Raw genomic sequence first — 112,560 nt, 5'->3', positions numbered from 1 at the left:
GCCCGGCGGCCGGATCCATCTGGTCGCGGGGGACCCGGAGGAAACGTTCGTCCCCGGAACGCGGTACACCCGCGTGGAGGATCAGTACCCCATGAGCGAGGTCGTACGCACCCTCGCTCCCCGCTTCATCGAGGGGCCGGCGGACTTCGCCGACTCCTATCCGGTGCTCTGGCCCCATATCGAGGATCTGGGCGTCAAGGCCGCCGCCTATCTGCCGTTGATCGCCCAGGGCCGGCCCATCGGCGCGTTCGGCCTTCTGTACGGCGACCGGACCCGCTTCACCTCCGAGGAGCGCAATCTGCTGATCGCCCTGGGCAGCAGCATCGCCCAGAGCGTCCAGCGCGCCGTGCTCTACGACCAGGAACACGACCTCGCCGAAGGGCTCCAGCAGGCGATGCTGCCGCGCCGGATCCCCGACGTGCCCGGCGCGCAGATCGCGGTGCGCTACCGGTCGGCCCGTATGGGCCGGGACATCGGCGGCGACTGGTACGACGTCATTCCGCTGCCCGGCGGCCGGGTCGGCGCGGTCATCGGGGACGTACAGGGCCATGACACCGACGCGGCGGCCGTCATGGGCCAGCTCCGCATCGTGCTCCGGGCGTACGCGGCCGAGGGCCACACCCCCTCCGCGGTGATGGCACGCGCCTCCGTCTTCCTGCACGAACTGGACACCGACCGGTTCGCGACCTGCCTGTACGCCGAGGCGGACCTCTCCAGCGGAGTGGTCCAGGTCGTCCGCGCCGGGCATGTCGACCCGCTGCTGCGGGACACCGACGGCAGTTGCCGCCGGCTGCCCGTGGAGGGCGGGCTGCCGCTCGGCCTCTCGGCGGAGTTCGGGCGGATGGAGTATCCCGTCACCACCGTGGAGCTGGACCCCGGGCAGACCCTGCTCCTGTACACCGACGGTCTCGTGGAGATGCCCGGCGAGGACCTCGACGACGGGATGCAGCTGCTCTCCGCGCTCGTCCGCAGCGGCCCCCGCGACATCCAGCGACTCGCGGACCATCTGTGCGACGTGGTCGAGGAGCGGGGTGGCGAGGACGATGTGGCCATGCTGCTGCTGCGCCGCCGCGGCGTGCTCACCCCCAGGACGGGCGGCCGGCTCCATCAGCACGTCGCTCAGAACGACCCCGACGCGCTGCGCTCGGCCCGGCACATGGTCCGTTCGGCGGTACGGGCCTGGGGCGCGCGAGAGCGCGTCGACGAGATCGAACTGGTAGCCGATGAGATAGTCACCAATGCCCTGCTGCACACCGACGGCGGTGCCGACCTCACCGTCCGTGTGCTGTTCGGTCCCCAGCGACGGCTGCGGGTCGAGGTGGAGGACCGCTCCAGCGCACTGCCCAGACGACGGGACGCGGGGGAGTCCGGGGTCTCCGGGCGGGGCCTGCTGCTGGTGGACCGGTTGGCGGACGCCTGGGGCGTGGACTCGCGCGGCCACGGCAAGTGCGTGTGGTGCGAGTTCGCCGCACCGGACCCGGAAGCGGACGGATCGGCGGAGCCGAACGACCGGCACATCGGGTGACAGCAGAGGCGCGCGTCGCGAATCCGTTGTTAACTGTGCGTGAAATGATCGTACTTGACCGTAACCGACCGAAGGCGATTGACTGCGCATTCCCTGGCCTTCTAGGACATGAGGACACCGTGAGCAGCGAGCTACTCGCCCCACTCGACCTGGCGTTCTGGCACCTTGAGTCAGCGGGTCATCCGATGCACCTCGGCGCGCTCGCCTTCTTCTCGGCCCCCGCCGGGGAGGGGGACCTCGACGACGACGGCGTCCTCGAACTGCTCGCCGCGCGCGCGACCGCGATCCGGCGGCTGAGAATGCGGGTACGGGACGTACTGCTGCCCGTCGGCGGAGCCGCCTGGGCCGTCGACAAAGACTTCGACGTACGGCGGCATGTCCACCGGCTCCGTCTCCCCGGCGGCGACTTCACCGCCGAGGCCACGGCCATCGCCGGTGAACTCATGGAACGGCCCCTCGAACGCGGACTGCCGCCATGGGAGATGTATCTGCTCACCGGCGCTCCGGGCGGCTCCTTCGCCGTCCTGGTGAAGCTTCATCACGCTCTCGCGGACGGGATGCGCGCGGTCGCGATCGGGGCGGGGATCTTCGACGAGATCGCCGACCCCCGCGGTGTACGGGCCCGTTTGCTGCGGGCGGCCCGGCCCGCGCCCGACCGGCCGTGGTTCGCCGACCCCGGCCGGCTCATCGGCTTCGCCCGTGACCGCATCGACGATCTGGGCCGGGCGGTCGGAGTGGGAGCTTCCGTCGTACGTGCCAGCCGTCTCGACCCGCGGGGGCTGCCCGCTCTCGCGGCGGGCTCCAGCGGCACCCGGCGGCTCGGTACGAAGGTGCTCGATCTGGAGGACGTACAGCTGGTCCGCAAGGCGGTCGGCGGCACCGCGAACGACGTCCTCCTCTCGATCGTCGCGGGCGGGCTCAGACGCTGGCTGAGCGAGCGCGGCGACCATCTGCCCCTGAGCGGACCGCGCGCCCTGGTCCCCGTCTCCCGCCGCAGACCGGGCAGCCCGCCCGGCTCCGGCAACAAGCTCTCGGCCTACCTCCTCGAACTGCCGGTCGCCGAGGCGGATCCGCGCGCCCGGCTGACCGCGGTGCGCACCGCAATGGACCGCAACAAGGCGGCGGGCCCGATGAAGGGCGCCGGCGCGGTCGCGGTCCTCGCCGACCAGCTGCCGCCCCTGGCCCACCGCTTCGGCGCCCCGCTCGCCGGGGGCGCGGCGCGCATGCTCTTCGACGTCCTGGTCACGAGCGTGCCGCTGCCCCGCTCGGCGCTCTCCCTCGGCGGCTGCCCCCTGCGCGAGATCTACCCCATGGCCCCTTTGGCGCGGGGCCAGTCCCTGGCGGTCGCCCTGACGACGTACGGCGGGCAGGTCCATGTGGGCCTGGTCGCCGACGGCAAGGCCGTCCCGGATCTGGACCGGCTCGTGTGGGGGCTGGCCGAAGAGCTGGACGAACTGCGGGAGCTCGCGCGGTAGATCCCGGCGCGAGCCGCGCCCCGCGCGTGCTCCGCCGCACGCAAGGGGTTCCGCCGAGGAGGTCCGGACCACCGCGACCACGACGGCCCCGCCCGTACGCCGTCACCGCCCTCGGGCCGCGCCCGCCTGAAACTGCGGCATTCCCTCCACTGCGGCACCCTGGATTCATGCCGGAACTGCCCGAAGTGGAATCCCTGAGAGAATTCCTCGACGCCCATCTCAAGGGGCAGGAGATCGCCCGCGTCCTGCCGCTCGCCATCAGTGTCCTCAAGACGTACGACCCTCCCCTCACCGCCATCGAAGGGGCCACCGTCACCGCCGTCGACCGGCACGGAAAATGGCTCGACATCAGTGTGGGCGGACTCCATCTGGTCATTCATCTCGCCCGCGCGGGATGGCTCCGCTGGAAGGACGAGTTCCCGGCCGCACCGCCCCGGCCCGGCAAGGGCCCGCTCGCCCTGCGTACCGTCCTCGCCTCCGGCGCCGGCTTCGACCTCACCGAGGCCGGGACCGCCAAGCGCCTCGCCGTCCATCTCGTCCGGGACACGGCCGAGGTGCCCGGCGTCGCCCGCCTCGGCCCCGACCCACTGGCCGACTCCTTCGACCGCGAAGCCTTCGCCGCGCTCCTCGCCGGGGAGCGGCGGCAGATCAAGGGAGCGCTGCGCGACCAGAGCCTGATCGCGGGCATCGGCAACGCGTACAGCGACGAGATCCTGCACGCCGCGAAGCTGTCGCCCTTCAAGCCCGTGGGGAATCTCGGCGACGACGAGATCACCGTGCTGTACGAAGCGCTGCGCACCACACTCGGCGAGGCCGTCGAGCGCTCACGCGGGGTCGCGGCGGGGCGGCTCAAGGCCGAGAAGAAGAGCGGGCTGCGGGTGCACGGGCGCACCGGGGAGCCGTGTCCCGTCTGCGGGGACGCCATCCGCGAGGTCTCCTTCAGCGAATCCTCGCTCCAGTACTGCCCCACCTGCCAGACGGGCGGCAAGCCGCTCGCCGACCGGCGGCTCTCCCGGCTGCTCAAGTAGCGGACGGAACCCGTGACGGGCGACGGGCGACGGGCTACGTACCGAGGCCGGGGAACAGGGTGCGTGCGGAAGGCAGAGCACAGGCGCGCTTTGGAAGCCGGCGGGCGGACCGGCCGCGGACCGACCGTTCAGCCTGTGAGCGTGACCAGGGGCCTCCCGTCGAAGGTGCGCACCTCCCAGCGGCCGATCCGGTCGCTGGGCACATCCGTGCTCCCTTGGATGTCCAGCGCCTCCTCACCGCCGGGGGAGCCGGTCCCATAGCCCCCGGCAGGCACTTTCCAGCTCAGCACCGGACGTTCGATCCCGTCTCTGTCGACTGCGAGCAGCCGGCATACGGCGGGTCCCTCGAGCCCCGTGAGCCGCATTGTGACCGCCGTGCCCCAGGGCTGGTCCTCCACCGCGGCGGACGCGGTGACACCGGTCGTGGCGTCAGTCGCCGTGACCCGGACCGCCGACCCGTCCGGAGCCCGGTCCGCGCCGCGAGCGGCGAACGCCCCTGCCGGCAACGCGATGATCAGCGCGGCAGCGGCCATGATCAGCCGGAACCGCCTCCTGCGGCTGCGCCGCCGTATCAGAGAGACCTCGTCGTCCAGCCGGTCGAGCAGCCGGAGCGACGGAGAAACGCGGGGGGCCCCGAGAGCGGCGAGTTCGGAAAGCGCGGAAGCCGCCGTGCCGAATTCCGAAAGCTGTACTGTGCAGAGCACGCAATCGGAGAGGTGTTCCTCGAACCGGAATGTGTCGCCGGGCTCCAGGACGCCCAGCGCATAGGCGGCCACGTCCTCGTGCCGCTGCTGGATGCTCATGGCGTCCTCGATTCCTCATTCGTGCCACCGCGTCCCTCGCGTTCGGACGCCGTTGAATACGGACTCAAGCCGGGTTGTACTCAACTCCGCGGGCGATGACAGCCCCGGACTTCTCCCGCCTTTCACCCCCGGAGCCGAACCGGTTCCGGTCCCGTGAGCCGCCGCGGCCGTCCGGGGCTGGTTCGCCGGCTCCCGCCACACGAGCACCGTGGCCCGGTGGCCGGAGCACCCTTACACTCCGCAGCATGCTGCGCGCACTGGCCGTCGACGACGAGAAACCGGCACTGGAGGAACTCCTCTACCTTCTGCGCTCCGATCCCCGGATCACCAGCGCCGAGGGAGCCACCGACGCCACCGAGGCACTCCGCCGGATCAGCCGCGCCCTCGACGCGGCGCCCGACGGCGACGACGGCATCGACGTCGTCTTCCTCGACATCCATATGGCCGGACTCACCGGCCTCGACGTGGCACGGCTGCTCGCCCGCTTCGCCCGCCCCCCTCTGATCGTCTTCGTCACGGCCCACGAGGGCTTCGCCGTCCAGGCGTTCGACCTGAAGGCGGTCGACTACGTCCTCAAGCCGGTCCGCAGAGAACGGCTCGCCGAGGCCGTACGCAGGGTCCGCGACCAGGTCCTCACCACCCGCGACAACCGGCCCCCGGACCCGTCGACCTCCGCGGCCGGTCCGGCGAGCACACCGGTGCACAGCAGCGCCGACCAGATCCCCGTGGAACTGGGCGGGATCACCCGGTTCATCCAGATCCACGACATCGCCTACGCCGAGGCCCAGGGCGACTACGCCCGGCTCCACACCGAGGACGGCGGCAGCCATCTGGTCCGCATACCGCTCTCCACCCTGGAGGAACGCTGGGCCTCCCGAGGCTTCGTACGCATCCACCGCAGCCATCTCGTCGCCCTCGCCCGCATCGACGAACTCCGCCTCGACGCCGGGGCGACCACCGTGCGCGTGGGCTCGGCGGAACTCGCCGTCAGCCGCCGCCACGCCCGCCAGCTCCGGGACCTGCTGATGCGCCAGGCAGGCGGCTGACCGCCGTACGCCCGCCGTCGGATCCGCCACGCCGACCGGGTCCGCCACGCCGACCGCACCCCGCGAGGACGCCTCTCCGTAGACGTCTACCGTCGGTAATCGCTCCTGCGTAGACTCCCAGACTCCCGATCCTCCGACCCTCCCCGAGAGAGCGGACGACGATGTCTGCAGAGCAACGGCCCCGCCGAGAGGTGGTCACCGGCGTGCCCCGCGCCGCCAGGCGCGCCCCCGGCCACGCGCCCGCCCGGTCCGAGATCAGCGAGCACACCACGCTCGGCGCGACCTATGTCCGCTCCCTGATGCGCAGCCAGCTGCGGGCCGCGCTCTACGCGCTCGGCACCCTCGCCCTCCTCGTCGGCACCCTCCCCCTGCTCTTCGCGCTGCCCGCCGCCCTCGACGGCCGCTCCCTCTCCCCGGAGCCGTTCGTCTGGGCCGCGCTGGGTGTGGCGGTCTACCCCGTCATGTGGCTGACGGCCCGCCGCTACGTCCGCCGGGCCGAGCGCAACGAGGAGGACTTCATCAGGCTCGTGGAAGGGCGCTGACCCCTTGCCCACGCACCCGCACCCGGGCGCGCCCCGGTGAACCAGGCGTACGCGGTCACCGCCGTCACCGTCGTGGTGCTCGCCACGGTCCTCATCGGCGGGCTGGGCCTGCGGATATCCCGGACGACCTCCGACTTCTACGTCGCCTCCCGCACGGTCAAACCCGGCCTCAACGCCGCCGCCATCAGCGGCGAGTACCTCTCCGCCGCCTCCTTCCTCGGCATCGCCGGACTGGTGCTGCTCCAGGGCCCCGACATGCTCTGGTACCCGGTCGGCTACACCGCCGGCTATCTCGTCCTGCTGGTGCTCGTCGCGGCACCGCTGCGCCGCTCGGGCGCGTACACCCTCTCCGACTTCGCCGAGGCCCGCCTCGAATCCGCCGCCGTTCGACGACTCGCCAGCCTCTTCGTCGTCGGCATCGGCTGGCTCTACATGCTGCCCCAGCTCCAGGGCGCGGGACTGACGCTGGAGATCCTCACCGGAACGCCCGGCTGGGTCGGCTCGGTCGTCGTCGCGTTCGTCGTCACCGGAGCGGTCGCGGCGGGCGGGATGCGGAGCATCACCTTCGTGCAGGCGTTCCAGTACTGGCTGAAGCTCACCGCGCTGCTCGTGCCCGCGCTCTTCCTGGTCGCCGCGTGGGCCGGGGCCGACGCGCCGCGCGCGAGCTTCGACGCGCCCGCCGTCCTGCGGGAGCACACCACCGTACGGCTGGACGACACCGTACGGATCGAACTGGACCGGCCCCTGACCCTCACCGTCGACGGCGAGATCGACGGCAGAGCGTACGAGGGCGGGACGGTCACCCTCGACGGGGGCGCGCACAAGCTGGAGCGGGGGACGACCCTCGGCCTCCCCGCAGGAGCGGAGGTCCCCGAGCGGGTCACCTCCGGGAGCGACCCGGCGAGCTGGTCCCAGCCGCTGTCCGGCGGCCGGGACGGCTACCACCTGTACGCCACCTACGGGCTGATCCTCGCGACCTTCCTCGGCACGATGGGACTTCCGCACGTCGCCGTCCGCTTCTACACCAGCCCCAACGGGCGCGCCGCCCGCCGCACCACCCTGGTGGTACTCGGACTCGTCGGGGCGTTCTATCTCCTGCCACCGGTGTACGGCGCGCTCGGCAGGATCTACGCCCCCGAACTCGCCCTCACCGGTGACGCGGACGCGGCCGTACTGGTGCTGCCGGAACGGATCCTCGGAGGGACGGCAGGGGATCTGCTCGGGGCGCTGCTCGCGGGCGGCGCGTTCGCCGCGTTCCTGTCGACCGCGTCCGGGCTGACCATGTCCGTCGCCGGGGTCATCTCGCAGGATGTGCTGCCCTCGCGGGGCGTACGGCACTTCCGGCTGGCGACCCTGCTCGCCGTGGCGGTGCCCCTCGCCCTGAGTGTGGTCGCCACCCATGTCCCGGTCGCCGACGCCGTCGGACTCGCGTTCGCCGTCTCCGCCTCCTCGTTCTGCCCCCTGCTCGTCCTCGGCATCTGGTGGCGCGGGCTCACCCCGCCGGGCGCGTCCGCCGGGCTGGTCATCGGCGGCGGATCCGCGCTGACGGCGGTGATGGCGACGCGGGCGGGACTCGCCCCCGAGGGATGGGCGCACACCCTGATGGCCTGGCCCGCCGTCTGGTCGGTACCCCTCGGCTTCCTCACCATGGTGCTGGTGTCCCTGGCCACCCCGCGCCACATACCCCCCACGACCGGCGCGATCCTCGCCCGGCTGCATCTGCCGGAGGACCTCGTCGGCCGTACCCAGCCCGAAGGAGCGGAGCGATGACCGGTACCGAGACGGCGGCGCTGGCCGCCGCCGGAGTGGTCGTCCTCGTCGTGGGCATCGTGCTCGGCCGCCTGGTCGAACGCCGCGGCGGCCGGGCCGATCTCGACCTCGGCACCCCCGTCGAACGGGCCACCTTCCACACGCTGCACACCGCGTCGCTCGCCGCGCCGCCGCTGCGGGCGGGCCTCACCGAGGACACCGCGCGCAAAGCGGCCCGCCGGCTGCGCTCGCTGCTGGGCACCGAGGCGCTCTGTCTCACCGACCGCGAGACCGTGCTCGCCTGGGACGGACCCGGCGCCGACCACCATGCGTGGCAGGTGATGGCACGCGTCGCCGAGACGCTGGAATCCGAGCGAGGCCAGAGCGTGCACACCGAGTGCGAGGATCTGGAGTGCCCGCTGCGGTGGGCCGTGATCGCCCCGCTGACGGGTGAGGAAGGCGTGCTCGGCGCGCTCGTCGCCTATGGCTCGCGGGAGTCGGCCGTACGGGCGCGCGCCGCGACCGAAGTGGCCCGCTGGGTCTCCGTCCAGCTCGAACTGGCCGAGCTGGACCGGTCCAGAACCCAGCTGATCGAGGCGGAGATCCGCGCCCTGCGCGCCCAGATATCGCCGCACTTCATCTTCAACTCGCTGGCCGCGATCGCCTCGTTCGTCCGGACCGACCCGGAGCGGGCACGCGAACTGCTGCTGGAGTTCGCCGACTTCACCCGCTACTCCTTCCGCCGGCACGGCGAGTTCACCAACCTGGCCGACGAACTCCGCTCGATCGAGCAGTATCTGGCGCTCGCCGGGGCGCGCTTCGGCGACCGGCTCAAGGTCACCCTCCAGGTCGCGCCGGAAGTCCTGCCGGTCGCGCTGCCGTTCCTCTGCCTGCAGCCGCTCGTCGAGAACGCGGTCAAACACGGCCTGGAGGACTCCACGGGCGAGTGCCGGATCATCATCTCGGCACAGGATGCGGGGGCGGAGGCCATGGTGACGATCGAGGACGACGGTGTGGGCATGGATCCGGCCGAGCTGCGCCGCATTCTCGCGGGGGAGCGTCCGGGGTCGGCGGGGATCGGTCTGTGCAATGTGGACGACCGGCTGCGTCAGGTGTACGGGGACGACTACGGGCTCGTCATCGAGACGGGCGTCGGCGCGGGGATGAAGATCGCGGTCAGGGTTCCCAAGTACCGGGCCGGAGTGCATCCGTCGCCGGGCCGCGGGACCACCGCGTTCTCCTGAGCCGTCGGGCTACCCGGCCGCAGGGCCGCGCACCACCGGGCCGCAGGGCCGGCCGTGGAACCATCCGGCCGTCGGGCCGTTGAACGACCGGGCCGACGCACCACCGGGCCATCGCACCACCGGGCCGCCGGACCGGTTGGATCTCCTGGCCGATCGGGTCTCCGTATCGATCGGGTCTCCGTGCCGATCGGGTCTCCGTGCCGATCGGGTCTCCGTGCCGATCGGGTCTCCGTGCCGATCGGGTCTCCGGCACGCCGGGCCACCGGGTCAGAACAGATGGATCGACAGATGGCCCAGCGGCAGCCCCAGCTCCCAGGCCGGCGTCCATGTCTTCTCGGACTCGTCCACGCTCAGATCCAGCGGATTCGCGGAGTGCCACGGTTCCGAGCCGCCCAGATCGGCGGCGAGCAGCTCGGTCCGCCCCAGCCATCTCCAGGAGTCCTTCGCCAGCGCCAGATCGGGATCGGGTCTGCCGCCGAGTCCGCGCTCGCGCTCCTCACGGAGAGCCAGCCGCTGCCGTACCCACTCCGGCCAGGGATGGCCGTACGAGGTGAGGTTCAGCCACTCCTCGATCCTGGCCACCGCCCGCGCGCCCGCGAGTTCGTCGGAGTTGTCGCAGAGATAGATGGTCAGCGCCAGCGTCTCCCGGCCCGCCCGGTACTCCAGGGAGCCGCTCTCCACGAGAGCGCCCGTGCGGAGCATCTCGTCGGCGATGTACTCGGCGCACAGCCATGCCATCGGGATTGCCAGCGCTTCTCCGCTGGTGTCGTTCGTGCTCTCGGGCTGCACCTTCCCACCTTCTTCCGGACGACTGCGTGTCGACTCGGTCATGAGCCTCCACCGAGTGACACGGTCACGGGCGCGTCTTTACTCAACTTCACCGTGACGTTTCGCATACTCCGGCCCCTTCGCCGTGGCCACAGAGGGCGGCGAGACCGGCGGGGCGTCCGGGACGCGCGTGGTGATCCGGTGATCACAAGTGAGGGGCAGAGGCTCCGACGCGGTGGGGAGACGGGGGTCAGCCGGCCGTCCGGTGCGAGCGCGTGTAGCCGGGGAGGCAGCGGGCGAGCGCGCGGAGCGCGTAGTACGTGCGCGACTTGACGGTCCCCGGCGGTATGCCGAGCGATTCCGCGGCCTCGCTCACGCTCAGCCCCTGGAAGTAGATCCGGACCAGCACCGCCCGGTGGTCGGGGCTCAGCGACGCGACCGCCGCGCGGACGTCGAGCGCCGCCACGGAGGTCTCGGTGATGTCCGAGGGATCGGGGGTGGTGGCCAGCACACCGTCGCCGATCTCGGCGGGACGGGCGAGCCGGGAACGGCGGGCGTCGATCGCGAGGCGGCGGCCGACGGTGAAGAGCCAGGGCCGCATCGACTCGTACGGGCCGTGGAACGCCTCCGGATGCTGCCAGGCCCGTACGAGCGTCTCCTGGAGCAGATCCTCGGCGCGCTGCTGATCCCCGTAGGTCAGCCCCTGGAGAAAACTGAGCAGAGCGGGGCCGTGTTCGCGTTGCAGGTCCACGATGGCCCGCTCGTCGGTGGTCGGGGAAACGGTCACGGTCGCCGTCGCCATGGCCAACACCCTTTCGTGCGGTCGTCACAGATCCGATGGGTCGCTCTCCTGCGGGGGCTGTGTGGCGTATACGAACCCATCCGGACCCGGAGCGACAGCCGGATCGCCCCGGTCCTCGGTGAGTGGTCGCTCGAAGCGGTGAGTGGTGCGGTGAGCGGTCGGCCGGTCGGACGGCCGGGGAAACGGGCCGATGAACGGAGGGCGGCCGGATCGGGCGGGTCCGTTCCGGTGATCGGCTCGACGTGTCGCTTGATCCCGGACGATCCACCCTGTGCATTTCGGATTGTCGTATCGAAATCTGTTTGCACTCGTAGGGAGTCGCTCATGGGACGTTGCAAGCGATACGGAACGGCCACGGCCGCCGCCCTCCTCCTCGGGGCCGTCGCCGCCTGCTCCGGGACCGACGCCGACCAGGCTCTTCCGGGCTCGCGGGCCGCCGGGCCGTCCGAGCCCTCCGCCGTGGGCGGCCCGCACCCGGAGCGCGGATTCACCCTCGTCGCGAGCGGTGACGTCCTGCCGCACGACTCGGTCATGCGCCAGGCGAAGACGGGCTCGGGGGCGGACGACTACGATTTCCGGCCGATGCTCGCGGGAGTCCGCTCGGTCGTCTCGCGGGCGGATGTGGCGATCTGCCACATGGAGACGGTGTACGGCGAGAAGGGCGACTACAGCGGCTACCCCCTCTTCACCTCACCGCCGCAGATCGCCCGCGCGCTCGCCTCGACCGGCTACGACGCCTGTTCCACCGCCTCCAACCACTCCCTCGACGACGGCGCCGACGGGATCAGGCGCACCCTCGACGCCCTGGACACGGCCGGTGTCAGACACAACGGCTCCGCTCGCACGGCCGCCGAGGCGACCACCCCCGCCTGGCTGAAAGCGGGCGGTGCCAGGATTGCCCAACTGGCGTACACCTACGGCACCAACGACCGCCCGTTCCCCGAGGGGAGGCCCTGGGCGGTCTCCCTCATCGACGAGCAGAAGATCGTCAGCGACGCCCGCGCCGCCAGGAAGGCCGGAGCGGACGTGGTCGTCGTCAGCCTTCACTGGGGCACGGAGTGGCAGACCGATCCCGATGAACAGCAGCTCAGCCTGGCCAGGAGCCTCACCGCGTCGACGACCGGAGGACGCCCCGACATCGATCTGATCCTCGGCACCCACGCGCATGTCCCGCAGGCGTACGAGAAGGTCAACGGCACCTGGGTGATCTACGGCATGGGCGACCAGATCGCCGGCGTCATGGACGACGGCTCGGGCCGGCACGACCCGCGCGGCAATCAGGGCACCATCGGCCGGTTCACCTTCGCGCAGCCGGATCGGCCGGGGCGGCGCTGGGAGGTGCGGAAGGCGGAGTTCATCCCGCAGCTGATGGACACGGGGGCCGGGCGGGTCGTCAATCTGCCGGACGCGCTGGCGCGGAACGCGGGCCGGACCGACTACCGCGACGCGCAGAAGTCGATCAGCGAGGCGGTCCTCGGCCGGGGCGCCGCGAAGGACGGACTCACCATGGGGCGCTGAGCCGGGCCCGGCGCGCGGCGACCGCGCGCGGGGCGTTTCAGCTCGCGGCGGCTCGGTTCGTGACGGCCCGGTTCACGGCGGCCGGGTCCACAGCTGCTCGGTTCGCGACGGCCGGGTCCACGGCGGCCGGGTCCACGACGGCCCGGCGCGCCGGGCCCGCCCCCACCGTCCGCCCGTGACCCCTGTCCCGCGTCACGGCACCACCGTCACCGGCCAGCGCCCGGCCCTGACCAGGCGCACCGCCACCGAGCCGATGAAACGATGCCCAGCCGACTCGGACAGGCCCACCACCACAGCGTCCGCCGTCAGTTCGTCCGCCGCGCTGACCAGACCGGAGTACGGATCACCGGGAAACGTATGGAACTCCCAGCGGATGTCCCAGATCCCCCGCACCTGTTCGGTCGCCGCCCGGATCTCGGCGACCAGCCCCTCCGCGATCTCCCCGGTGGTGTCCGTCACCGGCGCCCCGAGCGCCGCGCCCGACGGCATCACCGGCTGGACGTAGACGATGGCGAGCAGCGCGTTCTGCCGCCGGGCGAGACCACTCGCGTACGCCACCGCGCGCAGCGACGAGTCCGATCCGTCCACACCGGCCACGATGACCTTCGGGCCGTCGGTCCCGCGCTCGAAACGCTGAGGCTGCTCTTCCACACCATCGAGGTTAGGTCCTATCTGATGGATCCTGCTGGGCTCGCGTGGCCTGGCACCTTCCCCCTGGGCCTGGCGGCCCGGGAGGTACCCCCATCCTGGGCCTGGTGGCCCGGGAGGTACCCCCATCCTGGGCCTGGTGGCCCGGGAGGTACCCCCATCCTGGGCCTGGTGGCCCGGGAGGTGCCCCCACCGCATGGGCTCCCTCCTGCGCCTCGCGATCCACGGCAACAGACCCCGCTCACTGATCCAGCCTGATCCATCAGACAGGCCCTGACCGCTCCAACAGGCGAGTCGGCCGTGGTCTCTTTAGAGTCTGATCATGAGCGTCACGGTGGAGGAGCCCACATCGGTCCGCGGCCACTGGATGAGCAGAGTGCCCGGCGCGTTCGCGATGATCTTCGGTCTGCTCGGGGTGTACTGCGCGGCCATCGCGCTCATTCCGCCCTTGCGCGTACTGCTCCGCCCGGTCACCCGATTCCTCGACGTGGTCGTCGTGCCCGTCAGCGCGAACCTCGCCTACGCCGTCTTCCTGCTGCTGCTCGCCGCGGCCGTGGGCGCCCGCAAGAAGACCGCGTGGCGGCTGGTCGTCGGCTATCTCGCCCTGCTGGTCTTCGCCGACGCGCTGCTGCTGGTCTTCGTCGTGGAGTGGATCTGGATCGCCAATCTGGTCTTCTGCGCCGTCGCCCTGACGGTTCTGGTGGTGGCGCGCGGACAGTTCTACGCCCTGACCCGGCGCGGGGCGTTCCGGCGGGCGCTCCTCGTCCTGGTCCTCGGACTCGTCGCCGGAATCCTCGTCGGGTGGGTCCTCGTCGAACTGTTCCCCGGCGGCCTGCCCCGGTCCCAGCGGCTGCTGTGGGCCGCCAACCGCGTCCTCGGCGGACTCGTGTCGACCGAGGCGTTCGACGGCCGGCCGGCCCGCTTCCTCTTCTTCCTCCTCGGCCTGTTCGGCGCGATCGCCCTGCTCGCCGCCGCGGCGAGCCTCTTCCGCTCCCAGCGCATGGAGGCCGCGCTGCACGGCGACGAGGAGGCCCGTATCCGCGCGCTGCTCGGCGCGTACGGCCACCGGGACTCGCTCGGCTACTTCGCCACCCGCCGGGACAAGGCCGTCGTCTTCTCGCCCAGCGGCAAGGGCGCGGTCACCTACCGCGTCGAAGCCGGCGTCGCCCTCGCCAGCGGTGACCCCATCGGGGACCCGGAGGCATGGGGGCCGGCCATCGACGCGTGGCTGGACGTCGCCAGACGCTACGCCTGGGCCCCGGCGGTGATGGGCGCGTCCGAGGAGGGCGCCAAGGTCTACGCCCGCTCCGGGCTCGGCGCGATCCAGCTCGGCGACGAGGCGATCCTGCACGTGGCCCGCTTCGACCTCGCAGGCCGGGACATGCGAGTGACCCGGCAGGCGGTGAACCGGGTACGGCGGACCGGGGCCACGGTACGCGTCCGCCGTCACTCCGCGCTGACCGACGACGAGATGCGCCTCATCGTCGAGCGGGCGGACGCCTGGCGCGACACCGAGACCGAACGCGGCTTCTCCATGGCGCTCGACCGGCTCGGCGACCCCGCCGACGGAGACTGTCTCCTCGTCGAGGCGTTCGACGCCGACGGCGGACTGATCGCCCTGCTCTCCTTCGTCCCCTGGGGCCGCGACGGCATCTCCCTCGATCTGATGCGCCGCGACCGCGCCGCGCCCAACGGCGTGATGGAGTTCATGGTCGCCGAGGTCTGCGCGCAGGCGGCCAAGATCGGCGTCCGCCGGATCTCCCTGAACTTCGCCGTGTTCCGCTCCGCCTTCGAGGAGGGCGCCCGGATCGGGGCGGGCCCCGTCCTGCGGATGTGGCGGGGACTGCTGCTCTTCTTCTCCCGGTGGTGGCAGCTGGAGGCCCTGTACCGGTCGAATGTGAAGTACCAGCCCGACTGGTATCCCCGCTTCCTCTGTTACGGGGACGCCGGCTCCCTCGCCCGCGTCGGGCTGGCCTCCGGGATCGCCGAGGGCTTCGTCTCCGTGCCGAGCCTTCGCGACCTCTGGGGCAGGGGCCACGCAGGGAGCCTCACCGCCGGCCCCGTCAGCACCGCGGGACTGCCCTCCATCGAAGCCCTCGCCCTCCCCGGGCCCGAAGAGCCCGGAACGCCGGGGGAGCCGGTGCTCCCCGAGCAGACCCGGATCCGCCACCGCAAGCTGGAGCGCCTGCGCGAGGCCGGGGTCGACCCGTACCCCGTCGCCACCGCCCGCCGCACCGGCACCCTCGCCGAGATCCGCGCCGCCCATGACGCGCGCACGGGACAGACCGCGACCGTCGCCGGCCGGGTCATGGCCGTACGCGACTTCGGCGGCGTCGTCTTCTCCGTACTGCGCGACTGGTCCGGCGACCTCCAGATCGCCCTCACCCGCGACCGCTGCGGGCCCGAGATGCTCAAGAGCTTCACCTCCGGCATCGACCTGGGCGACCACATCACCGCCACCGGCACGATCGGCGTCAGCGACAAGGGCGAGCCGTCGGTGTTCGTGACCGGATGGCAGCTCACCGGGAAGTGCCTGCGCCCCCTGCCCCACAAACGGCACGGACTCGCCGACCCCGAGGCCCGCGTCCGCCACCGCTATCTGGACCTGGTGGCGAGCCAGGGCGCGCGCGATGTCGTACGGCAGCGTGCCGCCGCGATCCAGGCACTGCGGCAGGGGCTCCTCGACCGGGGTTATCTGGAGGTCGAGACGCCGATCCTCCAGCAGATCCACGGCGGCGCGAACGCCCGCCCCTTCACCACCCACATCAACGCCTACGACCTCGATCTCTATCTGCGCATCGCCCCCGAGCTGTATCTGAAGCGGCTCTGCGTCGGCGGCCTGGAGAAGGTCTTCGAGATGGGCCGGACCTTCCGCAACGAAGGCGTCTCCTACAAGCACAACCCCGAGTTCACGATGCTGGAGGCGTACCAGGCGTTCGCGGACTACGACGTCATGCTCGATCTGACCCGCGAACTCATCCAGGGCGCGGCCACCGCGGCCTTCGGCTCGCCCGTCGCGCACCGGGCGGGGCCCGACGGCAGACTCGTCGCCCATGACATCTCCGGACCCTGGCCGGTGAAGACCCTGTACGGCGCGGTGTCCGAGGCCCTCGGCGAGGAGGTCGACGCCGACACGGAGGAAGCGGTGCTGCGCCGTCACTGCGACCGGGCGGGGGTGCCGCACGAGCCCGCGGCCACCCGAGGCGATGTGGTGCTGGAGATGTACGAGCGGCTGGTCGAGGAGCGCACCCTGCTGCCCACCTTCTACAAGGACTTCCCCACCGACGTCTCCCCGCTGACCCGCCAGCACCGCCGCGATCCGCGGCTCGCCGAACGCTGGGACCTCGTCGCCTTCGGTACCGAGCTGGGCACGGCGTACTCGGAGCTGACCGACCCCGTGGAGCAGCGGCGCAGGCTCACCGCGCAGTCACTGCTGGCGGCCGGCGGCGACCCGGAGGCGATGGAGCTGGACGAGGACTTCCTCGACGCGCTGGAGTACGCGATGCCGCCGACCGGTGGGCTCGGCATCGGGGTCGACCGGATCGTCATGTTCCTCACCGGGCTCACGATCCGCGAGACCCTGCCGTTCCCGCTGGTCCGCCGTACCTGATCGGTGACCTGTTCGACTGCTCTCATCGGGGTGTTTTCGCCCGATCGAGAGTGTTGATGAGCGTTTCGGCACACCGATCGTGCGAGCAGTTGGTCATGAAGAAGGATCAGACGCCGCCGGACCGCCGGTCCGTGCTCCGCATCGCCGCCTGCTTCGGCGCGGTCGTCACGGCGGGGCTGCTCGTCACGGAAAGGCCCTCCGTCGGCGGGTCCGCCGCCGAGAAGGCCGCCACGCCCGGGCCGGGCGGTGGTGCGCCGGTCCCGGCCGGTGGTCCCCGGCCGGGCAGCGGGCCCCGGCCCGCCGGGAACGCCCCGCCGCAGGGGTCGGCCTACCGGCTGCGGCCCATGACGGCGCAACAGCCGGCGCCGGTGCGCCGGGCACGGCCGCCGGTGCGTCGGCAGCCCTTCCTGAAGCTCCCCGAGACGGGCCGGGCCATGGTGCTGACCTTCGACGACGGGCCCGACCGCCGCTACACGCCGGATGTGCTGGACATCCTGGGCCAGTACGGCGTGCCGGCGATGTTCTTCGTCTGCGGAGAGATGGTCGCCGGGAACAAGGACCTGCTGCGGCGGATGGGCGACGAAGGCCATGTCGTCGGCAACCACTCCTGGTCGCACCCGCTGATCCCGCGGCTGTCGCCGTCCCGGATCCGCGGCGAACTGGGCCGTACGAGCGAGGCGGTCGACAAGGTGCTGCGCGAGCCGCCCCTGTGGTACCGGGCTCCCTACGGGGCCTGGAACAGGCTCTCGTTCGAGATCGGCGCGGAGCTGGGCATGGAGCCGCTGGCCTGGACGGTCGACACGCTTGACTGGACCGAGCCGGGCACCAAGAAGATCGTGCGCCGGGTCGTGGACGGCGCGGGGCCCGGTGTGGTGGTGCTCTCGCACGACGCGGGCGGCAACCGTTCGCAGAGCGTGGCGGCGCTGCGCGCCTATCTGCCCAAACTGCTGGAGGCCGGGTACCGGATCACCGTGCCGACCCGCTGAGCCAGGACCGCGCGCGGCGGGCCGTACGGGTGGACGGTGGGGAGCGGGCCCGGCCGGTCCCGCCCGGCGGAACGTGACGGCCGGCCGGACGCCGAGGGAGGCGAAGGGCGGGTGAGGAACGCGGGACGGCGGGGGAGCAGGAGCCGGGTGAGGAGCGCGGTGCGGGTCAGCGGGACTTGACCATCCGGGCGAGGACGACGACGTGCTCCTTGGGGCCGTCCGCCTTGGAGGAGCCCGCGCCGCAGGTGATCAGCCGTAGTTCGGCCCGCCCTGTCTCCTTGTACCCCCGCGGGCCGGGGCAGCCCCCGCCGGAGCGGGCCTCGACGCCGTACACCTCGAATACGACGGTCTTCCCGTCGCGCCGCGACACCTCGATATGGCGGCCCTCGCGGAGGGATCCGAGGTCATGGAAGACGGCGGGCCCCTGGACATTGACGACACGGCCGACGACGACCGACGTACCGCGCTGGCCGGGGGAGACGCCGTTCTGGTACCAGCCGGTCATATTGGAGTCCCCGAACGGAGGCACCTCGATCCGGTCGGCGCGGTCGAGTCCGACGTTCATGACCGGGGCGTCCACGTTGATCGACGGGATCCGCACCCGCTCCGCACGCGCGAACTCCAGCGGCTTCGGCGCGGTGACCGGGCCGAACGTCTCGCCGCTCGGACGTTCGCGTGCCGCCGCGGCGGCAGCGGGCTGGGACGGCCCCAGGGCGGCGTCGACCCCGTCCTTCATCAGCGCGATGCCCGTGAGCACCACCAGGGCCAGCGCGCCCCAGAGCGAGCGCTTCCTCCACTCCGGGCCTTTGCGGTCCTCGCCCATGGATTCTCCCTTTTTTCTTCTTTTCGGACGGCTATGGGCACGCTAAGTGAGCGCGGCGGGAGCGGCGAGAAGGGAAGGGCGAACGGGTGGTCGCGGCCACCCGCGGTGATCCATCCGTGTGATCGGACCGATACGACTTCTGACGGCCCGTGACCTGTGGCTCCGTCAGCTGCCCGGACAGCCGCGAACCGGGCCCTCGAAAAATTCTTTCACCCCTGTTGAACACATCGCCGTCCGGTGTCCGTACCTAGGGCCATGAACGGCGCACCCGGGCGCCGCAACAGGCTTGATGGACTTCAGGAGTGGACATGAACACCTGGCGGAACGCCTCGCTCGCGGTGACTGCGGCGGCCGTACTCGCGCTGACGACGGCGTGCGGTCAGGACAAGGGCAGCGAGAACACGGGCCAGTCGGTCGGCGCCGCCAACCCGGCACAGCCCGGAAACGGCGGCTACGGCGACTACGGCTCGGGGGGCGCCAACGCCCAGGGTACGGCCGCCAAGCCCGCCGGCCAGCTGGCCGTGTGGAACAGCCCCGAACTCGGCAAGGTCGTCACCGACAGCGCCGGTCTCACGCTCTACCGCTTCGACAAGGACACCGCCTCCCCTCCGAAGTCCAATTGCGATGGCGACTGCGCGAAGGCATGGCCCGTCGTGGCCGCGGGCGGCGCGTCGGCCGCGCCCGGCATCGACGCCTCGCTGATCGGCGAGGTCACCCGGTCCGACGGCAGCAAGCAGCTGACCATCGGCGGCTGGCCGATGTACCGCTACGCCCAGGACACCAAGGCCGGGGACGCCAAGGGTCAGGGCGTCGGCGGCACCTGGTTCGCCTCGGCCCCCGACGGCAAGAAGGCCGGCGGCGGCGCGGCCCCCGGAGCCGGAGACGGGGCAGGTGCCGGGGACTACGGCACCGGTGGCGGTAGCGGTGGCGGCGAGGCGGCCGGCGGCCAGCCCGCGGACCTCGCGGGCCTCTCCACCCGTAAGGACCCCAAGCTCGGTGAGATCGTCATCGACAAGAACGGTATGACCGTCTACCGCTTCATGAAGGACTCCGCGTGGCCGATGAAGACGGCCTGCACCGCCGACTGCCTCAAGAAGTGGCCGGTTGTCGCCCCCGTGGACAAGAACGACACCAAGGGAATCCTGAAGAAGGGCTTTGTCACCTTCAACCGTCCCGACGGAATCAAGCAGCAGACGATCGACTGCTGGCCGATCTACACCTTCGCGGGTGACGCCAAGCCCGGTGACACCAACGGTCAGGGCGTCGGCGGCACCTGGTTCGCGGTAACCCCGCAGGGTAAGCCGGTCGGAGCGCCTAAGTAGTCCCCACGCAGCGCCTCCGGCCCAGTCGGCCCGCCTCACGCCCCCCGCGTGACGGCGGGCCGGTTGTCGTGCCGGTGGCGTGTGACCAAGAACGGACCGCGAATTTCCGTTTGGGCTCGCCCAATTGGCGGGCGATCAGTAGCCTCGGCTCGAACACTGGCCATACGCGTGGCCGGACTTACTCTGTGGCGACTTGGTTGGAGACATCGATGGAGCGTCCCGCCTGGGCCCCGCCGGGCATCGACATATCGGTGCCGAGCGTGTCCCGCATGTACGATTACTACTTGGGCGGATCGCACAATTTCGAGGTCGACCGGGAAGCCGCCCGCAAGGCGATGCGGTTCATGCCGGGCCTGCCCAAGATCATGCAGGCCAACCGGGCGTTCATGCGCCGCGCCGTGAATTACGCGGTGAGTGAGGGTGTCACCCAGTTCCTGGACATCGGCTCCGGAATTCCGACATTCGGAAATGTCCATGAAGTGGCTCAGAAGGCGAACTCCGGCTCACGCGTCGTCTATGTCGACCACGATCCGGTCGCCGTCGCCCATGGCCGGGCCGTGCTCGCGACGAACGGGCGGGCGGCCGTCGTCTCCGCGGATCTACGCAAACCACGACAGATCATCGAAAGCCAGGAAGTGGACGAACTCCTCGATTTGCGGCGGCCGGTGGCGCTTCTGCTGGTCGCCGTGCTCCACTTTGTCGAGGACTCGGACGACCCCTACGGTGCGGTGGGGGAACTGCGGGACGCTCTCGCGCCGGGAAGTCTGATCGTCATCACCCACGCCGCGTACGACGGTGTTCCGGTGTCCGAGGAGCAGACGGCGGACGCGGTGGGCGTCTACCGTGACATCCGCAATCCGCTGATCATGCGTTCACATGAGCAAATTGCTCGGTTCTTCGAGGGGTACGAGATGGTGGAGCCCGGACTGGTGTCCATGCCGCACTGGCGGCCGGACACCCCCGCCGAGCAGGAGGATCCATATGCCTTCTCAGGCTTCGCAGGGGTGGGGCGCAGGGCGTGATGACGCCGTCGCAGGCATCGGGTCCCACGGCGGACCCGGACGGTCTTGAGGACAGACTCCGCCGTTTCGCGACCATTTGGAGCCGTGCCGTCTTTCCCGTGACGGCGACCTCGCTCACCCGTGCCGAAGTCGAGGAGCATCTGCTTCCGCTGGCACGGGGGTTGAGCCGGTTTCTGCACGCCCGCCCCTTCGATCCGCAGGCCGCCCAGCGAATCGGCGCGGCCCTCGTCGAGGCGCACTGCACCGACCCCGAGGCGCTCAGCCGCACCCTCGGCGTCGTCGACGCCTACCTGGTGCTGTACTGCGGCGACGCCGGGCCCGCCGAACTCTCCGTGGAGGAGAGCCGAGCCCGCTGCGCCCGGCTCCAGCACGCCATCGCCGCGGGCTTCGCGCAGGGCCTGCGGGAGCGTACGCTCGCCGAGCAGGAGGCCATAGCGCGCTCCTCGCTCCAGGCCCGCACCGACGCCGTGCACGCCCTGCACGCCACCGAGACCCGGCTGCGCGCGGTGTTCGAAGGCGCCGCCATCGGCATAGGGATCGCCGATCTCGAAGGCTGCGTACTGGAGGTCAACGAGACCCTGACAAGGATGTTCGGCGGCATCGAACACCATGTGCGCGCCAAGAAGATCACCGAGTGGGCCCACCCCGAGGACCGGCCCCACATCGGCCAGCTCTACCGGGAGCTGATCCGCGGCGAACGCGAGCACTTCCGGGTCGAGAAGCCGTTCTTCCGCAACGACGGCACCGTCCTGTGGACCAATCTCACGATGTCCCTTCTGCGGGACCCCGAAGGCGAGCCCCAGTATCTGCTGGCCCTCCTGGAGGACACCACGGAGCGGCGGCTCCTCAATCTGCGTCTGCGGTACGAGGCCACCCACGACGCGCTCACCGGGCTGCCGAACCGGACCCTCTTCTTCGAGCGGCTGGACAAGGCGCTGGCCGCCGGCGGGGACTCCCGCTTCGGACTCTGCTACCTCGACCTCGACGGCTTCAAGGCCATCAACGACAGCCTCGGTCACGCCACGGGCGACCGGCTGCTCGTCGAGGTCGCCGACCGTCTCCAGAGCTGCGCCACCGCCCCCGGCGAGATGGTGGCGCGCCTCGGCGGCGACGAGTTCGTGGCGCTGACCACCGGGCCCGACACCGAGTACGAGGTCGCCGAACTGGCCTCCCGGATCCTCTCCGTGCTCGGGGCCCCGATCCGGGTCGACGGACGGGAGTTCACCGTCCGCGGATCCATCGGCATCGTCGAGGGTCCGGCGGCCGAGCGCACCACCGCGGAAGTGCTGCGCAGCGCCGACATCACGATGTACCGCGCGAAGTCGGCCGGCGGCAACCGCTACGAGCTGGCCGACCCCGAACTGGACGCGCGCGCCATCACCCGGCACGGGCTGACGACCGCGCTGCCCGCGGCGCTGGAGCGCGGCGAGTTCTTCATCGAGTACCAGCCGCTGGTGCACATGGGCGACGGAAGCGTCCATGGCGCGGAGGCGCTGGTGCGCTGGTCCCATCCGCAGCACGGCGTCCTCGGCCCGGACCAGTTCATTCCGCTCGCCGAGCACACCGGGCTGATCGTGCCGCTGGGCCGCTGGGTGCTTCAGGAAGCCGTACGTCAGGCGAGATTCTGGCAGGAACACGACGCTGAGGGGATTCCCCTTCGGATCAATGTGAACCTCTCACCCACTCAGCTTCAGCACCCCGGTCTCGTCACCGACACGGTCGCCGTCCTGGAGCGCGCGGGCCTGGCACCCGGCGCGCTCTGCCTGGAGGTCACCGAGTCGGCGCTGATAGGCGCGGACGAGGCGCTTCTGCGGCCGCTGCGGCAGCTGGCGGAGCTGGGCGTCGACATCGCTCTCGACGACTTCGGAACGGGCTACTCCAACCTCGCGAACCTGCGCCGGCTGCCGGTGAGCGTGCTGAAGCTGGACCGTTCCTTCACCAAGGGCATGCAGCAGGCGCCCGTCGACCCCGTCGACCTGAAGATCGTGGAGGGCATCGTCTCCCTGGCGCACAGCCTGGAACTGGCGGTGACGGTGGAGGGCGTGGAGACCGGCGTCCAGGCGAACCAGCTCCGGGAGCTGGGCTGCGACACGGCTCAGGGCTGGTACTACGCCCGTCCGGGCCCGCCGGACAAGCTCCACGCGCTCTCCCTGGCGGACGCGATCTGACCCACGCCCTCGTGCCGGCCCGTGCCCCGCAGCGACGACGGGGCCGGGCCGGGCCGGGTGGGCCCGTGCCCCGTCGTCGGTGCGGGGTGGCCGGGTGTGTGCCGCGAACCCCGCGTGCGGGTGTCTCCACAGGGCTCCGCCCCGGACTCCGTGCCCCCGATGGGGCGGGGTCCGGTCCGGTTCGTAAGGCGGGGGTGTGTGCTGTGCCCCCGTCAGGTGTTCGATGAACCGGTCGCGGGCGGTGCCCTGCCACGGCGGGCGAAAAGCGACCACCACGGCGGGGCGAACGGTCGTGCCGACCGGGCGCACGGTCACGCCGACCCGACCCGACCCGACCCGCATCCGTATGCCGTGACCCGTCTCACGGCCCCGCCGCGCCCCTGGCGGCCTCCGCGGCCTCCGTCGAAACGTCCGGAGCCACCACACGCGCCGTCGCCACCAGCACCCGCTGCAACTCCCGTGCGGCCCGTGGCGGAGCCACATCGCTGCGATGGGCGAGCGCGATCGTACGGCGCAGGCCGGGACGGGCCAGCGGGGTCACTCTCAGGTCCGGGCCGGCAGCGTCCGCGACCATCCGGGGGACGACCGCCATGCCCAGACCCGCCCGCACGAAGCCGAGAACCGCGTCCATCTCGCCGCCCTCGACCGTGAAGCCGGGCTCGAATCCCTCGGCCCGGCAGGCCGCGACGGTCAGTTCGCGCAGGTCGTAGCCGTGGCGGAACATCACCAGCGGCTGATCGCGCAGATCAGCGATCCGCACGGGCCGCCGCGGAGCCCTCGAGGACGTCGAGGAGACCACCACGAGGTCCTCCCTCAGCAGCTCGACCGTGGTCAGGGCCGGAGACCCCGGCGGCAGCGGCAGCACGATCAGCGCGAGATCGAGCGCGCCACGGGCCAGCTGCCGTACGAGATCGTGCGAGCCGCCCTCCTCGATCAGGAGGCGGATGCCCGGATGGCGGTCGTGGAAGGCGCGCAGCACACCGGGCAGGAGTCCGGTGCAGAGGCTCGGCGTCGCCCCGAGACGCACCCGGCCCCGGCGGAGCTGGGCCAGCTCCTGCACCTCGTGCCGTGCCGTATCCGCGTCCGCGAGGATACGGCGGGCCAGCGGCAGCAGCGCCTCACCCGCCTCGGTGAGCCCGATATTGCCCCGCGCCCGGCTGAAGAGCTCCGCCCCCAGCTCACTCTCCAGCGCCCGGATCTGCTGGGAGAGCGAGGGCTGCGAGACATGGACCCGCTCGGCCGCATGCGTGAAGTGCCGGGTCTCGGCCACGGCCACAAAGTAGAGAAGCTGCTGGAGCTGCATGCTCGCACCATAGGCCATGCCTATCGAGATCAGCCAGATCATGTCTTGGACCTCTGGTCGCTTCCGGTCCTACCGTTCCCCCCATGGCTCTGGAAACGCGGACGCGGACGGAACAGCGACCGACGGACCACAAACCGTCGGCCAAGCGACCCAGTCGCACCTTCTGGGGATCGACCGTCGGCAAGAAGGTCGTCATGGCCGTCAGCGGCCTGATCATGCTCGGCTATCTCGTCGCCCATGTGATGGGCAACCTCAAGGTGTTCTTCGGCGCGGACGAGTTCAACGCGTACGGTCACTGGCTCCGCACCATGGGCGCGCCCGTCCTCCACCAGGAGTGGGCGCTCTGGCTCGTCCGGATCGTGCTGCTCGCCGCCGTCGTGGCGCACGCCGTCTCCGCGTACCAGCTCAGCAGGCGGGACATCAGGGCCCGCCCCGCCAAGTACGTGCACCGGCGCCGGCGCGCCGGCTACGCGACCCGCACCATGCGCTGGGGCGGGATCATCGTCGCCCTCTTCATCGTGTGGCACATCCTCGATCTGACCACCCTGACGGTGAACGAGAACGCCCAGCCGGGCCGTCCGTACGAGAACGTCGTCGCCACCTTCTCCACCTGGTACGGCAACGTCATCTACATCGTCGCCATGCTCGCGGTCGGTCTGCACGTCCGCCACGGCTTCTGGAGCGCCGCCCAGACCCTCGGAGTCGGCAGCGCCACCCGCGACCGGGCCCTCAAAGTCATCGCCAACGGCCTCGCTCTCGTCCTGACCGCGGGCTTCATCTCCGTACCCGTCGCCGTCATGTTTGGAGTGGTGAGCTGAATGAACTACGCCGAGTACCAGGTCGGCGCGCCGATCACCGACACCAGGGCCCCGGACGGCCCGATCGCCGAGCGATGGGACCGCCGCCGCTTCGAGGCCAAGCTCGTCAACCCGGCCAACCGCCGCAAACACACCGTCATCGTCGTCGGCACCGGCCTCGCGGGCGGCGCGGCGGGCGCCACCCTCGGTGAACAGGGCTACCACGTCGAACAGTTCTGTTACCAGGACTCACCGCGCCGCGCCCACTCCATCGCCGCCCAGGGCGGCATCAACGCGGCCAAGAACTACCGCAACGACGGCGACTCGATCCACCGCCTCTTCTACGACACCGTCAAGGGCGGCGACTTCCGGGCCCGCGAGTCGAACGTTCACCGCCTCGCCCAGATCTCCGTCGAGATCATCGACCAGTGCGTGGCGCAGGGCGTCCCCTTCGCCCGTGAGTACGGCGGGCTGCTCGACACCCGCTCCTTCGGCGGAGTCCAGGTCTCCCGTACCTTCTACGCCCGCGGCCAGACGGGACAGCAACTGCTGCTCGGGGCCTACCAGGCGCTCTCCCGGCAGATCGCGGCGGGCAACGTCAACATCCACGCCCGCACCGAGATGCTCGATCTGATCGTGATCGACGGGCGGGCGCGCGGGATCGTGGCGCGCGATCTGGTCACCGGGGAGATCTCCAGCCACTTCGCCGACGCGGTGGTGCTGGCGACCGGCGGTTACGGCAACGTCTTCTACCTCTCGACGAACGCCATGAACTCCAACGCCACCGCCATCTGGCGCGCCCACCGCCGCGGCGCGTACTTCGCCAACCCCTGCTTCACCCAGATCCACCCCACCTGCATCCCGCGCACCGGCGACCACCAGTCCAAACTCACCCTCATGAGCGAGTCGCTCCGCAACGACGGCCGGATCTGGGTGCCCAAGGCGCACGGCGACGACCGCCCGCCCAACGAGATCCCCGAGGAGGAGCGCGACTACTATCTGGAACGGATCTACCCCTCCTTCGGCAACCTCGTCCCTCGGGACATCGCCTCCCGCGCCGCGAAGAACGTCTGCGACGAGGGCAGGGGGGTCGGCCCCGGCGGACAGGGCGTCTACCTCGACTTCGCCGACGCGATCCGGCGCATGGGCCGTGACGAGGTCGCCGCGAAGTACGGCAACCTCTTCGACATGTACGAGCGCATCACCGCGGAGAACCCGTACGAGGTCCCGATGCGGATCTACCCCGCCGTGCACTACACGATGGGCGGACTCTGGGTCGACTACGACCTCCAGACCACCATCCCCGGCCTCTTCGCCATCGGCGAGGCCAACTTCTCCGACCACGGCGCGAACCGGCTCGGCGCTTCCGCGCTGATGCAGGGACTCGCCGACGGCTACTTCGTCATCCCGTCCACCATCGGCGACTACCTCGCGCGCACCCCGCTGGGGGAGAAGCCCGACGAATCCCACCCCGCCGTCGCCGAAGCGCTCGCCGAGACCCAGGACCGGCTGAATCTGCTGCTCTCCGTCGACGGGGACCGCACCCCGGACTCCTTCCACCGCGAACTCGGCGAACTGATGTGGGAGTACTGCGGGATGGCCCGTACGGAAGGGGGCCTGCGGAAGGCGCTCGCACGCATCCCGGAGATCCGCGAGGAGTTCTGGCGGCGCGTTAAGGTGCCCGGCACCGGCGAGGAGTTCAACCAGTCGCTGGAGAGGGCCAACCGGATCATCGACTATCTGGAGCTGGCCGAGCTGATGTGCCTCGACGCCCTCCACCGCGCCGAGTCCTGCGGCGGCCACTTCCGGGAGGAGTCCCAGACCCCGGACGGCGAAGCCGCCCGCAGGGACGACGAGTTCGGCTACGCCGCGGTCTGGGAGTTCGGGGGTTCCTGGAGCCCGCCCTCGGGCGGACAGGGCGCCGAGGAGCGGCGTGCGCCCGTCCTGCACAAGGAAGCCCTCGTCTTCGAGTACGTCCACCCCACTCAGCGGAGCTACGCATGAAGCTCAACCTCCGCGTCTGGCGCCAGAGCGGCGCCGACGCCCCCGGCGCGATGGCCGCCTACGAGGTCGACGGCATCTCCCCGGACATGTCGTTCCTGGAGATGCTCGACACCCTCAACGAGGAACTCACCCTCCGCGGCGAGGACCCCGTCGCCTTCGACCACGACTGCCGCGAGGGCATCTGCGGTGCGTGCAGTCTGGTCATCAACGGCGACGCCCACGGCCCCGAGCGCACCACCACCTGCCAGCTGCATATGCGGTCCTTCGAGGACGGCGACACCATCGACGTCGAGCCGTGGCGGGCCGCCGCCTTCCCGGTCATCAAGGATCTGGTGGTCGACCGGACCGCCTTCGACCGGATCATTCAGGCGGGCGGCTACATCACCGCACCCACGGGCGCGGCACCGGACGCCCACGCGACACCGGTCCCCAAGCCGGACGCCGACTACGCCTTCGAGCACGCCGAGTGCATCGGCTGCGGAGCCTGCGTCGCCGCCTGTCCCAACGGCTCGGCGATGCTCTTCACGTCGGCGAAGATCAACCACCTCAACGTGCTGCCGCAGGGAGCGCCCGAACGGGAGAGCCGGGTGCTCGACATGGTGGCGACGATGGACGAGGAGGGCTTCGGCGGCTGCACCCTGACCGGCGAGTGCGCGACCGCGTGCCCCAAGGGCATTCCGCTCCCGTCCATCACCGCGATGAACAGGGAGTGGCTGCGGGCGAACCGGAAGGCGAAGCGGTAGCGGTAGCGCTTACCGGGCCGGGCCGGTCTCCGACCGGGCTGTAGCGGCGACCAGGGAATGACCGACGGAACAGGGCATGACCGACGGAACACGGTTTGCCTGAGGGAAGGTTTCCCGCGCGCCACGACGACGACCGAGGGACCGCCCCGGCCCGTGAACCGGCGATCCCGTGCCCCGGCTTCCGAGACGGCGGTCCCGCGGCGGCCGACCGGGCATGGACCGGGACATCCGGATGCCCGGTGGACGACGATGAACCGGTGCGCGCGGCGAGCCGTGCGCACCGGTTCCGGGGCCGTACGGGCCACTTGGACCCCGTCCGCGACGCAGAAGCCGTGAGGGGACCCACGGGACCGGCAGGCCGCGCCCGAACCGCCCTACGGGTCCACCCGTTCGGCGGGCGCACCCGTACGGCCGTACGGGTTCACCGGGACCGCGTCACCCGCCGTCCTCAAGTCGGAAGCCGACCTTCAACCCCACCTGGTAGTGCTCGATCTCCCCGTCGACGAGATGCCCGCGGACCTGGGTCACCTCGAACCAGTCCAGCCCCCGCAGAGTCTGGCCGGCCCGGCCGATGCCGTTGCGAATGGCCTGGTCGATGCCTTCGTGGGAGGTGCCCACGATCTCGGTGACGCGGTAGGTGTGATGCGACATGGGGGTCGTACTCCTCTCGCTGTACTGTCTCCACCGTGCCGCACCGCGGAGCGGCTCGCGAGATGTGCGTCTCATAGGGGCGAAACGCTTGACCCTCAACTTTGGTCCATACCAAAATCCAGCCACACCCGGGCGAGCCTTACGCCCGCCACCTCCCTCCGGGTTCACATATTCATTGTCCTTAAGGTGAACGCTGTGAGAATCCGTCCTCTCCCCACGTCCGTCGCACTCGTCTGCGCACTCGCGCTCACCGGCTGCGGACTCCTCCCAGGCAGCGGGGAGGACAGGCGGACGGTTCGAATATGGCTGATGAAGGAGAGCGTCTCCGACGACTTCCTCCAGCGTTTCACCAAGCAGTTCGAGAAGGACCACCCGTCGGTGAAGCTGGAGGTCACCTTCCAGGACTGGACCGGGATCGGCAAGAAGGTCAACGCCGCCCTGGAGGGCGAGAACACCCCGGACGTCATCGAGGTCGGCAACACCCAGGTCGCCCAGTACGCCGAGACCGACGCCCTCACCGACCTCACCCTCGAGTCCGTGCGCGACCTCGGCAACGAGGACTGGCTGCCCGGTCTCGCCGAACCCGGCAACATCAACGGCTCCCAGTACGGCATCCCCTGGTATGCGGCCAACCGGGTCGTCATCTACAACAAGGACCTCTTCGCCGAGGCCGGCATCACCACCCTGCCCAAGACGTACTCCGAGTGGCTGGACATCACCGAGGAACTCGACAAGGGTGCGAACCAGGGCATCTACCTCCCCGGACAGGACTGGTACACCCTGGCCGGCTTCATCTGGGAGGAAGGCGGCGACCTCGCCGCCGAACGCAACGGCGACTGGGTGGGAACGCTGGACACTCCGGCGGCCCAGCGTGGCATGAAGTTCTACAAGAAACTCCAGGCGCTCGGGGACGGCCCCAAGGACGCGGACGAGCGGACTCCGCCGCAGGCGGGAGTCTTCGCCAAAGGCAATGTCGCCCAGACGATCGCCGTTCCCGGTACAGCGACCGCCATCGAGAAGAGCAACCCCTCGCTGAAGGGCAAACTCGGCTACTTCCCCATTCCGGGCAAGTCGGCGAACAAGCCCGGCGCGGTTCTCACCGGAGGGTCCGACCTGATCATCCCGGAGAAGGCTCCCCAGCGAGGCAACGCCATCGAGGTCGTCAAGGCGCTGGCCGGCGAGCAGTGGCAGATGGAACTCGCGAAGGCGATGAACTACGTGCCCAACAAACAGACCCTCGCCAAGTCGGAGTCCATCCAGAATCAGGGGATTACGGCCGCCATGGCGCAGGGGGCCGCCGCCAAGGGCAGCCAGGCGACCCCCAACTCCCCGAAGTGGGGCCATGTCGAGGCCGAGAACCCGATCAAGGGCTATATGACGCTCGTCCTCAAGGGTGGCGACATCCGGCGGGGCGCGAAGACCGCCTCCGAGCGGATCACCGCGATCCTCTCACCGGGCTGAGTAGTACCTCGGGACGCCGCGCGCCGTGCCGGGCCCGGCACGGCGCGCGGCCGGACTCCTCCAGGACCCCGCCCGAGGCGCGCGGCCCTGACGGAGCCCGGAGAGCGCCCTCACACCGGTCGCAGGCCCCCACAGGGCCGTCCGGGGGCGTCACGGCCCAGGGGGCCCGCCCCCGGAGCCGGAAGGCCGGGGCACGGCCCCCGCCGCGCGGTACCGGCCCCGCCGCTGAACCGCATCGGCCCGAAGACCCGAAGAGAAGCGCCGGGAGCCTCGGGTCACCGCCCCGGGGCCGGGACCGGCCCGGACCGGAACCGTAAGCTCCCTCGGGCGGAGCCGGGCCCCGGCCGTTCGGCCGCCGCACATCCACGCTCCGCCGGGCTGTCACCTCGAATCCAGCCGACCAAGGAAGAAGTAGAGAGCCGGGCCGCCGCACCCGCGGTCCGTCCCCTTCCGTCCGGCACAGGAGACAGCCATGCCCGCATCGCATGCCGTCGCACCCGCCCACCTCCACCCGCTCCACCCGGCGGTTCCCCCGCGGGTCCCCGAAGCCCGTCCCACCCTTCTGCCCGTGTCCCCGGCCGGGCCCGGGACGCCCCTGTCCACGACCGCCGCCGAGACGCCCCGATACGTCGTCTCCCTCGCCCGAGACCAGGACGACGTACGGGCCGCGCAGCGGCTGCGCCACCACGTCTTCGCCGGGGAGATGGGCGCGCGCCTCGACGGCCCCGAGCCGGGCCTCGACACCGACGCCTTCGACGCCTACTGCGACCACCTCCTGGTACGCGAGGCGGCCACCGGCGAGGTCGTCGGCACCTACCGGCTGCTGCCGCCGGACCGCGCACGGGTGGCCGGTCGGCTCTACTCCGAGACCGAGTTCGACCTGACCCGGCTCGCACCCATCCGGGACGATCTGGTCGAGGTCGGCCGCTCCTGTGTGCACCCGCAACACCGCAACGGCGCCGTCATCGCGCTCATCTGGGCCGGGCTCGCCCGCTATATGACCCGCACCGGCCACAACTGGCTGGCCGGCTGCTGCTCGATCCCCCTCGCCGACGGCGGTGCCCTCGCGGCGGCCACCTGGCGGACCGTGAAGGCCCGGAACCTCGCCCCCGAGGAGTACTGGGTCACCCCGCACAAGCTCTGGAACCCCGCCGGCGCCCCCGTGCCCCCAAAGGGGCGCGTGGAACAGCCCGCCCTCCTGCGCGGCTATCTCCGGCTCGGGGCATGGGTGTGCGGAGCGCCCGCCCACGACCCCGAGTTCGGCGTCGCGGACCTGTACGTACTGCTGTCCCTGCGCCGGACCGACCCGCGATATCTGCGGCACTTCCTCTCCCTCGCCCCCGTGCGATGAGTCATCACCCGGTGATCCGGCCGGGCGCGGTACACCCCTCCGCACGACCCCCGGCGAGCGCCGTCGGACGGCCGCCCGAAGCGCCCTGCACACCCGGCGGCTGCGCGCGGCACCACGGCCGGGCCGCGGGCCGCGGCACCGCCGCCGTCCGGCTGCTCGCGGGGCTCGCGACGGTGATCACCGGTCTGCTGCTCGCGCCCCTCTTCGCCTGGTCCGCCCCGGTGCTGGGAAGGGCGCGCGCGAGGCGGCTGCGGCACCGTGCCGTCCGTCGCTGGACGCGAACGCTCCTCCGCGCGTTGGGGGTCCGGGTACGGATCGTCGGGCGTGTCTACGAAGGAGCCGGGCGTGCCTACGACGGAGCCGCCCTGGTCGTCGCCAACCACGTCTCCTGGCTGGACATCCCGTTGATCGCCGCCGTTCTGCCCGGCCGGATGCTCGCCAAGTCGGAGATCGGGCGGTGGCCGCTGCTGGGCCCGCTCGCGGCCAGGGGCGGCACCCTCTTCGTCGAGCGCGACCGGCTCCGTACCCTCCCCGGCACCGTCCGCGAGATGGCTTCCGCGCTCATGGACGGATCACGGGTCGTCGCCTTCCCCGAAGGCTCCACCTGGTGCGGACGGGAGCAGGGCCCCTTCCGCCATGCCGTCTTCCAGGCCGCGCTGGACGCGGGCACGGACGTCCGGCCCCTGCGGATCACCTATCACCCCTCGGGCGCCGCGGCCTTCGTCGGCGACGACACCCTTCTCGCCTCCCTGTGGCGGGTCGTGACGGTCGGTGAACTCACCGCCGAGATACGGCTGCTGCCCGTCATCCCCGCCGGCAGGTTCCCCGACCGCCGCTCACTGGCCCGCGCGGCCCGGCGGGCCGTCACCGCCGGGAACCCGGACCCGCCCGCCGCGATGCCGAGGGTGGCTCAGGCCGCCGCCGTCGAGAGGGAGAGCGCGAACCTGCCCTTCGAGTCCGTCCACCAGTTCGCCAGCTTCAGCCCCGCGTCGGCGAGTTCGCGGCGTACGCCTTCCTGACGGAACTTCGCCGAGATCTCCGTACGCAGCTCCTCGCCCTTCTCGAACGGCACGACCAGATCCAGCTCCGGGACCTTCAGGATCAGCGCGGACCGGGCCCGCAGCCGCATCTCGATCCACTCCCGTTCCCGGTCCCACACCGCCACATGATCGAAGTCGGCGGGGTCGGCATCGGCGTCCAGCTCACGGGCGAGCACCCTCAGCACGTTCTTGTTGAACTCGGCCGTCACTCCCGCGGCGTCGTCGTACGCCCGCACCAGCACCGACTCGTCCTTCACCAGATCCGTCCCCAGCAGCAGCGCGTCACCGGGCTCCAGAAGGGACCGTACGGAGCGCAGGAACACCGCGCGCTCGGCGGGCAGCAGATTCCCGATCGTGCCGCCGAGAAAGGCGATCAGCCGCGGGCCGGGCGTGCCGGGCAGCGCCAGCCCCCGGGTGAAGTCGGCGATCAGCGCGTGGACGTGGAGGCCGGGGCGGTCCGCGAGGAGCGACCCCGCGGCCCCCGTCAGCGCGCTCTCGCTCACGTCGACCGGGACATAGCCGTGCAGCGGGGTCAGCGCGTCCATCGCGTCCAGCAGATACCGGGTCTTCTCGGACGATCCCGAGCCCAGTTCCACCAGCGTGCGCGCCCCGGTGGCGGCGGCGATCTCGGGGGCGCGGGCGATGAGGATCTCCCGCTCCGCGCGTGTCGGGTAGTACTCCGGCAGCCGCGTGATCTCCTCGAACAGCTCGCTGCCGCGGGCGTCGTAGAACCACTTGGGCGGGAGCGACTTGGGCGTACGGGTCAGGCCATGGAGCACATCGGCGCGCAGCGCGGCGCCGGTGGCGTCCTCGGGCAGGGTGCGGGTCAGCAGGTACGGGCTCACGTAGGGGGCTCCTTGAGGGGGGTCAGGAGGATGTGGGCGCGGGTCGCGACCAGCAGGGTGCGGTCGGGCGCCTCGCGCCAGCGCGGATCGTCGTCGTACGGCTCCGAGGCCACGACCGTCCGGTCGCCGGGGCCGGCGAGGTACCACAGCGAGTCGCCCCAGGCGGTCGCCGCGATCGTCTCGCCGTCGGTGAGGAGGAAGTTGAGCCGGGAGCCGGGTGCGGCCCCGGCCGCTTCGCGGACCGTGTCCGCGAGCGCCTGCCCCGGCTCGTCGCCGTCGCGCAGCCGGCGCAGCGCCAGCGCCCACAGCAGGGCGGCGTCACAGCGCGCCTCCAGCGCGAGCAGCTCGGCCGCCGGCAAGGACAGCGCCAGCGGAGCCAGGGAACCGGGCCAGCCGGAGGCCGCGCCGTTGTGGCTGAACAGCCAGGGTCCGCCGGCGAAGGGCGCGGCGGCGGCCTCGCCGTCGGCACTCGCCTCGGTGGCGTCGCGCACGGCGGCGAGGAACGCCCCGCCGCGGACCACACGGGCGAGATCCGCGAAAGAAGGATCGGCCCAGATCGGCCCCGCACGCCGGTAGCGCGCGGGGACCGGATCTCCGTCGGCGTACCAGCCGACGCCGAAACCGTCCGCGTTCACGGTCCCGTGGCGCTGCCGCCTCGGCGCCCAGGACTGCCGCAGGAGGCCGTGCTCCGGCTCGGTGAGGAGTTCACCGAGGGCCAGCGGCGGTCCCAGGTAGGCGATATGGCGGCACATCAGAGTGGCCGTCCGTACGCGGACGCGGTCTTGCCGACCGCCGTGGAGGTGATGCCCTCGTGGCCGGTGATGCCGTCGTCGGCGTCCCGCGCGGTGCGGAACCCGGCGAAGATCTGCCGCCGGACCGGAAGGTCCCAGTTGCGGAAGGTGCCTCGGCAGGCCACCGGGTCCACCCCGAAGGAGCCTCCGCGCAGCACCTTGTGCGCGCTGCCGAAGAACACCTCGGAGTACTCCCGGTAGGGGAAGGCGGCGAAGCCCGGGTACGGCAGGAAGTCGCTCGACGTCCACTCCCATACGTCCCCGATCAGTTGCCGGATTCCGAGCGCGGACCCGCCCCGCGGATAGCTGCCCGCGAGCGCGGGCCGCAGATGGCGCTGCCCCAGATTGGCGTGCTCGGGCGTCGGATCGGCGTCGCCCCAGGGGAATCGGCGTGAACGGCCCGTGTCCGGGTCGTGCCGGGCGGCCTTCTCCCATTCGGCCTCCGTCGGCAGCCGCCGCCCCGCCCAGCGGGCGTAGGCGTCGGCCTCGTACCAGCTCACATGCAGCACCGGCTCGTCCGGCGGCACCGGCTCGGTGACCCCGAAGCGCCGACGCAGCCACTGACCGCCCTCACGCCGCCAGAACAGGGGCGCGGCGATGTGGTTCCGCCGGATCTGCTCGAAGCCCTCGGGCGCCCACCAGCGGGGGTCGCGGTAGCCGCCGTCCTCCATGAACGCGAGATACGCGCCGCAGGTCACCGGAACCGTGTCCAGGTAGTACGGCGGGACCGTGCGCCGGTGCGCGGGCCGCTCGTTGTCCAGCGCCCACGGCTCGGCCGAGGTGCCCATCGTGAAGGGGCCGCCGGGCACCAGGACTTCGGCAGGCAGCCCGTCGGCGGAGCCCGCCGGCGGCTCGGGCGCGGTCAGCGCGACGGGCCCCTTCCGCAGCTGATGCGTGATCAGCATCGTCTCGTCGTGCTGCTGTTCGTGCTGGGCGATCATCCCGAAGGCGAAAGCGGAGTCCACCAGCGGCCCGCCGCCCTCCATCGGGGCGGTGTCGAGGATGTCGAGGACCCGCCCCCGTACGTCGGAGGCGTAGCCGCGTGCCTCGGCGGGGGCCAGGAGCGGCAGGGTCGGCCGGATGGCGCGCGGGTGCTCGAAGGCGTCGTAGACGGAGTCGATCTCCGGCCGCAGGGCCTGTCGGCCGCCGACGGTCCGCAGGAGCCACTGCTCCTCCTGGTTGCCGATGTGCGCCAGGTCCCAGACCAGTGGGGACATCAGGGGGGAGTGCTGGGCGGTCAGCTCGTGGTCGTCCATACAGCCGGTGAGGACCGCGGTGCGGTCACGGGCGGTGGTGAGCGCGTCGAGCGCGCGCCGTCTGAGGTCTTCGGACATGCTTCCGGCTCGGTCTTCGGTCATGCCTCCGGCTCCTTCCCGTGCGATGGGATGGACGCCCCGTACAGCCCGGAGATCTGAGGGTCGGGGACGCGCAGTTCGTCCGCGGGACTCCGGCCCCGCAGCACGTAGTCCTCGTGGTAGGCGGCGACCGCGTCGCGGACCGCGTCCGACGCGCCGATCCGGGGCAGCGCCTCCAGCGCCACACCGAAGGCCGTGACGGCCGCCGTGCGCAGTTCGGGATCGGCGAGACCGTACCGTGCCGCGTCGAGCCAGAGCGGATTGCGCGGCGCGGGCCGTGAACCCGCGTGCTCCGCCAGCGGTTTGACGGCACGGTAGACGGTCTCGGCGGCCTCGGGATCGTCGAAGAGGGCGGTGGTGACCGCCAGCGGCACCACCCAGCCGTCCTCGCCGGGCTGGGCGTCGATCATCCGCAGTTCGAGATGACCGCGCGGCCGGACGGGCGGGAACAGCGTCGACAGGTGGTAGTCGAGGTCCGCCCGCGTCGGCGGGCGGACCGGACCGCCGGAGCGCATCCACTGCCGGAAGGTGAGCCCGTCCGGCCGCACCCACGGCCCCTCGTCGGCCCGGACGCACATCACGGGCGCGTCGAGCACATGGGCGGTCCAGGCCCCGCGAGGCTCCCGGTCCAGCGGCGGCGAGAGGGGCCGGACCGGGTCCAGCTCGGCCCAGATCGCCTGACGGGTGGACCGCCAGCCCGTGTAGCGGCCCTTCATCACGGGGGAATTGGCGAAGGCCGCGGTCAGCACCGCGCCCAGCAGATGCGCCAGCCGCCAGCGTCTGCCGTGACCGAGCGGGCCCGGCTCCTCCTCCCCGGCGTCCAGACACACCTGGATCGACGCCGAACTGCACATCATGACGCGTCCGCAGGGGCCCGTACGGTCGAGGAACGCCTCCATGGCGTCATACCGGGGTTCCCGGAGCAGCCTGCGCGGCGGCTGCCAGGGGTCGATGCCGATGCCGGCGAGAGTGAGACCGTCCCTCCGGAGCGTGGTGCGCACGGCGTCCAGATCGGCGGCGACGGAATCGACGCACTCCATCAGGGAGGATGCGGGAGCGGAGCTGAGTTCCAGCTGGCCGCCGGGCTCGAAGGTGAGAGCCGAGTTCAGTCGCAGGGAACGCACCCGGTCGTAGGCCGCCGTGAGCCGGGCGGCCGGGACGGGGTGCCGGGGTATGAGCTGTTCATGGACGAGCCATTCCAGTTCCACGCCCACGGTCCGGGGCGGGCCGGTCTTGAAGCAGATACACCGGAGCAGATCCTCCGCTTCCTCTGCCTGTATCGGCCGGCTGTGGTCGCCGGCGTCGTCTGGACTCATGAGCGGCTCCTCTTTCGAAGGCACCCTGCCAACCTAAAGCCACGCTCACGGCTTCGCACAAGAGTGCACCGGAGGGGCAGGGCAGCGCGGTTGCGCGATCGGCGCGGATGCCCGTTCACCGGCCCGGAAAAGGCTTTGCCCTCTGCGCCGCAGGTCACGGAGGATGAACGGCATGAGCGCACGATTGCGGGCGATGGCGCGGCAGACCGAGGAAATCGTTGAAAAGGGTCACTATTCGACCCTGAACGGGCGCAAAGTCATCATTGCTCCTGATGTGTCCGCCGCGCTCGAACGGACCCGCCTGTACGGACCCGAGTCCGTGCCCGCGACGGTCGGCACGGACCGTACGACCTCCTTCGAGGTCGCCGATGAGAGCAGCACCGCGGCGGCCGTCCGCCTCCTGGCGGGCGATCCGGAGCCGGTCGCCGTCCTGAACTTCGCCTCCGCGCGGAACCCCGGCGGGGGCTATCTCAACGGGGCGCAGGCACAGGAGGAGGCGCTGTGCCGCGTGTCCGCGCTGTACCGGACACTGCTGCGGGCCCCCGAGTACTACCGGTACCACCGCGAGAACCGGGACCCCTTCTACTCGGACCGGGTCATCCACTCGCCCGGCGTCCCCGTCTTCCGCGACGACAGGGGCGGCCTCCTCGACACCCCGTACACCGTCGGCTTCCTCACCTCGCCGGCTCCGAACGCCGGAGTGATCGCCCGGCGCGCCCCCGACGAGGCCCACCGCGTACCGGCGGCCCTCGCGAGCCGCGCCGAGCGGGTCCTGGAGACGGCCGCCGCCAACGGATACCGCCGACTGGTTCTCGGGGCCTGGGGCTGCGGAGTCTTCCGCAACGACCCGGCGACCGTCGCGGGCGTCTTCCGCGCCCTGCTCACCGCAGACGGCCGGTTCGCGGGCCACTTCGGACAGGTGGTCTTCGCGGTACTGGACCGGACGAGGACGGGGAGCACCCTCGGGGCGTTCCGCCGTGCCTTCGCCGACCGGACCGGGGCATAGGCAGGACCGAGCCCGGACCGAGCCCCGGAGTGAGCCCGAACCGAGCCAGGAGGAGCCCGGACCGGGCCGGAGCCGGTTGAGGGCCCGGCGGGGACACCCGCCGGAAGCGGAAATCGGACGTATATCCAGAAGAGTCTCCGAGGTGTGTTCCCCCGTGCATGCGGGCAGGTGGCCGGGCACCGCTTCGGGGCGGCACGGCCCGCCGCTCGGGCCGTCGCCCGTGCGCGGGCCGGATGAGTGCAGAATCCGGCCATCCGGCGGACGATGTGCAGGGTCGTTCTGGAAAAATGCCGAGGGCGATGAGCCAGACACCCAAACAGCCCGTTGAGCGATCCGTTCCCACCAGCGCGGACGTCGCCCGGTTAGCCGGGGTCTCCCGTGCCACAGTCTCGTACGTACTCAACAACACCTCCTCCGTCCGCATCAGCGAGCCCACCCGCCGCCGCGTCCGGGAAGCCGCCGAGGAACTCGGGTACGTGCCCCACGCCGCGGCCCGCAGCCTGCGGGCCGGCCACACCCGGATGGTCCTCCTGCCCACGGCGAACTTCCCGGTGGGGCCGCTCTACCGCCAGTTCTTCGGCGAACTCCAGTGGGCGCTGCGCCGGCTCGACTACACCGTCGTCCAGTACGGCAGCCTCGGGCTGGGCGGAGACGAGGCCGCGCGCGCCTGGGCCGAATTGCGGCCCGTCGCCGTCGTCTCCCTCGGGGAGGTCGGGCTCACTCCGCACGGGGTCGACGTCCTGAAGCGTTCGGGCGCCAGAGCCGTCATCACCCTGGGGCCGCGCCGGGTGGAGGGCGCGCACTCCCTCGTGATGGACCAGAGCGAGGTCGGCGGCCGTGCCGTGACCCACCTGGTGGAGCGCGGCCGCCGGGCGATCGGGGTCGTCATGCCCCAGGAACCCGGTCTCGAACTGTTCTCCGAGCCCCGGATGGAGGGCGCTCGACGGGCCGCCGCCACGGCGGGCGCCCGGATCGAACCCCTGCCCCTGGCCTACGCCGAGGAATCCGCCGCCGCGCTCGCCGCGCGCTGGCGGCGGCTCGGGCTCGACGCCGTCTACGCGTACAACGACGACTACGCCATGCTGCTGATGCGCGCCCTCCAGGACGAGGGCGTCGGCATACCGGCCGAGACCGCGTTGATCGGCGCCGACGATCTGCTGCTGGGCAGACTGCTCCGGCCCCGGCTGAGCACGGTCCACATCGACCTGGTGACCGGCAGGCGGCTCGCCGAACTCGTCGACCGAGTGGTGCGTGATCCGGACGACGAGCCGGAGACACACGATCTGATGGGGGCGAGGGCGGTGCACCGGGAGTCCAGCTGAGCCCCCGTCGGCCATGTGCGTGAGCCCGCCGTCCAAGTGCGGTACGGCCGCTCCCTGTCTAGCGTCACCGTATGAGCACAGACCCGAGGCGCTTCGAGATCCTGCTCGTGCCCGAGCACATCACGGGCGACGACCCCCTGTCCCTGGCCGAGTCGGCCATCCGCTCGGCCGTCGTGGAGGCGACCGGCGAGCAGGGGGCGTCCGGATATCCGCGGTACGCGGGCCAGGGGATGGTGGCGGACATCGATCCCGTGACCCGTACGGTGGAGGCGCTGCTGGTCGACGGGTTCGAGCTGGACTACGGGCTCTCGGCGAGGGTGGTGAAGGCCGCGCGGTGAAGCCACTCACCGATACGGCGGCGGATCCACGAGCGGTGGATCCCGGGGTCGCGGACCGTCAGAAGCCGACCCGCTCCGACGGCCCTACCCCGGACGCGCGGAAGGCGGTCCAGGAGCCCGAAACCGCCCGGGGCGGCCCGGAGAGAGCGGGCCGCCCGGCGGACCGGGGGAGGAGCGTCAGCCCTTCGGGGTGCGCCCCGCGTCGCTCGTCGTCGCCTCGGCTTCCTTGATCGACTGGCGTACCTGCTCCATGTCCAGCGCGCGCGCCTGGCCGATGACGTCCTCCAGCGCGGCCTCGGGCAGGGCGCCGGGCTGTGCGAAGACCGCGATGTTGTCGCGGACGATCATCAGGGTCGGGATGGACCGGATCTCGAAGGCCGCGGCCAGCTCCTGCTGGGCCTCCGTGTCGACCTTCGCGAAGACCAGGTCCGGGTGGCGCTCGGACGCACCCTCGTAGACCGGGGCGAACTGCCGGCAAGGGCCGCACCAAGAAGCCCAGAAGTCGATCAGTACGAAGTCGTTGTCGGAAACGACCTGATCGAAGTTCTCCTTGGTCAGCTCGACAGTGCTCATGACGTGTTACCTCTCCGTTGCGTCCGGTTGTCTCAGGGCGTCCGGTTGCCTCGCCCCCGACAACGGCCGCGGGGACCGGGCTATTCCTGCCCCCTGCCCCGTGACGCTCCTCGTACACGTTCGCCCCCAGCCCCCGGCCCTCGCCGCCCGGCGTGCGCAGGCCCCGTCCCTCGCCGGCCCGTGAACCGACGCCGCCACCCCCCGAGGGCTTTCGCGTAGCGCGTGGATCTCCCAGGATGACGACGGGCGTTCTGCCAGGATGCTTCCAAACCGCTGGAATCTGAGGGGACCCCATGGACGGTGCGAGGCCGGAAGCCGTTGAGTACGACGTCGTGGTGCTGGGCGCAGGCCCCACCGGGGAGAACGTGGCGGACCGGGTGAGGGCGGGCGGCCTGAGCGCCGCGGTGGTGGAGAGCGAACTGGTCGGCGGCGAGTGCTCGTACTGGGCCTGCATGCCCAGCAAGGCGCTCCTCCGCCCGGCCATCACCCGCGCGGACGCCCGCCGTGTGCCCGGCCTGCGCCACTCGGTGCAGGGGCCGCTCGACGCCCCGGCCGTGCTGGCGCACCGGGACGAGTCCGCGGCTCACTGGAAGGACGACGGCCAGGTCGCCTGGCTGGAATCCACGGGCGCCCGGTTCTACCGGGGCGTCGGGAGACTGACCGGCCCCAAGCAGGTCGCCGTGGACGGCCCCGGGGGCGAGCGCCATGTCCTGACCGCCCGCCACGCGGTGGCCGTGTGCACCGGCAGCCGCGCGCTGCTGCCCGACCTTCCCGGACTGGCCGGAGCCGGAGCCTGGACCAGCCGCGAGGCCACCAGCGCCCAGGCGGTACCCGGACGGCTCGCGGTCGTCGGCGGGGGAGTGGTCGGCGTCGAGATGGCCACCGCCTGGCAGGCGCTCGGGTCGAAGGTCACCCTTCTCGTACGGAGCGGGGGGCTGCTGCCGCGGATGGAGCCCTTCGTCGGCGAGCATGTCGCGGACGCGCTGACCGAAGCGGGGGCCACGATCCGCTGGAACACCTCCGTGACCTCCGTGCGGCGTGACGGCGAAACCGGCCCCGTCACCCTCGACCTCGACGACGGTGAGCGGATCGAGGCCGACGAGGTCCTCTTCGCCACCGGCCGCGCACCGCGCACCGACGGCCTCGGCCTGGAGACGATCGGCCTGGAACCCGGCTCCTGGCTCCCGGTCGACGACAGCTGCCGCGTCGAGGGCAGTGACTGGCTGTACGGCGTCGGAGACGTCAACCGCCGCGCTCTCCTGACCCATCAGGGCAAGTACCAGGCCCGCATCGCGGGAGCGGCCATCGTCGCCAGGGCCCACGGCGTACCGCTGCTGGAGACCGACCGCTGGGGCGCCCACGCGGCGACCGCCGACCACGCGGCGGTTCCCCAGGTCGTCTTCACCGACCCGGAGGCGGCGGCCGTCGGCCTCTCCCTCGCGGAGGCGGAGGCCGCCGGACACCGCGTCCGCGCCGTCGACTACGACATCGCCTCCGTCGCGGGCGCGGGCCTGTACGGCGACGGATACCGCGGCCGGTCGCGGATGATCGTCGACCTGGACCGGGAGATCCTCCTCGGCGTCACCTTCGTCGGCCCCGGCGTGGGCGAACTCCTCCACTCGGCGACCATCGCGGTCGCGGGCGAGGTCCCGATCAACCGGCTGTGGCACGCGGTGCCCTCGTATCCGACGATCAGCGAGGTGTGGCTGCGGCTGCTGGAGACGTACCGCGGTTGAGTGCATGCGGCGGAGGCTGCGGAATGCATGGTGTGGCTCGCAACATGATCGGACGTCCCTGTGACGGTTGCGGTCGATGCCTCGTCGGAGTCCGCCGGGGCCTCCCCCTGAGTGGTGGACGAGCCGCTCACGGGCGGGGACGTAACCCCACTTGAAGTCCTCGGCGGGCATCCGGGCGAACTGGTCGACCGTCCCGCGCTGGGCCCGCTCGACGAGCACGGGCCCTGGATCAGCCAGCCTGCGCACGCATCCGCGAGGTCACCCGGCAAGTCCTTCCCGGTGAGGCCGCGCCAGGTGGCGCGGTAGATGTCCTCGTCCTCCGTGAGGGGAGGGGCCAACAGGTGGGGAAGCCGATGCGGGAGTAGGCGGGTTCGGCCAGGCCGTTGCCGAGCGAGGCCCGCTCGAAATCGACGAAGCGGACGCCGTCGGCGGTACGCAGATCATTGCCGGGGCAGGGGTCGCCGTGCAGCAGCGCGTGGTACGGGGTGGGATCCAACCGTTCCAGGAGACCGGCGAGTTCACTGGGACCGTGGACGGTACGGGCACGTCGAGCGCTCCGGCCAGGGCGAGGACGGACTCCGCGTCGGCGGCCGCGTGCTCCGACCGGACCGGCAGCGCGCCCGTGTCGGCGGGCCCGGTCAGGGCGTGCAGCCGGGCGAGTGAATCGGCGTACCCGGCATCCGGTCGTCCGCCTTGCCGAGGTCGTCCAGGTACTCGAGGACCAGCACCCGCGAGGACGGGTCCGTGGCGAGCACCGTGGGCGCCACGGCGGGCCCGGAGGCCCGACCCGCCAGGCGTAGTCCGGCAATCTCCCGCGCGAAGCGCGTGTCCACGCTGGCACCCGTGCGCATAGTCGAACTCACGTACGCCGTAAGCCTATTACCCTGACTGGCGATCCTGCGGTCCGTCCCTCCGGACCACTGAAGAGCGCCATTCAACATCCCAGCGAACGAAGGCACTCCATTGCTCCTGAGACGACGAGCGACCTCCAAGATCGCCTTGGGCGTCGCCGCGGTACTCGCCGCCGCACTCTTCGGCACTACGGCCGCGGCCGCACCCACGGCCGGGCCCGGTTCGTCGGCGGCCGCGCCGGCTACCGTGTCCGCGTTGGCCTGGCAGGGTTGCGGCGGCGACATCCCCGCGACCGTCGAGTGCGCGACCCTCAAGGTTCCCCTCGACCACCGCAAGCCGGGCGGCAAGAAGATCGATGTATCGCTGTCGCGGATCAAGGCCGCCGACCCCGCCAAGCGCCGCGGTGTCCTCTTGTTCAACCCGGGCGGCCCCAGCAGCTCCGGGCTCTTCTACCCCCTGGCGTTCAGCGGCTATCTGCCGCAGTCCGTGAAGGACCGGTACGACCTGATCGGTTTTGATCCGCGCGGGGTCGGTGCGAGCAGTCCTCTTGCCTGCGGGACGGTCAACGCCGGCGAGCGGAAGACGTACCGGCCCTACGCGGAGGCGACGTTCGCCAAGGACGTCGCCTGGGCGCGCGACATCGCGGACCGGTGCCGGAACCTCAACAGGGAAACGCTCCCGTACATCAGCACCCGCAACACGGCACGCGACATGGACATCATCCGTGAGGCCCTCGGGGAGCGGAAGATCTCGTACTTCGGGCTGTCGTACGGGACCTATCTCGGTTCTGTATACACCCAGTTGTTCCCGCACCGGGCCGACCGGTTCGTCCTGGACAGCGCGGTCGACCCCAAGCGGGTCTGGCGGAGCATGGCGCAGTCGTGGGCGGTGCAGGCCGAGGTCACATTCGACCGGTGGACGCAGTGGACCGCCCGCCATTCGGCGCAGTACGGACTCGGTGACACGCCCGCCGAGGTCGAGAAGCTGTTCTGGGACATCGTGGCGCGCGCCGACCGGGAGCCGCTCGATCTGGGCGGGACCATCTTCAACGGTGCCGATGTGCGCGAGTACATACGCTGGGAGATCTCCCACCCGTCGCTCGCGGCAGGGACTCTGGGGCTGCTGAGGGACGCCGCCGCGGGCAAGCCCGTCCTGACGTTCCCGATCTTCGTGCCGACCGACAACGAGCTGGCGAGCTACATGGCGATCATGTGCGGTGACGTTCGCTGGCCCACCGACCCGGCCGTCTACCAGGCCGATGCCCGGCGCGACAGCATCCGTTATCCCTTGTACGGGGACTCCGTCTCGAACATCTTCCCGTGCGCGTTCTGGGGCCGGCCGGCCGAAGCGGCCACCAAGGTCGACAACAAGGTCCCCGCGCTCATCGTCCAGAACGAATGGGACCCGCAGACGCCCCTGGCCACGGCGCTCGGCCTGCGGCGCGCGCTGAAGGGCTCCCGGCTCGTCACCGTGGACGAGGGCCAGGGCCACGGCGTCTACTCGCTCGGCATCAGCGCCTGCGCCGACGATGTCACCACGGAGTATCTGACCACCGGAAGGCTTCCCGCCGGGGACGTCACCTGCGCCGCCGACCCGAGCCCCGCGGCCGCCGACTCCCGCTCCACCACGCCGAACTCCGCCCCGGCCCGCCGCCCCTTCTTCGGCCACTGATTCCCCACGGGCGACCTCCGAGGGAGTTCACCGCGCTCCTGGCCTGACCGACCAGTCGCGCCCGGCCCGAACGGCTCTGATGTCAGCTACCGCGCCCCCACCACCGCGCCGGGATCGCACAGCCCGGGTCGCCGAACGGTCACGCTCCGCCCGGTTCCCTCCCGCACCCACGCGGGAGGGAACCGGGCGGCAAGCGAAGGCCCGAGCACAGGGACAACCACAGGCGCGCGACCCCAGGGGCAGCCAATGGCCGGCTCAGGGCCCAGGCCGAGGACGGGATCGGCGTGGCGGGATGTGCCGGCATGGTACAGGCGGGGGGTCCTGGGTCAGCCTTGTCAGGTACCAAGGACGGCTCACCGGCCCCCGCCCCTGGACGACTGGACCCTGATCGCCTGGAACGCCATCACCCTCATGACCCGCGTATCACCCTCGGCACCAACAGCCCCGACTGGCTCCCCGTCACCCCACCCCGAGCCCTCCAGACCAACCGCCACGCGGAGGCGGTGTGACGGTTCGTCTGGTCCCTGCCGCTCGGCGCCTGGAATCGTCTCCCGCCGACCACGCACTCCGCCCCTGACCGTTCAGCACTGCCTCGTGGCCCATCTCAGTGATGTGCCGGGACAGGGAAACCCATTCAGAGAAAGAACCGGGACAAAATCGCATAATCGCCGCAGGCTCCGCGCGAGTGCCGGAGTCTCCGGCAACAGAAGGGTCAAACGACCATGCGTACACATGCGGTGATTTCTGCGGGGGTGGCGGCGGTGGGCCTGAGTGCGCTCTTGGCCGCCCCGGCGACGGCAACGCCGACCGCAGGGACCAGGGCGACGCAGGAAGTGCCGATCCCAGGGGTGCAGTACCACATCCGTGCGCTGCACTCCGGCAAGTGTCTCGACGTACGCGGCGGCAGCCAGAACGACGGCGCGATCATCCAGCAGTACCGCTGCAATGGCACGGCAGCCCAGACGTGGGTACTGCACGGGGTCACCGGCGGGTTCGAGATTCGCGCCCTGAACAGCGGCAAGTGCGTCGACGTCAAGGGCGCCAGTAAGGCTGATTACGCCGCCGTAGTGCAGTACCGGTGCGGCCTGGGCGCCCCGAACCGTACCTTCCGGCTCCAGCCCGGCATGTTCGACCAGGTCTTCCAGATCCAGGCCGTCCACAGCAACAAGTGCCTGGACGTCAAGGGCGCCAGTCAGCAGGACGGTGCCCCCGTCGTGCAGTACGAGTGCAACCCTGCGGCAACGGACCGCAACTGGGTCTTCGAACGAGTCTGACCATCTCCCGAACCGCACGCCTCTCGGCAACCAGCATGGCGCGGGGGCCTACGGGTCCTGCCGTTTCCGTGGGAGCCCGGCGACAACGGCACCCCGGTGCAGCACGTCGCGGAGCATGGTGGGGGTCAGGGTCCGGGTGGACATGTTGCGCTGGCTGGGGTGGTACCCGCCAACGAGGCACACCTGCCGTTCGCTGCTTGCGTCGGTAAGGAGGGCTTCGGCGCCGTGCTCGAAGGTCGGGCGGGGGCGGGGCATCTGCCAGCCCGCGGCCGTCAGCACGGGCAGCAGCGCCTGCCAGGCGAAGCCGCCGAGCACCACGACGGCTCGCAGGGTCGGGCGCAGAAGGTCCAGTTCGCGGGCGAGCCACGAGCGGCAGGTGTCGCGCTCACCGGTGGTGGGCCGGTTGTCGGGTGGTGCGCAGTGCACGGGTACCGTGATCCGCACCCCGTACAGCTCCAGCCCGTCGCCCCGATGGGTGGCGATGGGCTGCGACGCCAGCCCGATGTCGTACAGCGCGGCGTACAGCGCGTCGCCGGACGGGTCACCGGTGAAGATCCGCCCGGTGCGGTTGCCGCCGTGCGCGGCCGGGGCCAGACCGACGATGGCCAGCGCCGCGTCCGGCGGGCCGAAACCGGGTACGGGACGCGCCCAGTACTCCCAGTCCCGAAATGCCCTGCGTTTGACCCTGGCGGCCTCTTCCCGCCAGGCCACCAAGCGCGGGCACGCCCGGCAGGTGGCCACCACCGCGTCGAGTTCGCTCGCAGAGTTCACCCGGGGAGCCGTCCGTGCGGGGAAATCCGGTGACTCGGGCGGCGGATGTCTGCCGGTCACCTCGTGCCCCTCGTCGATTCGCCGTACGGGACGCCGTCGCCCCGCGCCGAACCGCCGGTGGTGACTGGCTCGGCGGGATCTCGACGGGTCCGCATGAGCTGCCTCCGATAAAATGGGCGATTCGGGACCATCCGCTTCGCGGCAGGGCACGTTGTTCACCCGCTCAAGGCCGGGGCGGCCGACCGATCTGGAAGGGCACCGTCATGGCCAGACAGATCACCTGTCGCAGAGTCTACGAGGAGACTGGTCCGAAGGACGGCAAGCGCGTGCTGGTCGACCGGGTCTGGCCCCGGGGCATGCACAAAGAGGACGCGCATCTGGACGAGTGGCTGCGGGACGTCGCACCCTCCGGCGAACTGCGCAAGTGGTACGGCCACGAGCCCGGCCGCTTCACCGAATTCCGCCGCCGGTACCTGGCAGAGCTGCGCGACGCCGGGCACCGCGAGGCGGCCGAACATCTGCGTGACCTTGCGGCGCACGACAGGCTCATTCTGCTGACCGCCACCAAGGACGTGGACCACAGCCAGGCCGCTGTTCTCGCCGAGTGGCTGACCAAGAAAAGCTGACCAGCACGTGAGACACGGGCGGTGACGGGCACCGTCGTCGACGCGAACCCGCCCGAAGCTCGGCCCGTGCTGATCCGGCCTCGCAGGTGTCACGCCGCCAGGTCGAAGACAGGGGGTCGTCTGCGATAGCGATAGGCCGCGTGCGGGGCGTGGGGGACGGGTCAGTGGGTGCGTTCGTAGTGGCGACGAGCTTTTTCGCGGTTGCCGCAGACGGCCATCGAGCACCAGCGGGCACGGTTGGCGCGGCTGCGGTCGAGCAGGAACAGCTGGCACTTGTCGTTGGCGCAGGGGCGTAGCCGACCGGGCAGCCGCTTCTCGGTGGCGGCCCAGGCGAGAACCACTTCGACGGCCAGCCGGGCGTGCGGGGGAGTCTTGACCGTCCACTGAAGACCGTCCGAAGTGATCTCCGGGATCTGGTGGACCCCTTCGAGCAGCGGGCTCAACGCGGCGGGCGACCTTTCTCCGCGCACTATGTCCCGCAGGATGTCCCGCGTCTCGCGCAGGAGTGCCAGTTCCGCGAGGCTGCCTTCGCCGCCGTGCTCCCGCGCCCAGCGTCTGCCTCCGGCCGGGTCGCCGAGCGCGTCCTGTTCCTCGCCGTTGACCAGTGGCCTGCTGTTGAGCAGGTCCAGCAGCGTGTCCATCGGTCACTCCTCCCCCTCTAACTAGATCAAGCTGCTTGACAGGTTAGCTCACTCGTGCTTGCCTGATGAAGAGCTAACCGCATTGACTACCTGAAGAGGTTAGATATGGGCTCGGTGCACCACCGGACCGCCACTGTCGACGGTCATGAGATCTTCTTCCGCGAGGCCGGCCCCGCCGACGCCCCCGCGATCGTCCTGCTGCACGGCTACCCAACCAGCTCGTTCATGTTCCGCGAACTCATCCCGCTGCTGGCCGACGACTACCACGTCATCGCGCCGGACCACCTCGGCTTCGGCCACTCCGACGCCCCCCTCGCAGGGGAGTTCGCCTACACCTTCGACGCCCTCGCCGAACTCACCTCCGGGCTCCTCGACCAACTGGGCCTGGACCGCTACGCCCTCTACGTCCAGGACTACGGCGCCCCCATCGGATGGCGCCTCGCGCTCAAGCACCCCGAACGGATCTCCGCCCTCGTCACCCAGAACGGCAACGGCTACGAGGACGGATTCGTCGAGTCGTTCTGGACCGACCTCTGGGCCTACGGGGCGAACCCCGGCCCCGACACCGAACCCGCCGTCCGCGCCGCGCTGAGCGTCGACGCCATCCGCTGGCAGTACGTGCACGGCGTGCCCGACCCCAGCCTGGTCAGCCCGGACACCTGGGAGCACGACTTCGCCCTCGTCTCCCGCGAGGGCAACGACGAGGTCCAGCTGGCGCTGTTCCGCGACTACCAGAACAACCGCCCGCTCTACCCGCTGCTGCACGAGTTCCTTCGTACGAGCGAGGTCCCGGTGCTCGCTGTGTGGGGCCGCAACGACGAGATCTTCGGCCCTGCAGGGGCGCGGGCCTTCGCCCGCGACGCCAAGGACGCGGAGGTGCACCTGGTCAACGGCGGTCACTTCCTGCTGGAGAGCCACCTGGACGTCGTCGCGGGATACCTGCGGGGCTTCCTCGGGCGGGTGCTGGGATAGGTGGGGCCGGCCGGGCCGGGGAGCGGGCCCGACTGCCCCGGGAGGCGGGGCGTCGGGCCGCCGGGTCAGCCGATGATCGTGTTGAAGAAGAGCACCGCGCCGGCGAAGGCCGTGCCCGCGGCCAGGGCCGCGCCGGCGGGAGCGCCGTCGGCGGCGATGGTCAGGACGGCCGCGCCGAGCGCGGCCAGCACGCCGAGGAGCAGGATGATCGCCGCGCGCTGGCCCAGCAGCGGCTCGTTGGGCTGGTACATGGCCGACTCCACATGGTCGGGGACGGGCTGCCGTCCGGTGGGGTGTGCTGCTGAGGGGCATGGGAACCGGGATTGCCGTGACCCGTCTGTGAGTTCGTCGCACGCGGGCCGACGGAGGTGGACGTCGTCGAGGGGTGTCCGGCCGCCGGCAGCCGGGGTCGGCATCTGCCGGTGTGGCGCGGACGGTACGCGGGTTCCCCACGAGCGGGTGAGCCGCGGAGCCGGAAGGGGGGTGGCGGAAGCTCGGAAGGCACAACGGACGTACGGGCGGGGGAGTTTCCATCGGCACGGCCGTCCGGGGTCCCGTCGAACCTCGAACGGCGCCCGGAAGCCGGGCCGGAGAAGAGGAACGGGGCTCTTGCCGCCGGCTGCACGGCGTGGAGCCGCTGAAGAGGGATCGGGGCCGCGGGAGGAGCGGCCGATGCGGGAAGACGAGGAGGCGGGGCACGGTGTGACACACCGTGGTCACATGGAACGCCCGGGGCCGGATCCCCGTCAAGTCACCTCGGGCACGGCGCGGGGAACCGGCAGGCAAGATCACACGGGAGTGGGAAGCAAAGGAAACACGGGCCGGCCGGGGAGGCGGTCCACGCAGCGCAGAGTTCCCGGCCCGAGCCCCCGCTCCCGGTCCGGTATGGAGTTGTGCCGGGCCACGCCCGCCCGCAGCCCCGAGCCCGGGTGATGTGCGTGGGCGACGGCTTGGACGGTGTGGTGGAGGCCGTTGCCGCGCTGGCGGCAGTCGCGGAGGATCTTGCTTCCAGGCACCGGCCGAGTCCCGGAACGAGGCTGGCGGGCACGGGTGCCGGCGGGTGGTGCCGCCGTGCTGTTCGAGGTGGTCCGCGAAGGGAATGTCTGTATGCCTGTGCGGACACTCATAGTGCGAGGCGGTGGCGGATCGAAAACCCGTCGGGGCACCTCCAGCCGGGAGCCGGAGGCCGGGCGGGGCGAAGCAGGGGTAAGCAAGGCCGCGCCGATGGCCAGGGCCACACGACGGCTGGAGGTCCGCCCTTGACTCCGCTGTCAAGGCGGTGACGGCCGGCGTACGCCTATGGGGCCTGTCCGGGATCTTCGAGGCGCCTCACGGGCTGCTCCAGTCTCACACGTCCCGCCGTAGCGGGCCTATGTGTGAGTTTCCTGTGAGTTCCCGCCTCAAAGGCCGCTACCTACCTGATCGGTGCAGGTTGCACGCCTGACTCTCCCATGCGGCGCTCATGTCCACCCATCTGTTCCCACGTTCGCATACGACAGTGGAGCGGTGCCCTTGGCCATCCCGGGCACTGCTGCCTCCCATCGGCTGTGGAGACTCGATGATCGAAGTACGTGGACTGACCAAGCGCTACGGCGGGGTCCAGGCGTTCGCGCCGGCGCTGCCCGGAGGGTTCGGCGACCGGGTGTCGAAGTTCTGGCCGCCCATCGCCGGCGGGCGGAACAGCACTGCCGTCCGTGATCCGGAGCTGCTCGGCCCCTGGGCCGGGCTCGGCGTCATGGCCGGGTGTGTGGCCGCGCTGCCGGTGGCGGCGTTCGTCGTGTTCCGCAAGCGCGATGCCTGACACGACAGGGACACTGGACATGCGGACGATCACCGGTCGGGGGGCAGATGCCATGACGACGAAACAACGCCTGCTCCTCGTGGAGGATGAGCCGACGTTGCGCGAGCTGCTGTCAGCGAGCCTGCGGCTGGCCGGCTTCCACGTGGTGTTGGCCGAGACCGGCGCCCAGGCGCTGGACGCGGTACGCGACGAGCACCCGGACCTGATCGTGCTGGACGTGATGCTGCCCGACACCGACGGCTTCGAGGTCGCCCGCCGCCTGCGCGAGCAGCCGAGCGCGGGCGACGGGCATCCGCCGATCCTCTTTCTCACCGCACGGGATGCGGCTGAGGACCGGATCAGCGGGCTGCGGATGGGCGGCGACGACTACGTCACCAAACCGTTCAACCTGGAGGAGCTGATCCTCCGGATCCAGGCGGTGCTGCGCCGCACCAACGGCCGTCAGCCCGACGACCGCCTCACAGTGGGCGACCTGGAGCTGAACGTCGCCGGCCACCAGGCCACCCGAGGCGGAGTTCCGGTGCCCCTGTCCCCGACGGAGTTCAATCTGTTGCGCGTGCTGATGGAGAACGCCGGACAGGTCCTGTCCAGAGAACAGCTGCTGGAGCAGGTCTGGCATTACGATTTCGGAGGCGACGACTCCATCGTGGCCTCCTACATCAGCTACCTCCGCCGAAAGATCGACACCGGACAGGCCAAGCTGATCCACACCGTGCGCGGCACCGGTTACGTCCTGCGCAGGCCCCCGACGTGAGCATCTGGTCCCTGCGTAGCACGGCCGCACGACTGTCGCTGCGCGGACGTCTGGTGGCCATCTGCCTGCTGCTGGTCGTGGCCGCCCTGCTCGTCGGCAACGCCCTGCTGGTCGCCCTCCTGCAACGGCAGTTGGTGGACCAGCTGGACGAGCGGCTGCGCACCGCCGCGGCAGCGGCGGCGCGGCTGCCCGACCTCACCGAGGAATCCGACGCGAGCGCGCCCCACGTACGCGATGCGGTGGAGCGTGAGCTGACCGGGGACGTCTACGTGGCCCGATTCGGCGCCGACGGCCGACTGCGGCAGACCCTGCGCCCGGCCGTGGGCCGTGCACCTCACCTCCCGTCCTTGGACACAGCGGCCGTCGAGGCCCGCGGCACCGGCCCCTTCCAGGCCCCGGCCCAAGGCGGCGGCAGCGAGTGGCGGGTGATCGCCGTGCCGGTGGAGCCCTCCCCGCGGCAGGAGACGGACACGTCCTTCTCTTCCCCGGGTTCCTCGGAAAGCGTCGTCGTGGCCGGTTCGCTGGAATCCGTCAACACCACGATCCGGCATCTGGGGCTGCGGATGCTGGTGATCGACTCCTTGGTCCTCGTCCTGCTGGGAGGTATGGGCTGGTTCGCCGTGCGTGCCGGTCTGCGTCCGCTGCGCCGTATCGAGACGACCGCTGCCGCCATCGCCGGCGGCGACCTGTCCAGCCGGGTTCCCGAGTCGGCCTCCACCCGTACCGAACTGGGACGCCTGGCCACCGCCCTCAACGGCATGCTGGACCGGATCGAAGCCGGTGACGCGGCGCGGGCTGCCACCCATGACCGTATGCGCGCCTTCATCGCGGACGCCAGCCACGAACTGCGCACACCCTTGTTCGGGATCAAGGGCTTCACGGAGCTGTACGGCATGGGCGGCATGCCCGAGCGTACGGATGTCGACACCGCGATGAACCGCATCGAGCGCGAAGCAGCCCGCCTGGTGCGCATCGTCGAGGATCTGCTGCTGCTCGCCCGCCTGGACGAGGAACCCACCGCGCGGGCCCGGCTGCCGTTGCGTGTGACCCCCATGGACCTGCGCACCCTGGCCGCCGACGCGCTGCACGACCTCAAGGCCCTCGATCCCGAGCGGGCCGTCACCCTGACCGGCCCCGGCGGCGGTCCACCGGGCGGCGCACCCGTCCTGGGGGACGAGGCGAGGCTGCGCCAGGTCATGTCGAACCTGGTCGGCAACGCCATCGCCCACACCCCGCCGGCCGGCCCGGTACGGATCGGCGTCGGCACACACGACGGGCAGGCGATCCTCGAACTGAGCGACCAGGGCCCTGGGATGACAGCCGAACAGGCCGCCCGCGCCTTCGACCGCTTCTACCGCGCCGACACCGCCCGCGGCCGGACCCAGACCGGCGGCGCCGGCCTCGGCCTGTCCATCGTCCACTCCCTGGTCACCGCCCACCACGGCCGGGTGGAACTCCACACCGCCCCCGGGCAGGGCGCCACCTTCCGCATCCTGCTCCCACGGCACACCGACGCACACAACGACTGAACAGGCCCGCGCGCCGTGCTCCGACCGCACCGCCGTGGGCCGAGGCACCCTGCCCCGCGCCGCGGCCGGGCTACGCGCCGGGGATGAGACGCCGCACCGTCTCTACTTGCTTTTCAGTACACGGGAGTCTCACCAGGGCCGACGACACGGCCCCGGCCGGCCCGCGAGGGTGAGGAGCGTTCCCGATTCCCAGATACGGAGATGTCTTTTCATGGCGACTTTCTTGCACCGGGTGGGCCGTTGGGCCTTCCGGAGGCGTCGCACCGTCCTCCTGGTGTGGGTAGCGGTACTGGCCGCTGTCTTCCTCGCCGCTGCCAACGCACCCGAAGCGCCGGACGAATCGTCCTCCCTGCCCGGCATCGAGTCCCAGGAAGCGTTCGACCTGCTCAACGAGCGGTTCCCGGGCGCCGAGGCGGACGGTGCGGAGGCCCGCATCGTGTTCGTCGCCCAGAGCGGGCAGCAGGTCACCGCCGCTCCCAACCGCGCGGCCATCGACGAACTCGTCACCACGGCGGCCAAGGGGCCCCAAGTAGCAGAGGCGACCAGCCCCTTCGAGAGCGACGCCGTGAGCGAGGACGGCTCCACGGCGTACGCCACCGTCACCTTCAAGGTCGCGTCCGATGACCTCGAGGACGCCGGCAAGGCGGCACTGACGAAAGCCATCGAGAAGGCGCGGGACGCCGGCCTGACCGTGGAGGTCGGCGGTTCCGCGCTGGAGACGGAGGCGGCGGAGGGCCTGGGCGAGGTACTCGGCGTCTTCGTCGCCGCCGTGGTCCTGGTGATCACCTTCGGGTCGCTGGCCACCGCGGGACTGCCGCTGATCACCGCCGTCCTGGGCGTCACCGTCAGTCTGGCCACCATCACCGCCCTGAGCAGCGCCTTCGGGTTCTCCTCCACCGTCGGCGAACTGGCCATGATGCTCGGTCTCGCCGTCGGTATCGACTACTCCCTGTTCGTGGTCTGCCGCTACCGTGAGGAGCGGGCCAAGGGCCACCCTGCGCACGAGGCCGCCGCCCTGGCCGTGGGCACGGCGGGAAGCGCCGTCGTGTTCGCCGGACTCACCGTCGTCATCGCCCTGCTCGGCCTCTCGGTCATCGGGGTGCCGATGCTCACCAAGATGGGCCTGGGCTCCGCCGGCACGGTCTTCGTCGGCGTACTGATCGCGCTGACCGCCGTACCGGCCCTGCTCGGCTTCTGGCCCGACGCCGTGCTCTCCCGCCGTACCCGCAAGGGCCGCGGTCCGACCGGCGGGGGCGAGGGCAGGGGCCACGCCGGGGGAGCGGAGGGCGAAGCGGTGGGCGAGAGCGGCGGCAAGACGCCCATGGGTGTTCGCTGGGCACGGTTCGTGGTGCGCAGGCCCGTGCCGGTACTGCTTCTGACGGTGGTCGGTCTGGGCGCGCTCGCCGTCCCGTCCCTGGACCTGCGGATGGGGATGCCCGGAGACGGGGCCAAGTCCACCGCCACCACGGAGCGCCGGGCCTACGACGCGCTCGCCGATGGCTTCGGCCCGGGGTTCAACGGCCCGCTGACCGTGGTCGTCGACGCCAAGGGGGCCGACGACCCCGAGGCCGCCGTGCGGGCCGTCTCCGACAAGCTGTCCGGCACCGACGGAGTCGTCTCCGTCTCTCCGGCCCGGTTCGACGAGGCGAAGGACACCGCGGTGCTGTTCGCCGTCCCGTCCACCGCGCCCACCAGCCGGCAGACCCAGGACCTGGTCCGCACGATCCGCGACGAGCGGCACGCGATCGCGTCCGCCACGGGCGCCGACTTCAAGGTCACCGGCACCACCGCGCTGAACATCGACCTCGGCCGGAAGATGCAGGACGCTCTCATCCCCTACCTCGGGGTGATCGTCGGTCTCGCGTTCCTCCTCCTCGTACTCGTCTTCCGGTCGATCCTGGTGCCGCTCAAGGCCGCACTCGGCTTCCTGCTGTCCGTGGCCGCGGCCCTGGGCTCGATCGTCCTGGTCTTCCAGCAGGGGCACGGAGCGGGCCTGTTCGGCGTCGACGAAACCGGCCCGATCATGAGCACCATGCCGATCTTCCTCGTGGGCATCATCTTCGGCCTCGCCATGGACTACCAGGTCTTCCTCGTCTCCCGGATCCGCGAGGCCCACATCCACGGAGAGGGGCCGGGCCAGGCCGTCGTCACCGGGTTCCGGCACAGCGCCAAGGTCGTGGGAGCGGCGGCGCTGATCATGATGGCCGTGTTCGGCGCCTTCATGACGGGCGGCGAGTCCATCGTCAAGATGGTCGGCTTCGGCCTGGCCAGCGCCGTCTTCTTCGATGCCTTCGTCGTCCGCATGGCCTTCGTGCCCGCCGTCCTCGCGCTGCTCGGCAAGCGGGCTTGGTGGCTCCCGCGGCGACTGGAGAAGCTGCTGCCGCGCGTGGACGTGGAAGGCGAAGCACTCACCCGGCGGGCCGCCCAGCCGTCCGACCCGAGTGATCAACCGGCATCGGAGACTGTCCGATCCGTCTGATCTCCGGACACCCAGGGGCCGCTCGTGCCGGACACGAGCGGCCCTTCCCGCCCTGCCCCTGCTTCCGTCCGCGCCCCCTGTAGCGCCGTGCGGAGCCACCCTCAGTCGATCTCGCTCGGAGGAACGCATGGTCGCCCGTTGGCGCCGGCTCGCCGACCAGCACCCCCGCCTCGTCGAGGCGGCCTTCCTGCTGCTGCTGTACGCGGCCATCGGCAACCAGTACCGCCGGGCCGGCACCGATGCCGTCTGGTGGCCCGGGTTCGCCATCGCGGCGCTCACCTGTGCCTGCCTGTCGGCCCGTCACCGCCACGCGGGTTCGGCAGTGGTCATGACCACCGTCGTCACCGCCGTCGTCGGCGGCCTGGGCGGCATGTTCGGCCCACTGCTCCTGCTCCCGGTCGTCGTCGCGCTGTACGAACTCGCCCTGCGCGCCTCGCGGCGGAGCATCCGAGCCCACTGCCTCTTCGCCGTCCTCGTGCTCCTGCCCGTAGCCCTGCGCGCGGGCCAGGACGGCGAGCCCTGGGCGGACCAGGCGGTGAGCCTCGTCTTCTGGGTCCTGCTGCCCGTCGTGTACGGCTCGGCGGTACGGGCGCGCCGCGCGTATCTGGACGCCGTACACGCACGCGCCGAGCACGCCGAGCGCACCCGGGAGGAAGAAGCCCGCCGCCGTGTCATCGAAGAACGCGTCCGCATCGCCCGGGAACTGCACGACGTCGTCGCCCACCACATGGCCCTCGCCAACGCCCAGGCCGGCACCGCCGCACACTTGTGGAGCACTCGCCCGCAACAGGCCGGGAGCATTCTGACCGACCTGATCGGTACCACGACGGCGGCCCTGCGCGAACTGCAAGCCACCGTCGGCCTGCTGCGTCAGCCCGACGAGACCGAGGAACCCCTCGAACCGGCCCCCGGCCTCGCCCTGTTGCCCGACCTCGTCTCCGCCTTCGCCTCCGCGGACCTGCGTGTCACCGTCACCGCCGAGGGGGAATGCCGCCCACTGTCGGCCGGCACCGACCTGACCGCCTACCGCATCCTGCAGGAGGCTCTGACCAACGTCGCCAAACACACCGCGGTGGACACCGCGCACGTACACCTCACCTACAGCCGTGACCTGCTCACGCTCACCGTCAGCGACGCCGGAAACCCGGCCCCGCCTCCGCACGCGCCCAGCGGCGGATTCGGTCTCATCGGCATGCGCGAACGCGCCCGGTCCGCGGGGGGCCGCCTCACCGCCGGCCACCGCCCCGACGGCGGATTCGCCGTCGTGGCGGAACTTCCCATCCAGCCATGACCCCTTGGAGCCCCGATGACGATTCGCGTTCTGATCGCCGACGACCAGGCCCTGCTGCGGGCGACCTTCCGCGTACTGATCGACTCCTGCGACGACCTCGAAGTCGTCGACGAAGCCGCCGACGGGCAGCAAGCCCTTGCCCTCGCCCGCGTCCACCGCCCGGATGTCGTCCTCATGGACATCCGCATGCCCGGCACCGACGGCCTGGCCGCGACCGCGGCCATCTGCGACCACCGCGACCTGCGCGCCACCCGGGTACTCGTCCTCACCACCTTTCAGACCGACGAACACGTCGCCCAAGCCCTGCGCCTGGGCGCGAGCGGATTCCTCGGCAAGGACGCCACCGCCGAAGAACTCCTCGACGCGGTCCGCACCGTCGCCGCGGGCGACGCACTCCTGTCCCCGGCCGCCACCCGCTCGTTGATCACTCGCTTCCTGTCCGCCCCGCACCCCGCCGCCGACATACCCGAGTCCGAAGGCATCGCCGGCCTCACCCCCCGGGAGCGCGAGATCTTCAGGCTGGTCGCAGCGGGGAAATCTAATGCAGAGATCGCCGATGAACTCTTCCTCAGCCCGCTGACAGTCCGCACGCACGTCCAGCGTGTCAAAACGAAGATGAACGCACGCGACCGTGCCCAGCTCGTCGCCTTCGCCTACCAATCCGGTACGGCCCGCCTACGGGAACATGAGGGGCGCGCGTTCTCCGGACAAGGATCCGACCGTTCATTCACACAACTCGACGAGTAAGAACGAGGGGGGGCGAACTGCTGGAAGAACTCGCCGCACTCGCGGCGGAGAAGACCGCCGCCGGCAGCCTCCGGCTGGTGGGCGCAGCGCGGCGAGCCCTGCGGCGGCGGGCACGTTGGGGTGTTGCGGTATCTCGGCCGCCGGGCTGAGGGCGTGCATGGCGGCATTTGTCAGCGGCGGCGGACGATGATCGCCCGCAAGCCCTGGCACCGGCCCCGGCATTGGGGGCCGGGGTGGTGGTGTGGGGCATCTGTCTCACCCTTGGTGCGGGTGGCGCACTGAAGAGGACCGCGTCGTTCCTGGGAGCACGGGGACCTGGCTCGCGGTCTCCGGGGAACTTAGCGTGAGTGGCATGACGACCTGGACACCAGGAAAGCGCCTGCGAAGCGGGCCTGTGCAGGTGAGGGCGCCTGGGACCGGTACGCCCCCGGGAGGGCGGCGGCGTGTCGTCGCGCCGGGAGGCAACTCGCCGTGTCAGCGGCGGAAGCGCATGCTCCGTAGTGGCTTCCTCCTCCGCGTTGCGGTGGCACGCACCAGACCCCGCCAGAGCCGTCCTCCGGGCGGGCGACGCTCCTTGGAAAAAACTTCCCAGGGCGAGTAGACGCCTGCACGGGTTCCTGCCGAGTCCGCGGACCGCGGTCCGCGCACCCCGGCGGCACCGGTCTCGGCGCGGCCGGGACCTTCGACACAGACATGCCGCACCACGGGGGCTGCGTCTTTGCCCGCGAGGACGGCGACGCCCACCGGCGAATCAAGGAGGAACGACAGTGAGGGACGGCACTTTGAGGCAGAGTCGGCGCATGCTCGTGACAGCAGGGATCACCGGCGGGCTGACCATGCTGGCCGGGACGGCGTCCGCGTCGGCGGGACCGGGCACGGACAGGGAGGCGGCGCCCGGGCGGCCTGCGCGCGAACGCCGTAACAGGGCGGCGGTCATCCGGGCCTTCGAGCGGCACAACGCCGGCGGCGACGTCTTCGACATCCTCCACGACGACGTCGAGTGGACGATCGCCAACGGCCGCACCTACACGTCCAAGACCGAATTCCTCGCGCAGGGCGCGGCACCGGTCAGGGACCGTCTGGCGTCAACGCTCATGAAGACGATCCAGGACGTGCGCAGTGACGGCGACACCGTGATCATCCGCTTCCAGGGCGATGCGACAGCGACCGACGGTCTCCCGTACCACAACGAGTACTGCTGGGTCTGGCAGCTACGGGCCGACCGCGTCGTACGCAGCCACGCCTACCTCGACATGATCGCCGTACGGGAACTCGTCGACCGCATCCCGATCGGCTGATCCCCCCTGCCCCCGGGCACGGCCACCGGATCGTCGCGGTCGCCGCCTCCATCGCCGCGTCCTTGCTCGGACTCGCCTACCTCGCAGTCGAACGAGCGCACACTGTCCAGCGGCTGCCGCCTCGGACCATGCGGTCATCGGCGGTGGCCTTCGGATTCCTCAATGTCCGCCGCCACCAGCTGAGCCGCCTTGAACTCCGCGCGGCTGACGGCGGCGCACGGGGCGTCCGCCGGGCGGTCGCCGCCACGGCCCGGTCGGCGGGGACCGGATGTCCGCGGAGACCGCGGCTCGTACAGCCGATGTCCACGCCCGGGTACGCGATGGCCGGGGCGGGTCTTGCGACCCGCCCCGGCCATCAGGGTTTCACCAGGGCGGTGATCCGCGGGAGCCGCGCCCGGGACAGGGCCGCGCCCCGGTCCCGATCACGGGCCGCCGTACTCACCGACTCCGCCTGTGCGTTCAGCGGGATTCCGGCGACGCCAGGAAGTCCCGGACCAGTCCGACGAAATCGTCGGGGTTTCCGATCCAGTCCATGTGACCCTGCCCCTCGATTTCGGTGAGGGTGCTGCCCGGAATACCGGAGTGCAGGTGACGGGAACCCTCGATGGGGACCATCTCGTCCTGGGTGAATCCGATGACGGCGGTCGGAGCGGTTATCTTCGGCAGGAGGGCTCGGACATCGCTCCCGAGAGCCACTTCGATCTGCCGGGAGACACCGGGTTCGGGCCATGCGTGGTTGGCGAGCGAAGCCGCCAGACCCTCGTGGCCCCAGCTGTTGACCGCGACCGGGCTGAAGCCGGTCAGGGTGGTGAACCTCCTGAACAGGTCGACGTCTGTGGCCAGCAGCTTGGCCCAGGTCTCGAAGTAGAACCGGTGGCGCGGATCCTGATGCGCCCAGGAGCCGACCAGCACGAGCTTGTTGACGAGATCGGGGCGGTTGGCCGCCACCGTCGCGGCCACAGCACCGCCGAGCGAGAAACCGACCAGGTCCACGGGGCCGCCGACGGCGTCGTCGATGGCGCCGACGACCTGCTCGGCGAGCCGGTCGAGCGTCAGCGGCCCGCCGCCGTCGGTGGTCTCACCACTGCCGCTGAGGTTGGGCCGGATGACGGTACGGTCCTCGGCGAAGGACTTGACCACGGTTCCGAAGGCTCCTTCGGCGCTGCCGCCGACCCCGTGCACAAGCGCGAGGCCGGGACCGCTGCCCTCGACCTCGTAGTGCACGGAACCCTCGGAATACTTGGCATGGGGCATGAGAATCGTCCTTCCCTGACCGGCGAATGATCGTGCTGACGCTCACCGGACGGATTACGGCTTTGCGATGAATTCTCAAGTGGCAATCGCCTTCTGGAATTCCCTCCGAAGAGCCGGGGCGTGGCGCCGGTGAACTCGTTGCCGAGATTATCAGCCGAGGTTCGCGGACGTATCCGAAGCAGCCGGGACATTGGTCCTAGGGCTTATTACCGACCCTCGGAACAGTTCGAGCGGGAATATCCACGCGTTCGGCCGGAGAGGGACTTTTCGCAGGCATCCGCACGGCCATCCGGACACGGCACTGCGCGAAAAGCGGCGCTCACGGCCGGGCGCTGTTCGGGCCCGGTGTGGCCCCTGGGCGGTATGGCCCCTGGGCACGGTCAGCGCGAGCGCCGGTCGGGCCGAGCCGGGGCGGCCACCTCGGTCCCCCCGCCATCGGCCGCGCCTGTCAGCGAGCCGCCGGGCATTCACCCCCGAGGTGATGAAGCGTCTGCCGTACCGATGTCCTGCACGGCCTCGACATCGACCACGACGTCGACCATGTCACTGACCACCACTCCGCCCCGGTCGACCACGTCGTTCCAACTCACCCCGAAGTCCTGGCGGTTGAGGCGCGTCCTGGCGATGAAGCCGGCGCGCCGCCTGGGGCCGAGGTTCTGGCCGTCCTCCCACCAGGGGGTGTCCCACTGGCCCAGATAGGTGACGGCGAAGGTTACGGGACGTGTCACTCCGCGTACTGTGAGATCTCCGGTGACCTCGAACTCGGTCGCACTCGCCTGGCGGACGCGTGACCCGGTGAACGTCCACGTCGGGTGGTGCTCGACATCGAAGAAATCGGTACTGCGCAGGTGGGCGTCCCGGTGGGGTTCGCCGGTGTACACCCGGGCCGCGTCGACCGTCGCCTCGACACGGGCCTTCTCCGGCTCGTCGGGATCGACCTCCAGCGAGCCGTGCATGTTCTTGAACTGCCCGCGCACGTAGGTGACCATCATGTGGCGGGCGCAGAACTCCGTGCTCGTGTGGCCGGGCTCGAAGAACCATCTGGTCATGACCATGGAAGCTCCCTGGTGCATTCCGCCCGGTCGGTACCGGACGCCGGGACCACACGCCCGGCTGCCGGTGACGCACACCGTGTGACGCGGGGCCGTGGTCTCCCTCGGAGGCCGGGACGACCGGCCGAGTCACCGTGGCGCACGGAGGCGCACGAAGCCGGGCGGTGGACGCGGGTCACCGGTGCTCGGTGACGCCCTCGATGACGAGGGAGACGCCGATGCCCAGCAGCCAGGCGTCCTTGGCCAGCGGGAGGCCCTGCTCGGTAGGGCGGAGGCTGCCTTCTTGGCGCATGCCCGGCGTACGCAGATACAGCCCGAGCGTGCCGGCGGCGAACGCGGTCAGCAGGGCTCCGGCGACGGCGGCGGGGACCACCGGCAGGAGCAACGCGGTGGCGATGGCGATCTCTCCCTTGGAGAGCAGCCGGGCGAAACGCTGAGCGTCGAGTCCGGCCAGGAACGGGTAGGTGGCGGCGGCGAACTGCTGCAGGCCCTCGGCGGTGGCCTGGTCCGCGCCGCGTTTCGACAGCCCGGAGTGGAGGAAGAACGCGCCGGCGGTGAGCCTGAGCGGCATCTGCCGCGCTGAGTAGTGCCATGCCGTACCGCATGTCATGCCGGGCCTCCCAATCGGTCGCCCCCTGACCACCCTGACATCCGCCCGACACATGTCAAACGCACAGCACCCGCCACGACACCGAGCACGGCGTGCCACCGCGCGCACGCACCGGATACGCGCCGCCCTCGACCGTGACATCGGCGCAGCGCCCCCACCGGTCCGCAGTGCCCTGAGCGTGCCTCACGGGGACGGGGGTGTCCTGGATGATCCGCACCCGCCTCTCGCTTCCCGCGTGCGCGGGCCCGTCGTGCGTGGATGGTCAAGCGCTGGCGACTGGTGTGCGTGGATCGTCAGGGCCGGAGCCGTCATCCTGGGGTCCGGTCGTACGGGCGGGCATCGGAGTCACGGTGCCGGCCGACATCGGGGAAGGGTCGCTGCGGAGGTGACGGTGATGCTGGTGACGGAGTTCAGCACGGAGAGCGTGAGCCCGCCCGACCGGTTCGACTGCTTCGCGGAGACCACCGCCAGCTGGCAGGTCCCCAACGCCCTCCGCAGCGACCAGGCGGACGACTTCCGGGCCCGCATGCGGATCCTGGACCTCGGAGCCTTCCACGTGACCTCCTTGTCCTTCCCACACCTGGAGATCGACCGCACCCCGTGGCACATCCGCCGCACCGACACCGACAACCTCCAGCTCCACCTCCTGCTTCAGGGCACCGGTGCCTTCACCCAGAACCACGCCGAAATCCCCATGAAACCAGGGCAGCTCGTCATCGTCGACACCTCCCTCCCCTCCCAGGGCACCATCACCGCCGCCCCCGGCGCACCCTGCTCCCTGGTCGTCTTCATCCCCCACCGACTCCTGTCCCTCCCACGCACAACCTTGAAGGCCCTGACCGGTGCCGCCATTCCCCTCGACAGCGGCATCGGCGCCGTCACCGCACACTGGCTCACCGACCTCGTCACCCACGCCCGCCAGTTCCGGCCCTCCGACGTACCCGCCCTGGCCGACGCCACCACCGAACTCCTCACCACCCTGCTCGACCGCCACACCGCCGGCCACAACGCCGCACCACCCGAAGCCCGTCCCCACGCACTGCTGGCCGAGATCCACGACTTCATCCGCCGAAACCTCCACAACCCCGCCCTGACCCCCACCGCCATCGCCGCCGTCCACCACATCTCCACCAGCCACCTCCACCGCCTCTTCCGCGGCCGCGGCCCCACCGTCGCCTCAACCATCCGCACCCAGCGCCTCGAACGCCTCCGCCGCGACCTCACCGACCCCCATCTGCACTCGCACACGATCAGCGAACTCGCCACCCGGAACGGATTCACCAGCGCCGCACACGCAGGCCGCCTGTTCCACCGTGCCTACGGCACAACACCCCGCGACCACCGACACCACACCCCGCCCCACCCCGACACCGGACCCGACGACGACAGGAACATCTGAACCGGACCGGGACACCAACCGGGTCCGGGTCGCAGCGGACCGGCTGCCGGAAGCGGTGCTGCCCGGCCAGGCCGCGCAGTTGGGGATGGTGCGCCCCGCCGCCGTGCCGCTGGATACCGCCTCACCCGAGACCGTCCGCGCCCCCGCGACCGGGGAAACGGGAGCGGTGCCCCCGGACGGGACGGAGGCCGGAGGGGAACGCGGGAACGGACGGGCACCGGACAACCGGCGCGGTGGGCGACGACGCCGACGGCGCTGTGCGCTGGGGTACCCCGGCCCGTGACCGATCGGCACGCGGGTGACGATGGTGCGCCGCGGCACGTCGTTGGGGTGACGGGTGGGAATGAGGTGCCAAGGTGTCCTCGGCAGGCCGGGGGCGATGACCGGGAGGACGGATGACGGAGGTACGTCGGCGTCCGTCGGCCGCCCGCCTGAACGAAGGCGTCGGCCGAAAGCGGGTCGCGCAGGGCGTGCGTCTGCTCGACCTGGTGTCGACGACCGATCACAAGACGATCGGCCGGATGTATCTGGCGACGTCCTTCGCCTTCTTCGTCTTCGCCGGGCTCCTCGCGATGGTGATGCGTGCGGAGCTGGCCCGGCCGGGACTTCAGATCGTCTCCGAGGACCAGTACAACCAGCTCTTCACCATTCACGGCACCGTGATGTTGCTTCTTTTCGCCACTCCGACCTTCACCGGCTTCGCCAACGCGATCATGCCCTTGCAGATCGGTGCCCCGGACGTGGCTTTCCCCCGGCTCAACGCCTTCACCTACTGGGTCTATCTCTTCGGCGGTCTCCTGGTGGTCGCCGGGTTCCTCACCTCCAAAGGAGCGGCGTCGTTCGGCTGGTTCGGCTACGCCCCCCTGAACAGCGCCGTGTTCACCCCCGGTGTCGGCGCCGACATGTGGGTCATGGGGCTGGCGGTCGCCGGTCTCAGCACGATCCTCGGCTCGGTCAACTTCATCACCACCATCATCTGCCTGCGCTGCCCCGGCATGACCATGTTCCGGATGCCGATCTTCACCTGGAACGTTCTCTTCACCTCGATCCTCGCGCTCCTCGCCTTCCCCGTCCTCACGGCCGCTCTGCTGGTCCTGGAGGCCGACCGCCGGTTCGGTGCCCGTGTCTTCGACGCGGCGTCCGGTGGAGCACTGCTGTGGCAGCATCTCTTCTGGTTCTTCGGACACCCGGAGGTCTACATCGTGGCCCTCCCGTTCTTCGGGGTGATCTCCGAGATCATTCCGGTGTTCAGCCGCAAGCCCGTCTTCGGCTATCTCGGCCTGGTCGGCGCGACCATGGCCATCACCGGTCTGTCCGCCGTGGTCTGGGCCCACCACATGTTCGCCACGGGCGCGGTCCTGCTGCCCTTCTTCTCGCTGATGTCCTTCCTGATCGCCGTGCCGACCGGGGTGAAGTTCTTCAACTGGATCGGCACCATGTGGAAGGGCTCCCTGTCCTTCGAGACGCCGATGCTGTGGTCCGTCGGCTTCCTGGTGACCTTCCTCCTGGGCGGACTGACCGGCGTCCTCGTCGCGTCGCCGCCCCTCGACTTCCATCTGACCGACAGCTACTTCGTCGTCGCCCATCTCCACTACGTACTCTTCGGCACCATCGCCTTCGCCACCTTCGGCGGCTTCTACTTCTGGTGGCCCAAGCTCACGGGCAGACTGCTCGACGAACGACTGGGCAAGATTCACTTCTGGACGCTCTTCGCCGGCTTCCAGACCACCTTTCTGGTCCAGCACTGGCTGGGCGAGGAGGGCATGCCCCGCCGCTACGCCGACTACCTGGTGGCGGACGGCTTCACCACGCTGAACACGATCTCGTCCATCGGCTCCTTCGTCCTCGGAGCGTCCACCCTCGTCTTCCTCTACAACGTCTGGCACACCCGTCACCACGGCGCGCGCGTCGGCCTCGACGACCCCTGGGGCTGGGGACGTTCCCTGGAGTGGGCCACGAGTTCCCCTCCGCCCCGGCACAACTTCCACGCCTTGCCACGGGTCCGTTCCGATTCCCCCGCCTTCGATCTGAACCACCCGGAGACGGCCGGGGAACCCGCTCCGGCGCCCGCCGACCGCGCGGAGGACGATCCAGCCCTCGGAAAGGAGCAGCCGTGAAGGCGGAGGCGTGGCTCTTCACCGGTACGGCGCTCTTCTTCGTGGTCGTCGCAACCATCTACGGCGTCTTCGCCCATGAGCCGGCCGGCCTGTCCGCGCTGGTCGTGTCCTTCATCATGTCCGGGCTGATCTCCGCGTTCCTCTGGTGGCAGTCCAGTCGCACGCCCCGGCGGCCCGAGGACCGTTCCGACGCCCGGATCCACGAGACGGGGGACCGCCAGTTCTTCTTCCCCAGGCCCGACAGCTACGCCCCGGTGCTCACGGCGGCCGGGGCCGTCCTTCTCGGCCTCGGCGTGGCCGAGGGGCTGCTGTGGATCTTCCTCGTCGGGTTCGGCTTCCTGGTCCCCGGGGTCTTCGCCTTCGTCTTCGGCGGACGGGACGACTCCGACTGAGCCGGCCCGCTCCTCAGTCGCGCTCACTCCCACGGGACGGGCCGGAGAGAATTCGCTCGCGCTGCTCCGCGTCGGCTGTCTCGCCCGCACGGTCGGCGTAGTACCAGGCGCTCAGCCGGACCCGGAGCCTGCGGGTCCGGCCCTGACGCGTGCTCTCACCCGGCAGCGGGGGAAGCTCCAGGGGCGAGGGCAGTTCCCGGACGAGAGCGGTATGGCGGCGTTCGGCCTGGAGGGGACGGCGCCTGGGGGTGAAGCCGCCCTCGACCCACTGCTGGACCTCGCCGGTCTCCTCACCGTCCGCCAGCCGCCGTCCCTCCCTCTCCTGGAGGCCCAGACAGAGCCGACGAGTCAACCAGAACGCCACCAGCGGCAGCACCACCAGGCATACTCGGAGCGCCCAGGTAAGGGCGTGCAGCGGCAGGTCGAGAATGAAGCTGATGACATCCTGCGCACCCGCGAGGAGCAGGACGGCGTACGCCATCACACCCGCAGCGCACAGGCCCGTACGGACCGGCCGGTCGCGCGGCCGGTCGCACAGATGCCGCTCGCCCCGCCCCGGGGTGACCCAGCGTTCGGCGAAGGGGTACGCGTACAGCACGAGGAAGAACAGACCTGGCAGCACCACCCCGGGAATCAGCGGATTCCAGGACAGTGTGTGGCCCCACAGCCGGGTCTCCACCCCCGGCATCAGCCGGAGCGCGCCCTCCAGGAACCCGACGTACCAGTCCGGCTGAGAGCCCGTGGACACCTGGTCGGCCCGATAGGGGCCGTACGTCCACACCGGATTGATCTGACCGACGGCCCCCATGACCGCGAGAACACCGAAGACCAGGAAGAACAGCCCGCCGGACTTCGCCAGATAGTGAGGGAAGGCGGGCGGTCCCACAGCGTTCCGTCCGGTCTTTCCCCGCCCCGCCCACTGGGTGTGCTTGAGATGGACGATGAGCGCCAGATGCACCGTTACCAGCGCCAGCAGCAGCCCCGGAACGAGCAGGATGTGCATCGCGTACAGGCGGGGCAGGATGTCCTCGCCCGGGAACTCGCCACCGAAGACGAAGAACGAGAGATACGTGCCGACCACGGGCACGGACAGCATGATCCCCTGCGCGGTCCGCAGACCGGTGCCCGACAGCAGGTCGTCGGGGAGCGAGTAGCCGGCGAATCCCTCCACCATGGCCAGCAGGAACATCGTCACCCCGACGGCCCAGTTCACCTCACGCGGCCTGCGGAACGCTCCGGTGAGGAAGACCCTCAGCAGATGGACCGCGATCGAGGCGACGAAGACGAGCGCGGCCCAGTGGTGGATCTGCCGCACCAGCAGGCCGCCTCGCACGTCGAAGCTCAGCTCGATGGTGGTGGCGTACGCCTGGGACACCGGCGTGCCCTGAAGAGGCCGGTAGCTGCCCATGTACACCGTCTGCGCCATCGACGGATCGAAGAAGAACGTCAGGAACACACCGGTCAGGATCAGAACGGCGAAACTGTAGAGCGCCAGCTCACCGAGGAGGAACGACCAGTGGTCGGGAAACGCCTTCCGAAGCGCGGTCCGGGCCGCCTCGTATAACGGCAGTCGCCCGTCCGCCCAGTCCGCCACGCGCTCACCGGGCCCTCGCGTCGACGCTCCCGGCTCCGAGACCGCCATCACCTCACACCCTCTGCCCTATTTGCTCTTATATGCCGGATATTCGCGTACAGTGTGATCGCTGTTCCCGGCGGGCAGGTGCTGACGCGCCGAGCATGCCTGTCGCCGACCGGAGTCCGCGTCGCTCGAGGCAAGGCGGTGTGGGCCCGGGGGCTCGCGGCCGGCGGAGGCTCGCTTCCCGGTAGCCGGTGGGGATTCGGTCAGGCCGGACCGCTGGGGCTCGCCGATGCGGGTTCGGCACCGGTGGCGATGCAGGCACCCACCGGTGCTACGGCCAAGTCGGCGGGTGGACCGTCTCGGTCGACCCCCGGGCGGCCATGTTCAACCCGGCGACCCCGTCCCGGACCGCCCATATGATCCTCGCGGTATTCATGGTCGCGGGCTTCCTCGCGGCAGGCGTCTACGCCTGGGCGCTGTTGAGCGGCCGCTACCACCGCCTCGGCTTCCGTGGCCCCTTCACCGTCGCGGTGGTGGTCACCCCGGTCCGGATCGTCGCCGACGACCGGGCGGCCCGCTTCGTCGCCGACGTGCAAGTACGGGCGTGGGCGCGCGGTCACCGGCCATGCTGCCGTTCACCGCCGGCCGGGGACGGCCCGCCGGCATGTTGCCGACTCCGGCCCCGGCCGGCGGTGATCCTGTGCGCCGGTCAGGGGAACAGCATGATCCCAAAGGCGATCACCACGATGATCGCCAGGATCAGCAGGATGACGAGCAGCAGTGGCAGCTGTCGCGGCCGCTGCCACTCGGTGCCCCCGCGCGGCCTGTCCTCGGGCAGTTTTGCGTCGTCGGGCCGGTCCCGGCGGTAGAATTCTTCGTCGTCCGCCATGGTCGTCACCACCTCTGTGCGCGACGTCCCCCCGGGGGGCCGCAGACGAGGCGTTGCGCGGCGACCCCTCGGAAATCCAGGGTAACCGTCGCCGATGCCGCACTCGTCTTCTCCGGTTCGCCATGTGCGTCGAGGTGGGACCGGCCGCGCATCCGGGGTGTCTCTGGCGTGGGTTCGCCTGGCGAACGGGATGTGTGCGCGGTGGGCGTGGTCTCCGCCGAGGACCCGAAGGGCGGGTGGTGGTGCCGCCGCGCCGCCGGGCCTACCAGTAGTGGCGGCGACCGCCGACCGCGTGGCCCACTGCCCCGAGGACCCACAGCAGGATCCCGATCACCAAGAGGATGATCCCGATCGTCCACAGGACGCCCAAGCCGGTGATCAGACCCAGGATCAGCAGGATCACACCAAGGATGATCATGGCCACTCCTCGATAGATGTGGCGTTTTACCCCTAAATAATGTGATTCCCGGTGGGTGGCGGGGGTAAACGCCGCGCCTGCTCCGGTGCGGCGGCGATCGCGACGCTGGACGGCGTGGCGATCGCCGCCGGGGCATATGCCAACGGACAGGTATGGTCCGGCTGTTATTCTCGATTCATGGTCGAGAATTCGGTGACGTCCAAGCCCGCTTCGCGCCCGGCGCCCGTGCAGCGCCGTGGCATGCAGCGTGTGCAGGCGATCCTTGCCGCTGCCGAGCAGATTCTCGCCGAGGAGAGCTACGAGGCTTCCACTCTCGGTGCCATCGGCAAGCGGGCCGGCATTCCCACCGCATCCGTCTACCACTACTTCGCCGACCGCAACCAGGTGGACGCGGCGCTCATGGAGCGCCACAGCCAGGACATCGAAGAAATCGTCGCGCGGGTGGCGGACAGCCTTGAGGCCGGCACCCTGCGCGAAGTGATCGACGCGTTCATCGACCCACAGCTGGCCTACTGCCGCGAGCGCCCGAGCCTGGTGGAGTTGTGGTACGGCGCGGGGCGCAGCCCCATGCTCGTGGAGGTCAAGGAGGCATGGGGCAAGGCGCGGGCCGAGCGGCTCTGGCGCTATCTGCTCGGTCGCAAGCTGATCGCCGCCGACGCGCCCCTGCTCGCCGCGGAGGTCGCCTACGATGCCGCCGACCGGATCTTCGGCGTCGCGTTCCAGCGATCGCGGACCGGCGACGAGGCCACGATCGACGAGGCGCGGCGCCTCATCACCTCATACCTCGAGACATACGCGCCGAAGCGACGCCGGTAGGGGATTGGTTCTGTCCGCGGTGCGGGGGCGTCGGAGGGGCTGACCGGCGGCGACCGTCAATGGCCGCACGGCCCCGGACCATGGCCGCACGGCCCCGGATCGGTTGCTGGACGCGGCCCCGCGGCTCTTCGAGGAGAAGGGCCGGCGGCGCTCCGGGGTGCCGTCTCGGCCGCCGAAGTGAGCCCCGAGTTCGCCGACCTGTTCATCGCGGGCATCGTGGCCCGCCGACCACGTCCGTCGAGACCCGCTGGCGCCGCGGCGCGCCGAACGGACGCAGGGCCGGGCAGGGCGAGTCGGCCGTACGCGGCGCCTCGTCCTGGAACTCGGTGGCGAGTGTCGCGAGGGCGCGGAGTGCGGCGAGTGCGCCGAGTATGGCGAGTTCAGCGTTCTCGGCCTGCGCCGATGCGTGCGCCTGCACCGGCTCGATGTCCCGTAGCCGATGCGGGACATGAGATAAGTCATCCCGCTCCGCCCCAATTGCCAGTTGACGGGTGTCGGTTGCTCGTGCACTCTGGGCCCATATGAGGTAAGCGACCGCTTAGCATGGAATGGGAGCGCACATGCCCGAAGCAGTGATCGTCTCGGTTGCCCGGTCCCCGATCGGCCGCGCCAACAAGGGGTCCCTGAAGGACCTGCGCGCCGACGAGTTGACAGTCCAGATGGTCGGGGCGGCGCTGGCGAAGGTGCCGGAGCTCGACCCGAGCGAGATCACCGACCTGATGCTCGGCTGTGGTCTGCCCGGCGGCGAGCAGGGCTGGAACATGGGCCGGAACGTCGCCGTGCTGTTGGGGTACGACCACCTCCCCGGCACGACGATCACCCGGTACTGCTCGTCCTCTCTGCAGACCACCCGGATGGCGTTCCACGCGATCAAGGCGGGCGAGGGTCACGCCTACATCTCCGCCGGCGTGGAGTCGGTCAGCCACTTCGCCAACGGCACCAGCGACCACATCCCGGGCCACGACGTGCTCAACCCGGCCTTCGGTAACGCAGGCCGGCGCACCCACGAGCGCTCGGAGGGCGGTGAGCCCGCGTGGACCGACCCCCGCGAGGCCGACGCGCTGCCGGACGTCTACATCGCCATGGGCCAGACCGCCGAGAACGTGCAGCAGGTCATCGGCATGTCGCGTCAGGAGCAGGACGAGTTCGCCGTCCGCAGCCAGAACCTCGCCGTCCAGCGCATCGAGGAGGGCTTCTGGGCCCGCGAGATCACCCCGGTCACGCGCCACGACGGCACCGTCGTCTCCGCCGACGACGGCCCACGTCCCGGCACCACGCTCGAGGGTGTCAGCGGGCTCAAGCCGGTCTTCCGCCCCGACGGCACCGTGACCGCCGGCAACGCCTGTCCGCTCAACGACGGTGCCGCCGCGCTGGTGATCATGAGCGACACCCGCGCCGCGGAGCTGGGCCTCACCCCGCTCGCCAGGATCGTCTCGACGGCCGTCACCGGGCTCTCACCGGAGATCATGGGCCTCGGCCCGGTCGAGGCGATCCCGGCGGCGCTGGAGAGCGCGGGCCTCGGTCTGGACGACATCGACCTGTACGAGATCAACGAGGCGTTCGCCGTGCAGTCGCTCGGCTCCGCCCAGCAACTCGGCATCCCGCTGGAGAAGCTCAACGTCAACGGCGGCGCCATCGCCGTCGGCCATCCGTTCGGCATGACCGGCGCCCGTATCACCGCCACCCTCATCAACTCGCTTCAGTGGCACGACAAGCAGTTCGGTGTCGAGTCCATGTGCGTCGGTGGCGGCATGGGCATGGCCATGGTCATCGAACGACTGAGCTGAGAAAGCGACCGAGCCGAGAAGGAGTACGGACATGAAGCGTCTCGAGAACAAGACCGCGATCGTCACCGGTGCCAGCCGTGGCATCGGCCTCGCCATCGCTCAGCGACTCGTCGCCGAGGGCGCCCGGGTCGTCATCACCGGCCGCACCAAGGACACGCTCGACGAGGCGGTCGCCGCCCTGGGCGGTCCCGCGCACGCGCTGGGTGTCGCCGGCAAGGCCGACGACAGCGAGCACCAGGCCGACACCATTCGCCAGGCGATCGCGGCGTACGGCAGCGTGGACCTGCTGGTGAACAACACCGGCATCAACCCGGTGTACGGCCCCATGATCGAACTCGACCTGTCGGCCGCCCGCAAGATCGTGGAGATCAACTGCCTCGCCACGCTCTCCTGGACCCAGCGGGTCCACGAGGCGTGGATGAAGGAGCACGGCGGCTCGATCGTCAACGTCTCCTCGGTCTCCGGCGTGCAGCCGGCTCCCATGATCGGCATGTACGGCGCCAGCAAGGCGATGCTGATCTCGATGACCGAGCTGCTGGCCGTCGAACTGGGGCCGGACATCCGCGTCAACGCCGTCGCGCCGGCCGTCGTCAAGACGAAATTCGCCACCGCCCTGTACGAGGGCCGCGAGGAGTCGCTCGCAGCCGGATACCCGCTCAAGCGGCTCGGCGAACCCGAGGACATCAGCGGCGTCGTCGCCTTCCTGCTCTCACAGGACGCCGCCTGGCTCACCGGCCAGACCGTCGTCGTCGACGGGGGCGTCACACTCGTCGGAGCAGCCGAGTGAACACCTCCGCAGCCGGGGGGCCGTGATGACCGGTACACCGCCGACCGCACCGGTCGAGGCCGTCGTCTTCGACTACGGCGGCGTGCTCACCCTGCCTGTGAAGGAGTCGATCGCGGCCTGGATCGAGGCCGACGGCATAGAGCCGCATTCGTTCTCCCGGACCCTCAAGGCATGGCTGTCCCGCAGCGCACCCGCCGGCACACCGATCCACCGCCTCGAGACCGGCGAACTGGACGTCGAGGAGTTCGACGCCCTCCTCGCCGCCGAACTCACCACGATCGACGGCCGACCGGTCGATCCGGTCGGCGTGCTCTCCCGGCTCTTCGCCGGGATGCGTCCCGACCCGGCGATGTTCGTGCTCGTCGAGGAGCTGCGCGACCTCGGCATCCGGGTCGCCCTGCTCTCCAACAGCTGGGGCGACATGTACCCGCGCCGGCGGATCGACGCGCTGTTCGACCCTGTCGTCATCTCCGGCGAGGTCGGCCTGCGCAAGCCACTGGCCCCGATATACGAGCTGACCCTCAAGCGTCTCGGCGTCGCCGCCCGGCGCGCGCTCTTCCTCGACGACGCCGAGCCCAATGTGCTCGGCGCGCGAGCCGTCGGGATGCGGGCACACCTGCACGTCGACGCCTCCTCCACCCGCGCGGCGCTCGCCGCCCTCGTTCCGGGCCTGCGCCCCACGCCGAACGGAGCCCCGGCATGACCGACACCCCCGTACCGAACATCGCGGTCGTCACGGAAGCCGCACGCGGCATCGTCTTGGAAGGGCCGAAGGCATGAGGACGTTCAACGGCATCGCCGAGCTGGAGCAGGCGGTGGGCACACACCTCGGCTACTCGGACTGGCGTACGGTCACCCAGGAGCAGATCGACACCTTCGCCCAGGCCACCGGCGACCACCAGTGGATCCACGTCGACACGGCGAAGGCGGCCGAGGGCCCGTTCGGCTCCACCATTGCGCACGGCTACCTCACGCTCAGCCTGGTTCCGATGCTGAGCTGGGAGGTGTACGAAGTGCAGGGTGTGCGCATGACCGTGAACTACGGCGCGAACAAGGTCCGGTTCCCGTCGCCGGTCCCGGTCGACTCGCGGGTGCGCGCCGGCGTCGAGCTCCTTGAGGTGACCCCTGGTGGCGGTGGCCACCAGGTCGTCACCAGGGTCACCGTCGAGCGCGAGGGGGGCGAGAAGCCGGTGTGCGTGGCCGACACCGTCAGCGTGGTGGTGGAGTGACGGCAGGCCGTCACTCGTTTCTGCGGGGCTTCGACCCGGCCGGGCTCGACGGCGTCATCGGGGTCTCGGCGCCGGCCATCCCCGGAGCCGTGGTCGAACCGGTCGCCACGGTGAGCATGTCCTGAGAGTCCGCTCATGGGCCGGTCGCCGCATCGTCGCGCGGCGACCGGCTCGCCGGGCACGTTCCCGTGTGCCCGAGGCGCTCGTCTCCGAAGGTGTCGGGGCGAGCGCCTCTGTCGTCGTACGTTCATCGGCCCTGTGGGCCCTCGGACCGTGCAGGGCGTCTGGTCCGGGGCTTGACGGGATGAACTCCGCCATGAAAAATGAGCAGTCGCATAGTAACTATGCGACTGCTCATTGATTGAGGAGCTACCGTGCGCCGTACCGTCTTCGACGTCGACCACGACATTTTCCGAACCTCTGTCCGGGCCTTCGTGGAGCGTGAACTCCGGCCGCGCCACGAGGAGTTCATCCAGGAGCGGTCAATCGACCGCGCCGTGTGGAAGACCGCCGGACGGCAGGGGCTGCTCGGGCTGCTGGTGCCGGAGGAGTACGGCGGCAGCGACGCGGGCGACTACCGGTTCACCGCGGTGCTGGCAGAGGAACTGGCGAAGCTGTCGATCGCATTCGCGTCCTCGTTCACCATCCACTGCGAGGTCGTCGCGCCCTACCTGGTCGAACTGGCCGCCGAGGAGCAGCGCCGGCGCTGGCTTCCCCGCTTCTGCGCCGGCGAGCTGGTCGCCGCCATCGCCATGACCGAGCCGTCGGCCGGCTCCGACCTCGCCGCGCTGCGGACCACCGCGGTGCGCGACGGCGAGTACTGGATCCTCAACGGCTCCAAGACGTTCATCACCAACGGCTACGGCGCGGACCTGGTGATCGTCGCCGCCCGGACCAATCCCGAGAAGGGCGCCAAGGGCATCACGCTCTTCGCGGTGGAGACCGGGACGCCCGGCTTCGAGCGCGGGCGCAAGCTCGACAAGGTCGGCCAGCACGAGGCCGACACTGCGGAGCTGTTCTTCCACGACGTGCGGGTCCCGGCCGCGAACGTGATCGGTGAGGTCGACCGTGGCTTCATCCACATGATGGAGCGGCTCCCGCAGGAACGGATCGGCGCCGCGGTCACCAACGTCGCGCACGCCGCGCAGATCCTGGACGAGACGCTGGAATACGTGAAGGAGCGCCACGCCTTCGGGCAAGCGGTCGGTTCGTTCCAGTACAACAAGTTCCGCCTGGCCGAGCTGGTCACCCAGATCGACGTGACCCGGGCGTTCGTGGACCAGTGCGTCGCCGCCCATGTCGAGGGCGGGCTGACGGCGGTGGACGCGGCCAAGGCCAAGTGGTGGACCGCCCAAGTGCAGAACGAGGTTCTCGACGCCTGCGTCCAGCTGCACGGCGGCTACGGCTACATGAACGAGTACCGGGTCGCCCGCGCCTGGCAGGACGCCCGCGTCACCAAGATCTGGGCCGGATCGAACGAAATCATGAAGGAACTCATCGGCCGCGACCTCGGCCTGTAAGGCCCGTCATCCCCCATCACACCCGTCACCTTCTTCCTTCCTCCCGATTGGAGCACCTGATGGGCAACATCGCCTTCGACTTCAGCGGTCGCACCGCGATCGTCACCGGCGCCGCACGGGGCATCGGCCTCGAACTCGTCCGCTTCCTGGCCTCGTCCGGCGCCTGTGTCTACATGGTCGACCGCGACGAGAAGGAACTCGACGCCGCCGCACCCGAGCTCGACGCCCGCCGGATCGCGGCCGACGTCACCGACGGCGACGACGTCGAGCGGGTCGTCTCGACGGCCGTCACCGAGACCGGACGCGTCGACATCCTGGTCAACAACGCGGGCATCCTGCGTGACGGTGTGCTGTGGAAGCTCACCGACGACGACTGGGACACCGTGCTCGCCGTGCACGCCGGCGGCACCTTCCGTTTCACCCGCGCCTGCACACCGCACTTCCGCGCCCAGGGCTACGGCCGCGTCGTCAACGTCACCTCCTACACGGGACTGCACGGCAACATCGGCCAGGCCAACTACGCCACCGCCAAGGCCGGGATCATCGGCTTCACCCGCACCGCCGCCAAGGAGCTCGCCCGCTTCGGCGTCACCGTCAACGCCATCTCTCCCAACGCCGAGACCCGCATGGTCGCCTCGATCCCCGCCGAGAAGCGCGCCGAGCTGACCGCCGGCATTCCGATGGGCCGCTTCGGCGACCCGAGCGAGATGTGTGCGGCCATCGCCTTCCTCGCCTCCGAGGAGGCCGGCTACATCACCGGCACCGTGCTGCCCGTCGACGGCGGCCTGTCCATCTGATCCCCAGGAGTCCGCATCGTGAGCATCCTCGACCGCTTCCGCCTCGACGACCGCGTCGCCATCGTCACCGGCGCCTCCTCCGGCCTCGGTGTCGCCTTCGCGAAAGCCCTCGCCGAAGCCGGTGCCGACGTCGTGCTCGCCGCCCGGCGCGCCGACCGTCTCACCGACACCGCCCGCCTCGTCGAGGCGGCGGGCCGGCGCGCCCTGTGCGTCAGGGCCGACGTCGCCTCACCCGACGACTGCCGGCAGGTCGCGGAGGCCGCCGCGGACTTCGGGCAGGTCGCCGTCCTGGTGAACAACGCCGGGGTCGCGGAGGCGATACCGTCCGGCCGGGAGACGCCGGAGCACTTCCGCCGCATTGTCGACATCAACCTGATGGGCGCGTACTGGATGTCCCAGGCGGCGGCGAAGGCGATGACTCGGGGCGGCTCGATCGTCAACATCGCCAGCGTCCTCGGCCTGGTCAACACCGGCCTGCCCCAGGCCGGTTACTCCGCCTCCAAGGCAGGTCTGCTGGGCCTGACCCGTGATCTCGCCGCGCAGTGGAGCCATCGCAAGAACATCCGGGTCAACGCCCTCGCCCCCGGCTACTTCGCTTCCGAGATGACCGCCCGCCAGGATGAGGGATTCATCGCCGACGTCGTGGGCCGTATCCCGCTTCCGCGCACCGGCGAGCACGAGGAACTCGCCGCGGCCATGCTCTTCCTGGCCTCCGACGCTTCCAGCTACGTCACGGGGTCCACCCTGACGGTCGACGGAGGTCTCACCGTCAGCTGAGGCGGGGGTCCGGGAGAATGGCCGGGTGATGACCAGCTCTGTACACGACGACCTGTGGGGCGACGCACGCCCGGGATCGCGCCGGATCATGGAGGCCGCGCTCGCCGCCTTCGCCGCCCGCGGCTACCACGGTGCCTCCACCCGCGACATCGCCGCGGCCGCCGGCCTGAGCCCGTCGGCCGTATACGCCCATCACCGTACCAAGGAGGAACTGCTCTACGCGATCTCCCTGGCCGGTCACCGCAGTGCGCTCGCCGCGGTCGAGCGCGCGCTCGCGGAGGAGAGCACAGCCGTCGGCCGGGTACGCGCCCTGGTGCACGACCACACCGCCTGGCACGCACGCCACCACCAGCTCGCGCGCGTCGTCCAGTACGAATTGGGCGCGCTCGCGCCGGAGCACCGCGACGAGATCGTCACGCTCCGGCGCCGCACCGAGCGGCTGGTGCGCGACGAGATCGCGGCCGGCGCGGCCAGTGGCGCATTCCGGACCGACGACGTCGACGGGGTGACACTCACCATCGTGTCGCTCGGCATCGACGTCAGCCGTTGGTACACCCCCGGAGGGCACCACACGCCCGTCAGCCTCGGCCGCCGCTACGCCAACCTGGTCCTTGCCATGCTGGGGACCGGCCATGAGGCCGCGGCAGGCTGATACCTCCCCGGCTCCGGCGTGAACTCACCGCGTCCGCGCCGCCTCCACCCGGCGGTCGGCGGCCGCGTACGGCCTCGTCGTGTCGCCCGCGCTCCGCCGCTCGTGGGCGTGGCTCACGGACCGCCCGCGAAGGTCAAGTCGGTGGGTGTGACATTGATCGCTGTCAGCGCGCTTCCGGTCCAGGTGGGAGTGGCTGATTCTGATCGAGGCCAAAACTCGGTTCAGCGTCAAGGTAGTGACCGGCCGTTGACGGCAACAGCAGCGAACGGAGAACACTCGTGATTGTCGGAGTCCTCATGGAAGCGCGGGCAGGTGAGAACCGTGTCTCGGCCACGCCGGCCACGGTCGAGCCGATCCGCAAGCTGGGGTACGACGTGGTCGTCGACTCGGGCGCGGGCGTCGCGGCGGGCTTCGCCGACAGCGCGTACGAGGCGGCCGGTGCGACCATCGGCGACGCGACGTCGGCGGACGTGGTGCTGGGGGTCAACGCCCCGAGTCCATCGCAGCTGGACCGGGTGCGGCCGGAGGCCACGGTGATCGCGCTGTTCGCGCCGGCGTTCGACCCGGTCATGGTCGAGGAGCTGGGCCGTCGCCCGTTCACGGCGCTGTCGATGGACGCCGTGCCGCGCATCAGCCGGGCACAGTCGATGGACGTGCTGTCGTCGATGGCGAACATCGCCGGGTACCGGGCGGTGGTCGAGGCGGCACACGAGTTCGGGCGGTTCTTCACCGGCCAGGTCACGGCGGCGGGGAAGGTGCCGCCGGCGAAGGTGCTGATCGCCGGTGCGGGTGTCGCGGGTCTGGCGGCGATCGGTGCGGCGGGGTCGCTCGGGGCGATCGTGCGGGCGACCGACCCGCGGCCCGAAGTGGCCGAACAGGTCCGGTCGCTGGGCGGCGAGTATCTGTCGATCGAGTCCCCGGAGGCCGAGGTCTCGGCGACGGGTTACGCCAAGGAGATGGGCGACGACTACAAGGCGCGCGAGGTCGAGCTCTACGCCGCGCAGTGCCGCGAGGTCGACATCGTCATCACCACCGCGCTGATCCCGGGGCGTCCCGCGCCGAGGTTGATCACCGAGGAGATGGTGGCGGGCATGAAGCCGGGTTCGGTGATCGTGGACATGGCGGCTGCCAACGGCGGCAACGTGGCGGGCACCGTGAAGGGGGAGAAGGTCGTCACGGAGAACGGTGTGACGATCATCGGGTACACGGATCTGGCGGGCAGGCTGCCGGCGCAGGCTTCGCAGATGTACGGCACGAACGTGCTGAACCTGCTGAAGCTGATGACTCCGGACCGGGATGCGCAGCTGGTTCTGGACTGGGACGACCCGGTGCAGCGCTCCATCACCGTCGTACGCAAGGGCGAGTCGGCGTGGCCGCCTCCGCCGGTGCAGGTCTCGGCGGCCCCGGCGTCGGCGAATCCGGGGCAGGGGCCGGAGAAGACGCTGGAGAAGAAGGCGCCGATGACGGCGACGCAGCGGTTCGGCGGGGTGGCCCTCGGGGCGCTGGCGTTGTTCCTCGCCGCCGCGTTCGCGCCGCCGGCGCTGCTGCCTCGTGTGACGGTCTTCGTGCTCGCGATCGTGATCGGCTACTACGTGATCGGCCATGTGCACCACGCACTGCATACGCCACTGATGTCCGTGACCAACGCGATCTCGGGGATCATCGTGGTCGGCGCGATGTTGCAGATTGGTCACTCGACGAGCACGGCCGTGATGGTGCTGTCGTTCGTGGCGATCCTTCTGGCCACCATCAACATCGTCGGCGGCTTCGCGGTGACGCGTCGCATGCTCGCCATGTTCAGCAGGAGTTGAGATGTCTGCGACCACTGCCGCCGAGGCGGCCTACCTCATTGCCGCGCTGCTGTTCATCCTGGCCCTCGCGGGACTCTCCAAGCACGAGTCGGCGCGGCTCGGCAACGCGTTCGGCATGCTCGGCATGGGGGTCGCGCTGGTCGCGACGCTCGTGCTCGCGGCAGCCGACGATCTCGGCTACGCCGACGTCGGCCTGCTGGCCGCGGCCATGCTGATCGGCGCGGCGATCGGACTGCGGCGGGCCGGCCGGGTGGAGATGACCGGCATGCCCGAACTGATCGCGCTGCTGCACTCCTTCGTCGGGCTGGCGGCCGTGCTGGTCGGCTGGAACGGCTTCCTCGACGTCGAGAACCGCCCGGACGGCCACGAGGCGAAGGCTCTGGACGCGCTCGGCACGCTGGGCATCCACCACGCCGAGGTGTTCATCGGCGTGTTCATCGGCGCGGTGACGTTCACCGGCTCCATCGTGGCGTATCTGAAGCTCTCGGCGCGGATCGATTCCAAGCCGTTGACGCTGCCCGGCAAGAACGCCCTGAACCTCGGCGCGCTGGGCCTGTTCATCGCCCTCACGGTGTGGTTCGTGGCCGCGCCGTCGTTGTGGCTGCTGATCGCGGTGACGGTGGTGGCGCTGGCTCTCGGCTGGCACCTGGTGGCGTCGATCGGCGGCGGTGACATGCCGGTCGTGGTCTCGATGCTCAACAGCTACTCCGGCTGGGCCGCGGCGGCCTCGGGCTTCCTGCTCGAGAACGACCTGCTCATCGTGACCGGTGCGCTGGTCGGCTCGTCCGGTGCGTATCTGAGCTACATCATGTGCAAGGCGATGAACCGTTCCTTCCTCTCGGTGATCGCCGGCGGCTTCGGCATTGAGGCGCCCTCGGGCTCGGACGTCGACTACGGCGAGCACCAGGAGATCAGCGCCGAGAGCGTCGCCGAGCTTCTGGGATCGGCCCGGTCGGTGGTCATCACGCCCGGGTACGGCATGGCCGTGGCGCAGGCGCAGTACCCGGTCGCGGAACTGACCTCGAAGCTGCGCGCGAAGGGCGTCGACGTACGGTTCGGCATCCACCCGGTCGCCGGTCGCCTGCCGGGCCATATGAACGTACTCCTGGCCGAGGCCAAGGTGCCCTACGACATCGTGCTCGAAATGGACGAGGTCAACGACGACTTCTCCGAGACCGACGTCGTCCTCGTGATCGGCGCCAACGACACGGTCAACCCGGCCGGGGCCGAGGACCCCGGCAGCCCGATCGCCGGTATGCCGGTGCTCACCGTGTGGGAGGCCGGCAAGGTCATCGTGTTCAAGCGCTCGATGGCCTCCGGGTACGCGGGCGTACAGAACCCGTTGTTCTTCCGTGAGAACACCTCCATGCTCTTCGGCGACGCGAAGGACCGGGTCGAGGACATCGTCGGCGCGCTCTGAGGAGCGTGACGACCGGGGCGAGGGGTGCGCGTACCGACAGGACGGGGCCCGGCTGTTCAGGAACGGTCGGGCCCCGCCCCTGTCAGCGCGTCGAGCGCGTACACCTTGCCGTCCAAGCTGCCGACGTAGACAGTGCCGTTGAACACCGTCGGGGAGGAGCCGATGCCGTCGCCGGTGGTGTAGGTCCATTTCATCCTGCCGGTCCGGGCGTCGACCGCGTGGACTCGGAAGTCGAGGCTTCCGGTGTAGAGGATTCCGTCCGCCACGGCCGGGGAAGAGCGGATGTTGCCGCCGGTCGTGTAGGCCCACTTCTGCCGTCCGGTGGCGGCATCCAGCGCGTGGAGCCTGCCGTCGTCGCTTCCGATGTAGAGGGTGCCGTCCACCACCACCGGAGCGGAGAAGAAGCTGCTGTTGGCGTCGTAGGTCCACTTCGTCCGCCCGGTCGGCGCGTCGAATGCGTAGACCTTGCCGTCGTGGTTTCCGACGTAGAGGGTTTCACCCACCACGACCGGGGAGGAGAGGATGCCGCCGTCGGTGGTGTAGGTCCATTTCACCGTGCCGGTTTGGGCGTCGAGTGCGTAGAGCTTGCCGTCGCTGCTGCCGGTGTAGAGGGTTCCGTTCGCCACCGTCGGGGCGGCGCGGATGTCGTCGCCGGTGGTGTAGGTCCATTTCATCGTGCCGGTCCGGGCGTCGAGTGCGTAGAGCTTGTTGTCCTCGCTGCCGATGTAGAGGGTTCCGTTCGCCACCGTCGGCGCGGCGCGGATGACTTCGCCGGTGGTGTAGGCCCACTTCTGTCGTCCGGTGGCGGCATCCAGTGCGTAGACCTTCCTGTCCCAGCTTGCGGCGTAGAGGATTCCGTTCGCCACCGTCGGGGAGGACTCGACGTTCTCGCCGGTGGTGTAGGTCCATTTCATCGTGCCGGTCCCGGCGTCGAGTGAGTAGACCTTGCCGTCGCTGCTGCCGGTGTAGAGGAATCCGTCCGCCACCGCCGGGGAGGACCAGATGCGGCCGCCTGTCGTGAAGCTCCAGGGTTTCGCCGGAGACGGCGCCGCCGACGGAGTGGGGGACCGGGCGGCGGAGCGGTTCGTGTCGAGGGTCTTGCCGCGGTTGTCCGGAGGGGGGTCCTCCCAAGTGGCGTAGAGAGTGAGGGCGGTCGCCAGGACGGCCGCGAGTCCGGCCGCCTGAACGGCACGCCGACGTCCGCGTCTGGGTACTCCGGCCGCCGGTGCGGCGGGCGGTGCGGTGGGGGACTCGGCCCGGTGTCCGGAGCGGTCCGGTCCGGGCGGCGGCGCGGTCGGGGGCCCGGCGGCCATGGGCAGGGCCTGCGATGCGGGGGAGGGGTTCGCGTGCCGCACGGCCGCTGCCGGGCCGGGGCCGTCCCCGGAACCGGGCACCGCGGTGTCCCCCGGCACGGGAACGGGCACGGCAGGCGCGATGTGGTGCGTGTCGGATCCGGGAACCGGCCTCATGGCCGCACCGGTTCCGGCGGCCGCTTCGGCCCCGGCGGCGGTGAGGGCGTTCTGGAGGCGGGTATGGGTGTCGCGGGCGGTGGCCGGCCGCTCGCCGGGATCCTTGGCGAGGAGGTCCAGTACGAGCCGGTCGAGCGCCGACGGTATGCCGTGGCGGTGGGTGCCGGGGGGTTCGGGTGACCGCTCGATGTGGGCGACGATCAGGGAAACGGACTCCAGGCCGTGGAACGGCTGGCGCCCGGTCAGCAGCTCGTACAGCACACAGCCCAGGGAGTAGAGGTCCCCGCGGCCGTCGCCGACCTTGCTGTTGAGGCGTTCGGGCGGCATGTAGGCGAGGGATCCGATCACCCGGCTGGCGTCCGTGACGGTGGAGAGGTAGCGCGCGATCCCGAAGTCCAGGACCTTGATCCGCCCCTCCGGCGTCAGCAACAGGTTCGCCGGCTTGAGATCGCGGTGCACGATCCCCGCCGTGTGGGCGGCGGCCAGTGCGTCGGCGGTCTGCGCGACCCAGTCCACCGCTGTCGCCACCGGCGGCGGTCCGTCCTGCCGCAGGACGGCGGCCAGGTCACGTCCCTGGAGCAGCTCCATCACCAGGAACAGGTCCCCGTCCGCCCCGTCCCGCCCGAGGTCGTGAACCGTGACGATCCCCGGGTGGGAGAGGGCCCCGGCGGTGCGGGCCTCGCGGAAGAACAGCCCGGCCGCCGTCTCCTCCGGTACGCCCCCGGACGGCTGGTGCAGCAGCTTCACCGCCACATCCCGGTGGATGACGGTGTCGAAGCCTCTCCACACCTCGCCCATTCCGCCGCGGCCCAGCAGCCCCCGCAGCTCGTACCGGCCCGCCAGCACCCGTACGGCCATCCCCGAACACCCCCAGACCAATCCCGTACGACCCCCGGCCCGGTACCCCCCGGTCCCGGACCCCCGCCACACCCGTCACATTCACCGTGCCCATTCCGGCTGCACCGCCGGAACGGCGGTGCAGCCGGAATGGGCACGCACCGCAGTGTAGAACCCCGGACACGGTCAACTCCCCGCTGCCCGCCCACGGTTCACCACGACGGCCGGGTCCCGGTATCCGGGGGCCGACCCTTCCCCGGACCGGCCGTGGTCTCGGCCGGGCTGCTGGTCCGCGACGAGCCGGGCGGCCGTGGCCCGGTCTCCGATCCACGGCAGCTCTGCAGCGCTTCGGCCGGCCCGCTCGCACACCACGTTGGAGGCTGTCGGCGCCGCCCGGCGGTCAGAGGCTGGTGAGCAGGCGGTCGAGTGGGGCGGGGGCGCGGTCGGGGTCGAGGGCCTCGACGAGGACGTGGCCGTAGCGGATCTTGCGCCCCTTCTTCGTGCCGAGGAAGCGCCGCAACTGCTGCTGTGGCGTGCGGCCACGCTGTGCCGGCTGGCGCAGGAACGTCTCGAGGGCGCGCAGGTCGCCCTCCGCCCGGACGAGTTCCTTCACCCGTGTCACGCCCAGCGTGCGGATGAGTTCGTCCTCCAGATCCGCCGCGCAGACGAAGAACTCCCGCTGTGCCGCACCGGCCCGCTCCAGGCCGCGGGTGTAGTAGGGACGCTCCGCCTCGTCGCACAGTCCCGTGAGGTCAAGTCCCAGGCCGGGTGGCCCGAGGAGGCCGGCGAAGCGCCCGACGTTCATCGCACCGCCCATCGACAGGACGCAGACTCCTTCGGTCTCCAGGTCCCGGCCGCGGCGCGCGGCCAGCGCGTTGACCGCCGCGGCGTCGCTCGGCCCTTCCAGCAGGACGGCCGTCCGGACGGGCAGTCGCGCGGCGAGTTCGCGCGCGGGATCGCCGGGGCCGCCGGCCGCCCAGGCGGTGACCGCTTCCCGGAACGATCCCATGTCGGTCATGAGACGAGTCTCAGCCCTTTCCGGCGACAACGAAAGCGAATATCCGCCGGTACGCCGAGCGGTGGTGAGCACGCGGCCCGGGATCCGGCCGGGTGGCGGCACCGTCAGACGGAAGAGGAGGCCGCACCGGCCAGGGCGTCGTCGATCCAGGCGAGCAGGTCTTCGGTCAGGTGCTCACCGCTCTGTGCGATGTCCTGCCCGATGGCGTTCAGGCCGAGGCGGTACACCGAGGTGCGGTCCCGGCCGTGGTGCCGCATGAACAGTCCGATGCCCGCGCCGTCGTCGCCGATCAGCACCCAGTGCGGCGCGTGCGCGCGGACCTCGTGGGCGTCGTTGCGCTCGGGAAGGAGATGCGGTCCGTAGATCACCATGCCGTCGGGGAGGCGGATCCCCGGTGTCGACCGCCACAGACGGGCGATGGCGGGGTTCGGCCCTTCGCGGAGCCCGGCGGCGAGTGCCGTCCGCACCGTCAGGAATCCCGCGAAGGAGTCGGCGAAGGGCTCCTCCTCTCCGGTGAAGCCGTCGCGCCGGACCACCGGGTGCTCATCGCCGTCGCGCGCGTCGAGTGCGAAGGAGTAGTCGTCGCCGCAGTCGCCGTCCTGATGGAACCAGAGCCGGTCACCGCCGGACCAGCCGTCGGTGAGGTCCAGCGCCGCGATGTGGTGGGGCGGCCCCGCGGTGGCGATCTCCTGCCTGCCGAGAGTCCCCTCGCCGTACTCGGTCAGCCACCACCGGTACGACCGGGACAGCGGACCGACGACCGACTCCGCCGCGCGAACGGCCGACTCGGGCTTCCCCGTGCCGGGCCGCGGAACGATCGCCGGAGCCCCCTCGATCAGGTCCCGCAGAAGTACAAGATCCGGCTGCATGGGCGCGAGTCTGTCACAGGGGCGGTCGCTGTCCGCGGGGGAGTGGGCCGACGCCCCCCCCAGCGGAGGGCCGTCGCGCGCGGCGGGCGCCCTCCGCCGGCCGGGGCGCGACGGGCATGGACGCGCGTCACCACGCCAAGGGCGTTCAGCGTTCGTCGAGGTCGTAGGCGAACTGCAGTCCGGCGGTGCCGCCGGTCTCGATGAAGAGCTTCATGAACGCTTCGGCGGTCTCCTCGCGCGCCCAGTCGCGTTGCAGCTCGCACAGGAGCTGGGGCCAGGTGATCAGCCGCGCTCCCGCCTGCTCGACACGCCGCAGCGCCGTCTCGTGCGCTGCCAGGGATGTGCCGCCGACCGCGTCCACCACGGGATACACCTCGTAACCCTCGCGAAGCGCGTCCAGGGTGGGGAACGTCAGACATGCCTCGGTCCAGAGCGCCGCCATGATCAGCTTTCGGCGGCCCGTCGCTTTCACGGCCTCGACGAACGCGGAATCCTCCCAGGCGTTGATCGAGGTGCGGTCGTACGTGGGCAGATCGTCGAGGACTCGCCGCAGCTGGGGTATCGGAGGCTTGTTGCGCCCGGTTTGTACGTTGACGGTCGAGTGGACGACCGGCAGCTCGTACAGCCGACCGATCTTGGCCAGTCCCACTACGTTGCTGACGAGCAACTGCCGGTCCATCGAGTCGATCGAGTTCACTTGGACCGGTTGATAGTCGATGACGATCAGGGCGGAGTTCTTCGGCGTCAGCAGCTCGTCGGTCTCCGGATCGCGGATGGGTTCGCTGGTCATACTCGACTCTCCCTGACTCGCGCTTCTGATGAATCGGACTCGCGCTTCTGATGGATCGATCAACGGGCTCCGCCGCACCGTGCGCCGTCAGCGGTCCCTCACGCGACGAGATGCGGTGCTCATCCGCCCGCTGACGTCGGAGGCCGGGTGTCCACCGCAAGCCGCCGATCCACGAGCACGCTTCCTGTCAGCGGCCGACGGTGATCGCGGCGTCGCCGCCGTGGCTTCGGCCGGCTGCGCCGTCCCGGCGGGGGCACCTGTGGGGCATTCCATTCCGCCGTGCGCTGCCCTGCTCCACTGACCAGCGTGGGGCATATCTCCGCCCGCGCAACTCAGCCGCGGTTCGAGGCCGTGCGGCCCCGCCCGCGCGGCCCGAGCCGGAGCGCGTGGAACGCGCTGGTCACGGCCGTTCGCCGACGGCTGTGACGAGGACGGCATCTCGTCGCGGAGCGTGAGGTCGCCGGGCCGTCCCTCGGCCCGGCTCCGCTTGACCTTGACACAGTGACAAGGTCTTCACTGTGTCAAGGAGGTGGGCCTCATGACCATGGCGAAAGAGGACACGAACATGATGCGAGCGCTCCAGGGGCTGGAGAACGACGACTCCTCGGTGCGGCTCCAGGCCGCGCTGGCGGTCGGCACGACCCCTGACCCGCGGTTCATCGACAAGCTCATCGAACGATGTGCGATCGAGCCCGAGTTCTACGTTCGTGACATGCTCACGTGGGCACTCACCCGCCACTCGGCGTCCATGACGGTCCCGCAGCTCCTCGACGAACTCCGCGCGGAGCGTGCGCAGGCACGGAGTCAGGCGTTGCACACCCTGTCCAAGATCGGGGACCGACAAGCGTGGCCCGCGATCACACGGGAACTGCTGTGCGACGCCGACGACGAGGTGGCCCGGGCCGCCTGGAGGGCGGCGGTCCTTCTCGCGCCCGACGGTGAGAAGCACCGGTTGGCCGTAGTGTTGGCGACGCGGCTCGGGCGCGGCGAGCGGGAGACGCAGCTGAGCCTCAGCCGGGCGCTGATCGCGCTCGGGGAGGTGATGCTGCCGACACTGAGCGCGGCGGCGACGGATCCCGACCCCCGCGTGCGCGCGCACGCCATCGCCACGGAACGGCTGTGGCGCGACCCGGATGCCGGATTCGAGTTCGCGATCGAGGAGGCGAAGCGCGTCGTAGCCCTCGACGGCCGGCCGGGAGCGGAGGAAGACGGTGTTGATCGGTGATGTCGCGCGACGGTCCGGGGTGAGCGCCCGCATGCTCAGGCACTACGAATCGCTCGGCCTGGTGCGGCCGACGGGGCGTACCCACTCCGGCTACCGGGAGTACTCCGGCGAGGACATGCGGCGGATCTTCCACATCGAGAGCCTCCGGTCATTGGGGCTCTCGCTTCGCGACGTCGGCCGAGCACTCGACGACCCCGGCTTCGCGCCCGCGGAGCTCGTCGACGACCTCATCCGCCAGACGCGAGACCGCATCGCGGCGGAGACGGAACTGCTCACGCGACTCCGCCGGATCGGCGCCGCGGGACCCGCCGACTGGGAGGACGTCCTCCAGATCGTCGCGCTCCTCCACGCGTTGGGGTCGAAGAGCGCGGGGGCGCGGCAGCGCGCGGCCCTGTCCTCGGTCGAGGAGGTTCCCGTACCGGTGGAAGTACTGGTCGAGGCCGTGCTGAGCGAGCCGGACCCGAACGTCGCCGGAGCCCTTCGTTGGGCTCTGGCGCAATCGGGCGAGGACGGGCCGGCACTGCTGGCCGAGGGCCTCGGCTCACCCATGGCCGAGGTCCGCGAACGTGCCGTCCGGTCCATCGCCGAGATTCCGAACCGTGAGGCGACCGCGGTGCTGCGGGACGCCCTCACGAACCCCGACGTCGTGGTCCGCAGGTACGCGGCTCTGGCGCTCGGGACACGTGAAGTGGCCGACGCGGTCCCGACGCTCATCGACATGGTCGTCGAGGGTGCGAATGACGTCGACGCTGCCGACGCACTGGGCACGCTGGCGAGTGACCCCGCGCTCGCGGATCAGATCGCCACCAAGCTCGTCGACCGCCTCGCCCACGGCACCGTCGCATCGTCCGCACGTCGACGGCTGACACAGGCGCTCGCGGATATCCCGGGAAACACGACGTCACGTGCCCTCGCGGATCTGTCACATGACGAAGACCGCGCCACCGCGCTTACCGCGGCCTACCTTCTCAAGCTGCGCAACGCACCATAGCGAATCTCCCCTGGAGCGCTGTGCGCGTGGCACCCACTTGTCGCCGGTCACCGCCGACAGGTCCACGGCATCGCCGATGCCCCCGGCCGGACCGCGCCTTGCCCCACGCGGTACAGACGTACCGCTTCGGGGCGGGTGGATACCCCGTCGAATCCGGGGGAGAGCATCCCGTGGCCCCTCTCGGGCCTACGCCGTCGATCCTCCGACCTGCTCCTCGGCCTGCGTGTTGAGGCACTTCTCCGCCCATCGGCCGAGTTCCGCCATCGCGGGCTCCAGGCCCGCTCCCGCGTCGGTGAGCCGGTAGCGCACGCCCAGCGGCGGGCCCTCGACCACCTCGCGCACGATGAGCCCGGCGGCGCTCAGTTCGGTGAGCCGGTCCGACAGCATGCGCTCGCTGATGCCCCGGACCCTGCGGCGCAGATCGGCGAAATGGACCGGACCGTCGCCCATCAACGTGAAGAGGATCATCCCCGTCCAGCGCTTCCCGAGCAGGGCGAAAACCTGAGTCAGACGCTCGTGCGCCCCGCTCCCCTCGACGCACCCCTCCTCGCTCATGCGGTCAGTCTAAGGGTTGTCCCTTCGTCCCCGACGGGCACGCCGCGACGGCCACGGCACTTCCCCTGGGCCTCGCGGCCCGGGAGGCGCCCCCGCGCCGAGCTGTCGGAACCTTCGCATACGCCCGGTGTGCGAACGTCCCTCCGCCTGGCGAGGCACCGCATCCGGGTGCGCGAGCGGTGCCGCATCCGGAACCGCCCGCGCCGACCCGCCACGGATCACGGGACAGCCCTCGGTCGACCGTGGAGCGGCCGAATCCGATGGCTGCGAAAAAGTAAGCCCCTGTGGTATTCATAGGGGCGGCAAAATCCGCCGCCCCTATCTGTACGGTCAAACGGTCCACTGGAGTCCGCCATGTTCATCGCCACCTTCGTGCTGTCCGCGCTGCTCGCGCTCGCCTTCCTCGGAGCGGGAAGCGGCAAGGTGGCCGGCAACAACCCCAAGATGCTCGAGTCCGCCGCGCACCTGGGCTATTCGGCGCGTACCTACCAGGTGATCGGCGCTCTGGAGCTGGCCGGAGCGGTGGGCGTGGCGGTCGGGCTGTGGTGGGCCCCCCTCGGGATCGCGGCGGCGTCCGGACTCGTGCTGGTGATGGCCGGAGCCGTGATCAGCCACATGAAGGCCAAGGACGCCTTCGCGCTCACCGCGCCCTCGCTCGTCCTGGGCCTGCTCGCGGCGGCGACGCTCGTCCTGCGGATCGCGACGGCCTGATCGCCGCGGCTCGCCGCCGCGCCTCGGGGGGACGCGCCTCGGGCGGCGTGCCTCCGGTGGCGCGGCTCGCCGCCGTGGCCGGAGGTCTCCGGAGCCGTCGGGCTTCCGCGCCGCACCGCTGTCCCCCTCCGCCCGTTCAGACTCGCCGCTCTGCCTCCTGCGCCGCTGTGCGCGGTGCCCCCGGGCGGAGCGGTACGCCCGGCCGCGGGCACCTTGTCCCGCTCAACGCGCAACGGACCAGGGCGTGTTGAAAGGCCGTTTGCCGGTCCCGGCTGTCGGCGACGGCCCGTTAGGGTTGCGGGAATGAGCAGCAAATGGGAGATGAACGGGGCGTTCACGGAGCCGCAGCCCGGTGTGCAGTGGTACTACGAGCAGTACGCGGAGGCGCTGGCGGGCCGCTACGAGGGAGTGGCCTTCGACGCCGTCTACGGGGACGTACTGGCCTGCCTGCCCGAACCGCCCGCCACAGTGGCGGACATCGGCGCGGGCACCGGCCGGGACGCCGCGGCGCTGACGCGGCTCGGGTACCGGGTCACGGCCGTGGAGCCGGTGAACCAGATGCGGGAGATCGCGGTCCGGCTGCACCAGGAGGAGGTGACCTGGCTCGCGGACGCGCTGCCCGAGCTGAGCCTCGTGGAGGGGACGTTCGACCTGCTGCTGCTCTCCGCGGTGTGGATGCATCTGGACGGGGACGAACGGCCGGTCGCCATGGCGCGGCTGAACGACCTGCTGGTGGCGGGCGGTCGGCTGGTTCTGACCCTGCGTCACGGAAGGCCGCCGCGGGACCGGCGGATGTTCGACGTCCCGGCCGGGGAGACCGTGGAACTCGCCGCGGCCCATGGTCTGCGACTGGTGTACAACGGCGGCGGTGAGGATCAGCTCGGGCGGGACGGAGTGACCTGGAGCCAGCTGGTCTTCGAAAAAAGGGGCATACGGCCGAGCTGAACGGGTGGCACGCGGTCGATCCGACGGCCGGCGGGCCGGCCGCGCCGCTTTCCGCCCGTGTCCTCTAGGGCGTCCCGCCCGACCCCGGCGGGACCCGCCACCCTCCCCGTATGCGGACCGCGTACGGCACCGGGCGGCGAGGCGCTCCCCGGCGTCGGACGCCCGGTGCCGGAAGCTCCGACTCCCTCGCCGGTTCCGGCACCGTCCACGACCGAGGGGCGGACGGCCCCTGGTGCGGTGTGCCGTCCGCCGCGCGTCGTCCGCCGGGCGTTGTTCCTCGCTCCTCGCTCCTCGGTCAGTCTCCGGACATGGCCGCGGCCATCCGCAGATGCGGGGCCGCCTCCGCCGCCCGCCCCTGCCGCTCCAGGGTGCGGCCGAGCATCAGCCGTGCGTAGTGCTCCACCGGGCTCAGCTCCAGAACGGCGCTCAGCTCCGTCTCGGCCCGGCCCAGCTGGGCGGAGTGGTAGTACGAACGGGCGAGCAGCAGCCGCGGCGCGATCTGCTCCGGGGCCTCGGCGACGAGCCCGCGCAGAATACGGGCGGCCGTCTGGTACTCCTTGGCCTCGAAGAACAGCTGCGCACGGTCCCACCGCTCGGCGGCGGTGCCGAACTCGTAGTAGGTCTCGCTCACTCGTCTCACCCGTCTTCGGAATCACTGCCGGTCGTTTGCATTCGCCTCAACGGAGGCGGATAGTTGAATATTCCACTATCGTCCGGCGTGTGGGGGCTGACCTCCGCCGCCCCGACAGGAATAGGTTGAGCGCCATGAGCAATCTCGATCGTCAGGCGGCGCTCTCCGTCTGCGGCGGCCGTGGCTTCGTCGCCGCCGAGCCCGTACGCGAACTTCTCAGCCCCCGCAAGGTCCAGCTCGGCGAGTCCACCGAGGTCCGCCGACTGCTGCCCAACCTCGGCCGCCGTATGGTCGGAGCCTGGTGTTTCGTCGATCACTACGGTCCCGACGACATCGCCGACGAGCCCGGAATGCAGGTTCCGCCGCATCCGCACATGGGCCTCCAGACCGTCAGCTGGCTCCATGAGGGTCAGGTGCTGCACCGCGACAGCACGGGCAGCCTCGCGACCATCCGCCCCCGCGAACTCGGCCTGATGACCTCCGGTCGGGCGATCAGCCACTCCGAGGAGAGCCCCAAGTCGCACGCCCGGTTCCTGCACGGAGCCCAGCTCTGGGTGGCGCTCCCCGACGCCCACCGCCATGTGGAACCGCACTTCCAGCACCATGCGGACCTCCCGACGGTCACGGCCCCCGGTCTGACCGCGACGGTCATCCTCGGCACCCTCGACGGCGCGGCCTCGCCCGGCACGACCTACACCCCGATCGTCGGCGCCGACCTGAAGCTCACCGCGGGCGCGGAACTGAACCTTCCCCTCGACCCCGACTTCGAGTACGCCGTCCTGTCCATGTCCGGCGAGGCCCATGTCGACGGGGTTCCGCTGCTCCCCGGCTCCATGCTCTACCTCGGCTGCGGCCGGGCAGAGCTCCCCCTGCGTGCCGCGTCCGACACCGGTCTGATGCTGCTCGGGGGCGAGCCGTTCGAAGAAGAGCTGATCATGTTCTGGAACTGGATCGGCCGTACCCAGGAGGAGATCGTCCAGGCGCGCCAGGACTGGATGGAAGGAACGAGATTCGGTGAGGTGAGGGGATATGGCGGGGGCCCCCTGCCTGCCCCCGAGCTGCCGCCGGTGCCGCTGAAGCCTCGAGGAAGAGTGCGCTGACCTGTTTGAACGACGGCACGGTCGAGGTGGACAAGTGACGTGCCACGGTGCGTTGCTCTCTCGTCCCGCTTGCCTGCGCGACTGCCCCCGGGACTGCCGTTTACCTTGTACCCGGCCCCCGGGGGCAGTCTGCGCTGTGGTCGGCTGTGGCAGAACGCTTGCTGACTTTTGCTGACTTTCCTGCCCTCGGCCGACGCGTGCAGTGCATGCGCCCCGTCCGCCCGGCCCCAGAACCCGGAAGCAAGCAAAAACTCCTCACCGGAACCACCCACCGCGCGAGCGACATCGAGCGAGCCGCATCCTCCGTCCGCGACGCCTTGCGCCAAGTCGGCCACATCACCGACATCCCTGCCCCCTCCGGGTGCCGTGCCTGGGGCGCTGCGATGCGACACTTGACCTTCGAGTCGGGTTGAAGGTTTACCTTCGGTGGCGTGACGACCTACCGCATCTCGCAACTGGCCGAACGCTCCGGCGTACCGGCCACGACGCTTCGCTTCTACGAGGACGCCGGTCTGCTGCCCGCTGACCGCACACCGTCGGGGTACCGGGTGTACGGCGAGGACGCGGTGGAGCGCCTGGCCTTCATCTCCTCGGCCAAGATGCTGGGCCTGGCCCTGGAGGAGATCCGCGAGCTGCTGGAGGTCCGGGAGGAAGGGGTGTGCGCGTCCGTACGGGCGAGGATGCTGCCGCTGGTCGCCGACCGGATCACCCAGACCGACGGCCGCATCGCCGAGCTGCGCGCGTTCTGCGCACACCTGGCCGGTGTCCACGCCGAACTGTCCGGGCCCGCGCCCGTAGGAGCGTGCGGTCCCGACTGCGGCTGCACCACGAACCCGGCGGCCGGGCCCGTGCCGGTCGCTCTGTCACCGACCCGCCTCGAGCAGGCCACGGAGTCATGGCGGGAGGTACCAGTGGCCTGCACACTGGGCGGCGCCGAGCTGGGCGAGCGCACCCAGCAGTGGCGGCAGCTGACCGGCAAGGCCGAGGGACGCGAGAAGATCAACGACGGCGTACGCCTGTCCTTCCCCGCCGGCGCCGAGCTCGCCGGCGAGGTCGCGGCCCTCGCCGCGGCCGAGCAGGGCTGCTGCGCGTTCTTCGACTTCCGTCTGCACCTGACCCCGACTGCTCTCCAGCTGGAGGTGCGGGCACCCGAGTCCGCCGCCGAAATGCTGGCCGACCTCTTCGGAGTACCCGCATGACCACCTCGCCCCCTTCCCGCTCGTCCCGGCCGTGGGGTGCCGTCGGCGCCGGCGCGGCCGCGATCGCCGCCTGCGCGGTGTGCTGCGCGGGCCCGCTCCTGGCCATTCTCGGCGGCATCGGCGTCACCTCCGCGATCGCAGCGCTGTGGGTGCCCGCCCTCGCGGTGCTGGCCGTCGCCGCCGGGCTGGGCGTCCTGGTCGTGCGGCGGTGGCGCCGGACGGCAGCCTGCCGGACCGCTCCGGCGCGGGCCGACCTCGGCATGCCGACCCTCGGCCCGCGCCCGGACACGGACAGCCGCAAGGCCCCTCGCTGAGCGGGAGCCGCAGCCTGGCCGCCACGGTGGCCTGTGAGGATGAAACGCACGGCCGCCGCGAGGCCGCCGGCACAGCACGAAGGAGCAGTTCGGGTGTCGCAGCAGGGACCGCAGGGTCTGGTCGAGCGGATGGAACTCCACCAGGTCGCGATCTATCTGGCGGCGCTCGCCGCCGGGGGGCTGCTCGGCTGGACGGCCTCCGGCCTCGGGCCGGGGCTGGAGCACACGATCAACCCAGTGCTCGGTGCGCTGCTGTTCGTCACCTTCCTCCAGGTCCCGGCCGCCGAACTGCTGCGCTCCCTGCGCGACGGCCGGTTCCTGTCCGCCGCGGTGCTCGTGAACTTCGTGGTGGTGCCGCTGGTCGTCGCCGCGATGTTCACGTTCCTGCCCGCCGACCAGGCGGTCCGGCTCGGTGTCCTGCTGGTGCTGCTGTGCCCGTGCGTGGACTACGTGATCGTCTTCTCCGGGCTCGCCGGCGGCTCCAGCCGCCGTCTACTGGCCGCGACTCCGGTCCTCCTGGTCGCCCAGATGCTGCTGCTCCCGGGCTTCCTCTACCTGTTCATGGGCTCGGAGCTCGCCGACATCGTCGAGGTGGGCCCGTTCGTCGAGGCGTTCGTCGTCCTGATCGTCATCCCGCTCGCCCTCGCCTGGGCCCTGCAGGCGTGGGCCGCGCGCCGACTGGCCGGACAGAAGGTCTCCGATGCGGCGACCACCACGATGGTGCCGCTCATGGCCGCCACGCTGCTGGTCGTGGTCGCCTCCCAGGTACCCAAGCTCGGCGACAGCCTGACCGACGTCGCCGCCGTTGTCCCGTTCTACGCGGCGTTCCTCCTGGTGATGGCGTTCGCCGGGAAGGCCGTGGCCCGCCTGTTCCGGCTGGACCCGCCCGCGGGCCGGGCACTTGTCTTCACCGGGGCGACCCGCAACTCCCTCGTCGTCCTGCCCTTGGCCCTGGCGCTGCCCGACTCGCTGGCCGTCGCCGCGGTCGTCGTGGTCACCCAGACGCTGGTCGAAGTCCTCGGCATGGTCGCCTACGTCCGCCTCGTGCCTCGCCTGGTGCCTTCGGAAGAACCGGTCGGGGCCGCCGCGCGCTGACCTCGTCATGGCAGCGAGGTCTCACCGGGGCGACTTGGCCGTGCGTTCGGGATGGGCAGCGGTGATGTAGCGCATGGCGGCACCGTCGCTGAGGTCGATCCGTTCTGCGCTGGCGACTGGAAGGCGGGGGCGCCACGAACGTCTTCGTGACGCTGTCGATGCCTCGGGCGTTGCCTCGGGCGGTCCTGTGACCTGAAGGAAACCCTGGCTTGCGAAACCGTGATTCCGGTCATGGTCCGTCGCTCAGGGGCGTGCTGGGGTGGGTGACGTGTGCATGCCGTTTATCGAGACTGGGGTGAGGAATGAGACGTTTGATTCTGTCAGCGTGGAAACATGCGACTGGGGCTGCCGCGCTGACGTTATTAGTGGGGGCGGGTGTCGCAGCCGCGTCCCCTGTTCCCTCGGTGTCAGGGCCGGAAGCCTCGCCGGCTGAAGTGGCGGCGGCCGGACCAGAGGACCCGGCGGTCACTGCCGCGGCAGCCAACCGGCCGGTGTCGGGCAGGACCCCGTCGGCCGGCCCCAAGTTCTCCAAGGCGGGAACTGTCTGGCGGGTCATCACCCCAGAGGTGGTGCTGCGGAACACGGTGACCGACGCGGACGGCGACAGGGTGAACCTGACGTTCCAGGTGTACACCACGAACGCGGACGGTACTCCGAAGGCGCAGGTCGACCTCGATGGTCCGGGTCAGCATGGTGTGCTGGTGTCACCGTATGTGGCCTCGGGCGGCATAGCGAAGGTGCCGGTGCCCTACGGCAAGCTGAAGCCCGGGGTGCTGTACACGTTCCGTACCTCCGCCTACGACGGCAGCCTGTACGAGACGACATGGTCGCCGTGGGCCGACTTCCGCATCGACCCGTATGTGAAGTTCCCTGCGGCGCAGACTTCGTCAACGATCAACTCGACCGCGCAGGAGATCATCGAGTTCAACCGGTCGGATCCGGGGCCGGCCCTGCCGGCATTCGCCGCGAACGGTGCGGTGAAGCGCAAGGCCACGCAGGAACGTACCTGCGGCAAGCCGGACACCGAGGGCCGCAAGATCTGCATCGAGCTGTCTCCTCCCACCGCGGAGTCGAAGGCGCGCGCCAAGAAGCGCGCCGAGGCTCAGGTGGCGACGGCCGGCAAGGTCGGCAAGTCTCCTGCCGCGGCGGCGCCTGCTGTGGAGCTGGTCGACTGGTGCTGGGCCAAGCCGGTGGGCAAGGACTACATGACCCGGGGAGAGGCGTGCCTGAAGAACGTCGGGTCTGCAAACCTGGTGTTCGTCGACACGGGGCAGAATGTGACGATCGGCTTCGCCAAATTCGACTTCGAACAGCGCATCAAGGCGTATCCGAACAAGGGCGCCTCCGGGTCGAACTTCGCCGAGTTCGACCAGCAGATCGCGATCGTGCCGGTCTCGATCGACAAGGCGCTCAAAGGCGTCACGATGAAGTGGAACATCGGGTCGACGTGCTCGTCGTGTGTGACGTCGAACGTGAAATGGACTGACGCGCAGAACAACCCCGCCGGGCCGGCCGCGTACTGGAACGTGGACGGCTTCGATCCACCGTACGGCGATCGGTGGGGTCGGGTATCGACCACGTGGAACGGCACGGGCAAGGAGGTAATCGACCTGGGCTGGTCGGTGACCGCGACCGTGGACGCCAGCGCCACCGCGACGGCGACGGCTGACTTCGGCACCAGCGGTGACGTGCGGGTGAGGGAACTCGCGCCGCGCTGCGACGACATCGTCGGGGGCTCGGCGCCGGGCTGCGTGCTGCCGTTCTTCAAGACCACCTGGACGGTGGACACCAACCTGTATCCGGCCGCCGGAGCATACTACTGGTACATGCAGCAGGTGATGCCCGATCATGCCGGCTCGGCGCGGTGGGACTCGCTGATGCACTACCTGGGACCGGACACCCCGGTCAAGAACAGCTCCGGCGGTACGTGGACGTCGGACAACAGCCGCGCAGTCGTGTGTGGTCCCAGCTCTGGTTGGAGCGTGCATCCGGCCGATGCGTCGGTGGGGACGGTTGACTGTGACGAGTTCGCGATGGCCTCGACGCACGAGTCCGGCGGCTACCCGAAGAGCGTGAACCTGGTGACGTCGGGCAGCAAGTGCGCCCAGTTGTTCACCGACAAGATGGGCGACGGTTCGGCGGACTTCGGCGTCCTCGCGGACACCCGCACGGCGACGAACGGGCCGGGCGGGACGGAGCGGTGCGGGCGGGCCGCGATCCCGAGCAGGCAGAACCAGATGGCGTTCAGTGGATTCCCGGCCCCGAGCTGGCGGATGCTGGACGGTGACGGGTTCTTCGTGACCCTTCCGGGGTTCGAGCACTGCCCGTCAACCGCGACTACCTGCACGTGGCGGAAGGTCGGCTGACGCAATCTGAGCGACAGGCTCATGAACACCGGCAGGGGCCAGCCCGCGGGGCTGGCCCCCTGTTCTTATGCATGGTCAGCCGGTCAGGGGCTGCCACCGGTCTTCCTGTGCCGGGTCGATACTGCTGAGCCACACCAGCGCCCCGCCGATCAGACCGGGCCTGTCCCCCGTGGCCAGGACCGGGGCTTCGAGCATGTCGGCAGCCTCCTCCAGGTAGGTGACCAGGGTGTCGAGTACTTCACCGGGGCCTTCGTTGTAGCGGGACCACCGGCCCAGATAGCCGCTCTCAGCGTCCAGGTACAAGCCCGAGGTCCTGTCAGACGGGCCCAAGGCCACAACGGGAATCCAGGTGGCCTTCCAGACAGTGATCCGTTCGACTTCGGGGCGGCCGGCATGGAGTGCGTCCTCGTGGGCCTGGGAATCCATCTTCAGTCGGTAGACGGCGGCCACGGCGTCCAGGGTCATCAGAGCCTTGTTGCCCGGAAGACATCCCCAGCCATCGCCCCCGTCGTCGCCCGCTGTCAGAAGCCACAGGGCGTGCAGCTCAACGGGTATCCGGATGCCGAGATCGTCTTCCAGGCCGGCGATGGCGGCGGGGCCGGCACCAGCGCGGAGCGCAGCGTAGGAGTCGGGGGCGTGGTGCTTCAGCCAGCCGGTGATGCGCTGCCAGGCATCGGCGATCTCTCGTACGGTGACCGCGTCGGCGGCCGGGTCGGCAGGCCCGCCCTGGTCCTGGTCCTGGTCCTGGTCCTGGTCCTGGTCCAGGACGTCCGCAGCGTGCTCGGCCGAGGTGGCCGGGTTCACGTACCGGACCTCGATCCGCTCCGGCTCGCGGATGTAGCCAATGACCAGAGCCGGGCAGTCCTCAAACAGGTCGCCATCGACTGTCACGGTTAAGACGCCAGGCAGGCCCGAAGGCAGACCCATATCCGGGTCGTCCGCCAACTGGCCGGCCAGAACCTTCAGGGCGTAAGGGACGCCCGCCCCGAGCTGAATGGCGGTGTCACGTACGTGCTGCGGGATCTCAACGTTCACGGCCTGGTGCTCCTCGCTGATCGGATGGAGGACGGTGCCTCTCACCACTAGGACGCCCGCGCTCACCGGCGGGGCACAAAGGGTACTGATCGTTGGTCTGGGCGCGCCGTTGAACGACGGCACCGCGTCTGGCCTCCGTGGTCGAAGTACAGCGACGGCCGGTCGCCCGTCGCGCGTCGCCTGCCGGACGTCGGCCTCTGCGATCCGCGCGTGGGACAGACCCCGGCACGGAAGGCCGCGCAGGCGGCACGCGGGCAGCGGCCGAAGGAGCGGTCCGGCAAGGCGCAGCGCTCCGCGTCCCTCGCTCTCCAGGAGGCAGCCCCAGCGCTCGGTGTGACCGACCATGGCACCGAGCTCGCGGCGGGACAGCCCGCGCCGCCGCCGGTGCCACTCCACCCGCTCCCCGACCACGCTGGCCAGATGCGGCTTAGCAGCCGGCGCATCATCCACGGCTCCGTTCCCCCGTGACACAATCGGACGTCCTGAGTATGGCTGTGCTGCCGCGCCGCGGCGGGGCCGACCGGCGAACGGAAGGAGCCAGGCGATGCACGGTGGGGAGCCGGTTCTGTACGTGGTGGCGTGCGGCGGGTACCCCGCCGAAGACCTGCCGCGATTCGTCGACTGGGCACTGGACCAGGCATGGAGAGTCTGCGTCGTGACCACGCCCAAGGGGCGGGACTTCGTCGATTCCGACGCACTGCGCAAGCGGACCGGATTCCCGGTGCGGCACGACTACAAGCAGCCGGACGAACCGGACGTCCTCCCGCCCGCGGACGTCCTGGTGGTCGCGCCGGCGACCTTCAACACCGTGAACAAGATCTCGGCGGGGATCTCCGACACCCTCGCGCTCGGACTGGTGAACGAGGCCATCGGCCTGGGACGCCCGGTCGTTGTCGCGCCGTGGCCCAACAAAGCGCTGGCCACGCGCCGCCCGTTCCGCGAGAGCGTCGAACGACTGCGCAGCGAAGGTGTCCGATTCGTTCTCGACGACGGCAATCTGCCCGAGCCGGCGTCCGGACGTCCCGGCGCAGCAGCCTTTCCCTGGACAGAGGTACGGGCTGAAACCGCCCGCCTGCGCCGGACCTTCGGCGGCTGACCGCACCAGGACCGCGCCCGCTCGCCCTGGCCGCCTGGACACGCGAAACCGGAAGGCGAACCCGGCCGCACCGGGGAACGAATCCTGCCGCAGAAACCGCACAGGCAGTGGAACGTGGTCCACCTGACGTTGACCTGACACAAACGAAAGAAGGAGGCCGGTCCGTGATTTCGATTTCGATTGGCCTGCTCGCGTCAATCGCGGGACTCGCCCTCCTCTGTAATTTCAGAAACGTTGCCACCAGAATATTGGAGTTCTTCGGGGACTTCATGCCGATGGGAACAGCGACCGCTGGTACCTTTCGTGGCGTGGGAGGCATGGCGATTCTGGTCGGCGCATTCTGGATCGTGACTTCTGTCACCGAACTCTGATGCTGTCCATCGAATCGAATGCACCCGGCCCGACGCTCAAGGGTCTTCAGCACCATCGGCAGCAGCCCGAGCCGGTCGGTCGCAGCACCCTTGCCGTACAGGACAGGCCGACACCGAGGCTGCGGCACCCACCGCATCGAAGCGCGCACCGTGTTCCGCGGTTCCTGACGGCCTCTGACCACTGTCATGGGACGGCGTGGGAACGCCGTCGCCGCCTCGACCAGGCAGGCCGAGGCTCTGGCGCTGTTGCTGCGTGCCCGGCACCAGGGCGGCGGCCCGCCCTTGCGCGGCGTTGGCCACAGCCGTCGAAGACCGCTTCATCCCTTCCGTGCTCTCCCGCGGCGCCAACGTTCGTCCGCTGAGCCGCCCGTGGCACGGAGCGCGGTTTTGTAGGCGCTACCTTCATTCGTCAGGTGCGAGGAAGGTGTGCCAGATGGTGGAGTCGCGTCTACGGGTGATCGAGGGCCGGACGTTGCCCGAGGTCCCTGTTGCCTGGGATCCGTGGCAGTTCCAGGATCTGTGCGTGGAGGCTTTCGTGGCCTCCTGGCGGGCCCGGCGGTTCAGCCCGGTGACGGTCGAGAACGACATCGGCCTGCTGGAGCGGACGTTGAAGGACTTGGGACGGCCGACGTGGGATGTCACGCCCGAGGAGATTGACCGCGTGGTCGGCGGCCTGGCCGCTCAATGGGCTCCCTCGCCCGCGCGCTTGAGGACTTGTTCACCCAGCGAGACCTCGCCCTTGCCACCGACCACGCCGAACGACTCGCAGCCGGTCGCCGCCAACGCCGCATCGAGGCCACCCCGCTCCCGCTTCGACCCCAAGTACAGGCGTTTGCCGAGTCCCTGCTGCGAGCACGTGAGCGGGCCCGGAGGGCCGGCACGGTGCCTCGCGCCGACAGCACCATCGACGCGGCCCTGGCCATCGTCCGCGACCTCGCCCGCTTCCTGACCAGCACCCGCGAGAAGCAGGACCGGTCTCTGACCGATGTCCATGACATCGAGGCATTCCTGGCGGCCATGCCCAAAACCCGCCGGCGCCGGCTGACCGTGCTGCGGCAGTACTTCCGCTTCGCTCGATCCCGCAAGGTCGTACTCGTCGACCCCACCCGTCGAGTCGAGGCCCGAAGTCCAGGTCGACGGTTCTGGCCTCGCGTTCTGACCCAGGCCGATCTCCCTCGCGCTCACGGCCGGGCGTGGGCCGTACGGGTGATGGCCCCTAGCTCTCCTGCAACGTGTCCCGGCGGTCCTGATCGGGCAGCCGCAGGAGTGAGGCTCCGAGTGGGGTGAGGGTGTGCAGGACGGTGTTCGCATGGCGGTGGCTGGTGATGAGTCCCGCGTCGCGCAGCACTGTGGTGTGGTGGCTGGCGTTGGGGGCGGACACCGAGACCGCTCGGGCGATCTCCGAGTTGGTGGCTCCGTACCTCACCGCGAGCAGTACCGCGGCGCGGGTACGTCCGAGCAGTGCCGACAGCGGTGCCTCGCACGGGCTGGGCCGGTACGCGCGGTCGGCCTGGGCCAACGGGTAGAGCAGGACGGGCGGCAGGTCGGGGTCGGCGAGGGGGACCGGCTTCTGCCAGCAGAAGTACGAGGGGATCAGGAGCAGACCGCGACCGCCCAGACGCAGGTCACGATCCATGCCGCCCACAAAGTCGACCTCAAGGACGGGCGCCTTCCAGCGCATGGACGGTCCCAGTCCCCCGAGCAGTCCCTCCGCTCCGCCGTGCAGCAGAGCGCGGCCCTGGCGCGCGCGTTCGGCGTCGATGCGGGCCTGCATGCGGTCGTGGTAGGGAGCGATGGCAGCGTCGTGATACCTGCGCAGCGCCGTGACCAGGTCCGCGCGGATGTCGTGGTCGGCCAGGCGGTGCATCTCGCTCGGCACTCTCCGCACCTGGGCCAGCAGACCGATCTCGTGGCGGACCCGGGCGGGCGGTGTGTCGAGGATGGCGTCGAGCCCGGTTCGCAGCCCCTGGTGCGCCTCGGCCGGCGTGAGGAAGTCGGGGAAGTAGGACGCGCGGGGGAACAGCGGAAACAGCAGGGTACGTACGGTGGCGCCCAGCTTCTGGGTCGCGATGGCGGCGCGGGCGTCGCGGTACCAGGCGGCATGGGCCCAGCGCCCTGCCCGGGTCTGTAATCGGTGCAGGCTGGCGGTGATCTCCCATAACGGGTCGGGGCGTTCGGCGAGTCTGGTCCGTGCGAGATCCTCCGCCGTGAAATGGATACGCAGCACGGTCCCCCCATGCGTCATTCCTGCCCGGTGGGGTTGAGAATGCCCCACCGCCCCCATGAAGGCAAAGACGGGACCAAGCCATTCTCGGCCGTGCGCGACGGCGTCGTCGGGGCCGTGGTGTACGGCCGAGCCGTCATCCCGGTATCAGGGCGGCCACCTCCGCGCGTATGGCGGGCAGTTGGGACCGAACCGTTCCCGGGCAGTCAGTGGCCGCCCAATGGAGGTGACCGCCGATGACGGGCGCCGCGCGGGTGACTCCGCTCACCGGATTGCGGTAGCGCACCTTGCCCGTCGGGACGAGCGCGTGGCGCCCCGCGAGGTCGGTCAGGAGCCGGACGAGCGCGGTGCGCGCAGCGGTCGTCGGGGGCGTGGTCGTGAACGTGCCCAGCAGGGCGATCCCGAGGTTCCCGCTGTTGCATCCCTGGACGTGCGCGCCGGTGACCATCCGCCCTGTCGCGTCGTGGGCGGCCGTGCCGTCGGTACCGGACCAACGCCCTTCGTACACCCGGCCGTTCCTGTCGATCAGGAAGTTGTACCCGATGTCGCCGTAGCCCTTGCCCACGGTGTCGTTGCGGTAGATCGCCCGCACCACCGCGGCCGGATCCGGATCGGTGCTGCCGTCGGCGGTGTGGTGCACGGTGAGCGTCTGGACCGGGTAGTACTCCGGCGGCCAGATCTCCGTACCGCCGGCGGTGTACCGCAGGGTCTCGTCCGCGCCCCAGTCCGTGCGCGACAGCAAGGTGTACGCGGCGGAGGCGGCGGCAGCCGCAGGCAGCCGGGGTACGACGCTCAACGCTCCGGCGGCTCCGAGGGCGCCCAGGAACACGCGGCGCGGCACCAAGGGCACCGGGTGGGCCGGGCGTCGGGAACCTGCGGAGTTCGGGTCCGTCATCGCGGGATTCCTCCTGTGGGGGTGTCCGGGCCGGTCGAAGCTGTCCGCTCCCTCGAACGGAAGCGGACAGCTGGTGGAACGGAGGAGCGCCGCAAGGGGCCTACAGCGCGCAGGCGGGCTTGGGGTTGTAGAGACGGAACCATGTGCTGGGACCCACGATGCCGTCGGCGCCGCCCACGGTGCCGTTACAGGTCTGCACGTAGAAGATGCCGGCCGCGGTCTTCTGGCCGTAGTCCCCGTCCTCCTCGATCCAGGTGGGGTAGTTGCTGTAGTGGTTGATGAGGCACTGCACCTGGCGGACGTTGTTGCCTTTGTCGCCGGGGCGGACCGTGGGCCTGGCGCTGTCGGCGATGTAGTTGCAGTGGGGCTCGGCGGCGGTGGCGCCGGCGGAGGGCGCGCCCGCGAGGACTCCTCCGGCGGCGAGTACGAGGGCGCCGAGCAGGAGGGCTGAGCGGTGGGTGCGCATGTCGTCTCTCCCGATGTGAGCGTCTCCTGTGATGGGAGAAAGAGTGCGCGGTGGGACGACGACCGGTCCACGAGATTCGAACAGGCCGAAAGAACGCAGGTCAGGGCAGACGACCCGGACGGCCACGTCAGCCGTCCTCCTGTTCCTCAGGCCCCCTTCGTCTTGCATGGATTCTCTCCCCGCATACCGGCATTCGGGATCTCGTTCGCAGACGATTAGGGTCTTCCAGTTGCGCCGGTCCCGCTGCCGCCATCGCGAGAGCAGCGTTCACAAGCTCCACGCGGACAAGCCGAATGACATCCCCGACCTCCGGAAATGGGTCCGCGGGAAACGAATCGGCGTCCGCAGCGCCCGTACAGAAGCCTTCAGACCCAGGCGCTTACCTCACAGCTTGGGGACGACGGGGGAGGGAAGCCGGGCCGCCCACTCAGCGAGTGCCCCGATGGCGTGGTGCTGGAGATCTCCTGTACTGACTTCGGCTCGTTAGGGTGACGTCGGGTCGTCAAGGGTGAGGCCGGTGCCGGCTATGAAGCCGTTGAGGGTTTCGGGCCGGTACTGGAGGCGTTTGAGTCGGTTGCGGACGAGGGTTTCGAGCCGGTCGAGGGCGACGACGGCGAGGCTGCGTTTGACGTGTGCTCACACGCCCTCGACGGGGTTGAGGTCGGGCGAGTAGGCGGGCAGGAGGAACACCGTCAGCCATTCGCGTTCGGCGATCAGCTCACGCATGGCGTGGGAGACGTGGGTGTTGAGCCGGTCCCGGACCAGCACGAGCGGGGCCTTGACGAGGTGGTGGGTGCCGTCGGTCAGTGCGATGAAGTCGCGCTCGGCCATGCTGCGGCGTGTGCCCCTGCCCGCGGGGTGGGTGCGCAGGCGGTGGCACAGGCGGGTGCGGGAGCCGGGCCGCATGGCGATCAGTCCGGCCACGGACAGGCGTCCCGGGCGGCGGTCGCTGACCGTCACGACCGGGGTGCGGCCACGTCGGCCCCAGGTGCGTCCCTGGGGCGGTCGGCGGGTGAAGCCTGCCTCGTCCTCGAAGCAGACGTAGCCCCCGCAGGCCGCCCGCGCTCTTCTACCTCCGCCCAGGTCGCCTCCTTCCACACGGTCACGGCCCGCTCGTCGCGCTCGGCCACCCGCCGGGCGGGGACCTGCGGGCTGAAGCCGAGCCGGTGCATCAACCGGGTGGCGCCCGAGACGCTGTAGGACACGTGGAACTTCCGGCCGATCAGCGTGGCCACCCTCGCCGCGGTCCACACCTGGTCCTCCACCCAGCCATGCGCGGCAGGCCCCTCATCGAGGTACGCGGCCAGCTTTTCCAGGCAGCGCGGGGACAGACGGCACCGTGATCCGCTCGGGCCGCGCGAGGCCAGAGCCCGCACGCCACCGTCCCGCCACAGCTCGTGCCACTGGTAGGCCGACTTCCGGCTCACCCGCAGACGCCGCGCCACTTCCGACGGCTTGATCCTCTGCTCGAACAACTCAGCCGCCTGCATCCGCACCCCCTCACGGCGCAGCCGAGCCGCAGCGGTCAGCCCGCCCCCATCCGCATACCTCACACACCACGGGATACAGACAACACTCCCGGCCCATCAGCGACTTCGAGAAAGATCAACCTAACGAGCCGAAGTCAGTAACTCGCCCGGCGCGTCGGCTGGAGCCGTCTGCCCCCGGAGGCGGTGACCGCCGACCGGACGGATTCGGCCGGCGGTCACCGTGTCACCGTGATGCTCCGTCGAATGCGACGTGGGTGCCGAAACCGCGGGCGTGGTAGGTCAACGGGGCTCTTGCGCCGACCTCGGCCCGTACGACCGTGCCGAGCACGATGACGTGATCGCCTCCGTCGACCAGTCCGGACACCGTGCAGGCGAGCCAGCCGCAGACCCCGTCGAGCCGGGGGAGACCGTCTTCCCGGTGCCAGGTGACCTCGGCGAACTTCGCCGCGCCTTTGCGGGCGAAGCTCGTCGCGAGCGCGGACTGCGCACTGGCGAGAACGTTCACGCCGAACCGCCCCCCGGCGCGTACCAGTGTCAGAAGGTCCGACCGCTGGTCGAGCGAGACGAGAATCATCGGCGGGGACAGCGACAGCGAGGTGAAAGCGCTCACGGTCGTGCCGTGCGGGCGATCCCCGTCCATCGCGGTCACGACCGACACCGGAGCCGGCACCGCGGCCATGACGTCGGTGAAGGCCGTGCGCAGATCATCGGATGTGGTCATCGGTGTCTCCTTGTCACGTCAGAAACGTCCTGGACAGAGCACCTAGGCCGCTTCTGATGGATCTTGCTGGGCTCGCGTGCCCTGGCACCGCACTCCCCCTGGGCCTGGCGGCCCGGGAGGTACCCCCACGCTGCGTTGTCGTCGGTCACCTATGGCCCCCTGGGCCTAGCGGCCCGGGAGGTACCCCCACCGCATGGACTCCCTCCTCCGCCTTGCGATGCACGGCACCAGACCCCGCTCTCTGATCCAGCCTGATCCATCAGAAACGACCTAGAGCACGAGCATCGGCCGCTCGTCACGGCCGAGCAGTGCCTTGCCGTGAGTCTCGTATCCGAGCTGCGAGGTCATCGCCGCGTGGCGGGAGGCGACACCGAGGTCACGCCAGATCCGCTGCAGCGTGTTCGACTCGGCGAAACTTCCCGAACCGTGTGCGCTGACCAGAACGTCGACCGCGCCGCGGAGCAGGTCGCAGATCCATCCGCACTCGGCACGGATGTGGGCGCGCCGCTCGTAGGGCAGCCGTTCACCGTTCGCCGCCGCGGTGTCGATCTCCTCAGCCGCCCGGTAGGCGTGCAGATGGGCGGACTCGATCCGCAGTGCCGCGTCCCCCAACTGGATCTGGAATCCGGGCGATTCGGCCTGCAGACGGCTGGTGTAGCTGATGCCGCGCCGTGGCGCCGCCTCACGGACCAGCTTCAGGGCCGCACGGGCGAGACCGAGCTGTGCACCCGCGATGACGAGGGTCTGCACCGGCCCGAGTGATGTCCGGTACAACACCTCGTTCCCGTGCTCGGTGGGGTGCTCGCCCTCGATCGCCCGCAGGGCCCGCAGCACCCGGTGCTCGGGGACGAAGACATCCGCGAGCACCAGGGTGCTGGACCCCGTCCCGCGCATGCCCGTCATGAACCAGGTGTCCTCGACGGTGCCCTCCGAGAGCGGGATCAGGCCGACCCCGAGGTCGGTCTGCTTGCCGTCGTCGTCCACCAGCGGGAACCCGACGTAGGCCCACTGGGTGTGGTAAATCCCGGAGACATAGCGCCACTTGCCGCTGATCCGCCAGCCGCCCTTCACCCGTACGACGTCCTTCACCGGCGCCATCGTGCCGCAGAGAAGGGCGGACGGTTCGGCCTCCCAGACCTCGCGCTGCGCGCGGTCGGGATACACGCCGCCCATCACACAGGCCCCGTTGATGTTCTGCGCCACCCATCCGGTGGAGCCGCACGCCTCGGCGAGTGTCGAGGACACCTCCAACTGGGTGCGGATCGTGGTCTCCTGGCCTCCGAACCGGCGGGGGACCCCGAGCGACAGCAGACCGGCGTCCTGGAGTGCCCGGACGTTCTCGTCGGGGAGCCGGCGCTCGGTGTCGGCTCGGGCGGCGTTCTGCGACAGCAGCGGCTGCAGCTCGACCGCGCGACGCACAAGTTCCTCTGGACTCACCGGGGCGGATTCGATGGCAGACATGCGCGGCACTCCTTCGCATTGTGGTGTTCTCGTGGCGATCGTCATCCGGGCGACCGTCCACCGTCAAGATTGACACCTCAGTAGACTGAACTGTAATCTAATGTGATGCGATCGAGTCAAGAGGTCTTCCCGTCCGACGAGGGTGTCGCCCGCATCCGGGGCACCGACCCCTCCTTCGATCCGGGCGACTTCGAGCGCCGCGCAGGGCAGGCGTTCTTCCTGCTGGGACGGGCGTGGCAGGATCGCGATCCGGAACTGGCGCGGCCGTTCATGAGCCCCGGCGCACACCGGGACTGGAGCGCCAAGGTCCAGATGTTCATCGACCGGCGTAGGCGCAGCGTCCTGGAGGGCATGCGCCTCGACTCGCTGGACCTGGCCGGTTTCAGCCGCGCCGACGGCTTCGACCGGGTGATGGTGCGGATCGGATTCACCTGTGCCGCCTACGAGGTGGACGAGGACACCGGCCGCATCCTCTCCGGCGACCGGACCCCCGGGCCGGTCACCGAGTTCTGGGAGTTCCGGCGGGCGGTGGGCGCCCGGACGCCGGACCGCCGCATCCTGGACGGGGAGTGCCCGAACTGTGCATCCGCGTTGCGGGTCGGCCGGCTCGGTGAGTGCCGCTCCTGCGGGGCGGCGGTGGCCGGTGGGCGGTACGACTGGGTGCTGTCCGGTCTCCGGTCCGAGGGGGCCACTCCGGCTGACGAGGGGCCGGTGGCCAGGCCGTAGGCTCTGTCCATGCAGCCACAGGACCTGTGCTTCACGATCTTCAGCACCTTCGTACGCGGTAAGGGCCAGCTCGCGTGGTCGGGCGGCCTGGTGCGCTTGCTGGGGGAGATGGGTGTCCCGCAGGACGGTGCCAGGGCGGCGCTGAACCGGCTGGCGCAGCGGGGCCTGATCGTGCGGACGAAGCGTGGCCGCGAGGTGTTCTACGGTCTGACGCCGGAGACTCAGGCGCTGATGGAGGCGGGTGACCAGCGGCTGCGCCGGTTCGGTGAAGCGGTGGGGGAGCTGGGGACCTGGACGGTGCTCTGGCATTCACTGCCCGACGAGCTGCGTTCCGAGCGGACGGCGCTGAGCCGCTGGCTGCGGTTGATGGGTTTCGGTTCGGTGCAGCACGCCACCTGGTTCGCCCCGCACGACCGCGGGGAGGCGGTCGTCGAAGTGCTCGGCAATCTCGGTGTCGCCCAGCATGCCTGCGTCCTCGTCGGGCAGCCGATGCCGCAGCTCGACCTCGACGTGGTGCTGCACGAGGCGTGGGACCTCGGCGACGTGCAGCAGCGTTACGGCCAGTTCCTGGAGGAGTTCGGCCCGTACCGTACGAAGACCGCGCAGCGGAAGCTCGACGACAGTGAGGCGTTCGTCGTGTGCACCCGTGCCACGCAGCAGTTCCGCGGGTTCCCGTACCTCGACCCGGAGCTTCCCGACCGGTTCATGCCGCGGCCGGCGCTGCGTCCGAAGGCGATCGCGCTCTTCCGCTCGCTGTACGAGGGGCTGCTGCCCCAGGCGACCCGCCACTTCACCGAGGTCGCCGGAGACAAGGAGGAGGCGGAGGGGTAGGGGCCCCGCCCCGTCCCTTATCGAGCCCGGGGACGTACGCCGGCGGCTGTGTCCGTCCGCCGGCGTACGTCCCCGGGCTGTGTCCGTTCCCCGGCGTACGTCCCCGGGCCGCACCTGTCCGCGCCCCCCGCCCTGCCGCTGATCGGCCAGGACCCTCGTCCCTCCGCTGACCGTCTCGCGTCCTCGCTCGATCGCGTCGGCGGCCGAACCGCGCCCGAACAATGCTTGACACCTCAGTTGACTCAGCCATAGCGTATTGATGTCACATCATGGCTCGCCCTGTCACGCGAGAACCCTGCGCAGCGACGGAGCACGTCTTTCGAAAGGGGTCGGCCCAGTGGGCTACACCATCGCAGTGGATGTCGGTGGAACCTTCACCGATGTCGTCGCCACCAACGGGTCCGACGGCGTGTGTACGGGGAAGGTCTCGTCCCGGCCGCATGACGAAGCGAGTGCGGTACTCGACGCGGTCGAAACCGTCGCCGGTCACTACCGCACATCCAGCACGGAACTCCTGGCGGAAACGGAGTTCTTCATCCTGGGCACGACGGTCGTGACGAACGCGATGCTGGAGTACAGCGGCGTCGCGACCGGCCTGATCACCACCAAGGGATTCCGGGACATCCTGGAGTTGCGCCGGGGCTACAAGGAAAACCTGTTCGACCTGCGGCTTCCGGCTCCCCAGCCGATCGTGCGCCGGCGGCACATCAAGGGCGTGACGGAACGGATCGACGACGCGGGCCGTGTCGTCTTGCCACTCGACGAAGCCGAGGTGCGCGAGGCGGCCAGGGAACTCAAGGCGGCGGGGATCGCGTCGATCGCGGTCTGCCTGCTCTTCTCCTTCGTGAACGACGCCCACGAAAGGCGGATCGCGGAGATCGTCCGCGAGGAGCATCCGGACTGCTTCGTGACGCTGTCCTGCGACGTCCTGCCGCAGATCCGCGAGTTCGAGCGGGTCAGCACCACGGTGGTCAACGCGTACACCAGCCCGCTGCTCGGGAAGTACCTCGGGCGTCTCGACGAGGGGTTGCGCGCTGCCGGGTTCACCGGCGAACTCGTCGTCGTGCAGTCGAACGGCGGTGTCATGGACGTCGGTTACTCGGCCGGGCACGGCGTCGACGCGGTGCTGTCCGGACCCGCCGGGGGAGTGGTCGCGGCGGTGGCACTCGGCGAGCGCTCCGGCTACCGCAACCTCATCACGGCGGACATGGGCGGTACGAGCTACGACGTCTGCCTGATCCACGACGGCAAGCCGGAGGTCGGCGTCGACAACTGGATCAGCCGCTACCGCGTGGCCGTGCCCCTCGTCGACATCCACACGATCGGGTCCGGCGGCGGGTCCGTCGCCCGGGTCGACGACGCGGGCGCGCTGCGCGTCGGCCCCGAGAGCGCGGGCGCCTCGCCGGGACCGGCCTGCTACGGCCGGGGCGGCACCCGTCCGACGGTGACGGACGCCAACCTGTTGCTCGGATTCATGGACCCGGACAGGTTCATGGGCGGCCGGATGGCACTCGACCGTGTCGCCGCGGAGGCCGCGTTCGCCGAACACGTCGCCGATCCCCTGGGCATCTCCGTGACCGAGGCGGCCGTGGGCGTCTTCCGTATCGCCAACAGCGACCTGTCCAACGCGCTGCGGTACGTCTCCGTCAAGCGCGGGCGCGATCCGCGCGACTACGCGCTGATGGCCTTCGGCGGGGCCGGCGCGGTACACGCCGGGGTCCAGGCCGTGGACCTGGGCATCAAGACGGTGCTGGTGCCGCGCAACGCCTCGGTGCTGAGCGCGTTCGGCGGCCTGGTCGCCGACTTCAAGGTCTCGCGTGTGCAGTCGTACGTACGCACCGTGGAGGCGGTGGACCCCGAGGAGCTGACCGGCGTGTTCGCGCAGGTCCAGGAGGACGCGGAGGCTTTGCTGCCACCGGCCGAAACGGTTCGCCTGGAGCGGTACCTGGACATCCGCTACGAGGGCCAGGTCCACGAGGTGATCGTGCCCCTGAACACCCGCACCCGGAAGATCTCGGCCGTGGCGCTGTCCAGGGCCGTCCAGGACTTCCACGATCTGCACGAGCAGCTCTACGCGCACAAGCGCCCGGCCGAACCCGTCCAGATCGTCTCCGTCCGGCTGGAACTCACGGGCCTTCGCGGCATGGACGCGGTGGTCACACCGCGCAAGTTCGGCGACGAGGACGCGTCCGCCGCCCGGGTCGGCAGCCGGCAGGCGTACTTCGAGCGGCTCGGCGGATTCGTGGACACACCGGTCTACGACGGCGAGCGCATCGAACCCGGCAATGTCGTCACCGGTCCCGCGGTGATCCACGAGCCAGGCACCACCATCGTGGTCGGTGCCGGACAGGAAGCGATGCTCGACCAGTACGAGACCTATGTGATCGAGGTCGTGAACTGATGGCCACCGCCCCGCCGAACGAACAGATCGAGCTGGAGATCCTACGCACCACCCTGGGAGCGTGCCCGGACGAGCTGGGTGCGGTGGTGGCCAACACCGCCCCGACCGCGCGGATCAGCCAGGACCGCGAGTTCGCGGTCGCGATCACCGATGCCAGGGGCGCGATCGTGGCGACGGACGACCCGCTGCAGGTCGCGTCGATGGCGCAGACGGTCGCGCATGTCGCCGCCCACTTCGAGTTCGACCTCGGTGAGGGCGATGTGATCCTCACCAACGACCCGTACGCGGGCGGCACGCGGCTGCATGACGTGACGCTGGTGGCGCCGCTGATGGCCGACGACGAACTCCTGCTGTTCCTCGCGGTGCGGGTGCGCGTGGGAGACGTCGGCGGTCAGGTCGGGGGAAGCCTCCATCCGGACGCGACGGAGATCCTCGCGGAGGGACATCCGTATCCGCCGGTCAAGATCCATCGCCGTGGCCGGCCGGTGCGCGACATGCTCTACGCCTTCCTGCTGAACGGCCGGCGCCCGCAGGAGACGCGGCGGACCCTGGACGCGGCACTGGCCGCGCTGGCACTGGGGGACCGGCGGCTGGGCGAGCTGGTCGGCCGGCACGGCGCGGACACCGTGCGCCGCGCGCTGGCATACACGCAGGAGCACAGCGAGCAGTTGGCGCGCACCGTGCTGCGCACCTGGGACCGGGGCACCTACCAGGGCGAGCAGGCACTGGAGTTCGAGGACCACACCGGAGACCCGGTGGTGATCCGGCTGACGGCGACCGTGGACGAGAACGGGCTGGACCTGGACTTCACCGGCAGCGACGACCAGCTCCCGCTCTTCGTCAACAGCAGCGCCGGCACGACCGCCTCACGGGCCCTCAGCGCGGTCCTCGCGATGCTGGGAGAGACGATCCCGGCCAACAGCGGCCTGCTGCGGGCGGTGCGGACCAGCACCCGCCCGGGCACCGTGGTGCATCCGGTCGAGCCCGCACCGGTGGGCTGGGGCTCAGTGCACTGCGGCAACGAGGTCACCGAGGTGGTCGCCACGACGCTGAGGCAGGCGGGCGGGCGCCCCGTACCCGCCCTGACGGTCCCGCGGCCCCTGCTGCTCAGCCGCCCGGAGAGCGACCGCAGCGATCAGCTCGACCTCGCGCGCTGGGCAGTCGGCGGCGCAGGCGCCATGTCCGGACGCGACGGGTGGGGGCCGCCGCAGCTGTCCACGCGCGCGCAACTGCACTCCGTCGAGCAGTGGGAGACCACTCAGGCGACGCGCGTCGAGCGCGTCGAGTTCGTCGAGGACAGCGCAGGCGCCGGTCAGTGGCGCGGAGCGCCGGGCGTGGAGACGATCCTCTCCCCGGCTCCCGACAGGCGGTACACCCTGTGGACCCGCACCGTCGGCAACCCGGTGCCCGGACTCGCGGGCGGTGCGCCGGGCCGGGCCGGCGAAGTGGCGTTCCACACCGGGGACGGCTGGCGGCCCGCGCCCTCCGGAGCCACCGACGCGGAGATCACCGGAGGCCGGCTGCGGATGCGTCTGGCGGGCGGTGGCGGCTACGGCGATCCCGCCCTCCGCGAGCGGGCGGCGGTCCTCGACGACCTCGCGGACGGGCTCATCTCCGAGGCCGCCGCGCGCGACATCTACGGCCTGCGGGTCGACGAGCCGAACGGCGGAAACCATGACTGATCCGATCACGGCGGAGATCGTCCGCAGCCATCTCGACACCACGGCGGAGCACCTCTACGAGACGATCTGCCGCACCTCGCCGAATCCGATGGTCAACGAGGCCAAGGACTGCGGGGGCGGGATCTACCGCTACGACGGCACCACCGCGAAAATGGTCGCGCGCGCGGGCATCATCGCGCACTCGTTCGCCCTCTCGACATCCTGCCAGGCCGCGGTGGACTTCTTCCGCGGTGATCTGCACCCCGGCGACGCGCTGATCGTCGGCGACCCCTACCACGGCGGCAGCCACTGCGGTTGCTGGTCGGTGGTCGTGCCGATCTTCTTCAACGGACGGCCCCGGCTGTTCACCGCGGCCCGGCTGCACGTGCTGGACCAGGGCTCACCGACACCGAACGTCAACTTCGACTGCCGCGACGTATGGGGCGAGGGACTTCGCCTGCCACCGCTCAAGCTCTACGAGAAGGGTGAGCGCCGGGGCGAGGTGTGGGACCTGATCACCGAGAACAACCGTGTCCCCTTCGTGGTCGACGGAGACATCGAGGCGATGATCGGCGCCTGCCGGATCGGCGAGCAGCACATCCGCGAACTCGTCGACCGTTACGGCCTGGACACGGTGGACGAGTCACTGGAGTGGATCCTCGGCCACTCCGAACGCAAGTTCCGCCGGCAGATCCACGAGTGGCCCGACGGCGTCTATCCGGCCGAGTTCCTCGTGGACACCGACAACGCTGGCCACGACGACCTCCGGATCCAGGTCGAGATCACCATCGACGACGACCGGATGGCCATCGACTTCGAGGGCAGCGACCCGCAGACCGACGGCCTGGTCAACAGCGCGAGACCGAACACGATCGCCTACATCGGCATCGTCCTCTCGGCTCTCTGCCCGGACATCCCGGTCAACGCCGGGTTCTTCGAGCCGCTCACCATCCGCCTTCCCGAGGGCACGATCGTGAACCCGGTCTCTCCGGCGGCGACCATGACAGGAACCGTCGTCTCCGGCTGTCAGATCGGTCAGGCGCTGATGAAGGCGTGCGAGCAGTTCGCCCCCGAACGGGCCGCGAACGTGTCGATCGACATCAGCGGCCCGATCGTCTACGGAACGGACGACCGGGAGCACCGGTTCCAGACGCATTCGGCGCGGAACCCGCGCTTCTTCATGTTCATGGACATGTCCATGGTCTCGATGTCCAACAGCGCGGTGCACGGGCATGACGGATGGGGCATGTGGGCGACGCCGTTCAGCGTGGCACGGCCGGTCAACGTCGAGGTCACCGAGGTCCAGCAGCCGACCCTCTACCAGCAGACCGAGTTCACCACCGA

At 70.6% G+C, this 112,560-nt stretch carries 103 protein-coding genes and 3 pseudogenes (1 of these 106 only partly in view); 67 read left to right on the top strand and 39 right to left on the bottom strand.

Going from position 1 to position 112,560, the window contains the following annotated elements:
• The 3 genes from ACWEFL_RS05085 to ACWEFL_RS05075 all read left to right on the top strand — a co-directional run.
• A protein-coding gene (locus ACWEFL_RS05085; RefSeq protein WP_451707588.1) for a SpoIIE family protein phosphatase crosses the window boundary here: on the top strand, positions 1–1,525 show its 3' portion. Its footprint begins 584 nt before the window's first position; the window shows 1,525 of its 2,109 coding nt (coding positions 585–2,109); the start codon falls outside the window, past its left edge; it ends in the stop codon at positions 1,523–1,525.
• Between the two features lie 119 nt (positions 1,526–1,644).
• Positions 1,645–3,000: a wax ester/triacylglycerol synthase family O-acyltransferase gene (locus tag ACWEFL_RS05080; RefSeq protein WP_451707586.1), complete on the top strand. Its 1,356-nt coding sequence runs from the start codon at positions 1,645–1,647 to the stop codon at positions 2,998–3,000.
• Positions 3,001–3,167: 167 nt separating this feature from the next.
• Positions 3,168–4,028, top strand: coding sequence for an Fpg/Nei family DNA glycosylase (locus tag ACWEFL_RS05075; RefSeq protein WP_451707583.1), 861 nt, complete (start codon positions 3,168–3,170; stop codon positions 4,026–4,028).
• A gap of 128 nt (positions 4,029–4,156) precedes the next feature.
• Here ACWEFL_RS05075 and ACWEFL_RS05070 read toward each other — a convergent pair whose 3' ends face one another.
• On the bottom strand, positions 4,157–4,831 hold the full coding sequence (locus ACWEFL_RS05070) for a hypothetical protein (protein WP_451707580.1): 675 nt from the start codon (positions 4,829–4,831) through the stop codon (positions 4,157–4,159).
• A gap of 245 nt (positions 4,832–5,076) precedes the next feature.
• Here ACWEFL_RS05070 and ACWEFL_RS05065 point away from each other — a divergent pair, with 245 nt between their 5' ends.
• The 4 genes from ACWEFL_RS05065 (at position 5,077) to ACWEFL_RS05050 (ending at position 9,412) form a co-directional block, all read left to right on the top strand.
• Positions 5,077–5,877, top strand: coding sequence for a LytR/AlgR family response regulator transcription factor (locus tag ACWEFL_RS05065; protein ID WP_451707578.1), 801 nt, complete (start codon positions 5,077–5,079; stop codon positions 5,875–5,877).
• A 161-nt stretch (positions 5,878–6,038) separates the two neighbouring features.
• Complete coding sequence (locus ACWEFL_RS05060; protein WP_451707576.1) at positions 6,039–6,419, top strand: hypothetical protein; 381 nt, start codon at positions 6,039–6,041, stop codon at positions 6,417–6,419.
• Between the two features lie 36 nt (positions 6,420–6,455).
• Positions 6,456–8,189, top strand: coding sequence for a sodium/solute symporter (locus tag ACWEFL_RS05055; RefSeq protein ID WP_451707574.1), 1,734 nt, complete (start codon positions 6,456–6,458; stop codon positions 8,187–8,189).
• Entirely contained in the window at positions 8,186–9,412 is a 1,227-nt protein-coding gene (locus tag ACWEFL_RS05050) for a sensor histidine kinase (RefSeq protein WP_451707571.1), read from the top strand. The genes ACWEFL_RS05055 and ACWEFL_RS05050 overlap by 4 nt, the downstream gene beginning before the upstream one ends.
• Positions 9,413–9,679: 267 nt before the next feature.
• On the opposite strand, the gene ACWEFL_RS05045 is transcribed toward ACWEFL_RS05050, so the two are convergent.
• Complete coding sequence (locus ACWEFL_RS05045; protein WP_451707568.1) at positions 9,680–10,201, bottom strand: hypothetical protein; 522 nt, start codon at positions 10,199–10,201, stop codon at positions 9,680–9,682.
• Positions 10,202–10,430: 229 nt separating this feature from the next.
• Complete coding sequence (locus ACWEFL_RS05040) at positions 10,431–10,982, bottom strand: sigma-70 family RNA polymerase sigma factor (protein ID WP_451707565.1); 552 nt, start codon at positions 10,980–10,982, stop codon at positions 10,431–10,433.
• Between the two features lie 324 nt (positions 10,983–11,306).
• Between ACWEFL_RS05040 and ACWEFL_RS05035 the strand changes: the two genes are divergently transcribed.
• Positions 11,307–12,500: a CapA family protein gene (locus ACWEFL_RS05035; RefSeq protein WP_451707562.1), complete on the top strand. Its 1,194-nt coding sequence runs from the start codon at positions 11,307–11,309 to the stop codon at positions 12,498–12,500.
• Between the two features lie 192 nt (positions 12,501–12,692).
• On the opposite strand, the gene ACWEFL_RS05030 is transcribed toward ACWEFL_RS05035, so the two are convergent.
• Positions 12,693–13,151: a universal stress protein gene (locus ACWEFL_RS05030; protein ID WP_451707560.1), complete on the bottom strand. Its 459-nt coding sequence runs from the start codon at positions 13,149–13,151 to the stop codon at positions 12,693–12,695.
• A 319-nt stretch (positions 13,152–13,470) separates the two neighbouring features.
• Here ACWEFL_RS05030 and lysX point away from each other — a divergent pair, with 319 nt between their 5' ends.
• Together lysX and ACWEFL_RS05020 are read left to right on the top strand one after the other, a co-directional pair.
• The gene (gene lysX / locus ACWEFL_RS05025) at positions 13,471–16,758 is read left to right on the top strand and encodes a bifunctional lysylphosphatidylglycerol synthetase/lysine--tRNA ligase LysX (RefSeq protein ID WP_451707558.1); all 3,288 of its coding nucleotides are present in this window, start codon (positions 13,471–13,473) and stop codon (positions 16,756–16,758) included.
• Between the two features lie 95 nt (positions 16,759–16,853).
• Positions 16,854–17,744, top strand: a complete 891-nt coding sequence (locus tag ACWEFL_RS05020) for a polysaccharide deacetylase family protein (protein WP_451707555.1) — start codon at positions 16,854–16,856, stop codon at positions 17,742–17,744.
• 166 nt (positions 17,745–17,910) lie between these two features.
• Here ACWEFL_RS05020 and ACWEFL_RS05015 read toward each other — a convergent pair whose 3' ends face one another.
• Positions 17,911–18,567, bottom strand: coding sequence for a sortase domain-containing protein (locus tag ACWEFL_RS05015; protein WP_451707552.1), 657 nt, complete (start codon positions 18,565–18,567; stop codon positions 17,911–17,913).
• Positions 18,568–18,875: 308 nt separating this feature from the next.
• Between ACWEFL_RS05015 and ACWEFL_RS05010 the strand changes: the two genes are divergently transcribed.
• The 3 genes from ACWEFL_RS05010 (at position 18,876) to ACWEFL_RS05000 (ending at position 23,079) form a co-directional block, all read left to right on the top strand.
• Positions 18,876–19,889, top strand: coding sequence for an SCO0930 family lipoprotein (locus ACWEFL_RS05010; RefSeq protein WP_451707549.1), 1,014 nt, complete (start codon positions 18,876–18,878; stop codon positions 19,887–19,889).
• Positions 19,890–20,158: 269 nt separating this feature from the next.
• Complete coding sequence (locus ACWEFL_RS05005; protein ID WP_451707546.1) at positions 20,159–20,911, top strand: SAM-dependent methyltransferase; 753 nt, start codon at positions 20,159–20,161, stop codon at positions 20,909–20,911.
• Positions 20,911–23,079, top strand: coding sequence for a putative bifunctional diguanylate cyclase/phosphodiesterase (locus ACWEFL_RS05000; protein ID WP_451708094.1), 2,169 nt, complete (start codon positions 20,911–20,913; stop codon positions 23,077–23,079). The genes ACWEFL_RS05005 and ACWEFL_RS05000 overlap by 1 nt, the downstream gene beginning before the upstream one ends.
• A 361-nt stretch (positions 23,080–23,440) precedes the next feature.
• Here ACWEFL_RS05000 and ACWEFL_RS04995 read toward each other — a convergent pair whose 3' ends face one another.
• On the bottom strand, positions 23,441–24,382 hold the full coding sequence (locus ACWEFL_RS04995) for a LysR family transcriptional regulator (protein WP_451708091.1): 942 nt from the start codon (positions 24,380–24,382) through the stop codon (positions 23,441–23,443).
• A gap of 83 nt (positions 24,383–24,465) precedes the next feature.
• Between ACWEFL_RS04995 and ACWEFL_RS04990 the strand changes: the two genes are divergently transcribed.
• The 3 genes from ACWEFL_RS04990 to ACWEFL_RS04980 are packed head-to-tail and all read left to right on the top strand — an operon-like array spanning position 24,466 to position 27,926.
• Complete coding sequence (locus ACWEFL_RS04990; RefSeq protein ID WP_451707544.1) at positions 24,466–25,200, top strand: succinate dehydrogenase; 735 nt, start codon at positions 24,466–24,468, stop codon at positions 25,198–25,200.
• On the top strand, positions 25,201–27,183 hold the full coding sequence (locus tag ACWEFL_RS04985) for a fumarate reductase/succinate dehydrogenase flavoprotein subunit (protein WP_451707542.1): 1,983 nt from the start codon (positions 25,201–25,203) through the stop codon (positions 27,181–27,183).
• Positions 27,180–27,926: a succinate dehydrogenase/fumarate reductase iron-sulfur subunit gene (locus tag ACWEFL_RS04980; protein ID WP_451707539.1), complete on the top strand. Its 747-nt coding sequence runs from the start codon at positions 27,180–27,182 to the stop codon at positions 27,924–27,926. Before ACWEFL_RS04985 ends, ACWEFL_RS04980 begins: the two co-directional genes overlap by 4 nt.
• Before the next feature lie 435 nt (positions 27,927–28,361).
• On the opposite strand, the gene ACWEFL_RS04975 is transcribed toward ACWEFL_RS04980, so the two are convergent.
• Positions 28,362–28,577 carry a dodecin gene (locus ACWEFL_RS04975; RefSeq protein WP_451707536.1) on the bottom strand — a complete coding sequence of 72 codons (216 nt, stop codon included), beginning with the start codon at positions 28,575–28,577 and terminating at the stop codon, positions 28,362–28,364.
• Between the two features lie 195 nt (positions 28,578–28,772).
• Between ACWEFL_RS04975 and ACWEFL_RS04970 the strand changes: the two genes are divergently transcribed.
• The 3 genes from ACWEFL_RS04970 (at position 28,773) to ACWEFL_RS04960 (ending at position 32,408) form a co-directional block, all read left to right on the top strand.
• Complete coding sequence (locus ACWEFL_RS04970; RefSeq protein WP_451707533.1) at positions 28,773–30,038, top strand: extracellular solute-binding protein; 1,266 nt, start codon at positions 28,773–28,775, stop codon at positions 30,036–30,038.
• A 472-nt stretch (positions 30,039–30,510) separates the two neighbouring features.
• Positions 30,511–31,389 (top strand): GNAT family N-acetyltransferase, encoded by an 879-nt coding sequence (locus tag ACWEFL_RS04965; RefSeq protein WP_451707531.1) that lies wholly within the window; start codon positions 30,511–30,513, stop codon positions 31,387–31,389.
• On the top strand, positions 31,386–32,408 hold the full coding sequence (locus ACWEFL_RS04960) for a lysophospholipid acyltransferase family protein (protein WP_451707528.1): 1,023 nt from the start codon (positions 31,386–31,388) through the stop codon (positions 32,406–32,408). The genes ACWEFL_RS04965 and ACWEFL_RS04960 overlap by 4 nt, the downstream gene beginning before the upstream one ends.
• Here ACWEFL_RS04960 and egtD read toward each other — a convergent pair.
• Genes egtD through egtA form a run of 4 tightly spaced genes read right to left on the bottom strand, consistent with a single transcriptional unit; the run spans position 32,300 to position 36,736 of the window.
• Entirely contained in the window at positions 32,300–33,274 is a 975-nt protein-coding gene (gene egtD, locus ACWEFL_RS04955; RefSeq protein WP_451707525.1) for an L-histidine N(alpha)-methyltransferase, read from the bottom strand. The two genes, ACWEFL_RS04960 and egtD, sit on opposite strands and share 109 nt — an antisense overlap.
• Positions 33,271–34,026, bottom strand: coding sequence for an ergothioneine biosynthesis protein EgtC (gene egtC, locus ACWEFL_RS04950; protein ID WP_451707522.1), 756 nt, complete (start codon positions 34,024–34,026; stop codon positions 33,271–33,273). The genes egtD and egtC overlap by 4 nt, the downstream gene beginning before the upstream one ends.
• Positions 34,026–35,423, bottom strand: a complete 1,398-nt coding sequence (gene egtB, locus ACWEFL_RS04945) for an ergothioneine biosynthesis protein EgtB (protein WP_451707520.1) — start codon at positions 35,421–35,423, stop codon at positions 34,026–34,028. The genes egtC and egtB overlap by 1 nt, the downstream gene beginning before the upstream one ends.
• The gene (gene egtA / locus ACWEFL_RS04940; RefSeq protein WP_451707517.1) at positions 35,420–36,736 is read right to left on the bottom strand and encodes an ergothioneine biosynthesis glutamate--cysteine ligase EgtA; all 1,317 of its coding nucleotides are present in this window, start codon (positions 36,734–36,736) and stop codon (positions 35,420–35,422) included. Before egtA ends, egtB begins: the two co-directional genes overlap by 4 nt.
• Positions 36,737–36,908: 172 nt before the next feature.
• On the opposite strand from egtA, the gene ACWEFL_RS04935 reads away from it, so the two are divergent.
• From ACWEFL_RS04935 to ACWEFL_RS04925, 3 genes are all read left to right on the top strand, one after another.
• On the top strand, positions 36,909–37,742 hold the full coding sequence (locus tag ACWEFL_RS04935) for a TIGR02452 family protein (protein WP_451707514.1): 834 nt from the start codon (positions 36,909–36,911) through the stop codon (positions 37,740–37,742).
• A gap of 299 nt (positions 37,743–38,041) precedes the next feature.
• On the top strand, positions 38,042–39,064 hold the full coding sequence (locus ACWEFL_RS04930) for a LacI family DNA-binding transcriptional regulator (RefSeq protein WP_451707512.1): 1,023 nt from the start codon (positions 38,042–38,044) through the stop codon (positions 39,062–39,064).
• A gap of 71 nt (positions 39,065–39,135) precedes the next feature.
• On the top strand, positions 39,136–39,402 hold the full coding sequence (locus ACWEFL_RS04925) for a hypothetical protein (protein ID WP_451707509.1): 267 nt from the start codon (positions 39,136–39,138) through the stop codon (positions 39,400–39,402).
• A 177-nt stretch (positions 39,403–39,579) separates the two neighbouring features.
• On the opposite strand, the gene trxA is transcribed toward ACWEFL_RS04925, so the two are convergent.
• On the bottom strand, positions 39,580–39,975 hold the full coding sequence (gene trxA, locus ACWEFL_RS04920) for a thioredoxin (RefSeq protein WP_451707506.1): 396 nt from the start codon (positions 39,973–39,975) through the stop codon (positions 39,580–39,582).
• A 293-nt stretch (positions 39,976–40,268) separates the two neighbouring features.
• Between trxA and ACWEFL_RS04915 the strand changes: the two genes are divergently transcribed.
• A complete protein-coding gene (locus tag ACWEFL_RS04915; RefSeq protein ID WP_451707503.1) occupies positions 40,269–41,711 on the top strand; it encodes a dihydrolipoyl dehydrogenase family protein in 1,443 nt (480 codons plus the stop codon).
• Between the two features lie 114 nt (positions 41,712–41,825).
• On the top strand, positions 41,826–42,017 hold the full coding sequence (locus tag ACWEFL_RS04910; RefSeq protein ID WP_451708127.1) for a hypothetical protein: 192 nt from the start codon (positions 41,826–41,828) through the stop codon (positions 42,015–42,017).
• On the opposite strand, the pseudogene ACWEFL_RS04905 reads toward ACWEFL_RS04910, so the two are convergent.
• Positions 41,941–42,270 (bottom strand): annotated as a pseudogene (locus ACWEFL_RS04905) (phosphotransferase family protein); the annotation flags it as partial. The gene ACWEFL_RS04910 and the pseudogene ACWEFL_RS04905 sit on opposite strands and share 77 nt — an antisense overlap.
• Before the next feature lie 79 nt (positions 42,271–42,349).
• Positions 42,350–42,544 carry a hypothetical protein gene (locus tag ACWEFL_RS04900; protein ID WP_451708125.1) on the bottom strand — a complete coding sequence of 65 codons (195 nt, stop codon included), beginning with the start codon at positions 42,542–42,544 and terminating at the stop codon, positions 42,350–42,352.
• A 130-nt stretch (positions 42,545–42,674) separates the two neighbouring features.
• Here ACWEFL_RS04900 and ACWEFL_RS04895 point away from each other — a divergent pair, with 130 nt between their 5' ends.
• Both ACWEFL_RS04895 and ACWEFL_RS04890 read left to right on the top strand, forming a co-directional pair.
• Positions 42,675–44,234 (top strand): alpha/beta hydrolase, encoded by a 1,560-nt coding sequence (locus tag ACWEFL_RS04895; RefSeq protein ID WP_451707501.1) that lies wholly within the window; start codon positions 42,675–42,677, stop codon positions 44,232–44,234.
• An 848-nt stretch (positions 44,235–45,082) separates the two neighbouring features.
• Positions 45,083–45,508: an RICIN domain-containing protein gene (locus tag ACWEFL_RS04890; RefSeq protein WP_451707498.1), complete on the top strand. Its 426-nt coding sequence runs from the start codon at positions 45,083–45,085 to the stop codon at positions 45,506–45,508.
• Between the two features lie 48 nt (positions 45,509–45,556).
• Here the strand turns inward: ACWEFL_RS04890 and ACWEFL_RS04885 are convergent, their stop codons facing one another.
• A complete protein-coding gene (locus tag ACWEFL_RS04885) occupies positions 45,557–46,279 on the bottom strand; it encodes a uracil-DNA glycosylase (protein ID WP_451707496.1) in 723 nt (240 codons plus the stop codon).
• Positions 46,280–46,542: 263 nt separating this feature from the next.
• On the opposite strand from ACWEFL_RS04885, the gene ACWEFL_RS04880 reads away from it, so the two are divergent.
• The gene (locus ACWEFL_RS04880) at positions 46,543–46,905 is read left to right on the top strand and encodes a DUF488 domain-containing protein (protein WP_451707494.1); all 363 of its coding nucleotides are present in this window, start codon (positions 46,543–46,545) and stop codon (positions 46,903–46,905) included.
• Between the two features lie 161 nt (positions 46,906–47,066).
• Here the strand turns inward: ACWEFL_RS04880 and ACWEFL_RS04875 are convergent, their stop codons facing one another.
• Complete coding sequence (locus tag ACWEFL_RS04875) at positions 47,067–47,546, bottom strand: CGNR zinc finger domain-containing protein (RefSeq protein ID WP_451707491.1); 480 nt, start codon at positions 47,544–47,546, stop codon at positions 47,067–47,069.
• A 105-nt stretch (positions 47,547–47,651) separates the two neighbouring features.
• Between ACWEFL_RS04875 and ACWEFL_RS04870 the strand changes: the two genes are divergently transcribed.
• Positions 47,652–48,518, top strand: a complete 867-nt coding sequence (locus ACWEFL_RS04870; RefSeq protein ID WP_451707488.1) for an alpha/beta fold hydrolase — start codon at positions 47,652–47,654, stop codon at positions 48,516–48,518.
• Positions 48,519–48,583: 65 nt separating this feature from the next.
• Here the strand turns inward: ACWEFL_RS04870 and ACWEFL_RS04865 are convergent, their stop codons facing one another.
• The gene (locus tag ACWEFL_RS04865; protein ID WP_451707485.1) at positions 48,584–48,769 is read right to left on the bottom strand and encodes a hypothetical protein; all 186 of its coding nucleotides are present in this window, start codon (positions 48,767–48,769) and stop codon (positions 48,584–48,586) included.
• A gap of 1,307 nt (positions 48,770–50,076) precedes the next feature.
• Here ACWEFL_RS04865 and ACWEFL_RS04860 point away from each other — a divergent pair.
• The 7 genes from ACWEFL_RS04860 to ACWEFL_RS04830 all read left to right on the top strand — a co-directional run bounded on the left by ACWEFL_RS04860 (position 50,077) and on the right by ACWEFL_RS04830 (position 58,417).
• On the top strand, positions 50,077–50,319 hold the full coding sequence (locus ACWEFL_RS04860; RefSeq protein WP_451707483.1) for a hypothetical protein: 243 nt from the start codon (positions 50,077–50,079) through the stop codon (positions 50,317–50,319).
• A 52-nt stretch (positions 50,320–50,371) separates the two neighbouring features.
• A complete protein-coding gene (locus ACWEFL_RS04855; protein WP_451707481.1) occupies positions 50,372–51,073 on the top strand; it encodes a response regulator transcription factor in 702 nt (233 codons plus the stop codon).
• Entirely contained in the window at positions 51,070–52,602 is a 1,533-nt protein-coding gene (locus ACWEFL_RS04850; protein ID WP_451707478.1) for a sensor histidine kinase, read from the top strand. Before ACWEFL_RS04855 ends, ACWEFL_RS04850 begins: the two co-directional genes overlap by 4 nt.
• A gap of 211 nt (positions 52,603–52,813) precedes the next feature.
• Positions 52,814–55,081, top strand: coding sequence for an MMPL family transporter (locus ACWEFL_RS04845; protein ID WP_451707475.1), 2,268 nt, complete (start codon positions 52,814–52,816; stop codon positions 55,079–55,081).
• Positions 55,082–55,208: 127 nt separating this feature from the next.
• A complete protein-coding gene (locus ACWEFL_RS04840; protein ID WP_451707472.1) occupies positions 55,209–56,372 on the top strand; it encodes a sensor histidine kinase in 1,164 nt (387 codons plus the stop codon).
• A 15-nt stretch (positions 56,373–56,387) separates the two neighbouring features.
• Complete coding sequence (locus ACWEFL_RS04835; protein ID WP_451707469.1) at positions 56,388–57,119, top strand: response regulator; 732 nt, start codon at positions 56,388–56,390, stop codon at positions 57,117–57,119.
• An 800-nt stretch (positions 57,120–57,919) separates the two neighbouring features.
• Positions 57,920–58,417: a nuclear transport factor 2 family protein gene (locus ACWEFL_RS04830; RefSeq protein ID WP_451707467.1), complete on the top strand. Its 498-nt coding sequence runs from the start codon at positions 57,920–57,922 to the stop codon at positions 58,415–58,417.
• A 459-nt stretch (positions 58,418–58,876) separates the two neighbouring features.
• Here the strand turns inward: ACWEFL_RS04830 and ACWEFL_RS04825 are convergent, their stop codons facing one another.
• The 3 genes from ACWEFL_RS04825 to ACWEFL_RS04815 all read right to left on the bottom strand — a co-directional run bounded on the left by ACWEFL_RS04825 (position 58,877) and on the right by ACWEFL_RS04815 (position 61,333).
• The gene (locus tag ACWEFL_RS04825; RefSeq protein WP_451707465.1) at positions 58,877–59,671 is read right to left on the bottom strand and encodes an alpha/beta fold hydrolase; all 795 of its coding nucleotides are present in this window, start codon (positions 59,669–59,671) and stop codon (positions 58,877–58,879) included.
• 467 nt (positions 59,672–60,138) lie between these two features.
• Positions 60,139–60,726: a YceI family protein gene (locus tag ACWEFL_RS04820; protein WP_451707462.1), complete on the bottom strand. Its 588-nt coding sequence runs from the start codon at positions 60,724–60,726 to the stop codon at positions 60,139–60,141.
• A gap of 172 nt (positions 60,727–60,898) precedes the next feature.
• Positions 60,899–61,333 carry a hypothetical protein gene (locus tag ACWEFL_RS04815; protein ID WP_451707460.1) on the bottom strand — a complete coding sequence of 145 codons (435 nt, stop codon included), beginning with the start codon at positions 61,331–61,333 and terminating at the stop codon, positions 60,899–60,901.
• 394 nt (positions 61,334–61,727) lie between these two features.
• Here ACWEFL_RS04815 and ACWEFL_RS04810 point away from each other — a divergent pair, with 394 nt between their 5' ends.
• From ACWEFL_RS04810 to ctaF, 3 genes are all read left to right on the top strand, one after another.
• Positions 61,728–62,732 carry an AraC-like ligand-binding domain-containing protein gene (locus tag ACWEFL_RS04810; RefSeq protein ID WP_451707457.1) on the top strand — a complete coding sequence of 335 codons (1,005 nt, stop codon included), beginning with the start codon at positions 61,728–61,730 and terminating at the stop codon, positions 62,730–62,732.
• Between the two features lie 395 nt (positions 62,733–63,127).
• Entirely contained in the window at positions 63,128–64,849 is a 1,722-nt protein-coding gene (gene ctaD, locus ACWEFL_RS04805) for an aa3-type cytochrome oxidase subunit I (RefSeq protein ID WP_451707455.1), read from the top strand.
• Positions 64,846–65,241: an aa3-type cytochrome oxidase subunit IV gene (ctaF, locus tag ACWEFL_RS04800; RefSeq protein ID WP_451707454.1), complete on the top strand. Its 396-nt coding sequence runs from the start codon at positions 64,846–64,848 to the stop codon at positions 65,239–65,241. The genes ctaD and ctaF overlap by 4 nt, the downstream gene beginning before the upstream one ends.
• 13 nt (positions 65,242–65,254) lie before the next feature.
• Here ctaF and qcrB read toward each other — a convergent pair whose 3' ends face one another.
• Complete coding sequence (qcrB, locus tag ACWEFL_RS04795; protein ID WP_451707451.1) at positions 65,255–66,883, bottom strand: cytochrome bc1 complex cytochrome b subunit; 1,629 nt, start codon at positions 66,881–66,883, stop codon at positions 65,255–65,257.
• A gap of 188 nt (positions 66,884–67,071) precedes the next feature.
• Here qcrB and ACWEFL_RS04790 point away from each other — a divergent pair.
• Positions 67,072–67,404, top strand: a pseudogene (locus ACWEFL_RS04790) (cytochrome ubiquinol oxidase subunit I); the annotation flags it as partial.
• A gap of 125 nt (positions 67,405–67,529) precedes the next feature.
• On the opposite strand, the gene ACWEFL_RS04785 reads toward ACWEFL_RS04790, so the two are convergent.
• Both ACWEFL_RS04785 and ACWEFL_RS04780 read right to left on the bottom strand, forming a co-directional pair.
• Positions 67,530–67,709, bottom strand: a complete 180-nt coding sequence (locus ACWEFL_RS04785; protein ID WP_451708123.1) for a hypothetical protein — start codon at positions 67,707–67,709, stop codon at positions 67,530–67,532.
• A 262-nt stretch (positions 67,710–67,971) separates the two neighbouring features.
• Positions 67,972–68,127 (bottom strand): DUF6131 family protein, encoded by a 156-nt coding sequence (locus ACWEFL_RS04780; RefSeq protein WP_451707448.1) that lies wholly within the window; start codon positions 68,125–68,127, stop codon positions 67,972–67,974.
• A gap of 177 nt (positions 68,128–68,304) precedes the next feature.
• On the opposite strand from ACWEFL_RS04780, the gene ACWEFL_RS04775 reads away from it, so the two are divergent.
• Positions 68,305–68,943: a TetR/AcrR family transcriptional regulator gene (locus tag ACWEFL_RS04775; protein WP_451707445.1), complete on the top strand. Its 639-nt coding sequence runs from the start codon at positions 68,305–68,307 to the stop codon at positions 68,941–68,943.
• 202 nt (positions 68,944–69,145) lie between these two features.
• Here the strand turns inward: ACWEFL_RS04775 and ACWEFL_RS04770 are convergent, their stop codons facing one another.
• Complete coding sequence (locus ACWEFL_RS04770) at positions 69,146–69,361, bottom strand: hypothetical protein (protein ID WP_451707443.1); 216 nt, start codon at positions 69,359–69,361, stop codon at positions 69,146–69,148.
• Between the two features lie 142 nt (positions 69,362–69,503).
• On the opposite strand from ACWEFL_RS04770, the gene ACWEFL_RS04765 reads away from it, so the two are divergent.
• The 11 genes from ACWEFL_RS04765 to pntB all read left to right on the top strand — a co-directional run bounded on the left by ACWEFL_RS04765 (position 69,504) and on the right by pntB (position 79,723).
• Positions 69,504–70,730 (top strand): acetyl-CoA C-acetyltransferase, encoded by a 1,227-nt coding sequence (locus ACWEFL_RS04765; protein WP_451707440.1) that lies wholly within the window; start codon positions 69,504–69,506, stop codon positions 70,728–70,730.
• A gap of 31 nt (positions 70,731–70,761) precedes the next feature.
• Positions 70,762–71,517: an SDR family oxidoreductase gene (locus ACWEFL_RS04760; protein WP_451707437.1), complete on the top strand. Its 756-nt coding sequence runs from the start codon at positions 70,762–70,764 to the stop codon at positions 71,515–71,517.
• A 25-nt stretch (positions 71,518–71,542) separates the two neighbouring features.
• A complete protein-coding gene (locus tag ACWEFL_RS04755; RefSeq protein WP_451707434.1) occupies positions 71,543–72,220 on the top strand; it encodes an HAD family hydrolase in 678 nt (225 codons plus the stop codon).
• Positions 72,221–72,293: 73 nt separating this feature from the next.
• On the top strand, positions 72,294–72,746 hold the full coding sequence (locus tag ACWEFL_RS04750; RefSeq protein ID WP_451707432.1) for a MaoC family dehydratase: 453 nt from the start codon (positions 72,294–72,296) through the stop codon (positions 72,744–72,746).
• On the top strand, positions 72,743–72,871 hold the full coding sequence (locus tag ACWEFL_RS04745; RefSeq protein WP_451707429.1) for a hypothetical protein: 129 nt from the start codon (positions 72,743–72,745) through the stop codon (positions 72,869–72,871). Before ACWEFL_RS04750 ends, ACWEFL_RS04745 begins: the two co-directional genes overlap by 4 nt.
• Positions 72,872–73,120: 249 nt before the next feature.
• Positions 73,121–74,266: an acyl-CoA dehydrogenase family protein gene (locus ACWEFL_RS04740; RefSeq protein WP_451707428.1), complete on the top strand. Its 1,146-nt coding sequence runs from the start codon at positions 73,121–73,123 to the stop codon at positions 74,264–74,266.
• Positions 74,267–74,325: 59 nt separating this feature from the next.
• Positions 74,326–75,063, top strand: a complete 738-nt coding sequence (locus ACWEFL_RS04735; protein ID WP_451707425.1) for an SDR family NAD(P)-dependent oxidoreductase — start codon at positions 74,326–74,328, stop codon at positions 75,061–75,063.
• A gap of 18 nt (positions 75,064–75,081) precedes the next feature.
• On the top strand, positions 75,082–75,840 hold the full coding sequence (locus ACWEFL_RS04730) for an SDR family NAD(P)-dependent oxidoreductase (protein ID WP_451707423.1): 759 nt from the start codon (positions 75,082–75,084) through the stop codon (positions 75,838–75,840).
• Positions 75,841–75,868: 28 nt separating this feature from the next.
• Positions 75,869–76,492: a TetR family transcriptional regulator gene (locus ACWEFL_RS04725; protein ID WP_451707420.1), complete on the top strand. Its 624-nt coding sequence runs from the start codon at positions 75,869–75,871 to the stop codon at positions 76,490–76,492.
• A 278-nt stretch (positions 76,493–76,770) separates the two neighbouring features.
• Positions 76,771–78,303, top strand: a complete 1,533-nt coding sequence (locus ACWEFL_RS04720) for a Re/Si-specific NAD(P)(+) transhydrogenase subunit alpha (protein WP_451707417.1) — start codon at positions 76,771–76,773, stop codon at positions 78,301–78,303.
• A gap of 1 nt (position 78,304) precedes the next feature.
• Complete coding sequence (pntB, locus tag ACWEFL_RS04715) at positions 78,305–79,723, top strand: Re/Si-specific NAD(P)(+) transhydrogenase subunit beta (protein WP_451707414.1); 1,419 nt, start codon at positions 78,305–78,307, stop codon at positions 79,721–79,723.
• A gap of 56 nt (positions 79,724–79,779) precedes the next feature.
• Here the strand turns inward: pntB and ACWEFL_RS04710 are convergent, their stop codons facing one another.
• The 4 genes from ACWEFL_RS04710 to ACWEFL_RS04695 form a co-directional block, all read right to left on the bottom strand.
• Positions 79,780–82,050 (bottom strand): serine/threonine-protein kinase, encoded by a 2,271-nt coding sequence (locus ACWEFL_RS04710; RefSeq protein ID WP_451707412.1) that lies wholly within the window; start codon positions 82,048–82,050, stop codon positions 79,780–79,782.
• Positions 82,051–82,429: 379 nt separating this feature from the next.
• The gene (locus ACWEFL_RS04705; protein ID WP_451707409.1) at positions 82,430–83,047 is read right to left on the bottom strand and encodes a TOPRIM nucleotidyl transferase/hydrolase domain-containing protein; all 618 of its coding nucleotides are present in this window, start codon (positions 83,045–83,047) and stop codon (positions 82,430–82,432) included.
• A gap of 104 nt (positions 83,048–83,151) precedes the next feature.
• The gene (locus tag ACWEFL_RS04700; protein ID WP_451707406.1) at positions 83,152–83,916 is read right to left on the bottom strand and encodes a hypothetical protein; all 765 of its coding nucleotides are present in this window, start codon (positions 83,914–83,916) and stop codon (positions 83,152–83,154) included.
• Between the two features lie 145 nt (positions 83,917–84,061).
• Positions 84,062–84,706 carry a hydrolase gene (locus ACWEFL_RS04695; RefSeq protein ID WP_451707403.1) on the bottom strand — a complete coding sequence of 215 codons (645 nt, stop codon included), beginning with the start codon at positions 84,704–84,706 and terminating at the stop codon, positions 84,062–84,064.
• A gap of 538 nt (positions 84,707–85,244) precedes the next feature.
• On the opposite strand from ACWEFL_RS04695, the gene ACWEFL_RS04690 reads away from it, so the two are divergent.
• Together ACWEFL_RS04690 and ACWEFL_RS04685 are read left to right on the top strand one after the other, a co-directional pair.
• Positions 85,245–85,931, top strand: coding sequence for a HEAT repeat domain-containing protein (locus ACWEFL_RS04690; protein WP_451707400.1), 687 nt, complete (start codon positions 85,245–85,247; stop codon positions 85,929–85,931).
• A complete protein-coding gene (locus ACWEFL_RS04685; protein ID WP_451707397.1) occupies positions 85,918–86,922 on the top strand; it encodes a HEAT repeat domain-containing protein in 1,005 nt (334 codons plus the stop codon). The genes ACWEFL_RS04690 and ACWEFL_RS04685 overlap by 14 nt, the downstream gene beginning before the upstream one ends.
• 186 nt (positions 86,923–87,108) lie before the next feature.
• Here ACWEFL_RS04685 and ACWEFL_RS04680 read toward each other — a convergent pair whose 3' ends face one another.
• On the bottom strand, positions 87,109–87,477 hold the full coding sequence (locus tag ACWEFL_RS04680; RefSeq protein ID WP_451707395.1) for a winged helix-turn-helix transcriptional regulator: 369 nt from the start codon (positions 87,475–87,477) through the stop codon (positions 87,109–87,111).
• 354 nt (positions 87,478–87,831) lie between these two features.
• On the opposite strand from ACWEFL_RS04680, the gene ACWEFL_RS04675 reads away from it, so the two are divergent.
• Both ACWEFL_RS04675 and ACWEFL_RS04670 read left to right on the top strand, forming a co-directional pair.
• On the top strand, positions 87,832–88,188 hold the full coding sequence (locus tag ACWEFL_RS04675; RefSeq protein ID WP_451707392.1) for a DoxX family protein: 357 nt from the start codon (positions 87,832–87,834) through the stop codon (positions 88,186–88,188).
• A gap of 303 nt (positions 88,189–88,491) precedes the next feature.
• Entirely contained in the window at positions 88,492–89,133 is a 642-nt protein-coding gene (locus tag ACWEFL_RS04670) for a class I SAM-dependent methyltransferase (protein WP_451707390.1), read from the top strand.
• Between the two features lie 295 nt (positions 89,134–89,428).
• Here the strand turns inward: ACWEFL_RS04670 and ACWEFL_RS04665 are convergent, their stop codons facing one another.
• Positions 89,429–89,764, bottom strand: a complete 336-nt coding sequence (locus ACWEFL_RS04665; RefSeq protein ID WP_451707387.1) for a tetratricopeptide repeat protein — start codon at positions 89,762–89,764, stop codon at positions 89,429–89,431.
• A gap of 134 nt (positions 89,765–89,898) precedes the next feature.
• On the opposite strand from ACWEFL_RS04665, the gene ACWEFL_RS04660 reads away from it, so the two are divergent.
• The 5 genes from ACWEFL_RS04660 (at position 89,899) to ACWEFL_RS04640 (ending at position 95,838) form a co-directional block, all read left to right on the top strand.
• Entirely contained in the window at positions 89,899–90,864 is a 966-nt protein-coding gene (locus ACWEFL_RS04660; RefSeq protein WP_451707384.1) for a pirin family protein, read from the top strand.
• A 431-nt stretch (positions 90,865–91,295) separates the two neighbouring features.
• Positions 91,296–92,063: a heavy metal-responsive transcriptional regulator gene (locus ACWEFL_RS04655; protein WP_451707381.1), complete on the top strand. Its 768-nt coding sequence runs from the start codon at positions 91,296–91,298 to the stop codon at positions 92,061–92,063.
• Positions 92,060–92,377 carry a hypothetical protein gene (locus ACWEFL_RS04650; RefSeq protein ID WP_451707380.1) on the top strand — a complete coding sequence of 106 codons (318 nt, stop codon included), beginning with the start codon at positions 92,060–92,062 and terminating at the stop codon, positions 92,375–92,377. Before ACWEFL_RS04655 ends, ACWEFL_RS04650 begins: the two co-directional genes overlap by 4 nt.
• Before the next feature lie 129 nt (positions 92,378–92,506).
• Positions 92,507–93,472, top strand: a complete 966-nt coding sequence (locus ACWEFL_RS04645; protein WP_451708088.1) for a bile acid:sodium symporter — start codon at positions 92,507–92,509, stop codon at positions 93,470–93,472.
• Between the two features lie 311 nt (positions 93,473–93,783).
• Positions 93,784–95,838 carry a hypothetical protein gene (locus ACWEFL_RS04640; RefSeq protein WP_451707377.1) on the top strand — a complete coding sequence of 685 codons (2,055 nt, stop codon included), beginning with the start codon at positions 93,784–93,786 and terminating at the stop codon, positions 95,836–95,838.
• Between the two features lie 75 nt (positions 95,839–95,913).
• On the opposite strand, the gene ACWEFL_RS04635 is transcribed toward ACWEFL_RS04640, so the two are convergent.
• Positions 95,914–97,323 (bottom strand): hypothetical protein, encoded by a 1,410-nt coding sequence (locus tag ACWEFL_RS04635; protein WP_451707374.1) that lies wholly within the window; start codon positions 97,321–97,323, stop codon positions 95,914–95,916.
• Positions 97,324–97,417: 94 nt separating this feature from the next.
• On the opposite strand from ACWEFL_RS04635, the gene ACWEFL_RS04630 reads away from it, so the two are divergent.
• Entirely contained in the window at positions 97,418–97,969 is a 552-nt protein-coding gene (locus ACWEFL_RS04630) for a flavoprotein (RefSeq protein ID WP_451707371.1), read from the top strand.
• Between the two features lie 164 nt (positions 97,970–98,133).
• Entirely contained in the window at positions 98,134–98,340 is a 207-nt protein-coding gene (locus tag ACWEFL_RS04625; protein ID WP_451707368.1) for a hypothetical protein, read from the top strand.
• A gap of 402 nt (positions 98,341–98,742) precedes the next feature.
• Here ACWEFL_RS04625 and ACWEFL_RS04620 read toward each other — a convergent pair whose 3' ends face one another.
• The 8 genes and pseudogenes from ACWEFL_RS04620 to ACWEFL_RS04585 all read right to left on the bottom strand — a co-directional run bounded on the left by ACWEFL_RS04620 (position 98,743) and on the right by ACWEFL_RS04585 (position 105,597).
• Positions 98,743–98,982, bottom strand: a complete 240-nt coding sequence (locus ACWEFL_RS04620) for a hypothetical protein (protein ID WP_451707366.1) — start codon at positions 98,980–98,982, stop codon at positions 98,743–98,745.
• A 39-nt stretch (positions 98,983–99,021) separates the two neighbouring features.
• Positions 99,022–99,525, bottom strand: a complete 504-nt coding sequence (locus tag ACWEFL_RS04615; RefSeq protein ID WP_451707364.1) for a hypothetical protein — start codon at positions 99,523–99,525, stop codon at positions 99,022–99,024.
• Positions 99,526–99,556: 31 nt separating this feature from the next.
• Complete coding sequence (locus tag ACWEFL_RS04610) at positions 99,557–100,567, bottom strand: ArsR/SmtB family transcription factor (protein WP_451707361.1); 1,011 nt, start codon at positions 100,565–100,567, stop codon at positions 99,557–99,559.
• Positions 100,568–100,700: 133 nt separating this feature from the next.
• The gene (locus ACWEFL_RS04605) at positions 100,701–101,459 is read right to left on the bottom strand and encodes an N-acetylmuramoyl-L-alanine amidase (protein ID WP_451707358.1); all 759 of its coding nucleotides are present in this window, start codon (positions 101,457–101,459) and stop codon (positions 100,701–100,703) included.
• A 100-nt stretch (positions 101,460–101,559) separates the two neighbouring features.
• The gene (locus ACWEFL_RS04600) at positions 101,560–101,925 is read right to left on the bottom strand and encodes a peptidoglycan-binding domain-containing protein (protein ID WP_451707355.1); all 366 of its coding nucleotides are present in this window, start codon (positions 101,923–101,925) and stop codon (positions 101,560–101,562) included.
• 483 nt (positions 101,926–102,408) lie between these two features.
• Positions 102,409–103,478: pseudogene (locus ACWEFL_RS04595) on the bottom strand (IS630 family transposase).
• A gap of 160 nt (positions 103,479–103,638) precedes the next feature.
• Positions 103,639–104,136 carry a flavin reductase family protein gene (locus tag ACWEFL_RS04590; protein ID WP_451707353.1) on the bottom strand — a complete coding sequence of 166 codons (498 nt, stop codon included), beginning with the start codon at positions 104,134–104,136 and terminating at the stop codon, positions 103,639–103,641.
• 270 nt (positions 104,137–104,406) lie between these two features.
• A complete protein-coding gene (locus tag ACWEFL_RS04585) occupies positions 104,407–105,597 on the bottom strand; it encodes an acyl-CoA dehydrogenase family protein (RefSeq protein WP_451707350.1) in 1,191 nt (396 codons plus the stop codon).
• 105 nt (positions 105,598–105,702) lie between these two features.
• On the opposite strand from ACWEFL_RS04585, the gene ACWEFL_RS04580 reads away from it, so the two are divergent.
• The 5 genes from ACWEFL_RS04580 to ACWEFL_RS04560 all read left to right on the top strand — a co-directional run.
• Entirely contained in the window at positions 105,703–106,323 is a 621-nt protein-coding gene (locus ACWEFL_RS04580) for a TIM44-like domain-containing protein (protein WP_451707347.1), read from the top strand.
• 9 nt (positions 106,324–106,332) lie between these two features.
• Positions 106,333–107,154, top strand: coding sequence for a PaaX family transcriptional regulator (locus ACWEFL_RS04575; protein WP_451707346.1), 822 nt, complete (start codon positions 106,333–106,335; stop codon positions 107,152–107,154).
• Positions 107,155–107,509: 355 nt separating this feature from the next.
• Entirely contained in the window at positions 107,510–109,555 is a 2,046-nt protein-coding gene (locus ACWEFL_RS04570; protein ID WP_451707344.1) for a hydantoinase/oxoprolinase family protein, read from the top strand.
• On the top strand, positions 109,555–111,237 hold the full coding sequence (locus tag ACWEFL_RS04565) for a hydantoinase B/oxoprolinase family protein (RefSeq protein WP_451707342.1): 1,683 nt from the start codon (positions 109,555–109,557) through the stop codon (positions 111,235–111,237). Before ACWEFL_RS04570 ends, ACWEFL_RS04565 begins: the two co-directional genes overlap by 1 nt.
• The coding region (locus tag ACWEFL_RS04560) for a hydantoinase B/oxoprolinase family protein (protein WP_451707339.1) at positions 111,230–112,560 on the top strand (1,331 nt) is incomplete at its 3' end. The genes ACWEFL_RS04565 and ACWEFL_RS04560, both read left to right, overlap by 8 nt.

Source organism: Streptomyces sp. NPDC004838 (assembly GCF_053600955.1).
The sequence above is the reverse complement of the archived record's forward strand: the minus strand, read 5'-3'. Positions and strand labels throughout refer to the sequence as shown.

What these genes read in the sequence shown, in the direction of transcription:
- ACWEFL_RS05075 (WP_451707583.1), top strand. Translation starts at nt 3,168, where the DNA reads ATGCCGGAACTGCCCGAAGTGGAATCCCTGAGAGAATTCCTCGACGCC.
- ACWEFL_RS05070 (WP_451707580.1), bottom strand. Translation starts at nt 4,831, where the DNA reads ATGAGCATCCAGCAGCGGCACGAGGACGTGGCCGCCTATGCGCTGGGC.
- ACWEFL_RS05065 (WP_451707578.1), top strand. Translation starts at nt 5,077, where the DNA reads ATGCTGCGCGCACTGGCCGTCGACGACGAGAAACCGGCACTGGAGGAA.
- ACWEFL_RS05060 (WP_451707576.1), top strand. Translation starts at nt 6,039, where the DNA reads ATGTCTGCAGAGCAACGGCCCCGCCGAGAGGTGGTCACCGGCGTGCCC.
- ACWEFL_RS05050 (WP_451707571.1), top strand. Translation starts at nt 8,186, where the DNA reads ATGACCGGTACCGAGACGGCGGCGCTGGCCGCCGCCGGAGTGGTCGTC.
- ACWEFL_RS05040 (WP_451707565.1), bottom strand. Translation starts at nt 10,982, where the DNA reads ATGGCGACGGCGACCGTGACCGTTTCCCCGACCACCGACGAGCGGGCC.
- ACWEFL_RS05035 (WP_451707562.1), top strand. Translation starts at nt 11,307, where the DNA reads ATGGGACGTTGCAAGCGATACGGAACGGCCACGGCCGCCGCCCTCCTC.
- lysX (WP_451707558.1), top strand. Translation starts at nt 13,471, where the DNA reads ATGAGCGTCACGGTGGAGGAGCCCACATCGGTCCGCGGCCACTGGATG.
- ACWEFL_RS05020 (WP_451707555.1), top strand. Translation starts at nt 16,854, where the DNA reads ATGAAGAAGGATCAGACGCCGCCGGACCGCCGGTCCGTGCTCCGCATC.
- ACWEFL_RS05015 (WP_451707552.1), bottom strand. Translation starts at nt 18,567, where the DNA reads ATGGGCGAGGACCGCAAAGGCCCGGAGTGGAGGAAGCGCTCGCTCTGG.
- ACWEFL_RS05010 (WP_451707549.1), top strand. Translation starts at nt 18,876, where the DNA reads ATGAACACCTGGCGGAACGCCTCGCTCGCGGTGACTGCGGCGGCCGTA.
- ACWEFL_RS05005 (WP_451707546.1), top strand. Translation starts at nt 20,159, where the DNA reads ATGTACGATTACTACTTGGGCGGATCGCACAATTTCGAGGTCGACCGG.
- ACWEFL_RS05000 (WP_451708094.1), top strand. Translation starts at nt 20,911, where the DNA reads ATGACGCCGTCGCAGGCATCGGGTCCCACGGCGGACCCGGACGGTCTT.
- ACWEFL_RS04995 (WP_451708091.1), bottom strand. Translation starts at nt 24,382, where the DNA reads ATGCAGCTCCAGCAGCTTCTCTACTTTGTGGCCGTGGCCGAGACCCGG.
- ACWEFL_RS04990 (WP_451707544.1), top strand. Translation starts at nt 24,466, where the DNA reads ATGGCTCTGGAAACGCGGACGCGGACGGAACAGCGACCGACGGACCAC.
- ACWEFL_RS04985 (WP_451707542.1), top strand. Translation starts at nt 25,201, where the DNA reads ATGAACTACGCCGAGTACCAGGTCGGCGCGCCGATCACCGACACCAGG.
- ACWEFL_RS04980 (WP_451707539.1), top strand. Translation starts at nt 27,180, where the DNA reads ATGAAGCTCAACCTCCGCGTCTGGCGCCAGAGCGGCGCCGACGCCCCC.
- ACWEFL_RS04975 (WP_451707536.1), bottom strand. Translation starts at nt 28,577, where the DNA reads ATGTCGCATCACACCTACCGCGTCACCGAGATCGTGGGCACCTCCCAC.
- ACWEFL_RS04965 (WP_451707531.1), top strand. Translation starts at nt 30,511, where the DNA reads ATGCCCGCATCGCATGCCGTCGCACCCGCCCACCTCCACCCGCTCCAC.
- ACWEFL_RS04960 (WP_451707528.1), top strand. Translation starts at nt 31,386, where the DNA reads ATGAGTCATCACCCGGTGATCCGGCCGGGCGCGGTACACCCCTCCGCA.
- egtC (WP_451707522.1), bottom strand. Translation starts at nt 34,026, where the DNA reads ATGTGCCGCCATATCGCCTACCTGGGACCGCCGCTGGCCCTCGGTGAA.
- egtB (WP_451707520.1), bottom strand. Translation starts at nt 35,423, where the DNA reads ATGACCGAAGACCGAGCCGGAAGCATGTCCGAAGACCTCAGACGGCGC.
- egtA (WP_451707517.1), bottom strand. Translation starts at nt 36,736, where the DNA reads ATGAGTCCAGACGACGCCGGCGACCACAGCCGGCCGATACAGGCAGAG.
- ACWEFL_RS04935 (WP_451707514.1), top strand. Translation starts at nt 36,909, where the DNA reads ATGAGCGCACGATTGCGGGCGATGGCGCGGCAGACCGAGGAAATCGTT.
- ACWEFL_RS04930 (WP_451707512.1), top strand. Translation starts at nt 38,042, where the DNA reads ATGAGCCAGACACCCAAACAGCCCGTTGAGCGATCCGTTCCCACCAGC.
- ACWEFL_RS04925 (WP_451707509.1), top strand. Translation starts at nt 39,136, where the DNA reads ATGAGCACAGACCCGAGGCGCTTCGAGATCCTGCTCGTGCCCGAGCAC.
- trxA (WP_451707506.1), bottom strand. Translation starts at nt 39,975, where the DNA reads ATGAGCACTGTCGAGCTGACCAAGGAGAACTTCGATCAGGTCGTTTCC.
- ACWEFL_RS04915 (WP_451707503.1), top strand. Translation starts at nt 40,269, where the DNA reads ATGGACGGTGCGAGGCCGGAAGCCGTTGAGTACGACGTCGTGGTGCTG.
- ACWEFL_RS04880 (WP_451707494.1), top strand. Translation starts at nt 46,543, where the DNA reads ATGGCCAGACAGATCACCTGTCGCAGAGTCTACGAGGAGACTGGTCCG.
- ACWEFL_RS04875 (WP_451707491.1), bottom strand. Translation starts at nt 47,546, where the DNA reads ATGGACACGCTGCTGGACCTGCTCAACAGCAGGCCACTGGTCAACGGC.
- ACWEFL_RS04870 (WP_451707488.1), top strand. Translation starts at nt 47,652, where the DNA reads ATGGGCTCGGTGCACCACCGGACCGCCACTGTCGACGGTCATGAGATC.
- ACWEFL_RS04865 (WP_451707485.1), bottom strand. Translation starts at nt 48,769, where the DNA reads ATGTACCAGCCCAACGAGCCGCTGCTGGGCCAGCGCGCGGCGATCATC.
- ACWEFL_RS04860 (WP_451707483.1), top strand. Translation starts at nt 50,077, where the DNA reads ATGATCGAAGTACGTGGACTGACCAAGCGCTACGGCGGGGTCCAGGCG.
- ACWEFL_RS04855 (WP_451707481.1), top strand. Translation starts at nt 50,372, where the DNA reads ATGACGACGAAACAACGCCTGCTCCTCGTGGAGGATGAGCCGACGTTG.
- ACWEFL_RS04845 (WP_451707475.1), top strand. Translation starts at nt 52,814, where the DNA reads ATGGCGACTTTCTTGCACCGGGTGGGCCGTTGGGCCTTCCGGAGGCGT.
- ACWEFL_RS04840 (WP_451707472.1), top strand. Translation starts at nt 55,209, where the DNA reads ATGGTCGCCCGTTGGCGCCGGCTCGCCGACCAGCACCCCCGCCTCGTC.
- ACWEFL_RS04835 (WP_451707469.1), top strand. Translation starts at nt 56,388, where the DNA reads ATGACGATTCGCGTTCTGATCGCCGACGACCAGGCCCTGCTGCGGGCG.
- ACWEFL_RS04830 (WP_451707467.1), top strand. Translation starts at nt 57,920, where the DNA reads ATGCTCGTGACAGCAGGGATCACCGGCGGGCTGACCATGCTGGCCGGG.
- ACWEFL_RS04825 (WP_451707465.1), bottom strand. Translation starts at nt 59,671, where the DNA reads ATGCCCCATGCCAAGTATTCCGAGGGTTCCGTGCACTACGAGGTCGAG.
- ACWEFL_RS04820 (WP_451707462.1), bottom strand. Translation starts at nt 60,726, where the DNA reads ATGGTCATGACCAGATGGTTCTTCGAGCCCGGCCACACGAGCACGGAG.
- ACWEFL_RS04815 (WP_451707460.1), bottom strand. Translation starts at nt 61,333, where the DNA reads ATGACATGCGGTACGGCATGGCACTACTCAGCGCGGCAGATGCCGCTC.
- ACWEFL_RS04810 (WP_451707457.1), top strand. Translation starts at nt 61,728, where the DNA reads ATGCTGGTGACGGAGTTCAGCACGGAGAGCGTGAGCCCGCCCGACCGG.
- ctaD (WP_451707455.1), top strand. Translation starts at nt 63,128, where the DNA reads ATGACGGAGGTACGTCGGCGTCCGTCGGCCGCCCGCCTGAACGAAGGC.
- qcrB (WP_451707451.1), bottom strand. Translation starts at nt 66,883, where the DNA reads ATGGCGGTCTCGGAGCCGGGAGCGTCGACGCGAGGGCCCGGTGAGCGC.
- ACWEFL_RS04785 (WP_451708123.1), bottom strand. Translation starts at nt 67,709, where the DNA reads ATGGCGGACGACGAAGAATTCTACCGCCGGGACCGGCCCGACGACGCA.
- ACWEFL_RS04780 (WP_451707448.1), bottom strand. Translation starts at nt 68,127, where the DNA reads ATGATCATCCTTGGTGTGATCCTGCTGATCCTGGGTCTGATCACCGGC.
- ACWEFL_RS04775 (WP_451707445.1), top strand. Translation starts at nt 68,305, where the DNA reads ATGGTCGAGAATTCGGTGACGTCCAAGCCCGCTTCGCGCCCGGCGCCC.
- ACWEFL_RS04765 (WP_451707440.1), top strand. Translation starts at nt 69,504, where the DNA reads ATGCCCGAAGCAGTGATCGTCTCGGTTGCCCGGTCCCCGATCGGCCGC.
- ACWEFL_RS04760 (WP_451707437.1), top strand. Translation starts at nt 70,762, where the DNA reads ATGAAGCGTCTCGAGAACAAGACCGCGATCGTCACCGGTGCCAGCCGT.
- ACWEFL_RS04755 (WP_451707434.1), top strand. Translation starts at nt 71,543, where the DNA reads ATGACCGGTACACCGCCGACCGCACCGGTCGAGGCCGTCGTCTTCGAC.
- ACWEFL_RS04750 (WP_451707432.1), top strand. Translation starts at nt 72,294, where the DNA reads ATGAGGACGTTCAACGGCATCGCCGAGCTGGAGCAGGCGGTGGGCACA.
- ACWEFL_RS04735 (WP_451707425.1), top strand. Translation starts at nt 74,326, where the DNA reads ATGGGCAACATCGCCTTCGACTTCAGCGGTCGCACCGCGATCGTCACC.
- ACWEFL_RS04725 (WP_451707420.1), top strand. Translation starts at nt 75,869, where the DNA reads ATGACCAGCTCTGTACACGACGACCTGTGGGGCGACGCACGCCCGGGA.
- pntB (WP_451707414.1), top strand. Translation starts at nt 78,305, where the DNA reads ATGTCTGCGACCACTGCCGCCGAGGCGGCCTACCTCATTGCCGCGCTG.
- ACWEFL_RS04710 (WP_451707412.1), bottom strand. Translation starts at nt 82,050, where the DNA reads ATGGCCGTACGGGTGCTGGCGGGCCGGTACGAGCTGCGGGGGCTGCTG.
- ACWEFL_RS04705 (WP_451707409.1), bottom strand. Translation starts at nt 83,047, where the DNA reads ATGACCGACATGGGATCGTTCCGGGAAGCGGTCACCGCCTGGGCGGCC.
- ACWEFL_RS04700 (WP_451707406.1), bottom strand. Translation starts at nt 83,916, where the DNA reads ATGCAGCCGGATCTTGTACTTCTGCGGGACCTGATCGAGGGGGCTCCG.
- ACWEFL_RS04695 (WP_451707403.1), bottom strand. Translation starts at nt 84,706, where the DNA reads ATGACCAGCGAACCCATCCGCGATCCGGAGACCGACGAGCTGCTGACG.
- ACWEFL_RS04690 (WP_451707400.1), top strand. Translation starts at nt 85,245, where the DNA reads ATGACCATGGCGAAAGAGGACACGAACATGATGCGAGCGCTCCAGGGG.
- ACWEFL_RS04680 (WP_451707395.1), bottom strand. Translation starts at nt 87,477, where the DNA reads ATGAGCGAGGAGGGGTGCGTCGAGGGGAGCGGGGCGCACGAGCGTCTG.
- ACWEFL_RS04675 (WP_451707392.1), top strand. Translation starts at nt 87,832, where the DNA reads ATGTTCATCGCCACCTTCGTGCTGTCCGCGCTGCTCGCGCTCGCCTTC.
- ACWEFL_RS04670 (WP_451707390.1), top strand. Translation starts at nt 88,492, where the DNA reads ATGAGCAGCAAATGGGAGATGAACGGGGCGTTCACGGAGCCGCAGCCC.
- ACWEFL_RS04660 (WP_451707384.1), top strand. Translation starts at nt 89,899, where the DNA reads ATGAGCAATCTCGATCGTCAGGCGGCGCTCTCCGTCTGCGGCGGCCGT.
- ACWEFL_RS04650 (WP_451707380.1), top strand. Translation starts at nt 92,060, where the DNA reads ATGACCACCTCGCCCCCTTCCCGCTCGTCCCGGCCGTGGGGTGCCGTC.
- ACWEFL_RS04645 (WP_451708088.1), top strand. Translation starts at nt 92,507, where the DNA reads ATGGAACTCCACCAGGTCGCGATCTATCTGGCGGCGCTCGCCGCCGGG.
- ACWEFL_RS04630 (WP_451707371.1), top strand. Translation starts at nt 97,418, where the DNA reads ATGCACGGTGGGGAGCCGGTTCTGTACGTGGTGGCGTGCGGCGGGTAC.
- ACWEFL_RS04605 (WP_451707358.1), bottom strand. Translation starts at nt 101,459, where the DNA reads ATGACGGACCCGAACTCCGCAGGTTCCCGACGCCCGGCCCACCCGGTG.
- ACWEFL_RS04600 (WP_451707355.1), bottom strand. Translation starts at nt 101,925, where the DNA reads ATGCGCACCCACCGCTCAGCCCTCCTGCTCGGCGCCCTCGTACTCGCC.
- ACWEFL_RS04590 (WP_451707353.1), bottom strand. Translation starts at nt 104,136, where the DNA reads ATGACCACATCCGATGATCTGCGCACGGCCTTCACCGACGTCATGGCC.
- ACWEFL_RS04585 (WP_451707350.1), bottom strand. Translation starts at nt 105,597, where the DNA reads ATGTCTGCCATCGAATCCGCCCCGGTGAGTCCAGAGGAACTTGTGCGT.
- ACWEFL_RS04580 (WP_451707347.1), top strand. Translation starts at nt 105,703, where the DNA reads ATGCGATCGAGTCAAGAGGTCTTCCCGTCCGACGAGGGTGTCGCCCGC.
- ACWEFL_RS04575 (WP_451707346.1), top strand. Translation starts at nt 106,333, where the DNA reads ATGCAGCCACAGGACCTGTGCTTCACGATCTTCAGCACCTTCGTACGC.
- ACWEFL_RS04565 (WP_451707342.1), top strand. Translation starts at nt 109,555, where the DNA reads ATGGCCACCGCCCCGCCGAACGAACAGATCGAGCTGGAGATCCTACGC.